Origin of the sequence: Pseudomonas sp. AP42 (assembly GCF_001728935.1) — a bacterium.
Lineage (GTDB): Bacteria > Pseudomonadota > Gammaproteobacteria > Pseudomonadales > Pseudomonadaceae > Aquipseudomonas > Aquipseudomonas lactis.
Window position 1 is genome coordinate 1 of record NZ_LYSO01000019.1, and the last position, 86253, is coordinate 86253.

The 86253-nt window shown below is 56.2% G+C and carries 75 protein-coding genes and 2 pseudogenes; 64 read left to right on the plus strand and 13 right to left on the minus strand.

Going from position 1 to position 86253, the window contains the following annotated elements; genetic code table 11:
• Window positions 1-143: 143 nt before the first annotated feature.
• Window positions 144-1202: a quinolinate synthase NadA gene (gene nadA / locus A7K61_RS09885; protein WP_003193840.1), complete on the minus strand. Its 1059-nt coding sequence runs from the start codon at window positions 1200-1202 to the stop codon at window positions 144-146.
• 471 nt (window positions 1203-1673) lie between these two features.
• Here nadA and A7K61_RS09890 point away from each other — a divergent pair, with 471 nt between their 5' ends.
• Both A7K61_RS09890 and A7K61_RS09895 read left to right on the plus strand, forming a co-directional pair.
• Window positions 1674-3389 carry a ShlB/FhaC/HecB family hemolysin secretion/activation protein gene (locus A7K61_RS09890; RefSeq protein ID WP_069557495.1) on the plus strand — a complete coding sequence of 572 codons (1716 nt, stop codon included), beginning with the start codon at window positions 1674-1676 and terminating at the stop codon, window positions 3387-3389.
• 106 nt (window positions 3390-3495) lie between these two features.
• Window positions 3496-8451 carry a hemagglutinin repeat-containing protein gene (locus A7K61_RS09895; RefSeq protein ID WP_069557496.1) on the plus strand — a complete coding sequence of 1652 codons (4956 nt, stop codon included), beginning with the start codon at window positions 3496-3498 and terminating at the stop codon, window positions 8449-8451.
• 144 nt (window positions 8452-8595) lie between these two features.
• Here A7K61_RS09895 and A7K61_RS09900 read toward each other — a convergent pair whose 3' ends face one another.
• The 6 genes and pseudogenes from A7K61_RS09900 to A7K61_RS09920 form a co-directional block, all read right to left on the minus strand.
• Window positions 8596-9057, minus strand: coding sequence for an SRPBCC family protein (locus A7K61_RS09900; RefSeq protein WP_069557497.1), 462 nt, complete (start codon window positions 9055-9057; stop codon window positions 8596-8598).
• 86 nt (window positions 9058-9143) lie between these two features.
• Window positions 9144-9899 (minus strand): annotated as a pseudogene (locus tag A7K61_RS09905) (MFS transporter); the annotation flags it as partial.
• 4 nt (window positions 9900-9903) lie between these two features.
• A pseudogene (locus A7K61_RS31145) lies at window positions 9904-10008 on the minus strand (transposase); the annotation flags it as partial.
• 230 nt (window positions 10009-10238) lie between these two features.
• Complete coding sequence (locus tag A7K61_RS09910) at window positions 10239-10481, minus strand: hypothetical protein (protein WP_032803693.1); 243 nt, start codon at window positions 10479-10481, stop codon at window positions 10239-10241.
• Window positions 10478-20803, minus strand: a complete 10326-nt coding sequence (locus A7K61_RS34060; protein WP_305884793.1) for a filamentous hemagglutinin N-terminal domain-containing protein — start codon at window positions 20801-20803, stop codon at window positions 10478-10480. Before A7K61_RS34060 ends, A7K61_RS09910 begins: the two co-directional genes overlap by 4 nt.
• 30 nt (window positions 20804-20833) lie before the next feature.
• Window positions 20834-22555 (minus strand): ShlB/FhaC/HecB family hemolysin secretion/activation protein, encoded by a 1722-nt coding sequence (locus A7K61_RS09920; RefSeq protein ID WP_069557498.1) that lies wholly within the window; start codon window positions 22553-22555, stop codon window positions 20834-20836.
• 544 nt (window positions 22556-23099) lie between these two features.
• On the opposite strand from A7K61_RS09920, the gene A7K61_RS09930 reads away from it, so the two are divergent.
• From A7K61_RS09930 to A7K61_RS10165, 50 genes are all read left to right on the plus strand, one after another.
• Complete coding sequence (locus A7K61_RS09930) at window positions 23100-23960, plus strand: ParA family protein (RefSeq protein WP_020303021.1); 861 nt, start codon at window positions 23100-23102, stop codon at window positions 23958-23960.
• 1 nt (window position 23961) lies between these two features.
• A complete protein-coding gene (locus tag A7K61_RS09935; RefSeq protein ID WP_020303020.1) occupies window positions 23962-24720 on the plus strand; it encodes a hypothetical protein in 759 nt (252 codons plus the stop codon).
• A complete protein-coding gene (locus A7K61_RS09940) occupies window positions 24720-25418 on the plus strand; it encodes a DUF2786 domain-containing protein (RefSeq protein ID WP_020303019.1) in 699 nt (232 codons plus the stop codon). The genes A7K61_RS09935 and A7K61_RS09940 overlap by 1 nt, the downstream gene beginning before the upstream one ends.
• Complete coding sequence (locus tag A7K61_RS09945; protein WP_020303018.1) at window positions 25415-26134, plus strand: HNH endonuclease signature motif containing protein; 720 nt, start codon at window positions 25415-25417, stop codon at window positions 26132-26134. Before A7K61_RS09940 ends, A7K61_RS09945 begins: the two co-directional genes overlap by 4 nt.
• Window positions 26118-26336: a hypothetical protein gene (locus A7K61_RS09950; RefSeq protein ID WP_020303017.1), complete on the plus strand. Its 219-nt coding sequence runs from the start codon at window positions 26118-26120 to the stop codon at window positions 26334-26336. The genes A7K61_RS09945 and A7K61_RS09950 overlap by 17 nt, the downstream gene beginning before the upstream one ends.
• Window positions 26333-27682 carry a replicative DNA helicase gene (gene dnaB / locus A7K61_RS09955; protein ID WP_020303016.1) on the plus strand — a complete coding sequence of 450 codons (1350 nt, stop codon included), beginning with the start codon at window positions 26333-26335 and terminating at the stop codon, window positions 27680-27682. The genes A7K61_RS09950 and dnaB overlap by 4 nt, the downstream gene beginning before the upstream one ends.
• A gap of 162 nt (window positions 27683-27844) precedes the next feature.
• Window positions 27845-28366 carry a hypothetical protein gene (locus A7K61_RS09960; RefSeq protein WP_020303015.1) on the plus strand — a complete coding sequence of 174 codons (522 nt, stop codon included), beginning with the start codon at window positions 27845-27847 and terminating at the stop codon, window positions 28364-28366.
• 235 nt (window positions 28367-28601) lie between these two features.
• The gene (yejK, locus tag A7K61_RS09970; RefSeq protein ID WP_020303013.1) at window positions 28602-29603 is read left to right on the plus strand and encodes a nucleoid-associated protein YejK; all 1002 of its coding nucleotides are present in this window, start codon (window positions 28602-28604) and stop codon (window positions 29601-29603) included.
• Window positions 29604-29637: 34 nt separating this feature from the next.
• On the plus strand, window positions 29638-29874 hold the full coding sequence (locus A7K61_RS34065; protein WP_020303012.1) for an Arc family DNA-binding protein: 237 nt from the start codon (window positions 29638-29640) through the stop codon (window positions 29872-29874).
• Window positions 29871-31637 (plus strand): ParB family protein, encoded by a 1767-nt coding sequence (locus A7K61_RS09980; RefSeq protein WP_069557499.1) that lies wholly within the window; start codon window positions 29871-29873, stop codon window positions 31635-31637. The genes A7K61_RS34065 and A7K61_RS09980 overlap by 4 nt, the downstream gene beginning before the upstream one ends.
• 27 nt (window positions 31638-31664) lie before the next feature.
• Entirely contained in the window at window positions 31665-32372 is a 708-nt protein-coding gene (locus A7K61_RS09985; protein ID WP_020303010.1) for a DUF2857 domain-containing protein, read from the plus strand.
• On the plus strand, window positions 32369-33679 hold the full coding sequence (locus A7K61_RS09990) for an STY4528 family pathogenicity island replication protein (protein WP_020303009.1): 1311 nt from the start codon (window positions 32369-32371) through the stop codon (window positions 33677-33679). Before A7K61_RS09985 ends, A7K61_RS09990 begins: the two co-directional genes overlap by 4 nt.
• A complete protein-coding gene (locus A7K61_RS32340) occupies window positions 33676-34686 on the plus strand; it encodes a hypothetical protein (RefSeq protein ID WP_139129477.1) in 1011 nt (336 codons plus the stop codon). The genes A7K61_RS09990 and A7K61_RS32340 overlap by 4 nt, the downstream gene beginning before the upstream one ends.
• Before the next feature lie 7 nt (window positions 34687-34693).
• Window positions 34694-35419 (plus strand): PFL_4669 family integrating conjugative element protein, encoded by a 726-nt coding sequence (locus tag A7K61_RS09995; protein WP_069557500.1) that lies wholly within the window; start codon window positions 34694-34696, stop codon window positions 35417-35419.
• Between the two features lie 5 nt (window positions 35420-35424).
• Window positions 35425-35964: a DUF3158 family protein gene (locus A7K61_RS10000; RefSeq protein ID WP_069557501.1), complete on the plus strand. Its 540-nt coding sequence runs from the start codon at window positions 35425-35427 to the stop codon at window positions 35962-35964.
• A gap of 15 nt (window positions 35965-35979) precedes the next feature.
• Window positions 35980-36435 (plus strand): single-stranded DNA-binding protein, encoded by a 456-nt coding sequence (locus A7K61_RS10005; RefSeq protein ID WP_020303006.1) that lies wholly within the window; start codon window positions 35980-35982, stop codon window positions 36433-36435.
• Between the two features lie 103 nt (window positions 36436-36538).
• Window positions 36539-36982, plus strand: coding sequence for a hypothetical protein (locus A7K61_RS10010; protein WP_020303005.1), 444 nt, complete (start codon window positions 36539-36541; stop codon window positions 36980-36982).
• Window positions 36983-37043: 61 nt separating this feature from the next.
• Window positions 37044-37241 (plus strand): CrpP family ICE-associated protein, encoded by a 198-nt coding sequence (locus tag A7K61_RS31150; protein WP_073451677.1) that lies wholly within the window; start codon window positions 37044-37046, stop codon window positions 37239-37241.
• Between the two features lie 97 nt (window positions 37242-37338).
• Entirely contained in the window at window positions 37339-39243 is a 1905-nt protein-coding gene (gene topA / locus A7K61_RS10015; RefSeq protein WP_020303003.1) for a type I DNA topoisomerase, read from the plus strand.
• A gap of 108 nt (window positions 39244-39351) precedes the next feature.
• Complete coding sequence (locus tag A7K61_RS10020) at window positions 39352-41232, plus strand: hypothetical protein (RefSeq protein ID WP_069557502.1); 1881 nt, start codon at window positions 39352-39354, stop codon at window positions 41230-41232.
• Complete coding sequence (locus A7K61_RS10025; protein ID WP_020303001.1) at window positions 41229-43184, plus strand: DEAD/DEAH box helicase; 1956 nt, start codon at window positions 41229-41231, stop codon at window positions 43182-43184. The genes A7K61_RS10020 and A7K61_RS10025 overlap by 4 nt, the downstream gene beginning before the upstream one ends.
• Before the next feature lie 164 nt (window positions 43185-43348).
• The gene (locus A7K61_RS10030; protein WP_020303000.1) at window positions 43349-44488 is read left to right on the plus strand and encodes a TcpQ domain-containing protein; all 1140 of its coding nucleotides are present in this window, start codon (window positions 43349-43351) and stop codon (window positions 44486-44488) included.
• Window positions 44488-46296 carry a PilN family type IVB pilus formation outer membrane protein gene (locus A7K61_RS10035; protein ID WP_020302999.1) on the plus strand — a complete coding sequence of 603 codons (1809 nt, stop codon included), beginning with the start codon at window positions 44488-44490 and terminating at the stop codon, window positions 46294-46296. The genes A7K61_RS10030 and A7K61_RS10035 overlap by 1 nt, the downstream gene beginning before the upstream one ends.
• A 3-nt stretch (window positions 46297-46299) precedes the next feature.
• Complete coding sequence (pilO2, locus tag A7K61_RS10040; RefSeq protein WP_058410369.1) at window positions 46300-47631, plus strand: type 4b pilus protein PilO2; 1332 nt, start codon at window positions 46300-46302, stop codon at window positions 47629-47631.
• Window positions 47621-48190, plus strand: coding sequence for a type IV pilus biogenesis protein PilP (gene pilP / locus A7K61_RS10045; protein ID WP_020302997.1), 570 nt, complete (start codon window positions 47621-47623; stop codon window positions 48188-48190). The genes pilO2 and pilP overlap by 11 nt, the downstream gene beginning before the upstream one ends.
• Before the next feature lie 12 nt (window positions 48191-48202).
• Window positions 48203-49762: a GspE/PulE family protein gene (locus tag A7K61_RS10050; protein WP_020302996.1), complete on the plus strand. Its 1560-nt coding sequence runs from the start codon at window positions 48203-48205 to the stop codon at window positions 49760-49762.
• Window positions 49752-50894, plus strand: a complete 1143-nt coding sequence (locus A7K61_RS10055; protein WP_020302995.1) for a type II secretion system F family protein — start codon at window positions 49752-49754, stop codon at window positions 50892-50894. Before A7K61_RS10050 ends, A7K61_RS10055 begins: the two co-directional genes overlap by 11 nt.
• A gap of 20 nt (window positions 50895-50914) precedes the next feature.
• Window positions 50915-51430, plus strand: coding sequence for a type 4 pilus major pilin (locus A7K61_RS10060; protein ID WP_032905001.1), 516 nt, complete (start codon window positions 50915-50917; stop codon window positions 51428-51430).
• Window positions 51431-51440: 10 nt separating this feature from the next.
• The gene (locus A7K61_RS10065; RefSeq protein ID WP_020302993.1) at window positions 51441-52382 is read left to right on the plus strand and encodes an ATPase, T2SS/T4P/T4SS family; all 942 of its coding nucleotides are present in this window, start codon (window positions 51441-51443) and stop codon (window positions 52380-52382) included.
• Entirely contained in the window at window positions 52372-53649 is a 1278-nt protein-coding gene (gene pilV / locus A7K61_RS10070; protein ID WP_020302992.1) for a shufflon system plasmid conjugative transfer pilus tip adhesin PilV, read from the plus strand. The genes A7K61_RS10065 and pilV overlap by 11 nt, the downstream gene beginning before the upstream one ends.
• 57 nt (window positions 53650-53706) lie before the next feature.
• Entirely contained in the window at window positions 53707-54147 is a 441-nt protein-coding gene (gene pilM, locus A7K61_RS10075; RefSeq protein ID WP_020302991.1) for a type IV pilus biogenesis protein PilM, read from the plus strand.
• A 927-nt stretch (window positions 54148-55074) separates the two neighbouring features.
• Window positions 55075-55380 carry a hypothetical protein gene (locus A7K61_RS10080; RefSeq protein ID WP_020302990.1) on the plus strand — a complete coding sequence of 102 codons (306 nt, stop codon included), beginning with the start codon at window positions 55075-55077 and terminating at the stop codon, window positions 55378-55380.
• Between the two features lie 306 nt (window positions 55381-55686).
• Complete coding sequence (locus A7K61_RS10085) at window positions 55687-55941, plus strand: hypothetical protein (RefSeq protein WP_020302989.1); 255 nt, start codon at window positions 55687-55689, stop codon at window positions 55939-55941.
• A 97-nt stretch (window positions 55942-56038) separates the two neighbouring features.
• Entirely contained in the window at window positions 56039-56545 is a 507-nt protein-coding gene (locus A7K61_RS10090; protein ID WP_020302988.1) for an STY4534 family ICE replication protein, read from the plus strand.
• 97 nt (window positions 56546-56642) lie between these two features.
• Complete coding sequence (locus A7K61_RS10095; protein WP_020302987.1) at window positions 56643-56960, plus strand: hypothetical protein; 318 nt, start codon at window positions 56643-56645, stop codon at window positions 56958-56960.
• A 110-nt stretch (window positions 56961-57070) separates the two neighbouring features.
• Window positions 57071-57406, plus strand: a complete 336-nt coding sequence (locus A7K61_RS10100; protein ID WP_020302986.1) for a hypothetical protein — start codon at window positions 57071-57073, stop codon at window positions 57404-57406.
• Between the two features lie 104 nt (window positions 57407-57510).
• A complete protein-coding gene (locus A7K61_RS10105; protein WP_020302985.1) occupies window positions 57511-58164 on the plus strand; it encodes a DUF3275 family protein in 654 nt (217 codons plus the stop codon).
• On the plus strand, window positions 58161-58424 hold the full coding sequence (locus tag A7K61_RS10110; RefSeq protein WP_020302984.1) for a hypothetical protein: 264 nt from the start codon (window positions 58161-58163) through the stop codon (window positions 58422-58424). Before A7K61_RS10105 ends, A7K61_RS10110 begins: the two co-directional genes overlap by 4 nt.
• A 77-nt stretch (window positions 58425-58501) precedes the next feature.
• On the plus strand, window positions 58502-59107 hold the full coding sequence (locus A7K61_RS10115) for a hypothetical protein (RefSeq protein WP_020302983.1): 606 nt from the start codon (window positions 58502-58504) through the stop codon (window positions 59105-59107).
• Window positions 59108-59129: 22 nt separating this feature from the next.
• Complete coding sequence (locus A7K61_RS10120; RefSeq protein ID WP_020302982.1) at window positions 59130-60587, plus strand: DUF6094 domain-containing protein; 1458 nt, start codon at window positions 59130-59132, stop codon at window positions 60585-60587.
• A 101-nt stretch (window positions 60588-60688) separates the two neighbouring features.
• On the plus strand, window positions 60689-62929 hold the full coding sequence (locus tag A7K61_RS10125) for a DEAD/DEAH box helicase (RefSeq protein ID WP_020302981.1): 2241 nt from the start codon (window positions 60689-60691) through the stop codon (window positions 62927-62929).
• A 193-nt stretch (window positions 62930-63122) separates the two neighbouring features.
• A complete protein-coding gene (locus A7K61_RS10130) occupies window positions 63123-65030 on the plus strand; it encodes an acyltransferase family protein (RefSeq protein ID WP_020302980.1) in 1908 nt (635 codons plus the stop codon).
• 150 nt (window positions 65031-65180) lie between these two features.
• Window positions 65181-65891 carry a hypothetical protein gene (locus tag A7K61_RS10135; protein ID WP_019819674.1) on the plus strand — a complete coding sequence of 237 codons (711 nt, stop codon included), beginning with the start codon at window positions 65181-65183 and terminating at the stop codon, window positions 65889-65891.
• A gap of 10 nt (window positions 65892-65901) precedes the next feature.
• Window positions 65902-66681, plus strand: a complete 780-nt coding sequence (locus A7K61_RS10140; protein WP_019819672.1) for a TIGR03759 family integrating conjugative element protein — start codon at window positions 65902-65904, stop codon at window positions 66679-66681.
• Window positions 66666-67223: a hypothetical protein gene (locus tag A7K61_RS10145; RefSeq protein WP_019819670.1), complete on the plus strand. Its 558-nt coding sequence runs from the start codon at window positions 66666-66668 to the stop codon at window positions 67221-67223. The genes A7K61_RS10140 and A7K61_RS10145 overlap by 16 nt, the downstream gene beginning before the upstream one ends.
• On the plus strand, window positions 67220-67723 hold the full coding sequence (locus tag A7K61_RS31155) for an integrating conjugative element protein (protein WP_032873832.1): 504 nt from the start codon (window positions 67220-67222) through the stop codon (window positions 67721-67723). The genes A7K61_RS10145 and A7K61_RS31155 overlap by 4 nt, the downstream gene beginning before the upstream one ends.
• A gap of 9 nt (window positions 67724-67732) precedes the next feature.
• Window positions 67733-67969, plus strand: a complete 237-nt coding sequence (locus A7K61_RS10150) for a hypothetical protein (RefSeq protein WP_019819666.1) — start codon at window positions 67733-67735, stop codon at window positions 67967-67969.
• Window positions 67970-67987: 18 nt separating this feature from the next.
• Window positions 67988-70216: a type IV conjugative transfer system coupling protein TraD gene (traD, locus tag A7K61_RS10155; RefSeq protein WP_032873829.1), complete on the plus strand. Its 2229-nt coding sequence runs from the start codon at window positions 67988-67990 to the stop codon at window positions 70214-70216.
• Window positions 70217-70233: 17 nt separating this feature from the next.
• Window positions 70234-70989 carry a TIGR03747 family integrating conjugative element membrane protein gene (locus A7K61_RS10160; RefSeq protein WP_019819662.1) on the plus strand — a complete coding sequence of 252 codons (756 nt, stop codon included), beginning with the start codon at window positions 70234-70236 and terminating at the stop codon, window positions 70987-70989.
• Between the two features lie 9 nt (window positions 70990-70998).
• On the plus strand, window positions 70999-72465 hold the full coding sequence (locus A7K61_RS10165; protein WP_019819659.1) for a UvrD-helicase domain-containing protein: 1467 nt from the start codon (window positions 70999-71001) through the stop codon (window positions 72463-72465).
• Window positions 72466-72523: 58 nt separating this feature from the next.
• Here A7K61_RS10165 and A7K61_RS10170 read toward each other — a convergent pair whose 3' ends face one another.
• Complete coding sequence (locus A7K61_RS10170) at window positions 72524-73009, minus strand: hypothetical protein (RefSeq protein ID WP_019819657.1); 486 nt, start codon at window positions 73007-73009, stop codon at window positions 72524-72526.
• A gap of 165 nt (window positions 73010-73174) precedes the next feature.
• Here A7K61_RS10170 and A7K61_RS10175 point away from each other — a divergent pair, with 165 nt between their 5' ends.
• The 12 genes from A7K61_RS10175 (at window position 73175) to A7K61_RS10230 (ending at window position 82252) form a co-directional block, all read left to right on the plus strand.
• Window positions 73175-73486, plus strand: coding sequence for a hypothetical protein (locus tag A7K61_RS10175; RefSeq protein ID WP_019819655.1), 312 nt, complete (start codon window positions 73175-73177; stop codon window positions 73484-73486).
• Window positions 73487-73643: 157 nt separating this feature from the next.
• On the plus strand, window positions 73644-73952 hold the full coding sequence (locus A7K61_RS10180; RefSeq protein WP_232005465.1) for an RAQPRD family integrative conjugative element protein: 309 nt from the start codon (window positions 73644-73646) through the stop codon (window positions 73950-73952).
• Window positions 73949-74188 carry a TIGR03758 family integrating conjugative element protein gene (locus A7K61_RS10185; RefSeq protein ID WP_019819651.1) on the plus strand — a complete coding sequence of 80 codons (240 nt, stop codon included), beginning with the start codon at window positions 73949-73951 and terminating at the stop codon, window positions 74186-74188. Before A7K61_RS10180 ends, A7K61_RS10185 begins: the two co-directional genes overlap by 4 nt.
• 18 nt (window positions 74189-74206) lie before the next feature.
• The gene (locus A7K61_RS10190) at window positions 74207-74545 is read left to right on the plus strand and encodes a TIGR03745 family integrating conjugative element membrane protein (protein ID WP_019819650.1); all 339 of its coding nucleotides are present in this window, start codon (window positions 74207-74209) and stop codon (window positions 74543-74545) included.
• Between the two features lie 12 nt (window positions 74546-74557).
• Entirely contained in the window at window positions 74558-74938 is a 381-nt protein-coding gene (locus tag A7K61_RS10195) for a TIGR03750 family conjugal transfer protein (RefSeq protein ID WP_019819648.1), read from the plus strand.
• The gene (locus A7K61_RS10200; protein WP_019819645.1) at window positions 74935-75588 is read left to right on the plus strand and encodes a PFL_4703 family integrating conjugative element protein; all 654 of its coding nucleotides are present in this window, start codon (window positions 74935-74937) and stop codon (window positions 75586-75588) included. Before A7K61_RS10195 ends, A7K61_RS10200 begins: the two co-directional genes overlap by 4 nt.
• The gene (locus A7K61_RS10205; protein WP_019819644.1) at window positions 75588-76481 is read left to right on the plus strand and encodes a TIGR03749 family integrating conjugative element protein; all 894 of its coding nucleotides are present in this window, start codon (window positions 75588-75590) and stop codon (window positions 76479-76481) included. Before A7K61_RS10200 ends, A7K61_RS10205 begins: the two co-directional genes overlap by 1 nt.
• Window positions 76471-77961 (plus strand): TIGR03752 family integrating conjugative element protein, encoded by a 1491-nt coding sequence (locus tag A7K61_RS10210; protein ID WP_019819642.1) that lies wholly within the window; start codon window positions 76471-76473, stop codon window positions 77959-77961. Before A7K61_RS10205 ends, A7K61_RS10210 begins: the two co-directional genes overlap by 11 nt.
• On the plus strand, window positions 77939-78370 hold the full coding sequence (locus tag A7K61_RS10215) for a TIGR03751 family conjugal transfer lipoprotein (RefSeq protein ID WP_019819640.1): 432 nt from the start codon (window positions 77939-77941) through the stop codon (window positions 78368-78370). Before A7K61_RS10210 ends, A7K61_RS10215 begins: the two co-directional genes overlap by 23 nt.
• Window positions 78370-81333, plus strand: coding sequence for a conjugative transfer ATPase (locus A7K61_RS10220; RefSeq protein WP_032873822.1), 2964 nt, complete (start codon window positions 78370-78372; stop codon window positions 81331-81333). The genes A7K61_RS10215 and A7K61_RS10220 overlap by 1 nt, the downstream gene beginning before the upstream one ends.
• Window positions 81330-81629 carry a hypothetical protein gene (locus tag A7K61_RS10225; RefSeq protein ID WP_019819636.1) on the plus strand — a complete coding sequence of 100 codons (300 nt, stop codon included), beginning with the start codon at window positions 81330-81332 and terminating at the stop codon, window positions 81627-81629. Before A7K61_RS10220 ends, A7K61_RS10225 begins: the two co-directional genes overlap by 4 nt.
• A complete protein-coding gene (locus tag A7K61_RS10230; RefSeq protein ID WP_019819634.1) occupies window positions 81626-82252 on the plus strand; it encodes a DsbA family protein in 627 nt (208 codons plus the stop codon). The genes A7K61_RS10225 and A7K61_RS10230 overlap by 4 nt, the downstream gene beginning before the upstream one ends.
• Before the next feature lie 93 nt (window positions 82253-82345).
• Here A7K61_RS10230 and A7K61_RS10235 read toward each other — a convergent pair whose 3' ends face one another.
• From A7K61_RS10235 to A7K61_RS10255, 5 genes are all read right to left on the minus strand, one after another.
• A complete protein-coding gene (locus tag A7K61_RS10235; RefSeq protein WP_032873819.1) occupies window positions 82346-83074 on the minus strand; it encodes an A24 family peptidase in 729 nt (242 codons plus the stop codon).
• Window positions 83075-83110: 36 nt separating this feature from the next.
• On the minus strand, window positions 83111-83494 hold the full coding sequence (locus tag A7K61_RS31160) for a C2H2-type zinc finger protein (RefSeq protein WP_074059261.1): 384 nt from the start codon (window positions 83492-83494) through the stop codon (window positions 83111-83113).
• Window positions 83495-83681: 187 nt separating this feature from the next.
• Complete coding sequence (locus tag A7K61_RS10245; protein ID WP_019819629.1) at window positions 83682-84371, minus strand: NYN domain-containing protein; 690 nt, start codon at window positions 84369-84371, stop codon at window positions 83682-83684.
• A 259-nt stretch (window positions 84372-84630) separates the two neighbouring features.
• Window positions 84631-85266: an SOS response-associated peptidase gene (locus A7K61_RS10250; protein ID WP_019819627.1), complete on the minus strand. Its 636-nt coding sequence runs from the start codon at window positions 85264-85266 to the stop codon at window positions 84631-84633.
• A 28-nt stretch (window positions 85267-85294) separates the two neighbouring features.
• Window positions 85295-86253 (minus strand): DUF4113 domain-containing protein (locus tag A7K61_RS10255; protein WP_069557504.1); only part of this gene is annotated, 959 nt, incomplete at its 5' end.

Consider the following 86253-nt stretch of genomic DNA (forward strand, 5'->3'; position numbering starts at 1 on the left):
CGGGGCGCCTAAGATCAAAAGCAGATCAAGATCAAGAGCGGCTCGCTTCGCATCGTGGTTACTGCGCTATAGAACTATGTAGATACCTATAGCTATCGCAGGCAAGCCAGCTCCCACATTTTGATTTGTGCTCAGCCTGAAGATCAGGCGTTGCCGGCCAGTTTCAACCGTGCAGCCTGGGTAAAGTCGAGCATGCGCTTGAGCGGCCGTACCGCCTGCGGAATCACCGCCGGTTCCACGAAGATCTCATTGCTGCCCTCACGCAAACACTGCAGCGTACGCTCCAGCGTATTCATCGCCATCCACGGGCAGTGCGCGCAACTGCGGCAGGCTGCGCCGTTACCGGCGGTGGGCGCTTCGACGAAGACTTTGTCTGGGCACAGCTGCTGCATCTTGTAGAAGATGCCGCGGTCGGTGGCGACGATAAAAGTCTTGTTCGGCAAGCGTTGCGCAGCGGCGATCAGTTGGCTGGTGGAGCCCACTGCGTCCGCCAGTTCGATCACCGAGGTCGGTGACTCCGGGTGCACAAGGATCGCCGCATCCGGGTACAGCGCTTTCATGTCTTCAAGCTGCTTGGACTTGAACTCTTCGTGGACGATGCAGGCACCGTCCCACAGCAGCATATCGGCGCCGGTCTGACGCTGGATGTAAGTGCCCAGGTGTTTGTCCGGGCCCCAGATAATGGTCTCGCCGTTGTCCATCAGGCTCTCGACGATTTCCAGCGCGCAACTGGAAGTCACCACCCAATCCGCCCGGGCTTTGACCGCCGCCGAGGTGTTGGCATACACCACCACGGTGCGCTCGGGGTGTTGATCGCAGAACGCAGAAAACTCATCCACGGGGCAACCCAGGTCCAGGGAGCAGGTGGCTTCCAGGGTCGGCATCAGGATGCGTTTTTCCGGCGTGAGGATCTTGGCGGTCTCGCCCATGAAGCGCACGCCGGCTACCAGTACGGTCTTGGCCGGGTGGGCAGCGCCGAAGCGCGCCATCTCCAGGGAATCGGAAACACAGCCGCCGGTTTCTTCGGCCAGGGCCTGAATCACCGGGTCGCAATAAAAGTGGGCAACCAGCACCGCGTCCTGAGCCTTGAGCTCGGCGGCAATGGCGGTTCGCAGGCTCGCCTCTTCGGCAGCGCTGAGCACCTTGGGCTGCTTGGCGTCGAGGTGGGCTTGAACCAGTAGGCGTTCGGAAATGTGCGTCATGTTCGCAAGACCTGCAGGCGCAGTAGCGCGAAAGTCGAGTGTACCACCGGCTCCGGAGCCCTTCGGGCGCCGCCGGACGAAGTGTTTTTGTTCATCAAGCACGGGTAAAGCTAAAGCTGCGCAAGGCTACAGAATATCCAATGGATTCAAAAGCCTAATCTGGTGACCAGGCAAAGTGCTCAATCCCTGGCCGTGAAACGCCGATTAGGTGACGCTCGCACAACAATCAAAACCGCCCCGGCCCCTCTCCCGCCTCTGAAAAATCAGGAATATCAGGTCCCCTCACCCCGGCGCGCACTAAATTTGTGCATTTATGCACTGAATTACGCGATTTTTCTTACGTCTTGTGTAATAAATCCTACAGCGATGTAACAAACCGTCGACCACTCACTCAAGTAGGGCAATTACCGCTGAGTTCAACGTTGGCTCAGACGGTATGGATCGTGTGTATTTCTACGTTAAGGATGTCGAGTGCCAAACCTGCTCTCAACCGGACACTTGTGCTGTACCCGGAACCTGGGCATCGCCCTGCTCTGCTTGTGGGCGCTGCCCGTGGCTGGCGCCGAGGCGCCGCAGCCAGGCCAGGAAGCCCTGCGCTTGCAGCAGCAACAGCAACGCGACCTGCAGCAATTACAACTGGAGCAGCGCCAACGCCAGATGCAACGTGGCAGCTTCGGTACACCAGCGGCCACACCGGCCTTGCCAACAGACATCGCCAAGGATGAACACTGCTGGCCCTTGAGCGGTAGGCGCCTGGCCGGGGTCACGCTGTTCAGCCGTGCCCAGTTGAATAAACATATCGAGCCCTACGTGGCGCCTTGCATGGGCGTCACGCAGATCAACCGCCTGCTGGCCGAGATCACCCGGCTGTATGTCGAGGCCGGTTATATCGCCAGCCGCCCCTACCTGATCAGTGCGCCCGCCGCCGGGCAACCGCTGGATATTCACGTCGAAGAAGGCTACCTGGAAGCCATCGAACTGGCCGACCAGAGCCTGCCCGTTTCATTAGGCGGGGCATTCCCCGGGATGCTCGGCAAACCCCTGAACCTGCGAGACCTTGAACAGGGCCTGGACCAGCTCAACCGCCTGCGCTCGGTGGACCTCACCGCCGACATCGCCCCCGGCAGCACGGCGGGCGCGTCGCGCATCATCCTGCGCTCGCGCAGCAGTGCCTCGCGCTGGGCCCTGGGCCTGGGGGTGGATAACCTCGGCAGCGCTGGCACCGGGCGTGATCGCAATGCCATCAACTTGAGCCTGGACAGCCCGCTGCAAATCAACGACTCGCTCAACCTGAGCTTCAGCGACACGCTCAACCATGGGCCGCGCTACAGCCGCAGCCACAGCCTGTTCTACTCCATCCCTTACGGTTACTGGACCTACAGCCTGTTCGCCAGCCATGCCGAGTACCGCTCGCCGTTCAAGCTCAGCCGCACCACGTTTTACAACAGTGGCCGCACCGATCAGGTCAGCCTGCGCAGCGACCGCGTGCTGTGGCGCGACCAGGGCCACCAACTGAGCGCCAACCTGCAACTGGCCTACAAAGACGTCGACAGCTACCTGCAGAAGGTACACCTGGACATCCAGAGCCCCACGCTCACCGTGGCCGAAGCGGGCCTGAACCTGTTCTGGCTCAACAGCGCGGTGTGGAACCTGGACGTCAACTACGCCCAGGGCCTGACCTGGTTCGGCGCCGACCGGGATGCCGACCAAGTGCAGAAAAACCGGCCCAAGGCGCAGTTTCAAAAGTACCGCGCCAACCTCACCCAATGGCGCAACGGCCAATGGGCAGCGCAGCCGTGGCAGTGGCAAAGCCAATTGTCGGTGCAGTACAGCCCGGATGCATTGCCCGCCATCGAACAACTGCTGATTACCGATGACTCGGCTGTGCGCGGCTACCGCGAAAACAGCAGCTCCGGTGCCATTGGCGCGGTATGGCGCAACACCTTGCGCCTGCCACTCAACACTGACTTGCCGGTGAAACTCACCCCGCGCCTGGGCCTGGACAACGGCTGGGTCAAACACGAACACGGCGCCCAGAGCCAACGCCTGAGCGGCGCCAGCGCGGGGCTCAACCTGAGCTGGAAGAACGTGCAGTTCGACGTCGATTACCAACGCAACCTCAACACCCCCACGGGTTTTCGCCAGGAGCCGGAGGTCTGGCTGACGCGCCTTAGCGTGCAGATATGAGCCCACACCCGTGTTTAGCCTGAGTCACCGCCGTACCTGACCACCCCAGCAGCGTTGCAACGCACAACGCGCGTCGTGGATCAGCCAACACAGAGCGAGATTATTTATGCCGACTACTCCACACAGCTTCCACCTTTCACCCCAGGGCAAACTGCGCTGGGCCATTGCCAGCCTGTTCCTGCTGCCACAGCTCGCGCTCGCCGCAGGCTTGACCGTCGTCGAAGGCCCTGGCGGCACGCCGCAACTGCAAAACCAGGGCGGTGTACCCATCGTCAACATCGTCGCACCGAATGCGGGTGGCCTGTCCCATAACCAGTTCCTGGACTACAACGTCGACCGCCAGGGTGTGGTGTTGAACAACGCCTTGCAGGCCGGCCAGTCCCAACTCGCCGGGCAGCTGGCGGCCAACCCGCAGTTCCAGGGCCAGGCGGCGAGCGTGATCCTCAACGAAGTGATCAGCCGCAACGCCTCGACTCTCAACGGCGCCCAGGAGATTTTCGGCCAGGCGGCCGATTACGTGCTGGCCAACCCTAACGGCATTTCGGTGAATGGCGGCAGTTTCATCAACACGCCCAATGCCAACCTGGTGGTCGGCCGCCCCGAACTCAACGACGGCAAGCTGCAAGCCTTGAGCACCCGCGATGCCAACGGCCAACTGACAGTGCAAGGCCAGGGCCTGCAAAACCGTGAAGGTTCCATCAACCTGATCGCGCCGCGCATCGACAGCGAAGGTCGCCTCAGTGCTCGCGATCAATTGAACCTCACGGTGGGCCGCAATCAGGTCGACTTCGCCAGCGGGCAAGTGCGCCAGGTGGACCCGGCCAGCAAGACCCAGGACCAACGCATCGACGCGCGCCTGTTCGGCGCCATGCAGGCCGGGCGCATCAACATCATCAGCACCGCCGAAGGCGCCGGTGTGCGCGTGGGCGGCGTGCAGGTGCAAGGCACTGACGGGGTGAAGATCAGTTCGGCCGGTGACCTCGACATCAGCGGCCAGGTGCGTGCCGACAGCCTCGACGCCACCCGCGCTGGCGTGCACAGCCGCCAGGGCGATATCGACTTGCACAGTGCCAAGGACTTGAACCTGGCCGCCACCGACGTCAGCGGGCGCAACGTCAAACTCGACGCCAGCCGCAACCTGACCCTCAGCAGCCTGGAAAGCCGCAAGCTCCAGGAAAAGCGTGAGCAGTGGAACAACAGCAACTTCCTGTTCACCTACGAAACCTACGACCGCACCACCACCGACAAAGACTCGCGCCAGCACGGCAACAAGGTCGTGGCGCAACAGGATGCCGCGCTGTCTTCCGGCGCCAACACCGAGATCAAAGCCAGCCATGTGGAAGCGGGCAACACCCTGCGCGTCGACAGCGGTGCCGACCTGCACGTTAACGCCGCCACCGAAACCCATGAAACCCGCGACCAGGGCAACCATCGCAAGCACCTGTGGAAAGCCAACTGGGATAAATCCAGCAGCGAACAACGCAGCATCACCAGCAGCCTCAAGGCCGGAAAGACACTGGAGCTGACCAGCCAACAGAAGCTGCAATTGCAAGGCGCCGAGCTGAAAACCCCCGGCGATATTCAACTGGCCGCCCGGCAGGTGGAAATCACCAGCGCCAGCCGTACCCAGAGCAGCCGCGACAACGCCTACTCCGGCGACCTCACCGGCGGCAGCTTCTTCGGCAAGAACGGCGACGGCAACCAGGGCAAGACGTCGAACACCGGCAGCAAGGTCAACGCCGATGGCAAGCTGATCGTCAAGGCCGACGACGTGCGCATCAGCGGCAGCCAGGCCCGGGGCGGCAAGCAGGCCAGTGTCATCAGCGACAAAGGTTCGCTGGTGATCGACGGCGTGCAGGACACCTCCCACGACAACCGCTACAGCAATGACAGCAAGTTCTTCGGCATCTCCAAGGATGAAAGCCGCAAGAACCTCAAGGACAGCACCGTGGTCGCCAGCGACCTGCGCTCGGACAGCAACCTCAAGCTGCAAAGCGCTCAGGACATCCGCGTCAGTGGCTCGCAGGTGTCGGCTGGCGGTGAGCTGCAGGCGGATGCCAAAGGCGATGTCAAGGTCGTTGCCGCCGAGAACACCACCCATGACACCACCCGCACCCATACCCGTGGCTTCGATGGCTACGCCAAGGAAACCGAGGGTGTCAGCCGCCAGTACCGTGCGGGGTTGAGCTATGAAGACCAGCAGCAAACCCGCACGACCGACACCACCGAGCAGCAGGCTTCCAGCCTCAAGGGCGGCAGCGTCGTGGTAAAAGCCGGTGGCGATGTGAGCATCCAGGGTTCGGACCTCAAGGCAACCGCAGGCGATGCCACCGTCAGCGGCAAGAACGTCGAGCTGTTGGCCGCCCACGACAAGCGCACCGAAGCCGTCGACGAAACCACCACCGGCGGCAGTTTCTACTACACCGGCGGCATTGATCGCGCAGGCAGTGGCGCTCAGTTCAGCCACCAAAGCAGCCAAGACACCACTGAAAAAACCACCGCGCAAACCAGCGCCGTGGCCGCGACCGGCAAGCTGACCATCAACGCTGGCAACACCTTCACCAGCGAGGGTGCACAGGCCAAGGCCGGCGCCGAGCTGCAGGTCAACGCTGGCCAGATTAACAACCAGGCCGCCCATTCCACCGAGACCAGCACCCACAAGGAAAACGGCTGGACCGCCGACGTCGGCGCCAATGTCGAATACCGGGGCATTACCCGCCCGATCGAAAAAGCCGTCGAGGGCGTGGCCCAGGCCAAGTTCCATCAGCCCGGTTTGCTGGATGCGTTCGAGCAACCCAATGTCGGCCTGGATGTGGAAGTCGGGCACACGAACAAAACCGGCACAACGCAAGACAGCACCGCTGTGGTCAGCCAGTTCAGTGGCGCCACGGTACAGGTCAATGCAGCCGGCACGTTGCAGGACGAGGGCACCCAGTACCGCGCCACCGAGGGCGGGCTGAACATCAAGGCCGGCGAGCACCTTGCCACGGCAGCGGCCAACACCCACAGCAGCAGCGAGCAAAGCGTCGACGCCAAGGCTGGCGTGCGGGTCTACACCACCACCGGTGAAGACGTGAACGTGCGCGGCAGCGGCCTGGGCGGCAGCAGCGATGTGCGCGAATCCACCCGCACAGCAGTAGTCGGTAGCTATGTGGCCAGCCAAGGCGTGAGCATCGAGGCCAAGGGCGATGCCCGTTATGAAGGCAGCCAGTTCGACGGCGGCCAGGCCGGGGTCAACCTCAAGACCGGCGGTGAGCTGGCGCTCAACCAGGCCACCGACACCCAGAGCAAAAACAGCAGCACGCTGCGCGGCAACGGCTCACTGACGGTGGGCACCGCACCCGGCGCCAATGGCAGCAACGTCAACCTCGGTGCCGGTGTGCAGCTGGATAACAAGCGCCTGGACACCCAGGACAGCCAAGCCCAGGTCGCGACCATCCGGGGCAGCGGCCCCGTGCAGCTCAGCAGTGGCGCTGACATGACCCTGCAAGGCACGCAGATCGGCAGCACGGGCGCGAAGGCTGGCGATATCAGCCTCAATGCCGGCGGCAAGCTGAACCTGCAAGCCGCCACCGACAGCCACGTCAGCAATGGCAGCAACCTGGGCGGCGGCCTGACCCTCGGCGCCGGCAAGACCAGCAGCGCCGAAAGCAGCAGCAAGACCGGCAGCCTCAGCGCCAATTTCAACATTGGCAAAGTGGCGGAGAACGACCAGAGCGCCGTCGTCGGGCAGTTGCACAGCAGCGGCAAGGTCAGCCTCGCCAGCGGCGCTGATGCAACCGATGCCATCCACTTGCAGGGCACTCAGGTCAGCGCAGCCAGCGTTAGCCTCGATGCGCAACATGGCGGCATCCTGCAGGAGTCCGCGCAATCGACCCAGGCCCATAACAACTGGGGCGTGACCCTGGGCGCAGGAGGCAGCGTCGGCAAAACCACCCTGGCCGACGCCGGTGAACATGAGACACCCAAGACCCAGCGCGGCATCAATGCGCGGGCCAAGGTCGATGTAGATCACCTGAAAGGCACCACCCAGCACAACAGCCTGATCACGGCAGGTGACGTCACCCTCAACAGTGCCGGCGATACCCATCTGGCCGGAGCGCGTATCGACGCCGACAAGGTGAGCGGCACGGTGGGCGGCGACCTCGTCGTCGAAAGCCGCAAGGACCAGGTCAACAGCACCCAGGTCAATGTCGACGCCAGGCTGGATGTCGAGAAGAACCAGCCGGGGGTGGTCGATAAACTGGCCAAAACCACCGGCCCGCTCAAGGACAAGGTAAAAGCCAAGGCTGAAGGCGCGTTCGACAAGCATCGCGACAAGCTGGAGAACGTCGTCGACAAGGGCACCGGGCACCTGGCTTCGGCCAAGGACAGCGTGGTCAACAGCGTGGTCAATGCCAAGGAACGACTGGGCGAAAAACTCACCCGCAGTGGCAGCTACGACGTGAACCCAGAGCCCCGTGGCGCCTTCGGCACTCGCGTGGACAAGGCAAAGGCTTACCTGGCAGACAAGACCGATGCCCTGGGCACACGCCTGTCTGGCTTCAAGGATAAGGTCTGGCCAAAAACCAGCGACAGCTACACCGTCAGTGGCAAAGACACCACCGGCAGCACGGTGGCCAATACTGCCGAGAATGTGTTGTTCGGTGACAAGAGCGGCAACACCAGCTACACGCCGACCTTGTACCTGGATGTCAGCCATGTGGTCAAAGACAGCGTCACCCAGGCGTCAGGCATTCGCGCAAGCCAGGGCGTCAACCTGCAGGTCAAGGGTGATACGCAGCTCACGGGCGCGCGGATCAGTGCGCCCAATGGCAAGGTCGAGCTGGGTGGCTCCAAGGTCACCGCAACCACACTGGCCGGCAGTGACTACCGTGCCGATGTCGGGCTGAACGTTTCGACGTCACCGGTCAACCTGGCCCTGGGTGCCAAGGATGAATTGACCCAGAAACACGACGACGCCACGCGCAAGGACCAAGCCTTCAACCTGGGCCCGCTGCGCGCGGGTGGGCACAGTGAAAGCCAGGCCTTGCAGGCGGGGATTGATCAGGCCATCAACTAAAGGGTAATGCCCACCCCACTGTAGGAGCGAGCTTGCTCGCGAAGAACGTCAACGATGACGCTGGCATGCTCAGAGTACGCGGCGTCCTCGGATTTTTCGCGAGCAAGCTCGCTCCTACACCTAGGCACATTTTCAGCGTGCCCGTCAGTTGAAGAGTGCCTGTAGGTTCTTCATCGCGTCATCGGCAAAGCCTTGCAGGAAGGCTTCGAACGCCGGTACGTCTTCCTGGCCGTCCGCGTAGGGCTGGCCAATGATGGTCCAGGTCGCCAGGCTCTGGGTCGGGCCTTGGGGCACCACCTCCATCAGCGCCCACAGGTTGCCAATGTTCAGGGAGGTGTAAATCAGCGACCAGGTCATGGTCATGGCTTGATCGTCATGACTGTTGAGTTGCTCAATCACCACGTTGCCGTCCTTGAACAACTTCTTACGTACCGAACGCACGCCCTCGCCGGTCATCTCGATATGAGACAAGGCCGGAATAAACTTCGCGAAACCGGCGAAATCGCCGACCACATTCCACACACTGCGTGCATCGGCCTTCACGCTGACGCTGGCGACGACAGGGTTGCCGACTGGGTTACGAACCAGGGTATCGGGTTGTTGCATAAGAGAGCTCCTTTTTTCCGGGGGGCGGATAGTGGGCGCCTACCCAACGCAGTGAGCTGTACACATTCAACACCTGCTTGGCGTGGTTATGCGTTTTTGGCTGACTGCCGTAATGCCAGGGCCGCGACACCGCACACGATCAACGCGACACAGGCCACGTAGAACGCATCGCTGTAGGCCATCAGGTACGCCTCGCGCCGCACGGTGTGGATCAAGCCGTCGATCACCTGCTGTTGAGCGGGTAAGAGCTGGTTGAAGATGAAAGCCTCGCTGTCGGCCATGCTCGCGCGCAGGCGTTCTTGCAAGGAGGGGGAAAACAGCGTGATCGACTCCCCTACCCGCTCAGAGTGAAAGCGCTCGCGCATGGCCACGATCTGCGTCAGACCCGCCGTGCCCACGGCACCACCCAAGTTACGCAGCATGGAGAACAAGGCCGAGGCCGAGCCGGCCTCATCCTTGGCCAGGCCAGACACCGCCAGCACGGAAAGCGCCACCATGATCAGCGGCTGGCCGATGCCCCGCACCACAGTGGAAGGAATAATCACGTTGGCGGCGCTGTCCACGTCCAGGTGCGCGCCGAGGTAGCACCCCAGGGCCATGATGAAGAAGCCGCTGGCGACCATCAGTTTCGGGTTGAGCCACTGCATCAGGCGTGGCATAAACGGCGCCAGTACCAGTTGCACCATGCCGTAGGCGATCAGGCTGATGCCAATCTCCCGGGCGTTGTAGCCCTGCAACTGAGACAGGTAATGGGGCACCAGGAACACCAGGCCGAAGGTGGCCGCGCCAAAGATGAACATCGCTGCGCTGGCCACGCCGAAGTTGTAGCTCTTGAGCAGGCGCTTAGCGCTGGTAGTCTTCCTCGGCAGCAAAGACCACCTGGCGGTTGTGACCACGCTGTACAACATGATGAGGATAGTTGGGCAAAACGACACGTCCCACTCTGGGCATAGGTAACCTCCTTCCTTAGAGAATTACAGCCTAGCAAATGGAAAAAAATAAATCTGTCCCCTTTTTTAGTCTCCATTGCAAAAATGGCTGAAAAATAAATTCGCCCCTTTCTCAATAAAATAAATCCGTCCCCCGTCCCCTTTTCTTCAAAAAAATAAATCTGCCCCCTTTTTTCGCTATTTCTTGTCAAGTAAGTGACGCTCAAATTTGCCCCATTTTTTCTTCTAGCTTCACCCCGACTCGACAATGAAGTCTTTCGCTAAAATCATCGCCTCAAAAAAACCAGAGAATGGAACTCTCAAAGTCGCGCTACTTAAGTCAGCAAAGATCTCCACCTCTAAAGCGTCCCCCCCTTTATCCTGATTAACTTGAGCAATAGGTTCACCTTTATATTGAATCTCCGCAGTTAGCCTTTTATAGCGACTATCACTAAAGCCCAGAACTTCAAAATCCGAATTACTTTCAAGTTTCATGGTTTCGCCTTAGGGTCCAAAAACCCAGAAAATGAGCCATCCTTATTGTAGCGCAGACCTCTTCCATCGGGAGCCCGGACCTCTAGCCCACCGCGACTCAAATTTGAGAATGTTGAATTTGGATTCTTGAGAACGTCATCAATAATACCGAGTGCAGTTGCATTTTGCTTTTCAATTCCACCTGTGAGTTTTGGGAACGTTCCAGTAGCTCGCTGGCCAGAAGCATGCTTTGTGAGCGCCCTAGCAGCCTCTGTCAGACCTTCCTTATTGATAGGATTTGAAGCTGCGGCAGATAGATCATCGAAAGTGCGGCCGCCGAAATTTTGCAGGGCGGAAGGCAATCCTTTTGCACCTCCCATCACAAGCCGACCTAATACAGCCGCGAGCCCCGCACCGGTGAGTTCACCGGCCATAAAATAGCCCCAAGCCTTGACGAACTCGTTAGCCGGTTGAACCCCTTCAAAACCTTGTCCTTGGGCCAGCTTCAGCTGTGCTTGGGCAATTTGGTCGTTAGTGGCACCTTTTTCCAGCATGTCCTTTGCCAGAGTAGTCGCCGCTGATCCGTATTCACTTAAGCCCGGTGGGAGATGTTCCAGAAAATTGTATTGCGTCATGTTCTGCGCAACCCACGCCCCAGTTTGCAGGCTATCCGCATCAGCATTGCTCTGTACCGATGCCGCAAGCACACCAAGCAACTGCGAGTTCATGACCAGCAAACCTTTTTTCTGGTCATCGGGCATGTCGGCGTAATTCTTGGCGAGGCTATCCAGCAATGCCTCATTCACACCCGCTGCCAGAGCGCCTGTGCGGAAATCTCCTCCAGAAGCCTCAGCTGCCAACCCGCCCATCAAGGCATGTAGCCCAATCTTGGTAATGCCACCTTCTGCAAACCGGTTCTTGGAAATATCCCCAACCAGGTTGAATCCATAAGCCGCAAATGCGTTAGCCAAACTACTCTGCAACGCGTCGCCAAGACGGGCTTCGCCCCCGAGCGCCCGATCCACCAATAGGGATGTTCCGTTTTGCAGTACTTGGTTGGCGGTGAACTGCCCCACGCCTTGCCAGGTGCTCAACGGACTTACGGTGGCTACTGCACCTGAGTTGGGGAGTGCAGTGGAAGTACCTGTCTGAGTGCCGGTCCATTTGTCATAGACACCTGCAGTCAAGCCCGCAGTGACGCCGGACACCACGTAGCCTTTCATCGCGTCGCTGGAAGTGACATCCTTTAAGACGGTGCTCAGGTTTCCACGGTTATTGATGGCGCTGATCGCACCGTTACTCGCCATGCCAGCAAGCACGGTACTGCCCGCAGCATTGGCCCATCCGGCAGACGTGGCCGCAGTCCCAACAGCCGTGGCACTCGCCATCGATGTCCCCGAACCAGCTGCGGCAATTGCACCGCTGGCGGCCCCCATCGTGAAGTACGTAACGATGATCGCAATGATGATTTGCGCGCCGGCGCCCAAGCCTGAATTGCTGTATTTGAAACTGTCGTGTAGTTCTTTAACCTGGCGCCAATCCACGTCCCCGCGCTGCTCGGCCTCTTTTAGCCAAGCCAGTTGCGGGTCAGCCTTGACCATCACATCAATCGTCTGGCTAACCGTATTTTGATCGATTTGCTTGATGTCAATTTTCAAGCCATCGACGGCTTTAATCACGACGCTGCCTTCTGCAATCATCTGCGTTTGGCGTAACGTCTCGTCGGTATTCCCCTTGCCCTTGGAGCTGGTCCAGGCGAGGTCGCCCTTGCTCTTGGTGTGGCTCTCGTCGTGCAGATCCTTCACTGCCTCAAACGTCACCGCCCCGCCGCTGACAATCGCAATATCCCCCCCACTCTCAAGCTTCGCCGCCTGGTACTTCTGATCCCCATCACTCTCCAGCGTCAAATCACCCCCAGTCTTGATTTCGCTCCCGACATTCTTCACATCGGTCACTTCATCACGCTGGGTCTTCTTGCTGCCCCAACTGCCCTTCTTGCTCATGTCGTACAGCGAGTAGTGGCTGTCCTGCGCCGCCAGCATTTGCAGTTCGTTATCAGCGTGCACATAGGCTTCGTTGCCCGCGCTGATCTTGCTGGCAACCAAAGTCAGGTCGGTGCCGGCGATGGCGACCAGGTCGCCGCCGGCTTTGAGTTCGGCGCTTTGTTGGGTGACGTCGTCCAGTTGAGTAGTGGTTTTGGTGCCGCCTTTTTTGCCTTTGGAGTACTCGTGTTCTTCATTGGCGGCGGCGGCCAGGGTCAGGTTTTCGCCGGCTTTGACGCTGAGGTCTTTGGCGGCGCTGACGGTGCTGGCGACCACGGCGATGTCGCGGCGGGCGTCGATGGCGAGGTTGCCGCCCACGTCCACAGCGGAGGTGTGTTGCAGGATGGTTTGCTCGGTGCCGCTGATACGGCGGCGCTGGTAGGCGTAGTCGTCCTGTTCGGTCTGGCTGGCGATCAGCACGTCACGCCCGGCGGTGACACTGGCGTTGCCACCGGCCTTGAGGTTGCTGCCGAGGTTGAGCACATCGCGCCCGGCGTTCAGTTTGAGCGTGTCGGTGGCTTCGAAACGGGAGGCTTCGCTGGCCACGTCGTTGCGCAGTTGGTAGCCCTGGCCGTCCTGTTTGAAGGTGGTGACGGTGCGTTCGTTGAGGATGTCGCCGGTCACGGCGGTGGCGCTGATGTCGCGGCCATTGACGATGCCGCCGCGGGTGTTGCGGATCGAGTCGGTGGCGAGCATTTCCAGGCGGTTGCCGGCTTGCATCAGGCCGCTGTTGTCGATGTTCCCGGCGACCATGTTCAGGTTGTTGGTGGCACGCAGGGTGCCGCTGTTGTGCAGGTCGCCGCCGGTAATCAGGCTCACGTCCTGGCCCTGGATCAGCGCGCCGTTGGGGGCCAGGCGGTTGTTGGCCTGGGCCAGGTAGAGCACGGGGGTGAGGACTTTCTGGCCGTTGATCTCGGCTTCTTCCATCCACACGATGTCGTGGGTCAGTGCCGCGACTTGCTCGGCAGTTAGCGACACGCCCAGTTGCAGGTTGAGCGAGTCCTTGTACGAGATGGCGTTGTCCATCAGGTAGCGGAACAGTGCGTCGTCGCTGGCGAGGCCGTTGATGTAGCGTTGGCCGGTGCGGGCCACCACGGCTTCGCGGATCAGGCGCTGCTCGTACAGGCCGTCGCCCAGGCGCTTCCAGCTGGTGTCGGGGTTGTAGCCCAGTTTGCCGAGCAGGTAGTCGGAGCTCATGAACTGCTTGAGGTCGGTGAGCGCCGGGTTGGTTTCGATCAGGTATTTGTGGCTGTTGTCTACCGGAGCGATGTCCGGCAGGCCTTGTACGCGGGTGACCGATTGGGCGCGGCTGTCCAAGGCCAACGGGCCTTGGCCGTTGACCGCGCCACTGGCCGGTTGGCCGTCGAGGCTGAAGCCGCGCTCTTGCACGGCGCTGTAGTCGAGGGTTTTCTCGCGGTCGGCGGCGGTGATGACACGCCCGTTTGCGTTGAAGTCACCCTTGGCGGTATCCGCTTTACCCGCTGCACCGGCCTTCGCGGCCTGGCCGCTGAGGCGGAATAAGCCGTTCTCACCCGTTGGCAGGCTGAAGCCCGGCAAGGTCACCGGATTGACTTGGCGTTGGGCCAGGTCTGGCGGTAGCTGCGCAGTGATGGCCGGTTTTACGGTAGAGGCAAATACATCCGAGTTGGTGTTGCGGTTGGCCACCGGGGTGTCGATGTCGGTGGCGTTCGGGCGGATGACGCTGTTGTTGATTTCTTTGGTTGCGTTAACGGTGACCGAGCCGGCTGCCTGGATCACCGCTTGGGCGATCACGCTGCCAGAGGTGGGGACGGTGTAGTCGATAGGTGACGTGAAGAAGGTGTCCGAGAACCTCGTCTTCTCAACAAACTGGTCGAACGTGTACGCACCCGGCTTATAGTCACTTGAGTTGGGATCGTTGCTGCGGTTGAACTGTTCGACTTCGCTCATCAGCAACGAGTAAGCCGACCGGTTGCGTGTGTAGTAGGCGTAACCGAAATTACGCTGTTCACCGCCGGCAGCGCCGGTGTTGTTCAGCACGTCGGTGTTGATCAGGATGTTTTTAGCGGCCGATACCGAGCTGTAGAGGTTATCGAAGGTCTGGCTGCCCACCGTCAGGTCGCCACCGGCATTGATGAATGCGGAGGCGGAGCTGCCTTTGATGACGTCCTCATAGGTTTCGACGCCGCTGAACTTCAGCTCGCAGCCCTTGCCTTTGCAGTAGTCGTTGCCGTAGACACTGATGCTCCCGGAAACCAGGCTTTTTTCGGTGGTGAACTGGTCGCGCCGGTTGCTCAGGGTATCGGCCAGCAAACGCATATTGCCGTCGCTCTCCAGCGTACCGGAGACGTTTTCGATCAGCGCACTGCGCCCATTGGCATCATCGCGAGCAATGTCGAGGCCGCCCAGGCTGTAGACATCGCCAAAGCGGTTACTGAAGTCGTTGACCCGCAGAGTCATCTCTTCGCCGCTGAACAGCAGGCCTTTTTCGTTGAGCAGATGGGTGGCGTTGAGGCGAACGTTTTCGGAGCCGCCCAGGGTGCCGTAGTTGTTCAAGGTGGCGGCGTTGACCGTCAGATCACCTACGGACGTCAGGCGACCACGGTTGTTCAAGACGTTGGTGCTCGTGATTTGAGTAAGCGCGCCACCGGCAATACGACCATTCTCGCCCAGGTCCAGGTTGGCCGCCGCGAGGGTCATCTCGCCCAGGCTGCTGACCCGTCCGTTGCCGCTGTAACCGCCGGTGAGGGTCAGCTTGAGGGTGCCGTCACTGGCCAGCAGGCCGTCGTTGGTCCAGGTGTCGCCCGTGCCGGTCAGGCTTTGTGCGCCGAGCAATTGCCCGCTTGCGGTCTGGGTGAATTGGCCGATGTCGAGGTTCAGGCGCCCGGCCTGGATCACGCTGCTGTTGGTCCAGCTGGCAGCCTTGATGTCCAGTTGGCCGTTGGTGACGAAGCTGCCGCCGGCGCGGGTGACTTGATCGGACGTGAGGTCGAATTTACCGCCGCCAGTGTGGACGATACGCCCGCCGTTGTTATCCAGGCTGGCCGCTTGCAGGTTGAGGGTTTCGTTGGCGCTTTCCAGCGCGCCGAAGCGGTTATCGAACAGGCCCGTGGTGCGAATATCAGTGGTGCCAACCCGGCCCATGGCGCGCAGGTTGCCGCTGACGTTGTCGATGGTCTGCGCGACGAGGCTCAGGGTGTCGTCGCTTTCGATCAGGCCATTGCGGTTGCTCAGGGTGCCGGTGAGGCCGAAGTCAATGGTGCGCGCACCGACCTTGCCACCGTTGTTGGCCGCTGTGCCCTGGTTGTCGAAGTCCTGGGCGGTGACTTTAAGCAAGGTGTCGGCATACACACCGCCGCCCTGGTTATTCAGGGTAGTGGTGACAATCTGGCTGTCGCCGCCAAGGGCCGAAAGATGCCCCAGTTGGTTGAGCAGGCCGCCTTTGGCTTCGATGTTCAACGACTGCGCCTGGGTGATGCCGCTGCCGTTGTTGAACAGCCCAGTGACCAGCTTGATCCAGCCTTGGCTGCTGTTGAGGATGCCACCTGCGGTATTGGCGACGCTGGCCGTTTGCAGGTCCAGGTTGCCACTGAGGCTGTCGACGCGGCCGCCCTGGTTGTTCAGGGCGCCACTGAGGCGCAGGCGATTATCGGTTTGGCTTTGCAGCGTGCCTTGATAGTTGGTGAGGGTGCGGGCGGTAAGGTCGAGCTTGCCCTTCTGGCTGAACATCAGGCCGTCTTGCTGGTTGTGCACGTCACCGGCCAACAGCTTGATCACCAGGTCTTTCTGGCTGGCGAGGGTGCCTTTGGCGCTGTTATCCAGGTCGCCCTTGGCGAGGGTCAGGTCAAGGCGGTCCTGGCTGACCAGTTGACCGCCACGGTTGTCCAGGCTGGCGGCGTTCAGCAACAGGGCTGCGCCACTGGCCAGGCGGGCGTTGTTGGCGTTGATCAGCGCACCACTGAAGGTGCCTTCCAGGGTGCCCTGGCTGATCAACTGCCCGCCGCTGTTGTCCAGGCTTTCACCGAGCAGTGAGAGGCTGGCAGCGTTGATCCGACCACCACGGTTGAGAATGTGGCTCTGGGCGTTATTGAAGTCCAAGTGCTGGGCTGCGGAGATCAAGCCGTTGTTGCTGTTTTCCAAGCGGCCGGCCACGTTGAGGCTGACATCAGCCTGGCCGGAGATGATCCCTTGATCATTGTTCAGGCTGCCGGCGATAAGGGTTTGTTTGCCCTGGCTGACCAGGGCACCCGCTGCGTGGTTATCCAATACACCTGTGAGGTCGGTGTGCAGGGTGCCGCTCCTGCTCGACAACGTGCCCTCGGCGCTGTTGTCGAGGCTATTGCCGACCACCGTCAGACCGTTCCATCCGGAGATCAAGCCCTTGTTGGCGTTGACCACAGCATCTGCTTCAAGGCGTAGTTGATCAGCACTGAGGATGACTCCGCGATCGCCGTTATCGATGCGTTTGGCGGCCACGGTGAACGCCGCCTGGCTGGAGATTTCGCCTTGTTCACGGTTGGTCAGGTTGGCCAGGCGTGCGAACGTCAGTGGGCCTCTGGCGCTGATCAAGCCTGCGCTGTTATCGAGGTTGCCGCCTTGCAGGTCGAGGGTTACGGCGCGTTCGCCGATCAACCGGCCCTGACGCTGGATCAGCTGTTGGACGATGAGCGTCAAATCACCTTTGGCTGAGATTTCCCCATCTTGGCTTGAGTCGACTGTTTGCCCGGTCAGGGTCAGGTCCGCCTGGCTATTGATCAACCCGGCAGTGTTATCGAGGTTGGCAGTGGTCAGGTTCAGCGCCTGTTGGCTGCCGATCACACCCGCGCGGTTATCCACATTGGCGGCAGTGACTGTCTGGCTACCGTCGCTGACGATTCGTCCGCCTTGGTAGTTATCCAGCGCGCCGGTGTTGAGGCCCTGGTGGGTGCCCGCCGAGAGGCGGCCCTTGTCGCTGTTGTCCAACGAGCCTGCGTTAGTGGTCAAGGCTGTGGCAGCGGAAATAAGCCCTTGGTTATGGTTGTCCAGTGCGCCGGTGACCTTCAGGTCCAGCGCGCCCTGGCTGGCGAGTGCGCCACCGGCCTGGTTGTCCAGGCTTTCGGCTGCCACTTGCAGAACGCTCTTGGCGGACAGTACACCTTCCACGCTGTTATCCAGCGCTTTGGCAATACGTACCTGCAGGCTGTCGCCACTGATGACTTTGCCGCCGCGGTTATTCAGCGCATCGGCCGCCAACAGAAATGACTGGGTGCTGGAAATCTCACCGCCCTGGCTGTTGTCGACGCTGCCCAGGTTGTTCAACAGCAATTGGCCGGGGGTCGCGATCAGGCCGTGGTCACGGTTGATCAGTTGCCCATGGTTCAAGTCCAGTTCGATGCCGGTATTGCTGACCAGCTCACCACGGTCATGTTGGTCCAGCCCATTCAGGGTTGCCTTGACCGTGGACTTGGCGAAGATCGAACCTTGTTGGCTGTTGTCCAGTTGCCCTGCGTTGAGGGTGATACCAGCATCACTGCTGATACTGCCACGCTGGCTATTGTCCAAGCCGGCACTGCGTACATCAACCTGTTGCTTGGCGCTGATCACGCCGCCTTGACTGTTGTTCAGCGCAGCACTCACCAACGTGGCCGAGCCATCGGCCAGCAATTTGCCGGCCTGATTGTTCAGTTGGCCCTGCGTGGTGATCGACAGCGCATTGGCCGCCGACAGAATGCCGCCCTGGCTGTTGTCCAACGTGCCAACCTTGACCGCCAACCCGCCCTCGCTGAGCAGCGTGCCCTGCCCTTGGTTGAGCAAGGCGCCGGTAAGGGTGATGCTCAGGTCTTTTTGGCTGGTAACGCGGCCACCTTGGCTGTTGTCCAGTTGTGCGCCGCTCAGCACAAGGCTCTCGCGCCCCGCCAGCAAGCCTTTGCTCTGGTTGAGTAGGCGTTGCACCGTGAGGGTCAGTCCGCTGTCGCCAATGACTTTGCCGGTGGTGTTGTTCAGTTGGTCGGCAACTACCAGCACCTTGGCCTGGCTGGAGATCTCGCCCTGCTGGTTAAGGATGGTCTGGCTGCGCAGGTCCACGCCTTGGGTGGCCGCGACAAGGCCGCCGTTGCGGTTGTCCAGCGAGGTGCCGCGCAGTGTCAGGGCACCGTCGCTGACGAGTTCGCCCGCTTGTTGATTTAGCACACCGACCGTTGCCTGCAAGTCGCCCTTGGCGCTGATACGACCGGCGCCGTTTTCGAGCCGGTTGGCGTTGAGGGTCAGCGCACCATCGCTGCCCAACTTGCCGCCGCTGCTGTTGTTCAACTGGTTCAGTTGCACGTGTGCAGTGGCCTTGGTGCTGATCACGCCTGCTTGGCTGTTATCCAGATCGCCGCCGGTGAGGGTCAACGCATCGTCAGCAATCACCAAGCCGCCTTGGTTGATCAGGGTGTCGCCGCGCAGCGTCATTGTGGCTTTGCTGGATACCAGCCCGCCCTGGCTGTTGTTCAATTGCCCGGCGGTTATTTGCTGAGCACCCTGGCTGGCCAGGTTGCCTTCATTGCGATTGTCCAGCAGCCCGGTGACGGTCAGGTTCATCAGGCCTTGGCTGGCGATGGAACCTTTGTCGCGGTTATCCAGGTTGGCCGCCTGTACCGTCAGCAGGCTGGTGGCAGAGAAAATCCCCAGGCGGTTATCGATGGCACCGCTGGCGGTCACGTTGAGGTTGCTGCCCAGCAACTTGCCGGAACGGTTATCCACGGTCGTGGCGGCCACGGTGGTCTGGTTGGCGGAGATTTCACCCGCTTGGTTGCTCAGTTGCCCAGCGGATACATGGGCTTGCGCCTGGCTGGCGACCAGACCGTTATCGTTAGTCAGTTGGCCTGCGTTGAGCGTCAGGTTTTTCAGGCCGATCACGCGACCGCTCTGGTTATCCAGCGCAGCGGTTACCGTAACGTCGGTGCTGTTTTCGCTGTGCAGCAAACCGTTGGTGCGGTTATCCAGGCCGGTGGCCGTGACCTTGAGCGAGTCCGTACCCAGTACACGACCGCCGCGGTTGTCGAGTTGACCGGCGTTAATCACAGCGGTGGTACCGCTCAGTGTACCGCCTTGATTGTTCAAGGTTTGGTTGGCTGTCGCGATGACGGTTCGGCTGGCGACCACACTGGCGCTATTGCTCAGGTTCGCCGCGTGCAGGCTGACATCGCCACTGGCATTGCGGCTTTCATCGGCGTTGACGCCGGCTTCGATGATGCCGCTGTTGATCAGCGCCCCACCGCTGGTCACGGTGATGCTGTCGCGGGCCGCCAGGCTTTTCTGGTTGCTCAGGCCTGCCGTGGTTTGTACATCGATTCGCGTGCCGGCATACACAGCCCCAGCAGCGTCCAATTGACCGGCCTTGATCACCACCGCTTCGCTGGCTTTGGCATTGGCCAAACTCAGTCGTCCATTGGCATCGAGCTGAATATCACCGCCACTGGCCATTAACGTACCGTCGAGCTTCACGCCCACCCCGGCCTCGGTGCCCACCAGTTTGATCGCCCCGGCATACATCCCGCCCAACGCCGTCGAGTCAATCGCCAGCTCCGGCTTGGCACTGCCGTCATCGGCGCGGGCAGTGGCTTGCAGGCTTTTAGCATCGACATCATTACGACCGGCAACCACGCTCAAGTTGCGCGCGTTGATCTGCGCATTGATCTTGGCCGAGCGAGTAATGATTTCGAAGCGGTCGACGTTGTCGGCATTCAAGCCCTGGCCGTCGATGGTGACGGCGCCGCCATCGACCTGGTAATGCTGCAGTTGGCCGCTTGCATCGAGTATTGGTTTGCCGGTGGTCAGGGTGACGTTGGGGGTGTTGATGAAGCCGCAGCCGCTGCAGGTGATGCCGTAGGGGTTGGCGACGATGACCTTGGCCGACTGGCCCGCCACTTCGGTGTAGCCGCGCAGTTGGCTGGGGCTACCGCCGTTGACTTCGTTGAGGATGATATTGGCGGCGCGGCCTTGCAGGTTCGGGTTGCCGAGGATGAGGCCGCCCAGTTGCGTCGATTGAGTGCGTTCGGTGGCGTTGTTGAGGATTACGCCGTTGGCGCCGACGTTGTAGTCCTTGAACTGGTTGTGGGACAAGCCACTGCCATTGGGGGTGGCGATGTTCACCACCGGCACGCCATTGCCCGCCGCGCCCACGGTGGTGCCTGGCGCGCTGACCACTATGCCTTCGGCTTGAGCCAGCAGCGGTTGCCAGAAAAGGGCGTTGGCCAGGATCAGTGCCAGGCCACGTTTGGGCAGGCCGAGGAACGCGTCACGGCTTTTCAGGGCAGCAGAAGGCTGGCGAACCAGGAAGGCAAATTGGCGAACATCCATTTCAAATTCTCGTTGCAACTGGGCGTTGAATTACAGGAAGAAATCCATACGGAAGTAGATCGGTGCTTCGCGCTCAAGCAGCGCGGCCGGCCTTTCCAGCGAGTGGGCAAAGGTCACGCTGGTGCTCACGTGTTGGCCGCGGGCGAACAGCTCAAGGGAGTTGCTTGAGACGCGGCCGTGCACCTCGCCGTTGTAGCGACCATTGCGGATCACGCCCTGGTCGTAGCCCACGCTGGCACCGTACTCACCGAACACCGGGCGCAGCCAACCGAGCGTGACCGGGCGGCTCCAGCGCAGGTCATTGCGCCAGTAACCGCCGCTGTCGCCGGTCAGTTGCTGGTCCTTGTAGCCGCGTACCGACGCCGAGCCGCCGAGGCTCATGCGCTGGGGGCTGAAGAGCACGTCTTCACTGCGTTGGCCGGTGGCTAGGCTGGTGAAACTGAACGACTCGCCCCACAGCGTGAAGGGTTGCAGGTAGCTGACGGTGGCGGTGTATTTGCGGTAGCGGGAATTGGCCAATCGATTGCCGTTCTGATCGCGCTCATGTTGCGCCTGGGCATCGAGCAAACCGATGCCGTCCTGCATGCCGAGGTCAACGTTGACAAACGCACTGCCAACTCGCCGACCGTGGTTGATGCCCCACTGCAACTCGCTGAGGCGATTGCTGCTGACGGCCAGGCGGCTGTCTTCGATGTAGTTGTTGGTGCGCAGGTGGGACAAGCCGACGTTGAGCGAGGTTTTGCTCAGGGTGTCGCGATGGATCACCCGTTCAGCGCGCAGTTGGTGGTTTTCACTGTCGCCGGTTTGCTTGAAGTCAAAGCCGTCGCCTTGGGCAACCGAACGGTAATCGCTCTGGTTGTAGCTGTAGCTGAAGTTCCACCAGCCCCACGGCACGTTGTAGTAGAGCATCGCGTTCTTGGAGGTTTTCTGGTGGTCGCTGACGGCGTCATGGCCGCCGCGCAGAATCAGTTGGTCGGCCAGGCCCAAGGGGCTATCCCATTCAAAGCCGGTGCCCCACTGCTGTTCGCCGGTGCTTTTCTGGCCATCGTTGTTACGCGACAGGCTGGCACGCCATGGCTTTTGCGGGTTGTTTTTGACCAACACTGAGCTGCCGCCCACGGCATCGCCTGGGGTCAGTTCCATTTGGGCTTGGTTGGACGGCAAACGGTTGAGCTGGTCGACGGCCTGTTCGATTTCTCGCAGGTTCAATATCTCGCCGCTTTTGCCGGGAAAAGCCATGGCCAGTTCGCGATCCGACAACTTGCTGCTGTCCGCGCCCTTTAGGCCTTCAAGCTTGCCTTCCACCACCAGCACTTGAAGATGCCCCTTGGACATATCTTGCTGGGGCAAGTAAGCGCGGCTGGTGACCAGGCCTTTGTCGATGTAGAAGTCGGTGAGGTCTTTGAGCAAGGCGTTGAGTTGTGAAACGCCCAGGCATTGATTGGTGTACGGCTTGAGCAGACGCTCGCGCTGAGTGACAGGCAGGTGCTCGGCACCTTGCAGTTCAATGGTCTGGATCGGAAAGCAACGGCTGTCCACCGGGGCCGCCGGCGCTTCGGGCCTGGCCTCTTTGCCGGGCAGCTCTTTGAGCTGTTCCAGGCGCCGCTGCTGATCCTCCAACAGGCGATTTTGCCGTTCACGGATCAGGTCCTGATCACCCGGGAGGGTTGCCGCCATCACGCTGTGGGAAACGAGGCAGGCAAGCAGGGCAATACTCAGTGAATACCGAGTCCGTGGCAGTTGGGAAGACATGTTCGATCCATCGAATTTACGAAGGGTGGCAAACTAACATCGTCCGCCCATCACGCCAATAAACCGACTAAATTCTAGGAAATTTCTTAAAAAATTCGTAAGTAGCTGACACAGAAGAAAAATAAACAAACAGGAAAGAATTTTGTTTGGAGTTCCGGGTGAGTTTCCGACCAGCGGTATCAGGTTTGATACACATTGAGGGCGCATACGAACGTCCGGACTATTCGGTCAGCACCGGTCCGCGTATGAATATTTGAATTTAAGGAATGCTTTTTGGACGGCGACAGAATCTGAGCAAGGGATGACTCAGCGTCGACTCGGACGTGCCAAATGACAGGCAAAAAAAAACCCGGAAATCCACACTTACGTGGGCCTTCCGGATTTTCTAAACCGCCAAAAATGGTGGGTCGTGTGGGATTCGAACCTACGACCAATTGGTTAAAAGCCAACTGGTTTTCAGGTCTCGAAACCAATTGGTTATGGGTCAGAATCTACCCGATTTTCGATGCAGCCTCTAATGAATTCACATTAGAGGCTCTAAACCATGAAAATCACTGCGGTCGTTTCGACCAAAGGCGGCGTTGGTAAAACCACCATTGAGGCCAACCTCGGCGCATTCTGCGCGGACGCGGGCCTTCGCACCCTCCTAATCGATCTGGATCCCGCCCAGCCTTCGCTTTCCTCGTATTACCAATTGGTCGAGGAAGCTCAGGGCGGCATCTATGACCTGCTCGCGTTCAATATCACCGACTCCCTCAAGATCATCTCCAGCACGACGATTCCTAATCTGTCCCTGGTGATCTCGAACGACGTAAATAACCAATTGAACAGCTTGCTCCTGCAGGCACCGGACGGCAGATTGCGACTAGCTAATCTGATGCCGGCATTCGAAGGCCATTTTGACCTGGTACTGATTGACACCCAAGGTGCCAGATCGGCCATGTTGGAAATGGTAGTTCTCGCGTCTGACTTGGTCATATCCCCTCTTCCACCCAACATGCTCGCCGCACGCGAATTCAGCCGTGGGACCATGCAGATGTTGGATGGCCTCCGTGCCTATGGGCGCCTGGGTATGAAAATCCCTCCCGTGCGGATCGCTATAAACAACCTTGATCAAACCACCGACGCGCAGGTGATCGAGCAGTCAGTCCGCGAAATATTCCAAGACAATGAAGAAATCAGCGTTTTGGACAGCATTATTCCTACTGCAGTGGTGTTTCGTAGCGCTGCGTCCCAAGGCGTTCCAGCACACCGCCTGGAATATCGCCAGCCTTCCAACCGCAAATCCCCAGCAGCCCTAGTCGTCATCCGGCAATTGGCCATTGAGCTCTTTCCAGAATGGCGCGACCGCTTCGAGGCCATGAACGAAGAGAAGGTGGCCAAATTGGTGAAGGAGGATCGTTGAGATGGCAAAGCCCTCTATCACCGATGCTCGCAGCATTTCTGCAGACGTCATCCTTGAGATTGGCAAGTACTACAGCGCTCAACAATTACGCAGCTTGCAAGCCAAACTTAGTGGTACCGCTCGTGACATCCATTCCCTGACAAGTGGTACGCATCTACCCGGCCGTATAGGCGCTCACTTGAGCTTTGAACAGCGTCAGCTTTTGCAGGACGCCGCGAAGCTTATTGAGTCAGTAAATTCAAACATACGGCACGCAAAGGAGAAGCGCGGCCGCGACGAAAACGTGGCCAAGCGGCGTCAACAAGCACGAGATGCGGAAGCGAAGCGCCTTGTAGCTGAAACATATCTGGAACCTTTCGTCCCTGACCCAGCAGCTCTGGAACCACTCCTGGATATTCTTAAAACAGCGCTGACGCTCAACCGCGCAGACGTTTTCAGGAATGGTTATTCCCCTGGTGAGTTCAATCTCAGGCTGCGTGATTACCTGTCGCCTGCCCGCACACGAAAGCTCATCGGCTGGACCAGCCCAAGTGCGTTCTGGATAAGCACGGTGCTCTCCCTGCGCAATGACGTTGTGCAAGCTATCGAGCAGGACATTGCTTACGACGATGGTTCCAGCGTCCAGGACCGTCTAAATATGCTGAAACAGAAGGTTTCGGACTGTCGCGCCCAGGTTTACCTCTCTGTGGATGAAGAGGAAACACTGCGTCTTTGGTCAGAGGCGCTCTCCCCTCGTACCCAGCACGAAGGGGGTGAGTGATGGATAAGCAACGAGTTCTTGAAAAAGTTGCTAAATGCTTTGCACTGGCCAACTCCAACGGTGCATCGCCTAATGAAGTTGAAACAGCGCTTCGCCAGGCCCGAAACCTGATGAAACAGTACAACCTCGAAGCCATCGAGGTTGCGGCTCATACGGTAGATGAAGCGAGCGTTGCCACACATACCCGCCGGGCTCCCCAGGATTGGCTTCACCTGCTCGCCCAGACTTGTGCGCGAGCGTTCGATTGCCAACACATTGCCTATTACAACCCTTTACAGGGTTGGTCTTTCAAGTTCCTTGGCAAAGGTATTTCGCCAGAGCTCGCTGCACACGCGTATTCCGCACTGCTTCACCAATTGGTGGCAGCACGCCGCGAGCATGTGGCCCAACAAAAGCGATGCCAACTGAAAACCAAGCGTCGTCGCGGCGCTCTGTTTGCCGAAGGTTGGATAAACGCCGTGAGTTACAAAGTGGCTGAATTCGCCGGTTCTATGGACAGTGAAACAAGCAAAGCTATCAGCACTTACTTGGAACACCACCATCCAATGCTGAAAACCTTCGAGATCCAGTCCCGTGAAGCCAAAGGCCACGATACCGGGTCGCTAACCGCAGGTTGGAATCAAGGGCAAAACGTTCGGCTCCACCACGGTGTAGGGAAAACAGGCCACACCGCTCTCATTACCGGAGGTGGGCAATGACACGTCAATGTCTATCCCCTCTTGCTAAGGCGACCTTGGAGCATGCGCGCTCCCAATTGGGGCTGATGCCGGATCAAAAGCATCATATTTGGAGTGAGGCTGAGGAGCGCATGCTCATTGCCCGCTATCCCAACGAAACGACCCAGGCCCTGGCCGATGAAATCGGACTCAGCGTCTATCAGGTCTATGCCAAGGCCAAACGCCTTGGCATATCCAAGAGCGCTGAATTCCTAAGCAGCAATCTCTGTGGCCGATTTGATGGTAGCTCAGGCACGGAGCACCGCTTTGCCAAAGGCATGACCCCTTGGAACAAAGGCGTCAAGGGACTCCCCTCAGTCGGCCGCATGGCAACAACACAGTTCAAAGCAGGAAACCGGCCCGAGAACTGGCTCCCCGTTGGCAGCCTGCGCACAACACAAGATGGGTATCTGCAGCGAAAAATCACTGACACCGGTTACCCACCAGTTGACTGGCAAGGTGTGCACATCCTGTTGTGGGAAGAGCACTACGGTCCCGTGCCCATCAACCAATGCGTGTGCTTCAAGGACGGTAATAAGGCCCATATCGCTCTCGACAATCTAGAGCTGCTCACACGAGCGGAGCGTATGCGCCGTAACACCATCCATCGCTATCCGGAAGAGCTGAAGTCCGCCATTCGCGCCATCGGCAAACTCAAGCGCACCATTCGTGAGGCTGAACATGAAAAACAAGATTGAGGATCTCCGCAATCACCTGTTCGTCACTATTGAAGGCCTGCTCGACCCCGACAAACCAATGGAACTTGATCGCGCCAAAGCCGTGGCCGAAGTTGCGCAGGTGATGATCAATTCGGCCAAGGTCGAAGTGGCGATGGTGAAGGCTCTGGACGCGGTTAGTGGAAGCGGCTTTATGCAGATTGGTCAGGAGCCCTTGAAATGAACCACCTCGACCTCTCCCCCCCCCACTCCGTCGAGGCAGAACAAGGCGTATTAGGCGGGCTGCTGCTCGACAATAACGCCTGGGATCTCGTCGCAGACAAGCTGGAATACTCGGATTTTTTTCGGCACGACCATCGGTTGCTGTTCGGGACTATTGCCAGCCTGGCCGACAAAGCCATTCCATTCGATATCGTGACCGTACATGACGCATTGGAGAATCCCGACGAAGCGGGTGGTCTCGCTTACCTCGGCGAATTAGCCAAAAACACACCGTCAGTGGCCAACATAGAGCACTACGCATTCATCGTACGTAACCGCTCTCAGCTCAGGCAGCTCATGACCCTGGGCTACCAGTGCTCTCGCGAAGCTACAGATCCGCAGGCCGACGCCACGGAAGTTCAGGAGTCCATCGAGCAGCAACTCTTCGCCTTGGGGGAAGGTAAAAGCGCGTCGGAGTTCGTCAACATCAACAAGTGCCTGACGGCGGTCGTCGAGCAAATCGATGAGCACTTCAATGGTGATGTAGTGGTGACCGGCGTGCCTTCAGGTCTGGACGATCTGGACGAGATGACGTCTGGTTTCCAGGAAGCCGACTTGATCATCCTCGGCGCACGTCCGTCGATGGGTAAAACATCTCTGGCCTTGAACTTTGTGGATACAGCGCTGCAGGCAAAGCCTGATCGTACGGTCCAGGTTTTCAGCATGGAGATGCCCGCTAAAGCGCTGCTCTATCGATTGATGGCCATCCTTGGCCATCTCGACCTTGGCAAGCTATTGAAGGGCAAGCTCGATGACGAAGACTGGCCAAAACTGACCGCCGCAGTTTCGCGCATCAATAGCTACGGTGAGCGCTTGGTCATAGACGACTCATCAGGTCTTACACCTGGTGCGATCAGGGCCAAATCCCGCCGTGCGGCTCGCCGGTTCGGCCACCCGAGCCTGATCCTTATCGATTATCTGCAGCTCATGCGCTGCCCAGGTCAAGAAAACCGGGCGAATGAAATCAGCGCTATCTCCCAAGCACTTAAAGCGCTGGCCAAGGAGATGAACTGCCCTGTAGTCGCTCTTTCTCAGCTCAATCGTGAACTGGAACGCCGCCCGAACAAGCGCCCTATCAACGCCGATTTGCGTGATAGCGGCGCCATCGAACAGGACGCGGACCTGATCATGTTCGTGTACCGCGACGAGAAATATCACCCGGAGACCGAACACAAAGGCATTGCAGAAATCATCATCGGCAAGGCTCGTAACGGCCCGACCGGAACGGTGCGCACCGCCTTTATTCCACACCAAACCCGCTTTGCAAATCTCAGTGCCAGCAGTGGCTGGCAAGGGGTTCAGCCATGAAAAATACTCCCGCTATCTCTCATTGGTGCCGTCATTGTGACGGTCACCATCCGATACATCAGGTGAGTGGAGTTGTACCGGCCTCCCCTGACGGTGAAGTGGACGTGCTGATTTGCCCAACCTGCAATAGCTATGACATCGAGGAGCTTCTGGAGGTGTCAGATGCACAGTAACGTCTCCCTTTTCCCAAGCATTCATGCCGGTGCCGGGTTCGAAGCCTCGGCCGTGGTTCACGCTCATAAAACGGGGATCAACCCCGTTGAACTGGACGCTCTTGCTCAATCGATTGGTCGCCTTGCTCGTGACCACAGCACAGTAGTCCCGTTGAGTATGCGAGGCGATCTTCTGGAGTTTCAGGAACTCGGCTACATCGAGGTATCCGAAACAGCAAGCTCAACGCTTACCGTCGAACTGCTCTGCGCAGGTGCGTTGCTCTCAAGCTACTTCTGGTCGGTTTGGGTTCCCCGTCATCTCCAAAGCTGCTCGTTGAAAGTGGCTGTGATGTCCCACCTGCAACATCCAGAGCCAGTTCAACACTGCAGCGTTGTATTCCGCGTGCCAGGCGCACGTGAAGCAACACGTCAATTTCTACATGAGCTGGGTACCAAGTTTCCTGGTGATCAGGCTGAAATCATTGCGATTCAGGCCGGCAACGTTCTGGCAGACAAGGATGTTGACCAATGACCGTCAGCCGTTTACGTGGACAGCACGAGAACCTTCGCTATTTGGTGGAGTTTGCTGAGGCTAACGGCTGGACCGTCTCTCGAACTCACGGTGGCCACATCAAATTCACCAAAGCTGGGCTTGGGTCCATTTACACCTCGTCGACCTCAAGCGATCACCGCTCAGGCCTCAACGCTAAGGCCCGACTTCGTCGCGCTGATCGGACTCAACCTCAACGTACTCAGGAAGCCATCTAATGCCTATTCGTCATTGCATCGTTCACTTGATCGACAAGAAGCCCGACGGCACACCTGCGGTCCTGGATGCCAGCCAACACGAATTGGCGAAGTCGCAAGCCCTAGAAAATATGCTGTCCGACTTCAACGAAGCCTACAACGCAAAACAAGGTAAAGCGTGGGGCTTCTTCCATGCAGAGTCCGGCGCATACCCTTTCAGTGGCTGGCTAAAGATGTACTTCGACGGTAACCAGGACTTCACGCAGTTTAGCCTGGAGGCAGTCGAGCACCTGCAACGATTGATGGAAGAGTCAAATCTGTCCACGGGTGGCCACGTTCTATTCGCGCACTATCAACAAGGCATGACCGATTATGTGGCGATCGCCATGCTGCAACACAGAGAAGGCGTCATGGTGACGGACGATTTGGACGTATCCCCATCGCGTCACCTAGACCTTGGCCAACTGCACCTGGCAGCGCGGATCAACGTGTCCCAGTGGCAGAACAACAAGCAATCCAAGCAATACATCTCATTTATCAAGGGCAAGAGCGGCAAGAAGTTTTCGGAGTACTTTCGCGAGTTCATCGGCTGCCAGGAAGGCGTCGACGGCCCGGGCGAGACCCGCACCCTGCTCAAGGCTTTCAGCGACTTCGTTGAAAGCGAAGACCTGCCGGACGAATCCGCACGCGAGAAAACCAAGACCCTGGTGGACTATGCCAGCAGCCAGGCCAAGCTTGGCGAGCCCATTGGCTTGGAAGAACTGTCGAGCTTGATCGATGAAGATCGGCCAAAAGCGTTTTACGACCATATCCGCAACAAGGATTACGGCCTGTCGCCGGAAATCCCGGCGGATAAGCGCACCCTCAACCAGTTCCGCCGTTTCACCGGCCGCGCCGAAGGCTTATCCATCAGCTTCGAAGCGCACCTCCTGGGCGACAAGATCGAGTACGACGAGGCTTCAAGCACGCTCACCATCAAAGGTTTGCCTACCCAACTCAGTGATCAGTTGAAACGTCGCTGAACATACCCCTGCCCGATAAGTAATGGAGAACGCTATGAGCAATGAAACCAAACGTCAGCTCGAAGAAAAATTCGTAGTCCGCCTTCCGGACGGAATGCGCGAGCGAATCGCACTGCAGGCACGTGAAAACACCCGGTCAATGAACTCGGAAATCGTTCACCGCCTGGAAGCGACCGCGGGGCTTGAAGCCGCTTTGGATCGAGCCCACAAGATCATTGACCAACTGTTGGCTGCAGCTCCGGCCAATGAGCAAGCTGGGGCAAGAGTATGAAACCGTCATTGGCCCAGACTATGAAAGAAAAGCTGCAGCTTCCTGGATTTGAATCCAAGTCGCCAGCTGCTGCTCGCTTGAGCGACCCCATCGTCGACACACCGATGTTACTGACATTGGATGAGACGCTGCCGTATGACGAAAACCCACGGACTACGCGCAACCCAAAATACGACGACATCAAGGAGTCGATCCGTCAGCGTGGCCTGGATACGCCTCCGCCCGTGACCCGTAAGCCTGGTGAGGAGAAGTTCCGGATCAGGAACGGCGGCAACACTCGTCTCGCGATTCTGAATGAATTGTACCGTGAGACTGGGGACGAGAAATTCTTCAGGTTCCACTGCCTGTTTCGTCCGTGGGATGCAGTCCGGGGGGAGATTATTTCTCTCACCGGGCACTTGGCCGAAAACGATCTGCAGGGGCAACTGCTGTTCATCGAGCGGGCAATTGGTGTCGATAAGGCAAGAGCGCTATATGAGGAGGAAGCAGGCGGATCGATATCTCAAAGTGAACTCTCTCGACGTTTGAAAGCTGACGGGTATCCGATCTCTCAGCCCCACATCAGCAGAATGCAAGATGCTATTCGCTACTTGCTTCCTGTAATTCCTGCAATGTTGTACTCCGGCCTCGGATTTGATCGAGTTATAAAACTGTTAGGTTTGAGAAAAACCGCCCTTCAGTGCTGGGAGCGTAATTATCAGCAGCATGGAAACGAGCTGCCTCTTGAATTCGAAACAGTCTTCCAAGATGTTCTGTCTCAGTTTGAGGGAGATGCCGAAGAGTTTCTGTTTCAGCGCTTCCAGGACGAGTTGATAGCTCAACTGCAAAAGCCGCTGAATCTCGGGTACGAGAAAATCCTGCTGGAGATTACCCAGAATCAGGACCAATTGCGCAGATCCACACCGATACTCGAACTGCCTCAGCCCACCATAACCTTCGGCAGTGTGTCGCAGGGCGGTAGCTCGACCGAGGGCGGTAACAATCCCCCTCAAAACCCGGTACCACAATCGCCCTCCCACCAAACCGGGGGATGGATTAAAACGAGCACAACACCACAAAAAAGCAAAGAGCCAATCAAGCCGCAGCTCACGCCTCCGCCCTTGGAACAAATGAGTCCGGAGGAACAGAAGAGCCGGCTAGACGGGCACGTTGCGAGCCCGGTGAAAACATCTGCCAGGGTCGAAAAGATGAGGCGCGAAGTCGCGGCGCTTGATGGGGAGATTCTGCCTGACTTCGCGGCCAATGCTTTGGTGGCCATCCCGGTTCAAGCCGGTGGACTGAATCCCATTTCTGACCTCTGGTACATCGAACGCGAGATCGATAATCCCGTCACCCTGCGCCAGCATATCGCTCAGTTGGCACGGGAAGTTGCGACCACAGTCAATGCACCTGGTGAATTCCTGGACCTCGACGGAGGGGTGGGCTTTAGCTATCGACATCCAACTGAAGACGTCGAAGTCACCGCTACAGCCCAGCACACTTTGACGCTGCTCCAATCATTGAGCGGCTCAATCGCCATCGCGCTGAAGATGATTCAGCAACAGCCTGAACAGGCTGGTTCACTTGCCGATTTCGAATTTGCTGCAGGTCTCGGCCAGATCCTATTGAGTCAGCCCTATGCCAAGGATCAATCTCCAGAGAACACGAATCGTCTGAGCGATGGCGCGCTGGTGAAGCTCTTTCGAATTATTCGTCTCGCAAGACGTTTGATCGACTTAGAAATCAAGTCAATGGCCAACAACAATCCGAGTTCACCTAGCTGATTGGGTCGATGGCAGGGAGAGAGTCGTATGTCCAAAACACCTATCAATGAAGCCATCCTGTCTCAGGTGCTGCACCACATGCGCAACGGCCAACTCCGTCGCTGCATAGAGATGGGATTGGAGCCCGAAATCTTGGCCCAGCTTCAACAACCTTCGGTGCTGAGCTTGCTGCTTAACACTCCCGTTTCCTGGTGCAGTGTCACGATAGATGGAGACATGGTGAAAAAGCTTCTGACCGGGGCTCAACGATCAGACGAGGAAGTGCGCATGATTGAACGTGCTCTTCGACTCGGGGCAACGACACAGATGCTGCAACAGTTCTTTGGCTTATCCCCCCAAGATGTTGCCCTTCAACGCCTGGTGATTGGCGTAACAGCACGCCGTGGCCGGTGGCGAGAGTTTAGCGAAGAGATGGATGCTCAGCTTTGGTACCGCTGGACCCATCTGATGAAAGAGCATCAGGTTGAGCTGGATGACAGCCTGGCGTTGCTGGACGTGGCCATGCTGGTGGCAGAAGAACTCAATGCTCCACAGGGCGCCGACTCAACTGAAGGCACGGAAAACCTCAGTTTAGCGATAATCTGGCACCGCGTTCAGTCATGGATCAGAGACGGCCTTTATCCGCCTTCGCATCCAAGCGCTGGATTTACAAAAGGTTTGAAGCTGGTGTCATCGGCCAACCATCAGTTGGCCCTACCAGTAGTTACACTGGGGCAAGGTGACAACGACCTATGAAGTTGTCCCGGCTCCCCTTCTCGACACTTCTGGACTCTGCATCAGGGCATCTTGAGGCTCATCTGCGTCAGAAAAAAGAGTCGATGCCCCCGGGGATTGAGGGCTCAGCGCCCTACTCCGGCATTATTTTCAGCGGTAACCCTCATGAGACAGTTCCTCGTCGATTGCTTCTGGATGATCGACTGTCTCCGCTTGAACGAAACGCCTGGCAGGTATTTCGCCTACTGATCAATGACGACGGCCTGACGGCGTTCCCCACCTATGAGCAGCTACGGCCATACCTGGGCATGCTACCCGGCAGACCGGCGTCCCGTGAAACGGTATCAAAAGCCTTGGTCACCCTTCGCCTGACTCGCTGGCTCAGCCTCGGTCGTCGCGTGCGTAATGACCTCAGTGGTCAGGTTCAAGGCAACGTCTACCTTCTTCACGATGAACCTGTAACGCCTGGTGAAGCGCTGGAGTTCGACAAAGACTATCTGCAGTTACTCGCTCAATCGATGGAGCATCAGACCAAGGCGATTCGTGAAGTTGCTGAAATAGCCTGGAAGGAGTTCGCCGCAGATCCGGAGGTTGGTCAGCGATTACCGACTCGGTTGAACATCATCGAAGCTCGCTTGAACAGTCAGCCATGGGTTCAGGCAACAGCCCTTCAGCCTTTGACTGCTCCCGAGTTCGGAATCCGAACTCAGCAAAATATAGCTGCCTCCACACTGAGTTCGGAATCCGAACTCAGTGAATCCAGCGGTAAGCGAATCGCTTTTGAGCTGAGTTCGGAATCCGAACTCAGCCGTAAATCACTGAGTTCGGACTCAGTTCGGAATCCGAACTCATATAGTACGTATACAGATACAAACAAAGATGTTTGTAAAAGCTCTGTACATGTACCGCCCACGTCAGATGACACGGCTGCAGACCTCCTGGATGCCCTGCACCGGCTGCCCACGGATCAAAAACAGAGTGCCCTTGTGGCGTTGCAGAAAGTCCCACCAGAGGTGAAGCCTGCGCTCATCAAGCAATGGGTGCACCGTTGTGATACGGGAGGCGTTCGAAACCCTTTTGGGTATCTGATGACGCTTGTCGCCACGGCGGTACGAGGTGACTTCAACAGCAATTGGAAGCCAGACGACAAACCACGTCTCAACCACATGAACACGGGTAGCCCGTCGACGGGCTCAAGCACCGTTGAAGTTGCTCAACCGGTGAAAGCGATGGTGACTCCACGCAATCCGGAATCGATACAAACCGCCAATCAAACACTGAGCGAGATGCTGCACCTGCTAAAGCCCAATCGGAGCACACATTCATGACTCCGGACGGAAATGTCAGTCAGCCAAGCTATGCCGCCCGCATGGCGCTGACCAGACTTGATACCGGTTATGGCAGAGAGCTGAGTGATTCGGGCCGAATCATTCAACCAGGATCCCAGGTCAGCGGCATAGCCGAGCTGAGTGTTGCTGCCCGCAACACCCAGCCAGGATTCGATATCGGTGGAGGCATTCAGCCAAGTGATGCGGCCCGCATCACCCTGACAGAATCCGTAATCTGTGGTGGCCGTCGGCTGAGTGCTGTGGCCCACACCACTCACCAGGGATCAGATACTCCAGGTGGCAACTCAAAGCTATGTGGGCCACATAACTACCGGCTGGATGATGCGGCCCGCATCACCCTGACAGAATCCGTAATCTGTGGTGGCCGTCGGCTGAGTGCTGTGGCCCACACCACTCACCAGGGATCAGATACTCCAGGTGGCAACTCAAAGCTATGTGGGCCACATAACTACCGGCTGGATGATGTGTCCCGCATCACCCTGACAGGAACCGTGATCTGTGGTGGCCGTCGGCTCAGTGCTGTGGCCCACAACACTCAACAGGGATTCGATACTCCAGGTGGCAACTCGAAGCTATGTGGGCCACATAACTACCGACTGGATGATGCGGCCCGCATCACCCTGACAGGATCCGTAATCTGTGGTGGCTGTCGGCTAAGTGCTGTGGCCCACACCACTCAACAGGGATTCGAAACTCCAGGTGGCAACTCGAAGCTATGTGGGCCACATAACTACCGACTGGATGATGCGCACCGCATCACCCTGACAGGATCCGTAATCTGTGGTGGCCGTCGGCTCAGTGCTGTGGCCCACAACACTTACCAGGGATCCCGGATCGCTGACGGCAGTCAGACAGACAATGTTGCTTCTCTCCTTCTATATATAGACGCCTCAACAAATCCCCTTCCGTCTGACTATGGATTTAATGCTGCGTCCGTAGCAGCCCAATTGCAGCATGGCCATGTCAATCCTCTTTCCAAGGAATAACTGCACCATGGCTGACAATTACCGGCTCAATATTGGCTCACTACGCAGCGATGTGAAGCTCACCCTTCACACCCATCATGCTGCACGGATCTGGATGGGACGCCCAAAAAACGATCTCAAGGTCGGCATCATCGGATTGTCGGGCTTCTGCACTGTAGTCAACCGCATGTCACGTGGCGCCCAGCAGGATGATCCGTATTCAGACTGGTGGATGATCCAGCTTGAAGAGAAGATCCGCGATTCAAAGGAGGCACTCAAAACCATCGAAGATCGTCTCGATACAGCCATGGCTTCCCTCCCCCCGGCCATCAGTATCAGCGAGAACCTGTCCATCCAGCCTGTCAGCCTCCCTCTATACATCGCCAATCCACTCGGCTTCCAAGCCGTGTACCTACTGACCAACTACGACGAAATTGTCAGGCGCATTTTGCTGGCCCAGCACGTCGGTCTGGTCGGTCGTCACGACATGGAAACTTGGATCGATGAAGGCGCAGCCGTGCTGCGCAGACTTTTTGGTCTGGCCCAGATCTATAAATACTCCGGCGCTGCACGCGATGACTTCGCCGCCAACAATGCCAAGGCTGAAGCAGCCCGCAAAATGTATGAGCGTTACGGAGAACTGCCGCAGGACATCCTGGAAGGCACCCGCCGTTCGAATTTCGCGCCACCGATCATCCGCGGTCAGCAGCAAACCGAGACGGATGATCATCTCGATGACCCCGTTGAGGGTTAAAGAGCATGGGCCAGATTCCCTCCAATGATGGGTCGCTGCAACAGACCGCCTTCCGGCCACTGCAACAGGATGCCTTCCAACGACTGCAACAGGCTGCCTCACTAAAAGGCCTTTTAAAGCCTTTTAAAGGTAAGGGGGAACTGAGCCAATTTGCCGATCTATGCCGGGTTCAAGAATCGGAATTGAAAGCACTTGCCCAGGAAGTGCTGAGCCAGGCTCGCCGGTATCCATTCACCCTTGTGCCAGTTCGACTGACAGAACAGAACACCCAGGCAGGAACCCAATTTCTGAGATGGCAGCAGGTGACGGACCGCCGAATGGGCGTAGGTGTCTGGGCAGACATGATGGGTTCATCCAGAACACCGGAAGCCATGCTGCAGGACTTGTACGCAATGGAACTGCAGCGCATCACGTTGAACATGCAAATGAGCTTGATGCACTCAATTGCCAAACAGGCCGCCGAGTGCGCCGAAAAAATGGGCCAGGCAGAGGCCGTGTACACCGCTCGACTGCAGCAGCTCACCAATCAAACGCAACATCCATAACGTCGGAGAATACTCATGTCCACACCCGTACAAGGCTGGGAAGGCAATATCGGCTCCACCCCGGAATTCAAAGAGTTCGCCAACGGCAACAAGGACCCACGGAGGCTCATGCGCGCCAACGTCTACTTCGACAACTCGATTCCGGACGGTAAAGGCGGGTATGAAGATCGAGGGGGATTCTGGGCGAATGTCGAGTGGTGGCACAAAGACGCTGAACACTACTCGCACCTGTTTCAGAAGGGCATGCGCGTGATCGTTTCCGGCCGAGCCGTAATGGATCGCTGGGAAAAAGACGGTGAGGAAAATGCGGCTCTGAAGGTTCAAGCCTCGCGGGTCGCCATCTTGCCGCACAGGATTGCGAGCGTGACCCTGGCACCGTCACAGAGCCAAGGCAGCACGTCACGTGATCAATCCAGTCCGCAACCTGCCCCTGATTTCGACGACTACCCGGACCCCGACCGTCAGTTCTGATTGCAGGGGCTTAATTTCGGCCCCCCAATCGTGAAGCTCGTGGTGGAGGGAAAAACATCAACGTCTTTCCCTCCCCAATCGTGAAGCCTTAAGGTGTATGACAATGCGGGACGATGATGAGGTGAGGAGTCCAGATGGCTGGCTTCTGGTAGCAGCGGATCACCCCACGTTGGGACGGCTGTACTGGCGGTACTGTGATGAGAGCGACGTCAACGCAGCAGACTTCTACGGTATCACCGACAACATTCGACTCGCCTCCTGGATAAAAGCTGGTTGGCGTGATAAAGACGTCTGGGCTGATGACTACAGTGACATGAGCTCATTCGTTGCACGAAGATTCATACAAGAGCTTTTGAACCCTGATCGCTACGACACCAACTATTTCGAACTTTTTAACTGGGATGATGAGTCTGAGGATCTTGAGCTTCATGGCGATTTACACGATTTTCAACGACGAAGTGGTCAGTCCGTTGAGTTCTTCGTGCATTGGCTAAGGGCCACCAATTGGTTCGACATCCCGGCACCTGGCTGCAACACCCTCCCGTAAAAAAATCGCGCCAAGCGCGGATCTGCTGGAAGATGAATTTGAGCATCGTGGAGCAACCGCCATGGGTGATAACGCTTTCTTGCCTAAAGCCACTGACAGGCGACGTTGCAACAATCCTCACCTGACGGTTTTTGCCACTGGTGCGGCCGCTGCGCGGAAAGGGCTACGGGTGTATGACTGCCCTTACCAACATCCCGCTATGCGTGCGTCTTGGCTAAAGGGCTTTGCCCAGGCACAGCAGCTCTCGCTGGACCTATAGCCGCTTAATGCCCTCCCCCGCGCATTGACCATTTCCTATTGAAGCCCTACCTGCCTGACGCAACAGTCCCACTCTGATTATTTGAGAGGGACACACCGTGAAGCTATTGATCATCGAGGCACCTGGTAAGCTGAAAAAGCTCCAGCCAATGATGAAGAAGCTACGCCCAGGCGAAGACTGGCAGGTGGTTGCCAGTGGTGGGCACATCCGCGACCTGCCGGCCAAAGGTCAGGACGACAGCATGATCACCACCGGAGTACGTAAAAACTACACACCGGTGTACGAGATCCTGGATAAGAGCGGCAGAGCCGTCAAAACGATCAAGGCCGCAGCGAAACAGGCCAGTGAAATTTACCTCGCAACCGACCCTGATCGTGAAGGTGAAAGCATCAGCTGGCACATCCAGCAGGTACTGGCGGTCAAAAACTACAAACGCATTACTTTTAACGAGATCACTCTCAAGCGCGTTGAAGAAGCACTGGCCAATCCACGACAAATCGATCTGAACAGGGTTGCCTCACAGGAATGCCGGCGTGTTCTGGATCGCCTAGTGGGTTACCTAGTGACCCAAGAGTTGCGGCGCCTGATGGGCAAACCTACTTCCGCTGGCCGCGTTCAATCACCCGCCGTGTTTCTCGTGGTCTTGCGCGAACGCGAGATCCGCAACTTTCAGGTGATCAATCACTTTGGCGTGCGTCTGTTCTTTGCCGACGTGAGTCGGGGCACCACTTGGTATGCCGAGTGGCAACCGGTACCGGATTTCGCAAGCAAGGACGTCCCCTACGTTCAGGATATCAACCTGGCCCAACTCGTCGCCGGCACGCGCAACATCGTTGTCGAGTCCTGCGAGGATCGCAAGGCCGAGCGTCATCCTCCCGCACCATTCATCTCCTCGACCCTTCAACAAGCTGCTAGCAACGCCTTGAAATGGGATCCGGACAAAACCATGCAGGTGGCCCAGCGCTTGTACGAGCAAGGCGTGATCACTTATCACCGGACGGACAACCCCAATGTCCCAGACGAAGCCATGGAGGATATTCGAACGGTGGCCAACGCTCTTGGATTGAACGCCGTAGATGAACGGCGCACGTTTAAAGCGGCCGAAGGCGCGCAGGAAGGTCACCCTGCCATTACACCGACCTATTGGTCCGAAAGATCCGCCGGTGAAAAAGATGACGAACTGGCCCTGTACAAGTTGATCTGGGTTCGGGCGTTGGCCAGCCAGCTTGAGGCCGCTATCTACGACGTGCGTACTGCGAAACTGCTCGCTGTTGGTCCAGGCGGCAAAGCCCTGCGCTTCACTGCATCGGGCAAAACACTCTGCCATCCGGGATGGATGAAGGTGCTCAAGGGCGATGATACGGATGAAGAGGAAGACGCAGAAGCAGACAACCCTGTGCCAGCGCTCACTCCAAAACAGATTCTTTCGGTCCACAGCGGCGAACTGCTGAAGAAGAAAACTCAACCACCGTCACGCTACACCAAGGCCAGCCTGATCAAAGAAATGGAACGGCGCGGTATCGGTCGTCCAAGTACGTTCGCCTCCATCTTGAAGAACATCACCAGCAAAGGACTGATCGAGGAAAAGAGCCGCAAACTGGTACCGGCGCCTCTGGGGGAGGAAACGATCGCGAAGCTCGAAGGGTTCTTCAGTTTCGTGGAGCTGGATTTTACGCGGGAATTGGAGCGCGACCTGGACAAAATCGCCCAGGGCCAAGACACCTACGGCGCCGTCGTTGCACGTCTGCATAAGCGCCTGGAAGAGGAACTGTCTCAGCAACGTGGTATGCCAAGTGTGCCAATGGCGTCAGCTCCACGCCCAGCCACAGCCGGTGGCGCTTTCAACTGTCCCAAATGCAATCAGCCTCTCGCAAGGCGTCAGAAAAAAGGGGACGGCGGCTATGACTTCTGGGGCTGCACCGGGTACAGGTCCAACGGCTGCAAAGTCAGCTTTCCCTCACTGAATGGCAAACCAGACTTCGATAAACCCAGAGGGGTTTAACTCTTACTACCGAGAGCATAATTCACTGCTAACGGTGTTATGCATTAACGCTGGAACCTACCTCTTCCGTACCTGACATTCCTCTGCGAATAGCGGAGGAGGTCACGGGTGAGCGAACAGAAAAGACAATCGGTGTTGGGACTGCGCATCTTAGCGCCGAAGCTGGAAAAGTTCTCAGATCGCCAGATTGAAGTGGCCCAGACTTGGGCTTTGCATTTTCAGATCTCACCTTCCCTCCTGACCTCGTTCATCGAGCACTACCTCAACTCTAATGTCCACTCCCGCTGCTGGTGTGTGGCATGGGACAGTACCAATGCTCAAACGCGCCAGGTTCTGGCCAGGATCGGCAACCAGCTTCAGTACTTCGACGGCCAGCAATTAATGGCCTGCAAGATCGTAACTAAAGATCGCGTACATAAAAAAAAGCCGTCCGTCCAGGTAGCCCAGCAGCTGCTGCTGAGATTTAAGGGGCGTTGGTTTGCTGATGTGCTTCTGACGTCGTTTTGCAAGTCTGCACGAGCGGCAGCAGTTGCGCTCGCGGTTGAGGATCTGGGTAGTTTTATTTCCAAAGGCTCGGATGCGTCGGTAAGCAACAATCGTTACTTCAACCCGCGCACGCAGTTTTACTTGAAACAGATCGGCAGCACGCTGAAGCAGTATTGCCAGTGCCTGGACCAGGAACTTCTATTCGCTATTCGTTCAGCGCAGTGCCCTTCCCCAAAGCTCTATAACTGGCTGGCTCAAGGGGACCGCGTACGTCGACTACAAGCCCTCAAGGTTCAACCGGTGCTAATCCCTCTCTTAGTTTTGGCCAACCAATGGCCTTGGCCATGGGACGAAGAGCAAAAGATTTTCCTGGAAAGCCCATGGGATGAACTTCAAGAGTTTCGACCTATCTTGCGCGACGACGACTACTGCGTGGAATCCAGGGAATGCCTAGTGGGCCGTATCACGGACGCTGGCCTCCCCCTGAACGACATCTTGGCATGGCTCTTACAAGCTCCAAGAACATCAGTTCGGTACTTGGGCCAACAACGCGTTTTTGATACCGGCAGCGCATTGACGCGAATAAGCCGTGAAGGTCCGGATACTCCGTGGCATCGATTGCTGCTTGGAGCAGCAATGGTCAACCGCCGCCCTTCGACTAAGACGCACTGGAAAACCTTTTTTGCATTGCTGGATAAGATTCCCTATCAACTTTTGGAGCAGACAAAAGACTGGAGCAGGTTGTTCTCAGGATGTCCGACAGAGTGGTCCAACCCTGATTGGCTTCAAATTGCTGATAGGCTGCAAGATCTGAATGATGTTTTTAATAGCGTTGATGAAAGCGACGGACCCGACGCCCGTGACGCACTGCAAAAACTCAAAAGCTTCATAGGTACTGCTACCTATCACCAGATCGCCAACTTAGTGGATGGCTTTCACCTGGCACTGATAGACATACGTGAAGCTCTTGATGCCGCAGATCCCCAAACAAAAGCGGACTCTTCAACGCCCTGGAGGACGCTGCTTAATTCGAACGACACACTTCTCGTAAGCCCGAATGGGCTGCAAATTGTCGAGCTGAAATGCCCAGCGGACCTTGATGCAGAACATCGAGCGCTAGGCCATTGCATTGATGGTTACGACTACAGCGCTTATCGAGGCAACTGCCGTCTTTTTTCAGTACGCGAAAACGGACAATCATTGGCCTCTGCCGAAATCCAAATGGATGAGAGTGCCTGGGGCAAGACACCGGCAAAATTGACTTCTAAACACTTGGTCACGATACAGCTGAGAGGGCTCCGCAATCGCACACCTAGGTCGGGCTCAAGGGTTGACCGGGCTTACCAATGGTTTTGGGCAAAGATCAAATCAGGTGAGATCGAGGTCAACCTGGAATGGCCCGACCACACACTATCCATGCCCCGCTATACAAATCGAAACCGGAAAAAGCTGCACGCTCAAGCGTGCACAGAATGGATCAACCAGCGTTTGAGTAAAACATGAGCCGTCCGCGCCTTTTGAATAGTCGGCCCCATCTGGTCGAGAAGGTTATTTTCGACGGTTATGACTTCGGGATTCTGCTGCAGTACGTCGAGGGGGCCAACCGCCTGTTTCTTGAGCGTGATGGGTTCTACATACGCCGTGCGGAGCATCCTCAACATCGCTACTGGCGAATGCCCAAGGGTAAATTGCTGGATGACCTGGATCTGCTCTTCCACCGTCTGATGGAGTTGACGGAAGGCCGTTTCAACGAGAGCTGGCAGACCTTCTCTGCAAAGCTTGCAGCAGCACAACAATCACCAGACCGGCAAGCATTCACCTGGGGTCTAACGTTTCGAATTGCTCCACTGGCTCAGGGAGGCATTCTGCTGTCGGGCGATTATCACCCTGGAGCCGTCGCGGTATCTCGGCGTATGCACGGCGTGTTCCTTGGCCAGTCCAAGTCTTGGCGCATTGATTCGACCGCCGAACTGGTGCGTTCCAACCTCATCCTTGAGCTGGGGCTTTATGAAGATCAGTTCGAGATCCTGGACACCGTGCAGGAGCTGCTGACCGACGGTTCCATTGTTCCCGCTGATGAAGTCACCCGCATCAGCCTCGGAGGCCCGCCGCAAGAGCGCGCAGCCCCAGTCGGGCAGGAGGAAGTCTCAACAGACGTTTACCTTGCCGCTGTGCCATCCATCGAGCGGACCGAGTTCACTAGCGAGCAAATCGACCAGGCGTTGACGGGGCATTCATTGCTGGACCATCAACCGGCAGGCATCCGGCATTTGTTGCAACGAACGAGCGCTTTACTCGCTGATGACATGGGCCTAGGCAAAACACGTCAGGCCATCATCGCCGCCGCTATTCGAGCGGGAGACGGACCCATCCTCGTCATCACCTTGTCGACCCTGATTATCAACTGGCAACGTGAAATCCAGATGGTGTATCCCGAGGCCAGAATAGGCCAGCAGGTCTTCGATCCCTCGTTACAGTGGACCATCATTAACTACGAGCGCTTGGGCGACTATGTCCTGCAGGCCGGCCATTTTGAAGTGATGATCATCGATGAGGCTCACCGCCTGAAAGAGCCCACCGCGGCGTGGACACGTCATGGCTTCGACATTGCCGCCAAGGTACCCAATCGCTATTTGTTGACTGGTACACCCGTCCTGAATCGAGAGTCAGAACTTCACACGCTATTGCGGCTTTCCGGCCATCCCGTTGGGAAGCTGTCACTCAAAGAGTTCTGCGAACAGTTCGCCGGCAGCCCAGAGTTTCGCAAGAACCTTCGAGAGGCGATTGGCGACTGGATGCTTAGGCGCCGCAAAGACGTGCTCACGGAGCTCAAGGGTAAGCAACGGCAGACTTTGCCGGTAGAGCTGTCAGTCGAGGAACGTCGTGAATACGACCGGATACGCTTTGAAGACAGACCAAGTCTTGCCAGGCTAGGCTCGCTGCGCCAGTTGCTGGAGCAGGTGAAGGTTCGGGTCGTCATGGAGCTGCTGTGCGAACTGGATGTGGAAGACAAAGTCATCTTGTTCTGTGAGTTCAAGGACACCGTCAGCACGCTGCGTACTGAGTGCGAGCAAGCCGGATACGGTTGCGTTACCGTGGTAGGCAGTGACTCCCTCGGCAAACGCCAAAAAGCGATCGACCGTTTTCAAAGTGATCCTGACACCAGAGTGTTCGCTGCGACCACTTCTGCCGCCGGTACCGGAAATAACCTGACGGCAGCCAACTATGTCATGTTCCTGGGACTACCCTGGACACCAGGATTACAAGATCAGGCTGAGGATAGAGCCTACCGGAATGGGCAGCTACGCATGGTTGTGGTGAAAATCCCGCTGGTGGAGAACACCATTGATCAGATGCTATGGCAAATGCTGATGGATAAACGACAACTAGCGAGCGACCTGATAGAGCCGGATGCAGCGGCCAACGCTAGATCCGAACTGGTGAATTACTTGTGAGCAATTCAATAGGCTTTCTCCAAGACTGAATATCACAATGTTATGGCAAACGGCTTAGTTTAGCGCTCGCATAAAAACCCTAAGACGCAGTTCTCTATTTCCTGCTGCATCGTCAATGACTGGCTGTCACTGTGCCTCCATCATCAAAGGGGGCCTTTCGGCACATGATCAGGCACTTCACCACACTCTCCCTGCTCGCGCTCGTCGCCAGTTGCGCAACCCACACGCCACACGCGCCTAAACCGGCGTTTGATAGCAGCCGTAACCCGGACATGTTGACGCCGGACCTCTACCCCAGCGGCGCCGTGCCTGAAAAAGAACCGGTCGTACGCTATGGGCGTTACACCCTGGTCAGTACCTTGCCTGACTCGGGTCAGCGTGACCTAATGGCTCAGATCATTGACATCAGCATTCCTGCCAACATGCACCCCAATGTGCGCGATGCCATGCAATACGTCGTGGACCGTTCCGGCTACACGCTCTGCTCGCCCGACACCGGCCACGTCAACATCCTTTACACGCGACCACTCCCCGCAGCCCAGTACAAGCTTGGACCCATGACACTGCGCAACACGCTGCAAGTACTCGCAGGTCCGGCCTGGCAGGTGAAGGTGGACGAAGTGAATCGCCAGGTGTGTTACGTACTGCGTCCTGGTTACCAGCTCCCGGAATCATCGCGCACTGCTCCAATGCAAGTGGCAGCTACCACCACACCTTCCACTCCACTGACTTCACCGACAACGAAAAACACTACCAGCGGCGAAACGTCCAGCACCGTTGTGGTCGCCGCCGTACCCTCACCGGCGCCGATCAAAACCGCTACTGCAGCACCTGCAACTGCAACCCCAGTATCTACCCCAGCAGTGCCCGCCAAGGATGGCTCTATTACGACCTCTTCCGGGAAAACCACATCGAGCCCGGCAGTCACCTCGCCGCTTAACGCTACCACCACTCAGCCTGCAAGCATTGGGACGTCTGGAAACATTGCCCCAAGTACCTCCGTCGCGCCAAAGCCTGCTCTCGCGGTGGTAACCCCTCCAAAGCCGCTGGCCCAGATATGGACGGCGACCACTGGCTCAACACTTCGGCAAACCGTGGAAGCCTGGGCAGCTAGGGCTAAGTGGACGCTGATCTGGAAGGCAGACGACTTGGATTACCCGATTGACGCACCGCTTCGATTCGAAGGCAGCTTTGAAGAGGCTATCAAAGAGATCTTTCCGCTGTACGACTCAGCCCCTCGGTCATTCGTCGTTGACGGCAGCCCAGCACAGTTGGTGCTTTACATCGCAGAGAGGAAAAAATGATGACTGTACGCCTCTGGATTCGAGGCACAGCCTCATTACTGGTCATGGCTCTGATCAGCTCCTGCTCACTGCAGCGCGTGAATGAGTCGGCCAGCCGTGCCGAAAACGACGCAGCGACCGCCTCCCAATACAGCCGCTTCTTGCGAAATCAGCAACAAGAGCCGGCACGCGAAACCGTCGTTTTTAGTGACAAGCCGTGGGTCTCAAAACAACCCATGGTCGCCAAGCGCGGTTTGCCGCTGGCCATGGATTGCGACATTACTTATCGCCCTTCTTACAACGTTGGGATCGCAGAGGTCGCGAACTACATCACGAGCGAGTGTGGCGTTCCAGTCATCGTGGCTCCAGATGCGATCGATCCAAGCGTCCTATCCGTTCGTAATCAAGGTAACGCAGGATCTAATTCGCCTCCGGTTATGGCCTCGCCGGATAATCTGTCCAGTTTCATGCCAGCCGGTGTCATCGGCAACATGCAGAGCAACGCCCGACCTTCGGGTATGGATGGGCTCTTCGCGCCTCGTACATTCCCAGTTAAGTACAGCGGCAAGCTTTCTGGTTTGTTGAATCAGGTAACCGCTCAACAGGGCCTGGCATGGAACTATTTATCCGATGATCGCAGCGTGCACGTCACCTACTTCGATACCAAAACGTTCGATGTCTGGGCCTTTGGTGATGACCAGGTGATTGAAAGCACTGTCAAATCCGGTTTGCTGACATCCACCGGCAGCGGGAGCTCCGGAGGGGGTGGCGGATCTTCATCATCAGGCGCGTCGGGGGAGTCTGGCAGCAACCAGAGCACCACCGTCTCAATCAAAACATCACTGATTGGGGACATTGAAAAAAACGTCCAAGCGATGCTAAGCCAGCAGCCCCAGGGTCGTATGTTCCTTTCTCGGTCCACTGGAACCTTGACGGTAAGCGATCGCCCAGAGGTACTTTCCAACGTTTCGAAGTACTTGACCTCCCTCAACCGGAGCATCACACGCCAGGTGCTGTTCAATGTCAAAGTCTTTGAAGTAACCCTCACCGACAAGGATCAAACAGGCCTAGATTGGTCTGCGGTTTACACTAATCTGAGCAGCAAGTGGGGTTTTTCCCTAAAAAATGCCACCACTGGAATTACCACTAATGCGGTCTCCAGCTCGTTCAATGTTTTAGATACCTCCAAGTCACCTTGGGCTGGCTCGAATCTGATCATCAAAGCGCTATCTGAACAATATCGAGTTTCAAACGTCCGATCTCCCTCGATCACAACTTTGAACTTACAGCCTGCACCTATCCAAGTCGGTAACGTGCAAAGCTATATTGCCTCGAGCTCTACTACCACAACGGCCTCGGTCGGGTCGTCCACATCACTGACTCCCGCAACGATCACCAGCGGGTTCAACATGATGTTGCTTCCTCGCATTATCGACCAGGACAACCTGCTGCTGATGGTCACTTTGAGCATGAGCAGCAAACCCACCTTCACCCCGTTCACCAGCAACGGCTCCAGCGTTCAGACAGTCGATTACGACACCAGGAACCTGTCTCCCAAAGTCAAATTGCGCAGCGGCCAAACGTTGGTTCTGACCGGCTTTGAGGAGAACAGCGAAAACGCGACCAAGTCCGGTGTCGGTGATCCTGGATTCTTCGGCCTGGGCGGTAGTCGCATCCGCAGCACGGATCACAACGTGCTGGTCGTGCTGATTACACCTGTTGTTGATAGCGACACTGGAAGCCCTAGCGCCCTGAGTATTCCTGCAGCCAATGATCCGTGGGGCTCTTGCCCAAGCCCTTTGCTGCGTTGCAGCGCATTCAAGGGTTAAGCCATGGTCGCGGAAATCGCAAAAAGCACACGCTCAGCACGAGTCCAGGTCCTGCAGCACAGAGGGAGATCGTTCGTAACAGGTCTACGCTGGCATCCATTGGGCAGCGTCACCGGCCACATGAAGGAAGCACGGCAGTACGGCCGTGAACACCAGTTAGACATCGTCGCCATTCGCAGAACACCGGCCATCATCCAGGCGGGTTTCGTTGCGCGCAGTGACGAAGTCACCAAAGGCATGTACTCGCTCGCAGCGACCCTGGCAGGCCAGTTGGGGGACTCGTGGATTGCGGCCTGGAGAACGGACGCTGACCTTGACCAATACGCCCTTGTCGCGGTGTTTCAAGGAGGCGTGATCTCTGGCTGCGACATGATCGGCACCGGTGCCGAGGTGCGTCGGAGAGTCGTTCAGCAGCGCAGTCGGGGCATCCAGTTCAGCCAGGAGTACCTGCCTTCAGAATTTGAAATGGGTGGCCAACCGCTCGACGTTGACGAGCTGCTCCAACCCTCGCATTTGAAACGTGAGTATCGACTGAGGCCACTTGTCTTTGGGTTATCCAAAGCAGAGTTGGTGCAACTGACGATGGTTGGTGCGCTGATCGCTGCCGGCATCATCGCGTGGGTTCAATGGCAGAGTCATCAGGACCGGATAGCCAAAGAAGCAGCTTTCCAGGCTGAACAACTTCGCCTGGCAGAATTAGCCAGGCTGCAGCAAGAGTCTGGCGTGGAACAGTTGCCTCAGGCTCTGGAGCACCCTTGGGCCAAGCGCCCTTCGGTCACAGACTTCATTGAGGGATGCAGCCGCGGCATTTATCAATCGCCCCTATCCATTGAAGGCTGGTTGTTCACAAGTGCCGTCTGCGATGGTGCAAAGGTCTTGTCATCTTACAGACGCACGGGCAATAGCACGGCCGACGAACTGATACAGGCCACTCAGGGCCACTATGCTGATCGGCCGGTCTTCTTTGACGACGGCAACTCGGCCACGTTGAAACTCGACATTTCCTTGCCAGCAGCCGGTGATGAACCGCTAAAGGAAGCGATCGTCATGCTGGCGAATTTGTCTTCCTGGCTGCACAGCTTCGGCCAAAGCCCCGTTTTGAAAGAGGTGCCGGTCGTAGTGCCCATCCAGCCGGCATTACCTGGTCAACCTGCTCCCCCCCCCCCACCACAGCCTCAATGGAAGCAATTCGAGCTGCGCTACACCACTGGTATTACACCAATCGACTCTTTATCCGGTGCTCCAAGTCAGGGGCTTCGTCTTACAGAAATCAAAGCAGATTACAAAGCCGACCATCTTGAGTGGTCAGTTATAGGTGACCTTTATGCGAAGTAAAATTCTGCCGTGTTTCTGCCTGGTTATTGCTGCCGGATCCTCTATTGGCTGGGCAGCGGAAAACAGTGTCTCTGGTGTCAACGTAGGAGAGCTGGCCATCGTTCAAAGTCAGACGATCCTCCTCAAGGCGCAGGCGGAAAGGGCTCAGGCTCAGCGGTCGATCAATGGCGAAGACAACCATTCAACCGCTCAGTCTTCAGCCTCATTCGTACCTCAAGGCCTACTCCCACCCCCTATCACCGTCACACGCGCCACTGATACCCAGCAAGAACTACCTGTCGTTAAAGCCATATTCGGCTCCGCAAGGCGGCTTCGTGCCACGTTGCTCTACAGCAGCGGATTTGAAGTGGACGCTGACGCCTCGTCGCGGGAACTCCCAGGCGGCTACCGCGTGGCGAACCTCACCCTGGACAGCGTGACACTGGAACGTGATGGCAAGCGCTTCCCGCTCGGGTTTTCCAATATTCCACCGGGAAGCGCCTCCAGTAGTAGCAACCCGGTCTCCAGCAGCATCCCGTCAGCCACCTCGCTGCCCGGGTTGATCCAAGGACAGCGGTGAAGGTACGAGCCAATGACGACTTTGACTGAAATACAAACTGAAGCAGAACCAGTCCTCGATGAAGCCGCTGCTGCGCTGCTGAATTCGCATCAGCAATTGCTCACTGCGCCTGGCGGATCGTTCGAGCTGAAACCGGAGTTACGTCAGCTGTGCGCATTGACCAGCGATGGAATTCTGTATGTGTCCGCCCAGCACCAAACGGATGCCTATGTCATGGCATTCGAGGATGAGTTGGAACACAAGAATCATCAGTTTGCAGTCAAGATCTGCCCTATGAGCACGATCAAGGCGCTCTACCAGGCGAATGACGACGCCAATGGCAGAGCCCTCTCGACCACCGAGACCAAACGCCAGGCGCAGGTGGTGCAGCTGCTAGGCAAAGCCCATCGGGATAATGCCAGCGATGTTCACTTTGTGGTGGGTCACGACATCACCAGGATCTTCTTTCGCATCCACGGACTGTTGTGGGAGGCGGAGCAGCATCAAAGTCAGGTGGGCCTTGAGCTCTGCTCATCCCTCTACAACAGCATGTGTGATGTTGCGAAAGACCACTACCAGCCACAAGTCAGCCAGGACGCACGTATAAAACGATCCTACGTGGATCAACTTGGTCTGTTCGGTGCCCGGGTTGCCACCAGGCCGCTCGTAGAGGGTCCTTTGATGGTTCTGCGTCTGCTGTATGACGACAAAACCAAAATGACCCTTGAGGCTCTCGGTTTTCTCCCCGAGCAAATTGAGGCGTTTAGCCGTATCCGCAGCTTTCCTTATGGCGTGAACTTGGTTACCGGCCCCACAGGATCCGGCAAATCTAAGACTCAGCAGGTCAACCTGAACCTGCTCTATGAAGAGTGCGGTGGCACAAAACACATTTTGACCATGGAGGATCCGCCCGAATATCCAATCATGGCCAACCAGTCCCCTTTGGGCTCAGGAGAAACCTGGAGCGACGGCATCACCAACACGATGCGCCTCGATCCGGACGTCCTGATGTATGGGGAGATCAGGGACCTGGCCTCGGCCCAAGCGGCTTTCCGTGGTGGGATGACCGGGCACTTGGTGTCCTCCACGTTGCACACCAATAACTCAGTGGCAGGGCTTCAGCGGCTAATCGACATGGGGGTAGACCGCTACCTCGTGACAGATCCCGCACTGATGACCAGCATCGTCAATCAGTCCTTGCTTCCCGTGCTATGCCCTCACTGTCGTGTACCTGCCGCTGCTCATCTGGACCAGCTCAACGGTGCATTGGTGCAACGCCTGCGCGGCCTGGACGCGGTCGACCTGACCTACCTCAAAGGTCCTGGGTGCCCACACTGCAAAGGTTTGAGTGTCGTTGATCGTACGGTAGCCGCGGAGGCGCTCATCACCGACAACAATTTCATGCACGTTTTTAATAAAAAAGGGGCCAGTGCAGCACGTCGTTACTGGGTGAAGGAAATGGGCGGTATCACCAAAACTGCCCACACAATCCTCAAGCTCAAACAAGGATTGGTAGATCCACGTCACGCCGAAATGATGGTGGGGCCGTTGGACTTTGACCGGCAAACCCTGGAGCTCGCCCATGCTGAGTGACGTCAGAGCGGTGCTAAACCGCTGGGCAGAAACCTTCTACGCCAAACAGTTCGGCAAGAACGAGCGAATTCAATTTTATGAAAGCCTTATGGGCATCCACGGGGATGGCGTTTCACTTGAAGATGCCCTGAATACTGTTGCGCGGGCATTCAGTGATAACGGCCAGAAACGCCACCCTGTATCGATTGCCTGTCGTGAAATCGCGCAATCGGTCAAAGGAGGAAAGTCGTTCAGCGTTTCATGCGAAGGCTGGGTGCCTTATGACGAAAACTCACTGATCGCTTCCGGGGAAGAGACCGGCAACCTGGTGCAGGCCTTTAGGGATTGCGTGAGGATTATTGAAGTACGCCAGAGGATCGGCAAGCTGGTGGCCTCAGCCACGGTTTACCCTTCGGTCGTGTGGAGCGTTATGGCAGCGCTGCTGTATGTGATCGCCGCGTGGATGGTGCCTTCAATGACAAAGCGCTCCAATCCCGATGCCTGGACAGGTGTGCCGGCGTTTCTCTACGCCCTATCGAATTTCGTGACCCACTACGGACTGGTGACCCTGATCGCGGTCGTTATCTTCATCCTCGTATCAATCTTCACGCTGCCGGTGTTTTGCGGGCTTCAGATCACGGCCGCCAGCCCGTCATGGAAGCTACAGTTGAACAAATTGCTCCAGGTCCTGAGAGTCCGAGCAGAGCGCCTTCCCCCTTGGTCGGTCTACAAGGCGCTTCACGGTTCCATCTTTTTGCTCAACATGGCCGTGATGTTGCGCTCAGGCATCAACCAGCTCGACGCATTGAAGTCGCTGCAGCGCAACGCATCTCCATGGCTCAAGGAACGGTTGAGCGCCATTCATTACGGTGTCAGTGCCGGCAAAAACTTCGGTACCGCCTTGAAACTTGCTGGCCATGAATTTCCAGACCCAATGGCCATGCATTTTCTTGAAGTGCTCGCCACCCGCAAAGGCTTCGCCGAATCGATGGAAAGGTTTTCCAACCGTTGGCTGGAGCAAACGCTCCAGCGCGTCGAGGCCATCGCGAAGTCGCTTATTGGGGTGTCCTCGATGGCCATGGGAATCATGATGATTCTGGTGGTGATCGGCATCTTCCAGTTGGCCGGCAATGTGACAGAAACGCTTAAATAAACCCAAATGAGGTCGTAAAGATGAGAACAAATACCCGCCAAAACCAACGCGGATTTCTTTCCCTGGACGGGATGTTCTGGCTGATGCTGATCGCCGTGGCACTCGGTTTCATCGTGTTCATGGGGTATAGAACGTTCGGTAGCTCGGACGTCACCATTGAACAGAGCAACCTGGGCACCTTGCTGAGCAATACCAAAAGGCTGAAAAGCACAACAGGGTACGCAACAGCCGGTACCAACCTGGCCCCGTCCTTGATCAACCTGGAGGCCACAGGTGGTATGAGCATTAACGGCAACGCCTTATCCAACCGTTGGAACGGAGCCGTTACTGTGACCAGCAACGGCATGACCTTCACCATCACCGAATCCAACCTTCCGAAGAATGCCTGCATCACGCTTGCGTCCAACATGGCCAAGGACAAACAGACCACAACGGCGATCAACGGTGGTACTGCCATTGCCGGCGAAATCACAGCGGTGGCCGCTGCGACTAGTTGCTCTTCGGATGCCAACACCATCGCCTGGACCTCGTACTAAGGAGTCCTGTGTGAGCGTGATCTCCGAAGCAGAATTCGTCGACCTGTACCTAGGTGACGATTTTGCCGATGCCAAAGGCCTACCGGGACAGGCGCGAAGGGTTGAAGCACCCGTCGAGTGGCGGACAGCGCTTGACCGCTTACGTGTGCAATGTGAAGCGAAATACGCTGAGACAAAGGATCCTGAGTTCGCTCTGATTGAAGATGGAGTAGTCCTTCGCGTCACCCATCTGCTGGACTTGAACGCAAAGCCCGTTTTCATCCTGAGCAAATCATCGGTTCAGATCCGTCCCTTGGACATGTTGGGCTTGCCTGATTACCTCCAGGACGAACTGATGAGTGAAACAGTCCGTGGCCTGATTTTTATCTGCGGCGAAATGGACTCTGGGAAAACCTCCAGCGCGGCCTCGCTGGTAAAAGCGCGTCTTGAAACCTGGGGGGGAATCTGTGTCGCTGTAGAGGACCCACCGGAACCCTATTTGAACGGTCAACACGGCAAAGGACGCTGCATCCAGGTTCCAGTCTCACGCAGGATGGGCGGCTACGAGGAGGCGTTGATATTGGCATTGCGCACCCGAGCTGATTTGTTGTTTGTCGGTGAAATTCGCGACAGTGCAACCGCCGCACAAGTCATTCAGGCGTCCATCAACGGGCACCTAATTATTTGCACCGGCCATGCCGGCAGCGTCACCCAAGGTATTGAGCGTATATCAGCCCTAGCGCAGCCCCTGCTGAGTAACGCCCGTGAATTACTTTCCAAAGGGCTTGTAGCCGTCGTTCACCAGGCTTTGTCGTCGGGCAGTGAGGGCACTCGTCGATTGACACTGCAGAGCCTGCTCTTTACGGGTTCTGACAGTGCCAGCATTCGAGAGAAAGTCCATGCAGGGAAAATCACACTGCTGGAACAAGATATCGCTCACCAATCATCAAGGAGCCTCTGGAATGACCAGTAAAACTAAACAACAGGGCTTCTTGAGCCTGGACATGGCAATCGGGTTGCTCGTATTTGGTGTCGTTGTGACCTTGGCGATGGTTTGGCAAATCAAACAAATGGATGCCCAGGATTATCGAATTGCGGCCGATCAACAGCGCACTATTTCAGAGGCACAGGCCAAGTACCTGAAAGACAATTTCAACGTAGTGCTCGCCAACGCGTCGGCGACAGTGCCAGTGCAAATTACGGTGCCGATGCTCATCAACGCTAATTACCTGCCTGCAGGTTACAGTTCCACCAATGTTTTCGGGCAGACCATCCTTGGCCTTGCCCGTAAACCCAATCCCAATCAGCTAGAAGCGATTGTGGTCACCAGGGGCGGACAGACGCTTCCGGAAATGAGTGTGCGTGCCATTGCTGAAAACCTTGGAGGACCTGGTGGTTTTATATCTACAACCAACCCTAACGTCGTTCAAGGCATCCGCGGCGGCTGGCAAGTCGCGCTGAGTAATTACTCCATTGCGCCTGGGCCAGGCCACACTGCCAGTGCACTGTTTCTCATGGACGGCGCCTTGGCCAACGATTACTTGTATCGAAATGCTGTGCCAAACCATCCCGAGCTCAACACAATGAATACTGATCTCGGTATGGGCAACCACAACATTAATAATGCGGGGAGCATCTCCGCCTCTGGCAACGTTACGACTGGTGCCGACGTGACAGCGCGCAATGTCACAGCCACCGCGAATGTGAACGCGGCGACCGCGAACGTCACGGGCGAAACGTACACGGGTGGATGGTTCAGAACTCGGGGTGACACTGGCTGGTACAGCGAAAAATGGGGAGGTGGTATCTATCAGAACAGCCCCGATTGGGTCCAGGTATACAACGACAAAAACTTCTCAACCGGCGGCCAGCTCTGGGGTGGGAAGATCACTTCAACCGGCAAAATAACGGCCTACGATCGAATCGCTACCAACGAATTCATCTCCGTCGGTGGTCTTGCTACAGAAGGTTCCGCCTGCAGCGATCGCACGCTCATCGCAAAGAGTGCAGTGGGAATAGTGCTCTCTTGTCAGAACGGCGTATGGAAAGGCGTTGGAGGCGCTGGCAGATGGGGCGGCTCATTTTGGACAGCCTCGCACACGGCTGGCGGCTGCCCAGGGCCAAATCCATATACAGGTTCATGCAGTTGTCCTGTCGGTTACAAGGCCAATAATCAGTTTGCCATTGCCATCGGAGGCTGCAATCCGTGCGTCTCTTACTCTTGCTACAAAGATGAATGAGCCATTTTCAGCCTTCTCATTCACGTAGCTAAGTCGTACACCAAAGAGATCACCGATATGACACTGCAATGGGCTGTCTTGATGATTCTAATCATTGCCACGGGGATCGTTATGGAAACCCAACAACAGGCCCAAACCGTCTCCGACTTCGCCTCCGTTGATTCGCTAGGACGGAGCTTTCTGATTTACCGATCGGCAGCCGCCGGGTTTGCGCAGTCCAATCCTGGCTTCTCTGGAAAGCCTGACGACACTGCACTGAACCTGCCGACATGGTTTGTGAAACCGCTCGGTATTGAGGCCTACATCAATGCCGGAACAACCTACACCTTTTACAACGGCACGGCGCCGGCGGGGATGCCAGCGACGCTGGTCGATCTGACGCAGTCGACTACCGTTGGCGTAAATCGCGCGGGAGTGCTTGTCTCCCCGAAAGCGGGAGTGACCGGTATCCCCATTCCATCTGTAATACCTGACGGTGCCGTCACTGCAGTGAACTGATCAAAGCCCAGGTCAACACTGGCTATGTTGCATATCGCCCAGCCTAACAACATAATGCACGCAACAACGTTTCCACCCCGTTGGCTACTGGCGGTCATCAGTAGCGCCCGGAGATGCGGTTCGCCTCATCTCCATCCCCAAAGCACGCTGAGCTCCGGGAAGGGCGTGCGGATCTGGTTCAAAGCTCTCCCTGTGTCTCCCTGTTCAAGCCAGACACGCAGCCGTCTAACTCGTGAATTGCGAGTTCAAAGGCACATAGGGCTTTGATGAGGTTCGAAGCACAGTAATCTCAGGGCCACACTGGTGTTGTGGCCCACATTTTTTAAAGCTCACACAAAGGGTAGCCTGATGATCTTGCGAAGGATTATCAGGCTACCCTTTGGTAGCTGCTTTTCCCTGCCGGTGGCCCGCCGGCGAAACGCAGGGCTCCCTTTGTGCGCGGATGCGTGCCTTATGTTTGCTGGCCTCAGCCACGATAATCGGCCAGGTGTAGGAAGTGAGACGTTCAGATCACAGCCCAGGGATCGATGACGCCTTTATCCCGCACAGGTGGTATTTTTTTCTGAAAGACGCTTAGTACTACATCCGAGAGTGACTGTTGACCCAGCTACTCTCGGTAGCTTCTCCTGCAAAATTCGATCTGCTTTGACCTCCCCGAAATATCCCTCCCCGCTTGACACATCACTATCCCCCCTTCGATGATATGGACGTGTTTTGCTGACGTCGTCAGCATCATGCCCAGGCAACCAGGATCTTTAAGGTTGCGACACGTCAATCGTGTTGATTCGCCCAAGACCGCTGAGCTTCTGGTAGCGCGGTCGGTCGACAAACGTCGATAGAAGCACCTTATGCTACTCACCTCGCGGGGAATCACTTCCCCGACAGGGCCAGTGTTTTCTCCGCATCTCAACCTGCAGGAGAATCACCATGTCCAAACTCACTTATAACTTCGGTTTCGCACTCGGCGTTGTTGCCCGAGAGTTTTTGCGTGCCATGAAGAAATCGAACATACGTCCAGCAGATAAGCCGCAGGCGAAGTCTCACGGGCAGCTTCCACCACCCTGCGTTTCTGACAGCATGGTGCGTGAAATGGATCACTTGCCAGCCATGGTCCGTGCCAAAGGTGTTGATCTGAATCTTTGGTACAAGGCTAATACTCGTGAGGTCGAAAAGCCGGTGCGCAAACCGCGTTCCCGGGGCAAGGCTCAACAGCTGACACCTGTTGCTTGCTAAACCTCTCCTCATTCACCCCAGCAGGGAAACCTCCCGCTGGGGAGGTTTCTCTGAAACCCTTCAGCTGGGGCTTGACAATCAGCAACAGGATTTTCATGCTGTGTCCATGTATAGCTGACGTCGTCAGCAACATGCCCATGTAGTCTGGATCCGAAAGACTACGATGCGGTTTACCGCATTGATCCACTCCCAAGATCGCCATAGCTTCCGGTAGCGCGATCAGTCGACTTTGTCGATGGAAGCACCTTTCCCACCCATGACGGGCCTTTCCCGTCAGGGCAGGCCTCTCACTTTTTTGGAGGTCTGATGAAAACCGAACTGGCTCTCTACCAAGCGCTGATTTCGATCAACGTTCCGGAACAGAAAGCAAATGCTGTTATTGAAGCTTTGGAGACCGACATGCAATCGCTACTCGCAACCAAGGCTGATATTGCCGCTCTTCGAACTGAACTGAAATCTGATATCGCTCAGGTCGAACTCAAACTCACTTTGCGCATGGGCGTCATGATGTCATTTACTGCCGGTGTGATTATCACCGCAGTGAAGTTCATGCTGCACTAAGCAAACCCTTTTGCTCTACCCACCCTCGCGGGGAATACTTTCCCCCAAGGGCGAAGTGTTTCTCCGCTTTCTGCTATTTCGAAATTGGAGAATCACCATGAGCACTACTCAAACCAACGAAGCCAAGTTCTTCGACCTGCACACCACCGGTATTGGTTACCTTAACCGTATCCGTGAAGTGAAACCACGCGGCAAGGGCAAGCCATTCATGGCTGTCACTGTTGCTGCATTACGCGGTTCGTCTGACGACACCGAGTACTCCTACATCGACTGCAATGTCGTCGGCGCCGAAGCTGAAAAGCTGATTCGTCGTAGCCAAGCTGCAGTTGATGCAGGAAAGAAGGTCCTTGTGAGCTTCCGTATCGGTGACATCTGGACCGACTGCTTTATCTATGAAAAGGGCGATAAGAAGGGTCAACCTGGGGCAAGCCTCAAAGGACGTCTTCTTTTTATCGGCTGGATCAAGGTCGATGGCGATACTGTCTACCAAGTCAAACCGAAAGATTCTGCTGAGCCCCTTCCTGCCCAGGATCGTGCTGCTGTAGATGACTCGGATGACAACGGCCAAGGACAGCCAGATCCTGAACAACGTCAATCAGCATGATTGAAATCATGGCGCCCCCCTGGGCGCCTTTCAATATTCATATCGAAGGGAACGCCTCCCTTCGGGATTGGTGATTTCCGAACGCTGGAGATAAACCATGATGATGAATCCTCAACGACTGCCGCTGCTGACCGAAATCGGTCTTTTAGCTGCTCAAGCTAGTGTTTACAGCAAGTTGGATAAGCTACTGCCGAGCAACCCGACACTCGATCCCGATGAAGACCCGCGCTACACCCTTACTACTGATCTTTGGTTAGAAGTACTGGATGGGGTGATCACATTGGCAAAGATGGACCATCGAGATGAATTCAATCCCGTAAACAGCCCAATGTTGTCTGAGTTCGGACTTCTCAAGGAATATCGGAGGGCTCGTTGGGAGTTGGAAGATGAGCTTATGCACCCCGAATACTACTAACCCGCCAGGAAACACTGGCTGACTCTCAAGCTGATTCCAAATCAGCATAAAGACCCATCGGGAAACCATCTCCCGAACGGGCCAGGTGGTTTTCGCACCTGGAGATTTACATGCTTACCACCAATAACCTCGTATCGTCTGACTTGCTCAAACTCCCGGTCGTTCTAACGCCTCGGGCCTGGCAAGAAGCGGTGCATATCGAAAACCCACAGGATGTATCAGTCATCAGTAACCGACTGGGCGATGTCGTCCTGGAGGCCTACCGAGAACTGCATATGCAGCCTGACTGTACACAAATCCATTTCGGGCTCTATCGATTGCTGCCTGCCGGCGACAACTCGGATCGTGTCTGGTTGGACCTAAAACTTGACCGCATAGAATCGCCACCAGGTTCATTCTATCTGTACATCTCACTCAAGGAAGAAACCCATACCTCCTGCCCATAAACCTTTCTGAACTCACTGCACCACCCCAAGCCCGACACTGTCGGGCTTTTTTCATTGTGCGAGTAATGCTCGTAGCCTTACACCCATGCAGTGTGGAGCTGCCCATGATCAACATCCCAGGCCAGTTGGCCATCCGCACTATCAGCGGCCGCAATGGCGACTTCAACGTCGGGCGGCTATCCACTTCAATCGGCGAGTTCGTTATCAAAGACGCGCTTCTCGACCAATATGATGAAGGCAAATACAGAGGCGATTTCCTCATCACTGAAATACGCCCCTCGTATTACTCAACCGCCGGCCGGTTAGTGGTTGAGATCCGGGCCAAGCTCGAAAGCATGAGCCTCGATGACGTAGACAACTTGACGGCGGAAGACGCTGCCAAGCTTTCACCAAGCGAGCCAGATCCCATAGATGAAGAATCGTCTTCAACTCAAACAAAGCCAGCGCGACAGCGCAAAACGCTCCCCATCACAACGACTGTAAGCAACGTCGACAAACCGTCATCACCAGAGGATGCCCCCTTTGGGATGCCACTACCCAGCTCGGAAAATGCCACAGCGCTAGACGCGGTACTGTTTGGCACGATCTGGCCACTGGGGGATGCGGTAAAACTTGACACCACCGTTGACCGTCAGCGCCTACGTCAGCAATGCACTCGCCTCGGCGAGCTTGGCTATGTGCTGGACTTCAAGCAACAAACCTGGAACTGCCAATCTCCCACATTGCGGGAGCTCCACCACCAAGGAAGCACTCCATGAATCCGACTTTTTCAGACATCGGTGAGCACATTCTGCTGACCGTCGAAGACCAACTGACCAACAACGACGTGTCCGATGATGACGAGATGCGCGAGCACTTCATCGAAATCGGACTGACAGAAACGCAAGCGAACGCTGCCTTACAACTGCGCCCTCTGTACCGGGTCAACCTCTACATGATAGGTCAATCGCCGTTGTTCCAGGGCGACACGACCACAAGCTTCGATCCACACACCCGCTCATTCAAGCGCGATCGATAACCCACCAACCATTAACCCCGAGGGGCAGTGTCCTGCCCCTTCTGGGCGGGGCCGCCCTCCGATCCGGAGGATGCTCGATGTCCACATCTTCTCTCACACGGCTGTATCAGGTTGACGAATGTCCTGATCTGTACGTCGATGCCTGTGCCTGCGACGCGCAGCGCAACTTAGTGTTTCTCTCGGCCTGGGGCCGTGACACGGCACTGCAGGAGTTCTTGGCCAGACTGACCCTCGGCTCCGCTGAAAACGGTCTTGACCAGTTTCATATCGTCTCCGACGGCCGGAGCCTTCCTGTCTTCCCCAACGTCGACCTGCTGGAAAAACGAACCACCCGGCAATTTCGCGGGACGTTATTCGGCAGCCTAGTACACCTCTGGCTGTTCGACCGGCGCTGCGCGCAGCCCGACCGGGCTAACCACTTCTCCTATGCCCTTCTACAGGACGGGCAATCGCCTCTTCAAAAGCTTTGGCCCCTGGTCATGGATACATGCCCATTACCGCTGCTACCGCATTGGCATAACGAAGTTATGGAAGTGCTCACCCAACACGACATGTTGCAGTCCCTACCGGGATCGTTAGGTGCTATCTCGGCCTGGCGTTTGTCGCTGCAGCTCGACGTACTCGAACCCGCCCTGGGTGATCTGATCCGCCAGGGGCTTCTCTCAACCCACGCTCAGTTTTGAGCCTTCATTCAGGAGCTTCATCATGGCCTTGATGTTCCCACGCTTGGCGCGCAACTTCGCTCGCAATGGCTACTACCCTACCGACGAAACGACTCTGGAACGGACCCTGCAGGCATTGGCCCCCTCTCCCACCGGCAAAATGCGGATCTGCGATCCATGTGCCGGCGAAGGGGTTGCCCTGGCCGAAGCAGCACATTTTCTTGGGCGAGACCGCACAGACACATTCGCAGTTGAATACGACCAGGAGCGTGCTGCGCATTGCAGGACGCTCCTGGATCGTGTGCTGCATAGCGATCTGATGGACACCATGATCAGCCGCCAGGCCTTTGGCTTGCTCTGGCTTAACCCGCCCTACGGTGACCTGGTCGCTGACCATGCAGGTGCCTCACAGTACCAAGGTAGCGGTCGCCGGCGTCTGGAGAAAATGTTCTATCAACGGGCGCTTCCACTGCTGCAGTACGGCGGGGTGTTGGTGTTCATCGTTCCACACTATGTGCTGGACGACGAACTCTGCAGTTGGCTATGCAATCACTTCACTGAACTGCGGATTTACAATGCCGCTGATCCAACCTTCAAACAGGTGGTGATATTCGGTATACGAATCCGCCGCCAAGACCTGGCTCGACCGCAAGAAGTCAAATACGTACGCGCACGCCTTCAGGCGATTGGCGCCGGGACGTTGAATGCAGAAGTGTTACCTGAGAGTTGGTCTTGGGAGCCCTATAGGGTCCTGTCGTCGACCAGCGAACTGGAGCACTTCTATCGCATCAGCCTCGAACCGGAGCAGCTAAGCGCTGAAGTCAAACAGCTTCGCGGCATGTGGCCAGACTTCACCCTGCACTTTGGTCAAACGGGTGTTCAACCACGACCACCAGTACGTGAGCTGTCCCGGTGGCACTTGGCATTAGCCCTGGCTGCCGGCGCAATATCGGGCGTCGTTACCTCGAAGTCCGGGCGAGTGCTGGTGCTCAAAGGCGATACTTACAAAGACAAGGTTCGCAAGACCGAGTTTACCGAAGACCAGGACGGTAACGTTTCTGAGGTAAGGATCCTGACCGATCGTTTCGTGCCTATCATTCGGGCATGGGACATGACGCCGGGATCTGCCAACCAAGGACGCGTTATCACCATCACCTCTTCGGCGGATCGACAACCTGAAACTGACGAGCCGATTGCACCGGCGGTCTCGGACACCACCTCACGCGTGACGTTTGAAGCTGGACAGTTGGTACTGACCCAATCGGTACACCACCTGGTGGAGCACGGCCATCTCGACCCAAGCACCTACTTGCGACGGCATTTCTCCGGTGACTGGGGAGAGCTGCCCCAGGAAGACTGGAGCAGTAACCAACGAGCCCTGGCTACTGGAGAGCGTCTGTTCTCTAGCTACGACATCGACGCCGAGGATGAAACCCGGCTCTGGATCATCACTGAAGCCGACCGAAGCGTAACAACCTTGTTGCTGCCATCGGACTACTGACCCGCTACCAATAAGGCATTCCCTTATCCAAACCTCAGGGTATTCACCATACCCCTAGGGGTGTCGTGCATGCCCTGTTTATCCTTCCAGGAGAAACAACCATGAACGACCTATCACATACCCCACTTTCACCACTTTCCATCGGTTTGACCGAATTCATCGACGAGTTCGGTGATGAGCTGCTGGACTCACTCAACCGATCAAACCCACCGGTCTACGCCGGTCACATCAACCCAGCCCGGCAACGGGTGATGGATGAACTCAAACGTCAGCCCTTTTCAGCTCAGGCCGAAGTGGTACAAGCCGTTGCAGCGTTATTGTTGGATCGTAACGAGCAGGCTGCAGTGATCAACGCAGAGATGGGCACTGGCAAAACCATGATGGCCATCGCTGTAGCCGCCGTCATGCACAAAGCCGGCTATCGCCGCACCTTGATCGTTTCGCCTCCACACCTGGTCTACAAGTGGCGGCGAGAGATTCTCGAAACCATCCCAGACGCACGCGTCTGGGTACTCAATGGACCTGACAGCCTGGTCAAGCTGCTCAAGCTGCGCGACCAACTGAAAGAGCCTTACGACGGGCGGCAGGAGTTCTTCATCCTCGGGCGCGTGCGCATGCGGATGGGGTTTCACTGGCGCTCGGTGTGTTGGCCGCGCCGTGCGGGTGGTAACCATCACCTTGCAGGTTGTCCCGACTGCGGACGGCTGCTGGAGGATCAGGAAGGCAACCGGCTAACCGTCGAAGAGTTTCACCAAGAGGAACGCCGTCGTAGCTGCCCTCATTGCCAAGGCCCACTCTGGACGCTGATGCGCCCAGGCAAAGCTGAAAGCGGAACACGCCGAGCAACCATCTTGAAATCAATGTGCCGGATTCCGACCATTGGCCCGGTGCGCGCTGACAGACTGCTGAACGACTTCGGGGAAGACTTTCTCGCCTCGATGCTGATCGATAACGTCAGCGAGTTCATCAACCTGATGGACGCTCAAGGCAATTTCATCTTCAGCGACCGTCAGGCCAAACGCATGGAACGTGCCATGGCCAACATCGAGTTTGGCTTTGGTGAAGGCGGTTACCAACCCACGGAGTTCATCAAGCGCCAGTTGCCTGATGGGTATTTCGACCTACTAGTGGTGGACGAAGGCCATGAGTACAAAAATAGTGGTTCTGCTCAGGGCCAGGCCATGGGCGTACTGGCAGCTAAAGCACGCAAGTGTGTTTTGCTGACCGGTACGCTTATGGGCGGCTATGCCGACGACTTGTTTTATCTGTTATTTCGGATCCTTACCCGCCGCATGATCGAGGACGGTTATCGACCAAACGCACGCGGCAGCATGGCCCCTGCGGCCATGTCGTTCATGCGGGATCACGGCGTATTGAAGGATATCTACACCGAGCGAGATAACGAGTCACATAAAACCGCCAAGGGTAAAAAACTCTCAGTGCGTACGGTGAAGGCCCCAGGCTTTGGCCCAAAAGGCATTCACCGCTTCGTGCTGCCGTTCACCGTGTTCCTGAAACTCAAAGATATCGGTGGGAACGTGTTGCCGGCGTACCAAGAGGAGTTTATTGACATAGCCATGTCTGCTGAACAGGCTTCGGCCTATCAGCAGTTGGCAGGAAAACTGACCCAGGAGCTTCGCCAGGCACTGGCACGCCGAGATACGACCCTTCTGGGGGTCGTACTTAACGTACTGCTGGCCTGGCCAGACTGTTGCTTCCGGCCGGAGATTGTCAAACATCCACGCAGCAAGGACACGCTGGCTTTTGTGCCGTCGATCTTTGCAGATGGGCAACGTATGCCCAAGGAACAGGCACTACTCGACCTCTGCCTCACGGAAAAAGCCAAAGACCGCAAAGTCTTGGTCTACACCGTGTACAGCGGCACTCGTGACACCACTTCACGTCTCAAACGGTTGCTGGAACAGGCCGGGTTGAAGGTGGCGGTGTTAAGGGCGTCAGTCGATACCGCCAGGCGCGAGGATTGGATTCTCGACCAGGTAGATCGTGGGATCGATGTGCTGATCACTAACCCGGAGCTGGTTAAGACCGGTCTGGATCTGCTCGACTTTCCGACCATCGCGTTCCTGCAGACGGGGTACAACGTGTACACCCTTCAACAGGCAGCTCGACGGTCTTGGCGGATTGGGCAGAAGCAAGCCGTGCGGGTGATTTTCTTTGGCTATGCCAACAGCTCTCAGATCACCTGTCTGCAGCTGATGGCCAAAAAGATCGCCGTGGCGCAAAGCACGTCGGGAGATGTTCCTGATTCGGGCCTTGATTCGTTAAACCAGGATGGGGACTCGGTTGAAATGGCACTCGCAAGACAATTGATTGCTGCATGACTGCATGGCCACCTTCGGGTGGCCATTTTTGTTCAGAAGCTAATCTCAGCTTGTCATGTGCAAAATGCCTATGCGGACGATCCTCCTCTAATCCAGAGACATCTCCGATAAAAGCTACTGACCTCGAACACCAATTTCTTGTTCAAATGCGACTCCATGGCCACTACAATGCCACCCCACAATGTAGGTGACCATGGACGCGAAGATGCAATTCCGGAAAAGTATAAATGCACTACGAGCACTGGCGGTTCTATCCGTAGTGCTTTTTCACTTCCAGATCAGTGGATTTGCTGGGGGATTCGTAGGAGTCGACGTTTTCTTTGTGATTTCCGGTTTTTTGATGACCGGAATTATCTTCAAAGGTTTGCAGGCACAGAACTTTTCCATTATAAATTTTTATGTATCGAGAGCTCGCCGCATTATTCCGGCACTCGTGGCACTATGCGCAGCACTGCTGATATTTGGGTTCATATACCTTCCTTTAGATGACTACCGCGAAACAATTCGGTCAATTAAAAGCAGTCTTTTCTTTAGCTCAAACTTTATGTTTGCCAAAACTGGCAACTACTTTGATGCACCACTGCACGAAAATTGGCTACTGCATACCTGGTCGCTATCTGTCGAATGGCAATTCTACCTCGTTTACCCACTCATTTTAATGGGCCTTCACAAGTTATTTGGCACTCAAAAAACCAAAATATCTTTGATTTTTCTCGCTATAGCTTCTCTGGCAACTTCGATCTATATTTCGAATACTGACCCGGTCTTCGCGTTCTATATGCTACCTACTCGTGCTTGGGAGCTAATCGTCGGCGGATTGGTATTTTTGTACCCGTTTCACTTCAATAGACGACTGGGATATGCGTGTGAGGGCCTTGGCCTAGCAGCTATTCTCATGAGTATTTTTTGCTTCACTGAGCAAGATCCTTGGCCGGGTTATCTAGCCTTGGTTCCTGTTCTCGGAGCAGCCCTTGTAATTTCAGCTAATTCGCAATCGATTTTTGGCAATAATCGAGCACTACAATTTACGGGCACAGTTTCATACTCCGTGTACCTATGGCATTGGCCACTAGTTGTATTCGTATACACCTGTGGCTTATTGAATAGCTTACCCCATGTGGTAGGCGCGATAATTCTCTCCTTTATAATGGGAACCCTATCCTTTTACTTCGTTGAATCGAAAACAAACAAAAATACAGCTTCACGCAAAGCAGCAATACAATACATAAGTCTAGTTGTGGTCACGGTTGGTATATCTGCCATTACCTCCTCAGTAGTCAAAGATCATCCTGAAGTAAGGTTTGCTTACGTCGACTTAGGTCGACCTGAATACACAAGCAAGCTTTATGATCGAAAATGCTACCCCAACCCTTATGGTGCTGCTGATTGCAAGCTTGGCTCTGGAGAAATATCTGTAATATTGTTCGGTGACAGTCACGCAGAATCAACTGCAGCAGCAGTGCAAATGGAGAATAAACAAGCGGCTTTGTCTTGGGCTCGTGGTGGCTGCCCGATACTGCAAAACTTTGAGATGCATGACAAAGAGCTAACTGATAAATGCCATGGTTTTATGCGTGAAAAGTTGGATACACTGGCTAAATCCTACCAGGGTATTCCCGTTATCCTATTTAGCCGGGCAGCGATGTATTTGGACACAAGCCGTGGAAATAACTATCGCACCTATATAGCAGGACAAGAGCATCTTCAAGGTCAGAAATTTATCAATGCCTACACTTCAGAATATGCAAAAACTGTTTGCTCTATCGCTAAAAATCATCCTGTATACATCGTTAGACCTATCCCTGAAATGCCTTTTAGCGTTTATAAAGGATTAAATTTGCATAAGCGTATTTTTCAACATGAATCAGACATCTCGATTTCTCTTCTGAGCTATCAGAAGCGGAATTACGACGCCAACAATGCAATAGACGCTGCTGCGAAACAGTGTAACGCCACAGTTATTGATCCGACTTCTTACCTTTGCCCAAATGGGCAATGCATGGGATCTAAAAATGGAGTGGCTTTGTACTATGATGACAACCACTTGGTTGACTCGGGCAATCTACAGTTAAAGGGTTTGTTCAGAAATATCGCAAAGTAGGTGTCCGTCACTGCGGTGCAACCTAGCTGTCCGTAGGCAAACCGTTCACAACGGCATGCCCTAAAAACAAAGCAGTCTGGAAAACCTATTTCCTGCTGCACACCAATAGCCGGTTTGAGAGGGTGTCTTCGCTTCTGCGCGAGGACGCCCATGAACCTACCACGCCCTACCCGAACCACTGTGATACTCAGCCTCTGCCTCGTCGCCCTGACAGGCATGTTGGCCTATGAACATCATCAGCTGTCCCTACTCAGGATCAGCATGTCTACGACTGCTGATAAAGAATCCCTGGACGCAATGCTGACGCGCCTGAGCAAAGTCGATGAACGGTTGGACACTGTGGATGGCAAGCAGTGGGTCAGCAACGATGACTTCCGCTCCGGACAACAAGCGCTGTCAAATCGGATCGATGCCGCGCAGGCCTTTGCGAAGCAAGCAACCGAATCAGTGCAGGATCTCTCTCGTAATGTCGCGTCTTCTGGTGAGTTGGTGGTGCTCAAGGCAAATGTCGAAACGCTCGATAGCCGTGTTCACGAATTAAGCCAAGCCCAGATCAAGCAACCTTCAGCCCCACCGTCTAAGCCCAAAGCTGTTGTACGCAAGCCTCGTCCCGCCCAGAAGCCCAGTACCAGCCTTATCACACCGCAAGCGCCGCCTTTCACCATCGTCGGTATTGAGTACCGGGGCGGTGAGCGTTTTTTGTCCGTAGCACCGCCTGGCAGCACGCAGTTAAACCAGATCTATCTCATCCGACCGGGTGATGCCGTGGCGGGTACGGCCTGGCGCCTAAACGCTCTGGACGGCAAATCCGCAAGATTCGAGGTGGCCGGAACGCCGCAAACCATAACCGTCGCGCAATAGGACCTCCTTTATGTTTGGCCTTCTCACTCTCTCAAAGAAAATGAACGCTACAAACGCCTCGTTGATTATTGGTCTGGCAGCCATTGTGATGGCTTATGGTTGCTCAGCTGCTCCTGGGCCTTCAACGTCCATCACCAGCACGCAGAACAGCGAAACCGAGAACTCTTCCCAAGGGGCCAGCCAGACAGAACTGGCCCGCGAGTGGGGATTAACACCCCAAGAGTGGAGTCGCTATCGCACCGTCATGGAAGGTCCCCGGGGCATCTATTCACCAGGACTGGATCCTCTGACTGCACTGGGTATCGAAGCTAAATCAGCGGAAGAACGCCGGCGTTACGCTGAACTGCAGGTGCAAGCTGAACGGCAACGCATCGACAAGGAACTGGCTTATCAAAAGGCGTATGACCAAGCCTTCGCTCGCCTATACCCCAACGAAAAAGTCATTCAAATTTCATCAGAGCCGCTGTCTCCAAAAACCTCCGGCGCGGCAAATGCTCTCAAAGGCTCAGGTCGATTAGCCGTTTTTGTTCAAGACAGTTGCACCAGCTGTATTGCCCGGGTGAAAGACCTCCAGGCTCAGAAACAACCCTTCGATCTCTACTTCGTGGGCAGCCAAGGGGACGACGAGACCATCCGCCGCTGGGCAATCCTGGCTGGCATCGAGCCAACCAGCGTACGCAGCCGCCAGATAACACTGAATCACGATGCCGGCCGCTGGCTTGGCCTTGGGCTCGGCGGCGAGCTACCTGCTGTGGTGCGCGAGGTGAATGGGCAATGGCAGCGACAGTAGTACGCGCCGTATTGGCTGCCTGTTTTATGTTGGCCGCGGCGTTGGCCAACAGTGCGGAGGTTCCTCCACCGGCCTATCAATTGATTGCCCTGCCTGCCGGCGTTCCGTCCGAGGTGCTCTATTCCGTCGCACTGCAGGAGAGCGGGACGCGACTACGCGGCCAAATAGTGCCCTGGCCATGGACATTGAATGTCGCCGGCGCCGGCTACCGGTTTGCGACCCGAAGCGATGCGTGCAGGGCTTTGATGATTGCGCTTCAAACCGCTGGTCCCAGTCGGGTCGACGTTGGTCTAGGTCAAACCAACATAGGTGCCAATGGCCACCGTTACAGCTCTCCCTGCGAAGGTTTGGATCCCTATAAGAACCTCTCGGTTACCGCCCAGATCCTGGCAGAACAAAAAGCCAAGGGCGGTGACTGGATCACTGCCGCCGGCCGGTACCACCGACCGGCTGGAGGTGAACCTGCCGCACGCTACCGACGTGCCTTTGCCAAACACCTTAGCCGCGTAACCGGCATCAACCTAATGGCGAACAACCCATGAAAAGATCTTTGAGCTTAATGCTATTGCTGTGTTCGATCTCGCCCATTGTGGCGAATGCCAGCTCATTGATTGTGGTTGAAGACCGTGGTGGCGTTTCCGCCCTGCCCTATTACCAAGACCTGGTCCCAGAACCTACAGGCCAGTCTGCACCGTTAGAAAATATCGGAGTGCGCGGTCAAGGGTCGTTTCCAGTGCGCTCAGACCAACTGTCACCTGGTCAGGTTCAGGGTCGAGTAATCAATGCGCCAGGCCTGCAACCCTTGTTTCTAGTGGGTGACGATGAAAGCTCAAGGGTTTGGCTATCACAACGAACCGAACAGCTTAAGCACCTAAACGCTGTCGGACTGGTGGTCAACGTTGTCAGCGCCGAACGCTTTGCCGAGGTGCAGCGTTGGGCGGATGGTCTTCAGATGGTCCCAGCCCCCTCGAATGATCTGGCGCAACGTCTTGGAATCAAGCACTACCCGCTACTCATCACTGCAACAGCCATTCAGCAATAGGAGGCAAGGATGCCACCACCTCAGTCACTCACCGTGGTGATCAGACAACCGGAAGACCCGCGAACATGCCAGCTCATCTTGGAGCAAGTGAGGTATCTGGTCTGGCTGTATGGCGGTCGTGTGACCTCCACAGAACAAGGTGATGCCATCGCAATGCGCTTGAAATTAGCTGATCGATTGGCTTCACACGAGATATCACAAGTAAGCCAGGAGCTGGACGAACAGTTCCCATTGAAAACCACTTAACGATAGAAGGCTCCAACCATGGCCGGTTCTTTCACCATTGAGGCATTGCTCCGTCCTGCCGTCGAGCTTTACACGGTCTGTGTCTGCGCCGCTGCAGCACTGATCTGTATTTTTGCGCCCTGGGCTTTTGCACTGACTCCCTTATTTGGAACGGTTTCCGCCTTTGGCTTTTTGATTCTTGGATATGTGCGCCTGAGACAGGCGTTGGTCGTATTGCGGTATCGACGCAATATTCGGCGTCTCCCCCACTACACCATGACCAGCAAGGACATGCCGGTCAGTAATGAACGTCTGTTCATCGGTAAGGGCTTCCGCTGGACTCAGAAACACACCCAGCGATTGATGGACACCTATCTGCCCAAATACGCCGAGTATGTCGAGCCAACCTCGATCTATTCCTTGGCACGGCGCATCGAGGAGCGGCTGGAGTTCGCCCCTTTTCCACTCAGACTCCTGACCAAAGCCACCTCGTGGAACGTAGCGATTAACCCGGTGCGGCCACTGCCGCCAGTGGGTGGATTACCGCGTTTACACGGTATAGAACCCCATGAAATTGACGTTAGCTTACCGCTGGGTGAACGGGTTGGTCACTCCCTGGTGCTGGGTACGACGCGGGTGGGTAAGACCCGCCTGGCGGAACTGTTTATCACCCAGGACATCAGACGCACCCGTAGCCGGTCTCGGCGCCGCGTTCAGATGGGTCGACGCGTTCAGCCAGTCCATCGAAGCCAGCGCACAGCGGCACAAAACGAAGAGATGAACCTTGATCGAGAGGTGGTGATTGTCTTCGATCCTAAAGGCGATGCCGACCTTCTCAAACGCATGTACATCGAATGCATGCGTGCCGGCCGACTGGACGAATTTTATGTATTCCACCTGGGATGGCCTGACTACTCCGCACGTTACAACGCCGTGGGCCGCTTTGGCCGTATTTCAGAGGTGGCCACCCGGATTGCCGGTCAATTGTCGGGGGAAGGCAACTCAGCTGCATTTCGCGAGTTTGCCTGGCGGTTCGTCAATATTATCGCACGTGCCTTGGTGGCCCTCGGCCGTCGGCCAGATTACGAGCAGATCCTCAAGCACGTCACCAACATCGATGCGCTGTTCATTGAGTACGCGCAGAAGCACTTCGCAGAACACGACCCTAGAGCCTGGCAAACCATTGTTGAGCTTGAGGGCAAGATCGATCGCAAGAACCTCAGTTTCGCCATGAAGGACCGCCCGCTGCGCGTGGTGGCCTTGGACATGTACCTGACTCAGCAACGCATATCCGACCCTGTGATGGAGGGGCTGCGATCAGCAGTTCGTTATGACAAAACCTATTTCGACAAGATCGTTGCCAGCCTGCTGCCGCTGTTGGAGAAGCTGACCACAGGGCGCATTGCTGAGCTGCTTTCGCCTGACTACATGGATCTTGAAGATCCGCGACCCATCTTCGACTGGATGCAGGTCATCCGTAAACGAGCGGTGGTCTATGTGGGACTGGATGCACTGTCGGATACCGAAGTGGCTGCCGCCGTTGGGAACTCCATGTTCAGCGACCTGGTGTCAGTCGCAGGTCACATCTACAAGTTCGGTATCGACGACGGCTTGCCCGGTGCCTCCGGCGCCAAGGTGGCGATCAACGTGCATGCTGATGAGTTCAACGAGCTGATGGGCGAAGAATTTATCCCGATGATCAACAAAGGCGGCGGCGCCGGCATGCAAGTCACCGCCTATACCCAGACCATGAGCGACATTGAAGCGAAGATCGGTAACAGGGCAAAAGCTGGCCAGGTCATCGGTAACTTCAACAACCTGTTTATGTTGCGTGTGCGCGAGACCGCCACTGCCGAGCTGCTGACCAATCAATTACCCAAGGTTCAGGTGTTTACCAGCACACCGGCCAGCAGCGCCAATGACGCAATCAACGGCAAGACGGCCTTTACCTCCAACACCCACGACCAGATCCAAAGCGTCAGCGTGCCAATGATCGAGCCGGCGCATGTGGTTGCTCTGCCCAAGGGGCAATGCTTTGCCCTGATCGAAGGCGGCAACCTCTGGAAAATCCGTATGCCGTTGCCGGCAAGTGATCCCGACGAGGTGATGCCCAAGGATCTGCAGGCCCTGGTTGAAGGAATGCGTAAAGGATCAGGAACCAACAGCGAATGGTGGCAAGCGCCGGGATATCAGTCACTAAGCGAATCGCTACCCGAAGACCTGGTCGACGATTTCCGCCTTATGGCCAACGACGACAAAGTCGCTTAGCGTAAAGGAGCAAAGCGATGGCCGATATCGCGGAAAAAGCCCAGCAACAGCAGGAAGGGCAAAAATCCTTTCTGGGCATGGTGATCTCAGCGCCCTTCCACTTTCTGGGGGTGATGTTCGGCTCACTGCTGGGCGCCATCCTCGTTGAGTGGCTGTGCATGTACGTGTTCTGGCCGGAAGCTGGATGGAGGCACGCCCAGCAGATGTTTGAACATGAGCTGGGCTGGCTGTCCCAGGACTTGTTACATAGCGTTGTCATCAAAGAACCGGGGCGCACCGCAACCTGGCTGGCAAAAACGACCTATGATTGGCTGATGGTAAAAAGCGGCCTGCAAGACAGCATTAACTCATTGACCCAATACGCTCGCTCCACGTCGCCGCAGCACGCCGGCATGTTCGACCTGCGCTACGAACTCGGTCGGGTCATGATCAAGTTCCAGGATTACGGCTTGGCCATGCTTTATACCGTGCTCACCTTTTGCGTACGAATGGTCATCCTGACACTGACAATCCCACTGTTTGCACTGGCGGCGTTTACGGGCCTGGTGGATGGCCTGGTGCGACGTGATCTACGCAAGTTCGGCTCCGGCCGTGAGTCGAGCTACCTGTATCACAAAGCACGCGGAACCATTATTCCGCTGGCCATCGTGCCATGGACAATTTACCTGGCTATCCCGATCAGCGTCAGCCCCCTGCTTATTTTGCTGCCGTGCGCGTTGTTATTGGGCGTATCGGTTTACATCACTGTCTCCAGTTTCAAAAAATACCTCTAGGAGCTGCCCATGCAGTGGACACAAGAACAGCAGCCCATCGTCGATTCAACAGCAGAGAAGCTACTCGTCCAAGCCTTCGCCGGCACAGGCAAAACCACAACACTGGTTGGTTATGCCACCCACCACGCCTCGGTGAAAATGCTTTATCTCTGCTACAACAAACCCGTCGAGCTCGCAGCCAAGGGACGCTTTCCTCGCAATGTGGTCTGCAAGACGGCGCATGGCTTGGCTTATGCGGTCTATGGCAGCCAATACGCCGCCAAACAGACCAATAACTTACGCCTCACCGATATCGCCAGAGCCATCAATACCCAGGACTGGGAGCTGGTACGAGATGTACTGAGTACGCTGAACAACTTCATGGCCAGCGCCGATAACGAGCTCGGCCGCGGACACTTTCCCAGGTTTCAGGGTCAACGAATGCTCACCAGCGCGCAGGAACGATTTCTGGACAGTGCACTGGGTGTCGCCAGAACTATCTGGAACCGGATGATCGACCTGCAGGACACGGGAATGTTGATCACCCACGATGGATATTTAAAGCTGTATCAGTTGAGTAAACCTGACCTGAGTCAGCGATTTAAGGCGATTCTGCTCGATGAAGGTCAAGACGTGAACCCGGTCATTGCCGACTTGGTAAGGATACAGCGCATCTGCAAAGTCACCGTCGGCGACCCTCACCAGCAGATTTACCGTTTCCGTGGTGCCGAAGACGCTCTCAACAGCGATTGGATGGCCGATGCAGAGCGCCACTACCTGACCCAGAGCTTTCGCTTCGGTCCAGCAGTCGCGCATGTGGCCAACATCATCCTTTTTTACAAGGGTGAAACTCGAAAGCTGCAAGGGTTAGGCCCCAAAACCCAGGTTAAACGTGCGCTTCCTGAAGACCTCCCGCATCGCACATACATCCATCGCACGGTTACCGGCGTCATAGAGAACGCGCTTAGCTTGGTAGCGAGCAAGCCTAAGATCTATTGGGTAGGTGGCATCGACAGTTATTCATTGCGCGACCTGGAAGACTTGTATCTGTTCAGCCGCAACCAAAACCAATCCGTGCAAAACCGTAAGTTACTGCGTGATTACCGGGACTTCTCGCAATACGTTGAAATTGCCGAGGTGAGCCAAGACTCGGAGATGCTGCGATCGATCAAGATCATAGCTGCCTATCCCGATCTGCCTCAGCGCATCCGGACACTGCGGGCTCGGTCAGTAGACAACGAGCTGGATGCCACGATTACACTGACCACAGGGCATAAAGCCAAGGGGTTAGAATGGGATTTTGTGAGCCTGTATGACGACTTCAGCGCTGACCCGCTGTCGCCCGATATCGATCAGGGTCGCAAAGACGACGAACTGAATCTGCTATATGTGGCCGTGACGCGGGCAATGAAGATACTGGCGTTAAACTCGATGGTGTTATCCATCATGCAGCGCTATGTGGATGCAAGAACATCTCTAGCAGGGCAAGTACGCTAAAAGGGAATTCGCACCCAGCAGAGCGTCTTTGATACCTCTGTTAGCGGCTCATAGACGGCTAGTAGGGAGACTCCAATTTCTGCTCATAATCGAGATCTTCTTGCGAGATGTGGAAGAAATCTTTTTCAACGCCGCATATTTTTATCGCACGCTCTAATGAGACGTAGTCCCAAGCGGGTTTAAGATCGCGATCAAAACTTACCAACGCATATGTATCTTTGTCGGATGAAATGCCCACGCCCTTGGGGTAATGCTCCACCCATGAGCTGCGGGCTAAAATTTCTGAAAAGCTCAACTCGCGCTTGAGACTGTACCAATGTGGACGCTTTATTTTGAATAGGCCAGATTTCTGCAACTCACTCACGGCTTTTACGAAAATTTCTTCAACAACATTAGTCACGGATGTGCCGGTGTAATTTTTGAGCTGGGAACATAGAAATATAGACGTTCCATCTGAATTCACTCGCACCCTTAAAAAACAAGTACCTATGTGATCATATCCAGGAAACTGAAAACGTCGAAAATCTTTTTGATAGGCCGTCATAAGACGCTCGTAGTAATGAGATTCACTAAGATGCTACACCGACCAGGCTTAAACGTCAGCTTCGCCAAGCAACGAAAATCACCGATTCAGTCGCAGAGTATTTCCGGTTGATTGCACATCCTCAATACTGAAAACCTGGCAGCTCCACACATGAAGGATGTCGCCATGAGTCGCCAGGCATTTGAATACCATACCGAATTCGCCCCGCTGAACTATCTCGTCCGAACCAAAAAGCTCTTCATGTTCAAGTCCGAAGAGCCATCTACCGAACCTGACATTCAAGGTTTCCTGCAGGATCCGGAACACCAGCAGCGCCTTGCTCAGCTAGGCCAAGAGGGTTGGGAACTGATCAGCGTTCAACCCGTAGTCAGGGGCGAAGTCCAGATTGGCAATCAAAATGCCCAGGGCTGGGCATACGGCATTGCCTTGCCCACCGGCTATCTTCTTTTCTTCAAACGCTCGATCCAACGAGACTGAGGGTGCAGTTACCGTACGAAGAAATCCTAACGGCCCGGAATATGGTTTTCTTGCGGCGACTATAGTGTGATCACGGCAAGCTGACGGCAACAGGAATGACTTGAGCCTAGCCGTGATCCAGACACTGCGCCTACCCGCCCTTACATGCCGATTCTTATTGACAGGACTGATCTCGCTTTTCGGGATCATTCTGTCTACCTCCCAAGCGGTAGCTGCTTCTGCCTCCGAACAGGCCAACCTGGACGTCATGATCCGCCAGTTGAATGCCTTGGAGGACACAGCACGTCGTAGCGCTCAAGTAGCAGACGAGCCGGGCAAACGGTACTTCTTCGATTACCAGCGCTTGGCGGGTGACATCGCCCGAATCCGCCATGGCTTGGAGGGCTACCTGACGCCAAGCCGAGCCCAACCTCGGGATCCAGCCGAGCTTTCGGGCCAATACACCACCGAAGGTCGCAAGCCATGAGCATGAACGGCGCTCAGGCGTCCGCCTTTCAAGCGGCGAGTGGTTTCCCGGCTTCGTCGAGCTACCTATTTTTCGTCGGCGTGGCCGTGGCTATCACGTTCGTGTGGGGGGCCTGGGCCGTCTGGAGCTGCTACCGAGGATGGGCCACCGGCAACCTTGACCGAACGATTGCTTCGACCTCTTTGGTTCGCATCCTGCTGCTTTGCATGATCCTCACCACCTTTGTACTCAGTTGATCGTATTGGAGACTCACCATGAATTTGCTTTCACAAACACGCTACATGCTGATCGGCATGCTTGCTCTTCCACAACTGTCCATGGCTGCCCTCCCCCAGTCCCAACCTCCGACTCGAGGTGAGGGCTCTAACCTGATGCAAACCATGCAGAACTACGCCTTTGACGGCATGTCGCTGATGGGTCTGATCGTCTGCGCCGTCATTTTCACCGGGGTAGCGTGGCACGCCTTCGGCGTTTACCACGAGATCCAACACGGCAAGAAGAAATGGGCTGATCTTGGAGCGACGGCCGCTGTCGGTGTGGCCATCTTGGGTGTCGCCATCTTCCTGATCACCAAGGCAACTAACATTCTTTAAAGAGCCTTGACCATGACAGAACTCTCTGACGATGGGACGCTAATTTTCCTACCGGTGCGGCTGAACAATCAGCCGGTCATCATGGGCGGCCTCACTGCCGATGAAATGTGGGCAACCCTAGCGATCAGTGCCGGCTCAGGATTGGTAATTGGGATTCTGGCAGCAATTTTGACCCATATCTGGGCGCTGATTATCGCCACAGCCATGCTCTTTGCGATCCTTGGGCTGACCCTCTCCAGCCGTTTTTTACGGCGTTGGAAACGCGGCCGACCGGACACCTGGCTCTACCGCCAGATGCAACTGAGCGTTGCACGATATCTTCCTACCTGGAACAAGGCCCACCTGATCACACGCACGGGTGCGTGGACCTGCCGTAGAACGGGGGCTCAATGACTTATCGAAAAAAAGTGGACGCCCAACTGTCCCATATCAACAGCCTGCGCCTGGTCATTGGCCTGCTGATCGCCCTGGGGCTGTACATGGCCTATGGCTGGCAGAGCGCACCGCGTGATTTGACTATCCATGTACCGCCTGACCTCCGGTCAGGCAGCACCCGACAGTGGTGGGATGTCCCCCCAGAGTCTGTGTATGCCTTTGGGTTGTATATATTCCAGCAGATGAATCGTTGGCCCGTCGACGGTGAAACCGACTACGAAGACAACATCGCCCGTTTGGGTGGCTACCTGACGCCCAGTTGCAAAGCGTATCTGCAAAAAGACTTCGAGCTGCGCCGCAACAGTGGGGAGTTGCGCAAACGCGAGCGCGGTGTATTCGAGATTCCAGGCCGAGGAATTGACGATAAAACAGAACAGCATATTGAGCAGCACAGCATCAACGACTGGACGGTCAACTTGGATATCACCGCTGACGAGCACTACGGCGGCGAACGCGTGAAACGGGCACTAGCGCGTTACCCGCTGCACATCATCCGATCCGACATTGACCCCGAGAAGAATCCTTTTGGACTCGCCTGGGACTGCTACAGCAGCAATCCTCAGCGCATCGAAGTCTCCGCAGAACCTGCCCGATCGGGAGGCAAATGATGATGCGTCGGCTGCTGATTATCGGAATGCTCATGCTCAACTTCTTCAGCATGGCCAACGCAGTTGAGATTTTACGCTGGGACCGAATTCCACTTGCACTGCCTTTGATCGTCGGCCAGGAACGCATTGTTTTTGTCGACCAAAATGTTCGAGTGGGTCTGCCCCGGAATTTGGTTGATAAGCTGCGCGTACAAAGCACCGGTGGCGCACTGTACCTCCTGGCCAAAGAACCCATACCTCCAACTCGCCTGCAGCTCCAAAATATGAGCAGTGGCGAAATCATGTTGGTGGACATCATTGCTACAGAAGGTAAACCAAATCAGCCCGCGCCCGAGCCTGCAAAAATTGTTGCAGGTGAAGGTTCCTCGCCTCGTTACGGGCAGGCAAGTTCTAAGCCGACGAGCAGTCGCGCTCCGGTCCCCACGTCGGAGCCCAACGTTCAAGACGAGGATCCGCCGACTCCGCGCCGCGAGTCGCCTCTGCCTGTGGTCATTACACGCTATGCCGCACAGATGCTCTATGCCCCTCTGCGCACCGTGGAGCCTGTAGACGGTATCGCCCAGGTCAATCTTAAGCGGGGCCTGAACCTCACCACGTTGCTGCCGACGTTGCCGGTCGAGGCCTCTGCTTTAGGTGCATGGCGGTTAGACGACTACTGGGTGACGGCAGTGAAACTGCGCAACACCAGCACTCAGCACCTTGCACTGGATCCTCGGGAGCTGATGGGAGACTTCATCACGGCGACGTTTCAGCACCCTTACCTCGGTACCAAGGGTGAAGCAAGTGACACCACAACGGTCTATCTGGTGACACGCGGCCATGGTTTGGCCGAATCGTTACTGCCGGCGGCCGTCAGCCAGATCGATCCGAAAGGAGGTCACCATGAAGAGTAATCCTCTGGTCAAATTCCTGGTCATCCCTTTCGCGATCCTGGCGTTATTCATGGTGGTCAAACTGTTCAGTAAGGACAGTTCTGAGAAACAGACTCAGGCTCCAGAAACGCTCGTGCTCAGTACGGGTGAAGCAAAAAAGCTTGGCGTTGACGGCGATACCCCCGGCGACACGCTGCGCACCATCGTCGTGGAAAGCAGACAGCTCAAAGACCAGGTCTCCAATGCGTTGAAGAACAATGATGAGCTGAAGCAACAAAACCAGGAGTTACAAAGACGCCTGCAGTCGATCAACGACAACGTTGACAGCAAGCTGCAAAACGCCCAGCAAACAATGAAACAGGAGTCACAACAACAGAGCCAGACCATCCTGGATACGCTGCAGCAGCAATACAACACACTGAGCAGCAAATCAGCTAGCAGCAATCAGTCTGGATCGGATTTGCCGATCGGATTCGGCGTTCAGCCTGGTGATGGGCAGGACTTCAAAGGCGCGCCTGGACCGGATGTCGTATGGATCGAGCCGCAGGACGCTACTCCTGTCGATATCAACGGGAAGCCCATTGCGGCCGGTTCCAATCAAACCGCCTCGGGATTTAACTTCCCAACCTCATTCGGCGAGTCCGTAGACCGTGGGCAAAATGCTCTTCGTACGAGCGCTCAGAACGTTGCGAGTGAGATCTCGCCACAGGAGGCCCGCAAACAGGTGCGCAAGGTCTATACGCTGCCACAGAACTCCACATTGATGGGTTCTGTCGCGATGTCCGCATTGATCGGCCGGGTGCCCATCGACGGCACGGTCAACGACCCCTACCCCTTCAAAGTACTGATAGGCCCGGACAACCTCACCGCCAACGGTATCGATTTGCCCGATGTTGCCGGCGCCGTGGCCAGCGGAACAGCGTCCGGCGACTGGACTTTGTCTTGCGTACGCGGGCAGATCAAAAGCCTGACTTTTGTCTTCAATGACGGCACGGTACGGACGCTGCCACAGCCACAAGAAGAAACGAATGGCAGTCAGAACAGCAATAACCAGAACAATGGCAACCAGAACACCATACAGGGAGGCCTGGGCTGGATCAGCGATGCCTACGGTATTCCGTGCATCAGTGGCGATCGTAAAAGCAACGCCTCGCAATACATCGGTTCCCAGGTACTGATTACCGCGGCCGGCGCCGGCGCTGCCTCCCTAATCAAATCGGATGGAAACAGCAGTTCATTTATAAATCCGCAGTCCGGGACCATAGGTTCAGTTGGCGGCTCAGGCAGTGACGCCATGGGCAAGATCATCGGCCAAGGCGTCAATGATGTGTCCAGTTGGGTGAACAAGCTCTACGGGCAAGCCTTCGCGGCAGTGTACGTGCAGCCCGGGGCGAAAGTTGCTGTTCACCTAGACCAGCAGCTGACCATCGACTACGAACTCCAAGGCCGCAAGGTCAACTATCGCTCAGGAGCCCGTCATGCTTCGACTGCGCTTGACTAATCATTCTTTAAAAATCGGAACCTACCTGGTGATCGCAATGCTCGGGACTGGCTGCTCCACCAGCAAGGACGAGCTGCTCCCCCATGGCGACAGCACGATGATGGACGTTTGGGATCAAGGTGCCAGTGGTTCAGGAAATAGCACGAGTAGCCGCCAGTTGCTCGATGCGCGCCAAAACCTTCGGCGACCTCTGGAGACGGGTGAAACAGACAACGCCAAATTCACCCGCACAGCCCAAAACGAGATCTACAGCCAGTTTAAGCGTCTGCCCAATCCGGACCTGGTCATGTATGTCTTTCCCCATCTGGCGGGCTCTGATCCAGCCCCTATCCCGGGCTACACCACAGTGTTCCCGTTGTACCAGCGCGTGCAATACGCCATGCCTGGCGAACGCACGGAGTCCTATTAATGAGGTTTTTTGAGCGGTTTAAAACACGACGTGGCTCAGACCGAGTCGAGCCGGAGCTCGCAGTTAATGCTACCGAGCATGTCGACGTGCAGGCATCAGCCACTGAATCTTTGGAGGCAGCGACCGAACGCTACTTCGCACGCCTCGCTGCCATGGGCATTCCCTCGCCGAGTGATTGGCGCAACCCAAAGAAAAAACCAGCGACTACCGCTGACGTAGACCGCATGTATGACGTGAACCCCTCTTTCGTGGATCTTCTGCCGTGGGTGGACTATCTGCCGGCGGAAAGAGCCATGCTGCTGGAAGACGGCGTGTCTCGTGCTGCGTTCTTCGAGCTGACACCGATCGGCACCGAAGGTCGAGATCCCGACTGGTTGCGCAAAGCCCGGGATGCCTTGGAAAACGCCCTGCAAGACTCTTTCGATGAGCTGGAAACCTCCCCGTGGGTCGTGCAGTTGTACGCTCAGGACGAAACCAGTTGGGACAACTACCTGCAGCAGTTGCACGACTATATCCAACCCCGGGCACAGGGCAGTGACTTCACCGAGCTTTACCTGAAGTTGATCAAGCAGCACCTGGAGGCTATTTCCAAGCCAGGCGGGTTGTTTGAAGACACCAAGGTCAGCCAACTGCCTTGGAGGGGCCAGCAACGCCGTGTCCGCATTGTCGTCTACCGACGTACTCAGGGGGCTCAAGCTGACGTGCGCGGCCAAGCACCTGCCCCCTATTTAAAAATCATCTGTGATCGCTTGGTAGGCGGGTTGGCTAACGCCGGCATTAAAACCCATCGTATGGATGGCCATGCTATCCGACACTGGCTGATTCACTGGTTCAATCCACGGCCTGACCATCTCGGCCCTGCAGACGCTGATATCCGTCGATTTTATGAGGTGGTTTGCAAGCAGGTGCCGGCAACTGAGGAAGGCGAGTTGCCGCTGGCCAGCGGGACCGACTTTTCGCAAAACCTGTGTTACCGCGAACCGCTGTCGGATACAGAGAAAGGCTTGTGGTACTTCGACGGCCTGCCCCACCGCGTAGTGATGCTCGATCGTCTGCGGGAAGCGCCTAAGACGGGACACCTGACCGGTGAAACACGCAAGGGCGGTGATGCGCTCAATGCGCTGTTCGACAAAATGCCAGAGGACACCATTCTCTGTATCACGCTCGTGATCACTCCGCAGGACATACTTGAAGGCCACCTGGAGCAGCTTTCACGCAAGGCCGTTGGTGATACCCAAGCATCGATCCTGACCCGCGAAGACGTTGCTGTCGCCCGCCAGTTGCTCGGCCGCAAGCACAAGCTGTACCGGGGCAGCGTAGCTTTTTACCTACGCGGCAAAGACGATTTGGAGTTGCAGGAGCGCAGTTTGCAACTGAGCAGTGCCTTGCTAGGAGCGGGTATGGAACCCGTGGAACCTCGGGATGAGGTTGCCCCCTTAAACTCGTACCTCAGATGGTTGCCCGGCAATTTTGATCCCAATGAGCGCAAAGCACTGGAGTGGTATGCGCAACTCATGTTCGCTCAACACATTGCAAACCTTGCTCCCGTCTGGGGACGGTCGACCGGAACCGGTCACCCAGGCATCACGCTGTTTAATCGTGGGGGAGCGCCGATCACCTTCGATCCGCTGAACAAGCTGGACCGCCAGATGAACGCGCACCTTTTCATCTTCGGACCTACAGGTTCAGGAAAGTCAGCCAGCGCAACGAATATCCTCAGTCAGATCGTTGCCATCTATCGGCCGCGACTTTTCATCGTTGAAGCCGGCAACAGTTTTGGTCTGCTGGGTGACTTTGCCAAGAAGCTCGGTTTGACGGTTAACCGTGTCCGGCTTGCGCCAGGATCAGGGGTTAGCTTAGCGCCCTTCGCCGATGCTGAAAAACTCATTGAGCCCACCGCAAACGTCAAAACTCTCAAGGCTGATGACCTCGAGGCCTCGGACGAACACCTGGCAAGCCAAACCGAAGACGAACAGCGCGACATCCTGGGAGAGATGGAAATTACAGCCAGGCTGATGATCACTGGCGGGGAGGATAAAGAAGATGCGCGCCTTACCCGGGCTGATCGCAGCGCCATCCGCCAATGCATTCTCAATGCGGCACAAAAATGTGTAGCGGAACAACGCATCGTACTCCCTGAAGACATCCGTGATGCACTGCGAGAGATGGGGCATGAACCGGGTATCCCGGCTGCTCGAAGCTCACGCTTTCTGGAGATGGCAGAAGCCTTGTCCATGTTCTGCATGGGCACTGAGGGCGACATGTTCAACCGCCCAGGCACGCCATGGCCAGAAGCGGATATCACCATTGTCGACTTGGCTACGTATGCCCGAGAAGGCTACAGCGCACAGATGGCCATCGCCTACATTTCGCTACTCAACACAGTCAACAACATCGCAGAGCGGGATCAATTCAAAGGCCGCCCCCTGATCTTTTTCACCGACGAAGGCCACATCCAGTTGAAGGTTCCACTGCTGTCCCCCTACTCCGTCAAGATCACCAAAATGTGGCGAAAGCTGGGAGCCTGGTTCTGGATGGCCACTCAAAACGTTGACGACGTGCCACCAGAGGCATCGGCCTTACTCAACATGATTGAGTGGTGGATCTGCTTGAATATGCCGCCTGATGAGGTGGAGAAGATCGCACGCTTTCGTGAACTGACCCCAGCTCAGAAATCGATGATGCTGTCCGCACGCAAGGAAAGCGGGAAGTTTACCGAGGGCGTAGTGCTATCCAAAAGCATGGAAATGTTGTTCCGAGTGGTACCGCCTAGCTTGTACCTGGCCCTGGCCATGACGGAACCGGAAGAGAAGAAACAACGCTACGACATCATGCAGGCCAAAGGCTGCAACGAGCTCGACGCGGCCATTGAAGTTGCCGCAACGCTAGACCGCTATCGCGGTATCGAACCTCACATCATCACTTTTCCCGAGCAAGTCACGGCCTTGGAGCGCCACGTATGAGAACACTGAATTCCTTGACCCAGAACCTGATTGAAAGTCTGACCCAGTTGCTTGAACAGCCTGGTGAGGATGCTTTGCAGACTTTGGAGGTTTGCGCCCCCGTCCTGATAGAGGAACTGCAACAGGTTTTGATACGTGCCGTGGACCGTCGTGACATCGAGTCCCAGCTTCAAACGGTGTTAACCAACTGGCTTCGACAGCACCCTCAGCCCGAGAGTGCTGAACACGCCCTCCTTGAAGCACTGCGTATTCAAGCACTCTTGTCATCGAAGCCTACGGCCGAGCTCCACACATGATTCGGTATATGGGGGTAGTGGGTTTTCTAGTATTTTTTTTGATTACTGTCGGCTACGCCGTCCTCAAAAGCGAGGTGCAAACACGACAACATCCAGGCCCTTGGACGTTTGGGCAGGTTAATGCTCGCTGGACTGTGACAGAGTTTGCGGATCTGGAATGCCCGTATTGCAAGATCTACACACCGGCTCTCAAAGCCTGGGTCCAGCAGCAGAAGAACGTAAACCTTCAGTGGCATCACCTGCCACTGGATTTCCACGGTTCGGCCGCGATTCACGAAGCCAGAATCGTTGAGTGCGCAGGAGAGTTGGGCGGAGCGCCGGCATTCTGGCAAGCCGTCGACCAGGTCTTTGAACGAACTCGTAGCAACGGCCTAGGCTTTGATGGTCAGTTGGACATCAACGACGTTGGTCACCAGGCACTGATGGCCTGTGCTGCAAACAATAAACAGATCTCTCTACGCATCAGTAGGCAGGCAGAAGAAGCCCTTAAGTCTGGGGTCACAGCGACACCCACCGTGCTGATTAGAGACAACAAAACCGGCAGGTCTCTAAAGCTGGAAGGTCCTGCCAATGATGTGATGTTGCTGTCGGCAATTGACTTGTTGATTCAGAAAGATAACTAGCTCTGCACCATATTTTCACTATGTGCACACGCGGCCAGCAACCGCCACTCATGTGCGAAAGGTGAAATGTTGGTTGTTTCTAGCATAGGCGATTTAAACGACCGACCACGCCGGTGTGTAGAGTAGAGCGAGCCAACCTGCAGCAGCCAGGTACGGACCAAAAGGAACATGCGCTGTCCGCTCTATTTTGCCCAACGCAAGGAGCGTGCTTCCTACCACAGCAAATACCAGTGACGATAGCACCAACGTCACTGGCAAGATCTGCCAGCCACCCCAGGCGCCGAGCATGGCCAACAGCTTCAGATCGCCCTGGCCGATACCGTAATCGCCGGTGATCAACCTGGAAAGGAAACGAATGGCCCAAAGCACCAGGTAGCCACCCACAGCTCCCCACAGGGCATGGGACAGGGTTGTAAACAGCTCGAAGCTGTTGACGATCAAGCCCAGCCACAGCAGCGGCAACACCAGCACGTCGGGCAGCAGTTGGTGATCGAGGTCAATCAAGCTCAGGGTCAGCAAGCCACCGACCAACACCAAGGCGGCCAGGCCGCTTGCCCCAACACCGTAGTGCAGCGCTGCCCAGCTTGAAAGGCCTCCCATGACCAGTAGCGTCATACTGAATCGAGCGTTTATTTGATCAGGCAGTAATGACACGGACGAACGCGGACGTTGCTCAGTAGGCGATTCTTGCCCCAGCATCTGGGCGGCGTCCAAACTCCATTGTCTTTCCAAGAAAGCAGGAATACTGACAACCAAAGCGTTGACGGGTAATCCGGCCAAAAGACCAACCGTGAAAAGAGCTATCGGTAGTGAGTCCTGCACCTGACTTTCCTATGAGTTTGCTGTTGGAGAGCATAATTAACCTGCGTATTGCCCCCACTTTTTTATTCCTGCTCTTGCTTCGTCCTCACCGATACCGCTTACAAGCGAATCAGCAAAGGTCAAATGAGCATCCATATAGCGGTCAAAATCTTTCTCTGGAACTCCGTTCGCAAGAGCACGGCTCCACCACGAAAAAACAACCACAAGCTTGCCAAGCTCGGGATCATAATCGTCCTTCAAGCGTTCAAGACCACCATCGTTAAAGGCGACAGCCCATCCGAACGCTTTGGAAAAATCGCGGACATTTTGGGGTTGCGAGCCGCGAGCCAATTGTTTATGTCTAGCAGCGTGTGTTTTACGATCCTCTTCCAGTGAAGGCACATAAAGAAGCCCGCAGATGCGGCATGTGGACACACTCATAAGTCATTCCCTCGATTGTTAAGAGCTAAGAGCGGAGCCTGGAACTGCATAAGGAACTTTTAGGCAGGTCGTATGCAGCATATTTCCTCGATCCCCTCGCTTATGGCAACCATTGCTGCCCTCAAGCCTGCGTCAAGGTAACTATGGCCGGCAGGCTTGGCGGCGAGGTCTACAGGACACGCATAAATTACCAGTAGTCTGGTTTATCGATTGGTTTTTTTCGTGTGGGTATGCGAGACGGTAATTGATGCTGGGCCAGTTCAACGTTCTTCACCACATGCCGCATCCAGGTCGCATACTGCTTCAACGATCCTGGAACCGCTCGCTGAATGCCTTCCCTGTGAGGAAGTATCACTCCGAGGTTTAGCTCTGGGAAATCTTCACGGAGCGCCCGCAGCGCCGGGGTCATGTCGGTATCAGCCGACACCAAGACGAGCTGCTCTATACGTTGTTCAGGTGGCAGAGTCGCCTGCCGAGCTGCTAGGCGGTACATGCTGATAGCGATATGTACGTCTGTCTCTTTTTCTTCAAGCTTCCAGATCTCGACCTGATCAGTCCTGGACGCTGGAGTGTACTTATCGATAAAGCGCGGAGCTTTACCCGATTCAAGCTGGTGACGCCCATAAAACACGCTTACATCGAGTGCAATCAATGCACGAAGGTACGTATCTTGAGCTTCTTTAGAAGCAATGCCACGGGTGGCCAAGGAGGGTTTGACGCCGGAAGTGAAAAAGCTGACGGCATCGAGGGTATTTTCTGGGTGCTCGACACGTATTATGTGAGCCAGCAGTCCCGGAAGATCAAGCCACTTATACTGGGTGCCCGCCAACAGGCCGTAAAACAGGTTGTAGCCGTCTACAAAGCAAGCTGTACGCAAGATTCTCCATCCCTAGAAACGAAAAAACCGGCTCAGGGCCGGTTTCTTCACCCCAACTGCCAGCGAACTGAATCACTGCGTACGGGGCTGAGTAGTGAATTCATTGTGCAAGTTACTACAAGCAAATACAAGCCCCATCAATCATTTTTGATCATCGTGGTTCACGCAGAATCACACCCGATCAGCCCACAAACCCATCTCAAAACCAGCCCTAAAGCTAGCCAGTCAGCTTCTTAGGCGCACTGGCCTGGTAGGTTAATCATACAGCAACTGCCATCCGGTCTGCCGGATACTGACGCATAAACTCCATGCTGTCGTCGGCGCCGGCATTCAACCAATCGCCATACAGCCCCCGAGGCAAAATCACCAGCATGCGCTTTTCGTCCTCGGGCTTGTGGTAGTTGCGCATGAACGGGTGACCATCCGCATTGATGGTCAGCATGGTGAAGCTGTGCAGTTCCTCCCCGGTACCGGGATCGCGCCATTGCTCCCACAGGCCCGCTATGCCCATTAACTCACCGTCTGCCCGCACAATCCGCGTTGCAATCGGTTTACCCGTTCGCCAGTCAGGTTCATAAATGGCCGCGGCAGGGATAATGCAGTGTTGGGCCTTTCGCCAAGCTGTGCGGTACGACGGCTTTTGACTGGCCGTCTCCGATCGGCAGTTGTAGGTGCTGCGTACGATTTTGGTGTCCTTGCTCCAGGTTGGAATCAGCCCGAACGCGCCTGTCAGCGCTTCCAGCAACGCAGGCGATTCCTCGTCGACGTGCTCCGCACGGCGAATGAAAGGCCCGGTATAGCCTGGGTATAGTTGCAACTTACCCTGCTCGAACGGCTCAACGCCAAATGTTTCGGCCACCCGCTGCGGCGACGGCGCTTCGTAATGACTGCACATACACAAACTCCCTCCGGATCCAGATGCATCAATTGGCATTTACCGTCCACAACTGGTCAAGCCTGGTGGTGTAGCTCGGACTTTTCAGCTCACGGCGCATCGCCCAGGCCGGCGCCGCCGGCACAGCGGCGGTACGCAGCGTGCCTCGACCCCAGCGATTATTGATTTCGTCCAGGACACTCATCACCTTGTCGGCCGTGGCCGGTTGTGTGTGCGCAAACAGGTCATCGGTAAACTCACCTGGTTGACGCAGATCCATCAGCAACACCTCGGCCTTGCTGTATCGGAACCCACGTCGGAACAGGCGTTCCACTGCCCGCGTGGCTTCCTTGGTGATCAAGCGTACGTCATTGGTGGGATAGGGAAGCTCGACTAGCACGCCGTTAGCGTAACGTGCCTCGTCCGGGTTAAACATGCCGGTGCGAATGCTCACGCGGATCTTCTTGCACAGCGAATGCTGGGCTCTCAGCTTTTCTGAGGCGCGCTGCGCGTAGGTGGCAACCGCCTCTTTGATTGGCTCAAGTGTTTCGAGGCGCACGCCAAACATTCGGCTGCAGCAGATCTCCTGCTTGGCAGGTGCCGCATCTTCCAGGGCCAGGCACGACGTGCCGGCGAGTTCACGCACCGTCTTCTCCAGCACCACACTGAATTTACGGCCGAGCAACCCGGGGTCGGCCTTGGCCAGGTCCATGGCAGTGTGAATACCCAGGGCATGCATGTGCGCCGTCATACGTCGACCAATGCCCCACACCTCTTCAACGGCCGTATTACGCAACACCCAATCGCGTTTAAAGGGGTCGCACAGATCCACGACGCCGCCTGTCTGCGCCTGCAGACGCTTTGCGGTGTGGTTGGCCAGCTTGGCCAGGGTTTTGGTGTGGGCAATGCCCACACCAACTGGAATTCCGGTGTGTTTTAGGACCTTGGCACGGATCGTTCGCCCGAATTCGGTCAGGTCGCCGGGCATGCCGGAGAGGTCACAGAATA

Bases quoted from the DNA above. Each gene is read 5' to 3' on its own strand.
- A7K61_RS09900 (WP_069557497.1), bottom strand. From the start codon at position 9,057: ATGCAACAACCCGATACCCTGGTTCGTAACCCAGTCGGCAACCCTGTC.
- A7K61_RS10220 (WP_032873822.1), top strand. From the start codon at position 78,370: ATGAGGTTTTTTGAGCGGTTTAAAACACGACGTGGCTCAGACCGAGTC.
- A7K61_RS10010 (WP_020303005.1), top strand. From the start codon at position 36,539: ATGCGGGACGATGATGAGGTGAGGAGTCCAGATGGCTGGCTTCTGGTA.
- A7K61_RS10050 (WP_020302996.1), top strand. From the start codon at position 48,203: ATGACGACTTTGACTGAAATACAAACTGAAGCAGAACCAGTCCTCGAT.
- pilM (WP_020302991.1), top strand. From the start codon at position 53,707: ATGACACTGCAATGGGCTGTCTTGATGATTCTAATCATTGCCACGGGG.
- A7K61_RS10120 (WP_020302982.1), top strand. From the start codon at position 59,130: ATGGCCTTGATGTTCCCACGCTTGGCGCGCAACTTCGCTCGCAATGGC.
- A7K61_RS09930 (WP_020303021.1), top strand. From the start codon at position 23,100: ATGAAAATCACTGCGGTCGTTTCGACCAAAGGCGGCGTTGGTAAAACC.
- A7K61_RS10165 (WP_019819659.1), top strand. From the start codon at position 70,999: ATGCAGTGGACACAAGAACAGCAGCCCATCGTCGATTCAACAGCAGAG.
- pilO2 (WP_058410369.1), top strand. From the start codon at position 46,300: ATGGTCGCGGAAATCGCAAAAAGCACACGCTCAGCACGAGTCCAGGTC.
- A7K61_RS31155 (WP_032873832.1), top strand. From the start codon at position 67,220: ATGAAAAGATCTTTGAGCTTAATGCTATTGCTGTGTTCGATCTCGCCC.
- A7K61_RS10215 (WP_019819640.1), top strand. From the start codon at position 77,939: ATGCTTCGACTGCGCTTGACTAATCATTCTTTAAAAATCGGAACCTAC.
- A7K61_RS09895 (WP_069557496.1), top strand. From the start codon at position 3,496: ATGCCGACTACTCCACACAGCTTCCACCTTTCACCCCAGGGCAAACTG.
- A7K61_RS10250 (WP_019819627.1), bottom strand. From the start codon at position 85,266: ATGTGCAGTCATTACGAAGCGCCGTCGCCGCAGCGGGTGGCCGAAACA.
- A7K61_RS10055 (WP_020302995.1), top strand. From the start codon at position 49,752: ATGCTGAGTGACGTCAGAGCGGTGCTAAACCGCTGGGCAGAAACCTTC.
- nadA (WP_003193840.1), bottom strand. From the start codon at position 1,202: ATGACGCACATTTCCGAACGCCTACTGGTTCAAGCCCACCTCGACGCC.
- A7K61_RS09980 (WP_069557499.1), top strand. From the start codon at position 29,871: ATGAAACCGTCATTGGCCCAGACTATGAAAGAAAAGCTGCAGCTTCCT.
- A7K61_RS09985 (WP_020303010.1), top strand. From the start codon at position 31,665: ATGTCCAAAACACCTATCAATGAAGCCATCCTGTCTCAGGTGCTGCAC.
- A7K61_RS10140 (WP_019819672.1), top strand. From the start codon at position 65,902: ATGTTTGGCCTTCTCACTCTCTCAAAGAAAATGAACGCTACAAACGCC.
- A7K61_RS10170 (WP_019819657.1), bottom strand. From the start codon at position 73,009: ATGACGGCCTATCAAAAAGATTTTCGACGTTTTCAGTTTCCTGGATAT.
- A7K61_RS10060 (WP_032905001.1), top strand. From the start codon at position 50,915: ATGAGAACAAATACCCGCCAAAACCAACGCGGATTTCTTTCCCTGGAC.
- A7K61_RS10110 (WP_020302984.1), top strand. From the start codon at position 58,161: ATGAATCCGACTTTTTCAGACATCGGTGAGCACATTCTGCTGACCGTC.
- A7K61_RS10145 (WP_019819670.1), top strand. From the start codon at position 66,666: ATGGCAGCGACAGTAGTACGCGCCGTATTGGCTGCCTGTTTTATGTTG.
- A7K61_RS10105 (WP_020302985.1), top strand. From the start codon at position 57,511: ATGATCAACATCCCAGGCCAGTTGGCCATCCGCACTATCAGCGGCCGC.
- A7K61_RS09920 (WP_069557498.1), bottom strand. From the start codon at position 22,555: ATGTCTTCCCAACTGCCACGGACTCGGTATTCACTGAGTATTGCCCTG.
- A7K61_RS09940 (WP_020303019.1), top strand. From the start codon at position 24,720: ATGGATAAGCAACGAGTTCTTGAAAAAGTTGCTAAATGCTTTGCACTG.
- yejK (WP_020303013.1), top strand. From the start codon at position 28,602: ATGCCTATTCGTCATTGCATCGTTCACTTGATCGACAAGAAGCCCGAC.
- A7K61_RS10100 (WP_020302986.1), top strand. From the start codon at position 57,071: ATGCTTACCACCAATAACCTCGTATCGTCTGACTTGCTCAAACTCCCG.
- A7K61_RS32340 (WP_139129477.1), top strand. From the start codon at position 33,676: ATGACTCCGGACGGAAATGTCAGTCAGCCAAGCTATGCCGCCCGCATG.
- traD (WP_032873829.1), top strand. From the start codon at position 67,988: ATGGCCGGTTCTTTCACCATTGAGGCATTGCTCCGTCCTGCCGTCGAG.
- A7K61_RS10090 (WP_020302988.1), top strand. From the start codon at position 56,039: ATGAGCACTACTCAAACCAACGAAGCCAAGTTCTTCGACCTGCACACC.
- A7K61_RS10125 (WP_020302981.1), top strand. From the start codon at position 60,689: ATGAACGACCTATCACATACCCCACTTTCACCACTTTCCATCGGTTTG.
- A7K61_RS10160 (WP_019819662.1), top strand. From the start codon at position 70,234: ATGGCCGATATCGCGGAAAAAGCCCAGCAACAGCAGGAAGGGCAAAAA.
- A7K61_RS10000 (WP_069557501.1), top strand. From the start codon at position 35,425: ATGGGCCAGATTCCCTCCAATGATGGGTCGCTGCAACAGACCGCCTTC.
- A7K61_RS10005 (WP_020303006.1), top strand. From the start codon at position 35,980: ATGTCCACACCCGTACAAGGCTGGGAAGGCAATATCGGCTCCACCCCG.
- A7K61_RS09910 (WP_032803693.1), bottom strand. From the start codon at position 10,481: ATGAAACTTGAAAGTAATTCGGATTTTGAAGTTCTGGGCTTTAGTGAT.
- A7K61_RS10150 (WP_019819666.1), top strand. From the start codon at position 67,733: ATGCCACCACCTCAGTCACTCACCGTGGTGATCAGACAACCGGAAGAC.
- A7K61_RS10175 (WP_019819655.1), top strand. From the start codon at position 73,175: ATGAGTCGCCAGGCATTTGAATACCATACCGAATTCGCCCCGCTGAAC.
- A7K61_RS09950 (WP_020303017.1), top strand. From the start codon at position 26,118: ATGAAAAACAAGATTGAGGATCTCCGCAATCACCTGTTCGTCACTATT.
- A7K61_RS10030 (WP_020303000.1), top strand. From the start codon at position 43,349: ATGATCAGGCACTTCACCACACTCTCCCTGCTCGCGCTCGTCGCCAGT.
- A7K61_RS10230 (WP_019819634.1), top strand. From the start codon at position 81,626: ATGATTCGGTATATGGGGGTAGTGGGTTTTCTAGTATTTTTTTTGATT.
- pilV (WP_020302992.1), top strand. From the start codon at position 52,372: ATGACCAGTAAAACTAAACAACAGGGCTTCTTGAGCCTGGACATGGCA.
- A7K61_RS10025 (WP_020303001.1), top strand. From the start codon at position 41,229: ATGAGCCGTCCGCGCCTTTTGAATAGTCGGCCCCATCTGGTCGAGAAG.
- A7K61_RS10080 (WP_020302990.1), top strand. From the start codon at position 55,075: ATGTCCAAACTCACTTATAACTTCGGTTTCGCACTCGGCGTTGTTGCC.
- A7K61_RS10200 (WP_019819645.1), top strand. From the start codon at position 74,935: ATGACTTATCGAAAAAAAGTGGACGCCCAACTGTCCCATATCAACAGC.
- A7K61_RS31160 (WP_074059261.1), bottom strand. From the start codon at position 83,494: ATGAGTGTGTCCACATGCCGCATCTGCGGGCTTCTTTATGTGCCTTCA.
- dnaB (WP_020303016.1), top strand. From the start codon at position 26,333: ATGAACCACCTCGACCTCTCCCCCCCCCACTCCGTCGAGGCAGAACAA.
- A7K61_RS34065 (WP_020303012.1), top strand. From the start codon at position 29,638: ATGAGCAATGAAACCAAACGTCAGCTCGAAGAAAAATTCGTAGTCCGC.
- A7K61_RS31150 (WP_073451677.1), top strand. From the start codon at position 37,044: ATGGGTGATAACGCTTTCTTGCCTAAAGCCACTGACAGGCGACGTTGC.
- A7K61_RS09935 (WP_020303020.1), top strand. From the start codon at position 23,962: ATGGCAAAGCCCTCTATCACCGATGCTCGCAGCATTTCTGCAGACGTC.
- A7K61_RS10190 (WP_019819650.1), top strand. From the start codon at position 74,207: ATGAATTTGCTTTCACAAACACGCTACATGCTGATCGGCATGCTTGCT.
- A7K61_RS10085 (WP_020302989.1), top strand. From the start codon at position 55,687: ATGAAAACCGAACTGGCTCTCTACCAAGCGCTGATTTCGATCAACGTT.
- A7K61_RS10095 (WP_020302987.1), top strand. From the start codon at position 56,643: ATGATGATGAATCCTCAACGACTGCCGCTGCTGACCGAAATCGGTCTT.
- A7K61_RS10205 (WP_019819644.1), top strand. From the start codon at position 75,588: ATGATGCGTCGGCTGCTGATTATCGGAATGCTCATGCTCAACTTCTTC.
- A7K61_RS10130 (WP_020302980.1), top strand. From the start codon at position 63,123: ATGGACGCGAAGATGCAATTCCGGAAAAGTATAAATGCACTACGAGCA.
- A7K61_RS10195 (WP_019819648.1), top strand. From the start codon at position 74,558: ATGACAGAACTCTCTGACGATGGGACGCTAATTTTCCTACCGGTGCGG.
- A7K61_RS09960 (WP_020303015.1), top strand. From the start codon at position 27,845: ATGCACAGTAACGTCTCCCTTTTCCCAAGCATTCATGCCGGTGCCGGG.
- A7K61_RS09995 (WP_069557500.1), top strand. From the start codon at position 34,694: ATGGCTGACAATTACCGGCTCAATATTGGCTCACTACGCAGCGATGTG.
- A7K61_RS34060 (WP_305884793.1), bottom strand. From the start codon at position 20,803: ATGGATGTTCGCCAATTTGCCTTCCTGGTTCGCCAGCCTTCTGCTGCC.
- A7K61_RS10035 (WP_020302999.1), top strand. From the start codon at position 44,488: ATGACTGTACGCCTCTGGATTCGAGGCACAGCCTCATTACTGGTCATG.
- A7K61_RS10210 (WP_019819642.1), top strand. From the start codon at position 76,471: ATGAAGAGTAATCCTCTGGTCAAATTCCTGGTCATCCCTTTCGCGATC.
- A7K61_RS10115 (WP_020302983.1), top strand. From the start codon at position 58,502: ATGTCCACATCTTCTCTCACACGGCTGTATCAGGTTGACGAATGTCCT.
- A7K61_RS09945 (WP_020303018.1), top strand. From the start codon at position 25,415: ATGACACGTCAATGTCTATCCCCTCTTGCTAAGGCGACCTTGGAGCAT.
- pilP (WP_020302997.1), top strand. From the start codon at position 47,621: ATGCGAAGTAAAATTCTGCCGTGTTTCTGCCTGGTTATTGCTGCCGGA.
- A7K61_RS10225 (WP_019819636.1), top strand. From the start codon at position 81,330: ATGAGAACACTGAATTCCTTGACCCAGAACCTGATTGAAAGTCTGACC.
- A7K61_RS09990 (WP_020303009.1), top strand. From the start codon at position 32,369: ATGAAGTTGTCCCGGCTCCCCTTCTCGACACTTCTGGACTCTGCATCA.
- A7K61_RS10135 (WP_019819674.1), top strand. From the start codon at position 65,181: ATGAACCTACCACGCCCTACCCGAACCACTGTGATACTCAGCCTCTGC.
- A7K61_RS10185 (WP_019819651.1), top strand. From the start codon at position 73,949: ATGAGCATGAACGGCGCTCAGGCGTCCGCCTTTCAAGCGGCGAGTGGT.